The sequence below is a fragment of the Streptomyces barringtoniae genome, from assembly GCF_020819595.1.
Taxonomy (GTDB): domain Bacteria; phylum Actinomycetota; class Actinomycetes; order Streptomycetales; family Streptomycetaceae; genus Streptomyces; species Streptomyces barringtoniae.
The window spans coordinates 225,837-341,179 of sequence record NZ_JAJHNP010000002.1; the positions used below are offsets into that span (position 1 = coordinate 225,837).

Annotated in this window: 92 protein-coding genes and 5 pseudogenes (2 of these 97 cut by a window edge); 42 read left to right on the plus strand and 55 right to left on the minus strand. The window is 71.9% G+C overall.

The window, feature by feature from the left end; genetic code table 11:
• Window positions 1–246: the beginning of a class I SAM-dependent methyltransferase gene (locus LMU33_RS03410; RefSeq protein WP_228617222.1), read on the minus strand. 360 nt of this gene lie to the left of the window's left edge; 246 of the gene's 606 nt are visible here — the first part of the coding sequence; the start codon lies at window positions 244–246; its stop codon lies off the left edge, out of view.
• 151 nt (window positions 247–397) lie between these two features.
• Here LMU33_RS03410 and LMU33_RS03415 point away from each other — a divergent pair, with 151 nt between their 5' ends.
• The 5 genes from LMU33_RS03415 (at window position 398) to LMU33_RS03435 (ending at window position 5,424) form a co-directional block, all read left to right on the plus strand.
• The gene (locus LMU33_RS03415) at window positions 398–1,171 is read left to right on the plus strand and encodes an MHYT domain-containing protein (RefSeq protein WP_228617224.1); all 774 of its coding nucleotides are present in this window, start codon (window positions 398–400) and stop codon (window positions 1,169–1,171) included.
• A 48-nt stretch (window positions 1,172–1,219) separates the two neighbouring features.
• Complete coding sequence (locus LMU33_RS03420) at window positions 1,220–3,760, plus strand: sensor histidine kinase (RefSeq protein WP_228617225.1); 2,541 nt, start codon at window positions 1,220–1,222, stop codon at window positions 3,758–3,760.
• Entirely contained in the window at window positions 3,757–4,194 is a 438-nt protein-coding gene (locus LMU33_RS03425) for a roadblock/LC7 domain-containing protein (protein WP_228617227.1), read from the plus strand. Before LMU33_RS03420 ends, LMU33_RS03425 begins: the two co-directional genes overlap by 4 nt.
• Window positions 4,195–4,213: 19 nt before the next feature.
• A complete protein-coding gene (locus LMU33_RS03430) occupies window positions 4,214–4,624 on the plus strand; it encodes a DUF742 domain-containing protein (protein WP_228617229.1) in 411 nt (136 codons plus the stop codon).
• Window positions 4,625–4,821: 197 nt separating this feature from the next.
• A complete protein-coding gene (locus LMU33_RS03435) occupies window positions 4,822–5,424 on the plus strand; it encodes a GTP-binding protein (RefSeq protein ID WP_228617230.1) in 603 nt (200 codons plus the stop codon).
• A gap of 9 nt (window positions 5,425–5,433) precedes the next feature.
• Here LMU33_RS03435 and LMU33_RS03440 read toward each other — a convergent pair whose 3' ends face one another.
• Window positions 5,434–5,862 (minus strand): PPOX class F420-dependent oxidoreductase, encoded by a 429-nt coding sequence (locus LMU33_RS03440; protein ID WP_228617232.1) that lies wholly within the window; start codon window positions 5,860–5,862, stop codon window positions 5,434–5,436.
• Between the two features lie 92 nt (window positions 5,863–5,954).
• On the opposite strand from LMU33_RS03440, the gene LMU33_RS03445 reads away from it, so the two are divergent.
• The gene (locus tag LMU33_RS03445; protein WP_228617234.1) at window positions 5,955–6,368 is read left to right on the plus strand and encodes a roadblock/LC7 domain-containing protein; all 414 of its coding nucleotides are present in this window, start codon (window positions 5,955–5,957) and stop codon (window positions 6,366–6,368) included.
• 126 nt (window positions 6,369–6,494) lie between these two features.
• Window positions 6,495–7,376: pseudogene (locus LMU33_RS03450) on the plus strand (DUF6397 family protein); the annotation flags it as partial.
• 334 nt (window positions 7,377–7,710) lie between these two features.
• Here LMU33_RS03450 and LMU33_RS03455 read toward each other — a convergent pair.
• Both LMU33_RS03455 and LMU33_RS03460 read right to left on the minus strand, forming a co-directional pair.
• On the minus strand, window positions 7,711–8,580 hold the full coding sequence (locus tag LMU33_RS03455; RefSeq protein ID WP_228617235.1) for an acyl-CoA thioesterase: 870 nt from the start codon (window positions 8,578–8,580) through the stop codon (window positions 7,711–7,713).
• Between the two features lie 40 nt (window positions 8,581–8,620).
• Window positions 8,621–11,134 carry a DEAD/DEAH box helicase gene (locus LMU33_RS03460; protein ID WP_228617236.1) on the minus strand — a complete coding sequence of 838 codons (2,514 nt, stop codon included), beginning with the start codon at window positions 11,132–11,134 and terminating at the stop codon, window positions 8,621–8,623.
• A 145-nt stretch (window positions 11,135–11,279) separates the two neighbouring features.
• Between LMU33_RS03460 and LMU33_RS03465 the strand changes: the two genes are divergently transcribed.
• A complete protein-coding gene (locus LMU33_RS03465; RefSeq protein WP_228617238.1) occupies window positions 11,280–12,074 on the plus strand; it encodes a metal-dependent hydrolase in 795 nt (264 codons plus the stop codon).
• Window positions 12,075–12,181: 107 nt separating this feature from the next.
• On the opposite strand, the gene LMU33_RS03470 is transcribed toward LMU33_RS03465, so the two are convergent.
• The 4 genes from LMU33_RS03470 to LMU33_RS03485 form a co-directional block, all read right to left on the minus strand.
• Window positions 12,182–12,445 (minus strand): type B 50S ribosomal protein L31, encoded by a 264-nt coding sequence (locus LMU33_RS03470; protein WP_228617239.1) that lies wholly within the window; start codon window positions 12,443–12,445, stop codon window positions 12,182–12,184.
• A 60-nt stretch (window positions 12,446–12,505) separates the two neighbouring features.
• Window positions 12,506–12,973, minus strand: a complete 468-nt coding sequence (locus LMU33_RS03475) for a DUF5709 domain-containing protein (protein WP_228617241.1) — start codon at window positions 12,971–12,973, stop codon at window positions 12,506–12,508.
• A 588-nt stretch (window positions 12,974–13,561) separates the two neighbouring features.
• Window positions 13,562–15,343 (minus strand): ABC transporter ATP-binding protein, encoded by a 1,782-nt coding sequence (locus LMU33_RS03480; protein WP_228617242.1) that lies wholly within the window; start codon window positions 15,341–15,343, stop codon window positions 13,562–13,564.
• The gene (locus LMU33_RS03485) at window positions 15,340–17,145 is read right to left on the minus strand and encodes an ABC transporter transmembrane domain-containing protein (protein ID WP_228617244.1); all 1,806 of its coding nucleotides are present in this window, start codon (window positions 17,143–17,145) and stop codon (window positions 15,340–15,342) included. Before LMU33_RS03485 ends, LMU33_RS03480 begins: the two co-directional genes overlap by 4 nt.
• A gap of 259 nt (window positions 17,146–17,404) precedes the next feature.
• Between LMU33_RS03485 and LMU33_RS03490 the strand changes: the two genes are divergently transcribed.
• Both LMU33_RS03490 and LMU33_RS03495 read left to right on the plus strand, forming a co-directional pair.
• Entirely contained in the window at window positions 17,405–18,166 is a 762-nt protein-coding gene (locus tag LMU33_RS03490; RefSeq protein WP_228617246.1) for a hypothetical protein, read from the plus strand.
• Window positions 18,167–18,383: 217 nt separating this feature from the next.
• Window positions 18,384–19,994 carry a peptide-N4-asparagine amidase gene (locus LMU33_RS03495; RefSeq protein ID WP_308280745.1) on the plus strand — a complete coding sequence of 537 codons (1,611 nt, stop codon included), beginning with the start codon at window positions 18,384–18,386 and terminating at the stop codon, window positions 19,992–19,994.
• A 336-nt stretch (window positions 19,995–20,330) separates the two neighbouring features.
• Here LMU33_RS03495 and LMU33_RS03500 read toward each other — a convergent pair whose 3' ends face one another.
• Window positions 20,331–20,780, minus strand: coding sequence for a MarR family winged helix-turn-helix transcriptional regulator (locus LMU33_RS03500; RefSeq protein WP_228617249.1), 450 nt, complete (start codon window positions 20,778–20,780; stop codon window positions 20,331–20,333).
• 114 nt (window positions 20,781–20,894) lie between these two features.
• Between LMU33_RS03500 and LMU33_RS03505 the strand changes: the two genes are divergently transcribed.
• Together LMU33_RS03505 and mltG are read left to right on the plus strand one after the other, a co-directional pair.
• Window positions 20,895–22,703, plus strand: coding sequence for an ABC transporter ATP-binding protein (locus tag LMU33_RS03505; protein WP_228617251.1), 1,809 nt, complete (start codon window positions 20,895–20,897; stop codon window positions 22,701–22,703).
• 86 nt (window positions 22,704–22,789) lie between these two features.
• Window positions 22,790–23,674: an endolytic transglycosylase MltG gene (mltG, locus tag LMU33_RS03510; protein WP_228617253.1), complete on the plus strand. Its 885-nt coding sequence runs from the start codon at window positions 22,790–22,792 to the stop codon at window positions 23,672–23,674.
• A 12-nt stretch (window positions 23,675–23,686) separates the two neighbouring features.
• On the opposite strand, the gene LMU33_RS03515 is transcribed toward mltG, so the two are convergent.
• Both LMU33_RS03515 and LMU33_RS03520 read right to left on the minus strand, forming a co-directional pair.
• Complete coding sequence (locus tag LMU33_RS03515; RefSeq protein ID WP_228617254.1) at window positions 23,687–24,766, minus strand: NAD(P)-binding domain-containing protein; 1,080 nt, start codon at window positions 24,764–24,766, stop codon at window positions 23,687–23,689.
• Window positions 24,767–25,003: 237 nt separating this feature from the next.
• Window positions 25,004–25,149: pseudogene (locus LMU33_RS03520) on the minus strand (ABC transporter permease); the annotation flags it as partial.
• A gap of 176 nt (window positions 25,150–25,325) precedes the next feature.
• Between LMU33_RS03520 and LMU33_RS03525 the strand changes: the two are divergent.
• From LMU33_RS03525 to LMU33_RS03545, 5 genes and pseudogenes are all read left to right on the plus strand, one after another.
• On the plus strand, window positions 25,326–25,748 hold the full coding sequence (locus tag LMU33_RS03525) for a secondary thiamine-phosphate synthase enzyme YjbQ (protein WP_228617256.1): 423 nt from the start codon (window positions 25,326–25,328) through the stop codon (window positions 25,746–25,748).
• A gap of 435 nt (window positions 25,749–26,183) precedes the next feature.
• Window positions 26,184–26,549 (plus strand): hypothetical protein, encoded by a 366-nt coding sequence (locus tag LMU33_RS03530; protein WP_228617258.1) that lies wholly within the window; start codon window positions 26,184–26,186, stop codon window positions 26,547–26,549.
• On the plus strand, window positions 26,539–30,813 hold the full coding sequence (locus LMU33_RS03535) for a polymorphic toxin type 17 domain-containing protein (RefSeq protein WP_308280746.1): 4,275 nt from the start codon (window positions 26,539–26,541) through the stop codon (window positions 30,811–30,813). The genes LMU33_RS03530 and LMU33_RS03535 overlap by 11 nt, the downstream gene beginning before the upstream one ends.
• Window positions 30,814–30,834: 21 nt before the next feature.
• Complete coding sequence (locus LMU33_RS03540) at window positions 30,835–31,062, plus strand: hypothetical protein (RefSeq protein WP_228617260.1); 228 nt, start codon at window positions 30,835–30,837, stop codon at window positions 31,060–31,062.
• 19 nt (window positions 31,063–31,081) lie between these two features.
• Window positions 31,082–31,621: pseudogene (locus tag LMU33_RS03545) on the plus strand (transposase); the annotation flags it as partial.
• Window positions 31,622–31,725: 104 nt separating this feature from the next.
• On the opposite strand, the gene LMU33_RS03550 reads toward LMU33_RS03545, so the two are convergent.
• The 4 genes and pseudogenes from LMU33_RS03550 to LMU33_RS42200 form a co-directional block, all read right to left on the minus strand.
• Window positions 31,726–33,492, minus strand: coding sequence for a choline/carnitine O-acyltransferase (locus LMU33_RS03550; RefSeq protein WP_228617263.1), 1,767 nt, complete (start codon window positions 33,490–33,492; stop codon window positions 31,726–31,728).
• Window positions 33,493–33,551: 59 nt separating this feature from the next.
• Entirely contained in the window at window positions 33,552–34,397 is an 846-nt protein-coding gene (locus tag LMU33_RS03555; protein ID WP_228617264.1) for a class I SAM-dependent methyltransferase, read from the minus strand.
• Between the two features lie 68 nt (window positions 34,398–34,465).
• Complete coding sequence (locus LMU33_RS03560) at window positions 34,466–35,335, minus strand: HalD/BesD family halogenase (protein WP_249813273.1); 870 nt, start codon at window positions 35,333–35,335, stop codon at window positions 34,466–34,468.
• A gap of 275 nt (window positions 35,336–35,610) precedes the next feature.
• A pseudogene (locus LMU33_RS42200) lies at window positions 35,611–35,829 on the minus strand (transposase); the annotation flags it as partial.
• On the opposite strand from LMU33_RS42200, the gene LMU33_RS03570 reads away from it, so the two are divergent.
• Entirely contained in the window at window positions 35,778–36,158 is a 381-nt protein-coding gene (locus tag LMU33_RS03570) for a YbhB/YbcL family Raf kinase inhibitor-like protein (RefSeq protein ID WP_228617267.1), read from the plus strand. The pseudogene LMU33_RS42200 and the gene LMU33_RS03570 sit on opposite strands and share 52 nt — an antisense overlap.
• Complete coding sequence (locus LMU33_RS41880; protein ID WP_372477870.1) at window positions 36,115–36,636, plus strand: hypothetical protein; 522 nt, start codon at window positions 36,115–36,117, stop codon at window positions 36,634–36,636. Before LMU33_RS03570 ends, LMU33_RS41880 begins: the two co-directional genes overlap by 44 nt.
• A gap of 24 nt (window positions 36,637–36,660) precedes the next feature.
• On the opposite strand, the gene LMU33_RS03580 is transcribed toward LMU33_RS41880, so the two are convergent.
• From LMU33_RS03580 to LMU33_RS03615, 8 genes are all read right to left on the minus strand, one after another.
• Window positions 36,661–37,758, minus strand: coding sequence for a baeRF2 domain-containing protein (locus tag LMU33_RS03580; RefSeq protein ID WP_228617269.1), 1,098 nt, complete (start codon window positions 37,756–37,758; stop codon window positions 36,661–36,663).
• A 652-nt stretch (window positions 37,759–38,410) separates the two neighbouring features.
• Complete coding sequence (locus LMU33_RS03585; RefSeq protein WP_228617270.1) at window positions 38,411–39,115, minus strand: GntR family transcriptional regulator; 705 nt, start codon at window positions 39,113–39,115, stop codon at window positions 38,411–38,413.
• Between the two features lie 42 nt (window positions 39,116–39,157).
• Complete coding sequence (locus LMU33_RS03590) at window positions 39,158–40,537, minus strand: aldehyde dehydrogenase family protein (protein WP_228617272.1); 1,380 nt, start codon at window positions 40,535–40,537, stop codon at window positions 39,158–39,160.
• A complete protein-coding gene (locus tag LMU33_RS03595; protein WP_228617273.1) occupies window positions 40,534–41,538 on the minus strand; it encodes a proline racemase family protein in 1,005 nt (334 codons plus the stop codon). The genes LMU33_RS03590 and LMU33_RS03595 overlap by 4 nt, the downstream gene beginning before the upstream one ends.
• A 61-nt stretch (window positions 41,539–41,599) precedes the next feature.
• Complete coding sequence (locus LMU33_RS03600) at window positions 41,600–42,508, minus strand: dihydrodipicolinate synthase family protein (protein WP_228617275.1); 909 nt, start codon at window positions 42,506–42,508, stop codon at window positions 41,600–41,602.
• An 84-nt stretch (window positions 42,509–42,592) separates the two neighbouring features.
• On the minus strand, window positions 42,593–44,053 hold the full coding sequence (locus LMU33_RS41325) for an FAD/NAD(P)-dependent oxidoreductase (RefSeq protein WP_228617277.1): 1,461 nt from the start codon (window positions 44,051–44,053) through the stop codon (window positions 42,593–42,595).
• On the minus strand, window positions 44,034–44,348 hold the full coding sequence (locus LMU33_RS03610) for a (2Fe-2S)-binding protein (RefSeq protein ID WP_228617279.1): 315 nt from the start codon (window positions 44,346–44,348) through the stop codon (window positions 44,034–44,036). The genes LMU33_RS41325 and LMU33_RS03610 overlap by 20 nt, the downstream gene beginning before the upstream one ends.
• 36 nt (window positions 44,349–44,384) lie before the next feature.
• Window positions 44,385–45,533 (minus strand): NAD(P)/FAD-dependent oxidoreductase, encoded by a 1,149-nt coding sequence (locus LMU33_RS03615; RefSeq protein WP_228617281.1) that lies wholly within the window; start codon window positions 45,531–45,533, stop codon window positions 44,385–44,387.
• 148 nt (window positions 45,534–45,681) lie between these two features.
• On the opposite strand from LMU33_RS03615, the gene LMU33_RS03620 reads away from it, so the two are divergent.
• Window positions 45,682–46,647 (plus strand): LysR family transcriptional regulator, encoded by a 966-nt coding sequence (locus tag LMU33_RS03620; RefSeq protein ID WP_228617282.1) that lies wholly within the window; start codon window positions 45,682–45,684, stop codon window positions 46,645–46,647.
• A 503-nt stretch (window positions 46,648–47,150) separates the two neighbouring features.
• On the opposite strand, the gene LMU33_RS03625 is transcribed toward LMU33_RS03620, so the two are convergent.
• The 8 genes from LMU33_RS03625 to LMU33_RS03660 all read right to left on the minus strand — a co-directional run bounded on the left by LMU33_RS03625 (window position 47,151) and on the right by LMU33_RS03660 (window position 56,540).
• Window positions 47,151–48,347: a M6 family metalloprotease domain-containing protein gene (locus LMU33_RS03625; protein ID WP_228617284.1), complete on the minus strand. Its 1,197-nt coding sequence runs from the start codon at window positions 48,345–48,347 to the stop codon at window positions 47,151–47,153.
• Between the two features lie 64 nt (window positions 48,348–48,411).
• Window positions 48,412–49,692, minus strand: coding sequence for an alpha/beta fold hydrolase (locus LMU33_RS03630; protein ID WP_228617286.1), 1,281 nt, complete (start codon window positions 49,690–49,692; stop codon window positions 48,412–48,414).
• On the minus strand, window positions 49,689–50,711 hold the full coding sequence (locus LMU33_RS03635) for an ABC transporter ATP-binding protein (RefSeq protein ID WP_228617288.1): 1,023 nt from the start codon (window positions 50,709–50,711) through the stop codon (window positions 49,689–49,691). Before LMU33_RS03635 ends, LMU33_RS03630 begins: the two co-directional genes overlap by 4 nt.
• Complete coding sequence (locus tag LMU33_RS03640) at window positions 50,708–51,529, minus strand: ABC transporter ATP-binding protein (protein WP_372477863.1); 822 nt, start codon at window positions 51,527–51,529, stop codon at window positions 50,708–50,710. Before LMU33_RS03640 ends, LMU33_RS03635 begins: the two co-directional genes overlap by 4 nt.
• Window positions 51,526–52,518: an ABC transporter permease gene (locus LMU33_RS03645; RefSeq protein WP_228617289.1), complete on the minus strand. Its 993-nt coding sequence runs from the start codon at window positions 52,516–52,518 to the stop codon at window positions 51,526–51,528. The genes LMU33_RS03640 and LMU33_RS03645 overlap by 4 nt, the downstream gene beginning before the upstream one ends.
• Window positions 52,515–53,462: an ABC transporter permease gene (locus LMU33_RS03650; protein ID WP_308280747.1), complete on the minus strand. Its 948-nt coding sequence runs from the start codon at window positions 53,460–53,462 to the stop codon at window positions 52,515–52,517. The genes LMU33_RS03645 and LMU33_RS03650 overlap by 4 nt, the downstream gene beginning before the upstream one ends.
• Window positions 53,459–55,141, minus strand: a complete 1,683-nt coding sequence (locus LMU33_RS03655; protein ID WP_228617291.1) for an ABC transporter substrate-binding protein — start codon at window positions 55,139–55,141, stop codon at window positions 53,459–53,461. Before LMU33_RS03655 ends, LMU33_RS03650 begins: the two co-directional genes overlap by 4 nt.
• Before the next feature lie 226 nt (window positions 55,142–55,367).
• Complete coding sequence (locus tag LMU33_RS03660; RefSeq protein WP_228617292.1) at window positions 55,368–56,540, minus strand: metallopeptidase domain-containing protein; 1,173 nt, start codon at window positions 56,538–56,540, stop codon at window positions 55,368–55,370.
• Between the two features lie 1,082 nt (window positions 56,541–57,622).
• On the opposite strand from LMU33_RS03660, the gene LMU33_RS03670 reads away from it, so the two are divergent.
• A complete protein-coding gene (locus LMU33_RS03670; protein WP_228617294.1) occupies window positions 57,623–59,794 on the plus strand; it encodes an ATP-binding SpoIIE family protein phosphatase in 2,172 nt (723 codons plus the stop codon).
• Between the two features lie 218 nt (window positions 59,795–60,012).
• Here the strand turns inward: LMU33_RS03670 and LMU33_RS03675 are convergent, their stop codons facing one another.
• Window positions 60,013–61,197 carry a beta-ketoacyl-[acyl-carrier-protein] synthase family protein gene (locus LMU33_RS03675; protein ID WP_228617296.1) on the minus strand — a complete coding sequence of 395 codons (1,185 nt, stop codon included), beginning with the start codon at window positions 61,195–61,197 and terminating at the stop codon, window positions 60,013–60,015.
• Window positions 61,198–61,825: 628 nt separating this feature from the next.
• On the opposite strand from LMU33_RS03675, the gene LMU33_RS03680 reads away from it, so the two are divergent.
• Complete coding sequence (locus LMU33_RS03680; protein ID WP_228617297.1) at window positions 61,826–62,842, plus strand: DNA-directed RNA polymerase subunit alpha; 1,017 nt, start codon at window positions 61,826–61,828, stop codon at window positions 62,840–62,842.
• A 1,170-nt stretch (window positions 62,843–64,012) separates the two neighbouring features.
• Here the strand turns inward: LMU33_RS03680 and LMU33_RS03685 are convergent.
• Window positions 64,013–64,414, minus strand: coding sequence for a DUF5997 family protein (locus tag LMU33_RS03685; RefSeq protein WP_228617299.1), 402 nt, complete (start codon window positions 64,412–64,414; stop codon window positions 64,013–64,015).
• Between the two features lie 154 nt (window positions 64,415–64,568).
• Between LMU33_RS03685 and LMU33_RS03690 the strand changes: the two genes are divergently transcribed.
• Complete coding sequence (locus tag LMU33_RS03690; RefSeq protein ID WP_228617301.1) at window positions 64,569–65,330, plus strand: LysR family substrate-binding domain-containing protein; 762 nt, start codon at window positions 64,569–64,571, stop codon at window positions 65,328–65,330.
• Window positions 65,331–65,711: 381 nt separating this feature from the next.
• Here the strand turns inward: LMU33_RS03690 and LMU33_RS03695 are convergent, their stop codons facing one another.
• The 3 genes from LMU33_RS03695 to LMU33_RS03705 all read right to left on the minus strand — a co-directional run bounded on the left by LMU33_RS03695 (window position 65,712) and on the right by LMU33_RS03705 (window position 68,450).
• On the minus strand, window positions 65,712–67,175 hold the full coding sequence (locus tag LMU33_RS03695) for an MFS transporter (protein ID WP_228617302.1): 1,464 nt from the start codon (window positions 67,173–67,175) through the stop codon (window positions 65,712–65,714).
• A gap of 82 nt (window positions 67,176–67,257) precedes the next feature.
• Window positions 67,258–67,953 carry an HAD family hydrolase gene (locus LMU33_RS03700; RefSeq protein WP_228617304.1) on the minus strand — a complete coding sequence of 232 codons (696 nt, stop codon included), beginning with the start codon at window positions 67,951–67,953 and terminating at the stop codon, window positions 67,258–67,260.
• A 20-nt stretch (window positions 67,954–67,973) separates the two neighbouring features.
• Window positions 67,974–68,450 (minus strand): Lrp/AsnC family transcriptional regulator, encoded by a 477-nt coding sequence (locus LMU33_RS03705; protein WP_228617306.1) that lies wholly within the window; start codon window positions 68,448–68,450, stop codon window positions 67,974–67,976.
• A gap of 250 nt (window positions 68,451–68,700) precedes the next feature.
• Here LMU33_RS03705 and LMU33_RS03710 point away from each other — a divergent pair, with 250 nt between their 5' ends.
• Window positions 68,701–70,191: an FUSC family protein gene (locus LMU33_RS03710; protein ID WP_228617307.1), complete on the plus strand. Its 1,491-nt coding sequence runs from the start codon at window positions 68,701–68,703 to the stop codon at window positions 70,189–70,191.
• 895 nt (window positions 70,192–71,086) lie between these two features.
• Complete coding sequence (locus LMU33_RS03715; RefSeq protein WP_228617309.1) at window positions 71,087–72,124, plus strand: lactonase family protein; 1,038 nt, start codon at window positions 71,087–71,089, stop codon at window positions 72,122–72,124.
• A gap of 161 nt (window positions 72,125–72,285) precedes the next feature.
• Here the strand turns inward: LMU33_RS03715 and LMU33_RS03720 are convergent, their stop codons facing one another.
• The 3 genes and pseudogenes from LMU33_RS03720 to LMU33_RS03730 all read right to left on the minus strand — a co-directional run.
• The gene (locus tag LMU33_RS03720; RefSeq protein WP_228617311.1) at window positions 72,286–73,212 is read right to left on the minus strand and encodes a sirohydrochlorin chelatase; all 927 of its coding nucleotides are present in this window, start codon (window positions 73,210–73,212) and stop codon (window positions 72,286–72,288) included.
• A gap of 176 nt (window positions 73,213–73,388) precedes the next feature.
• Window positions 73,389–74,363: an N-acetylglucosamine kinase gene (locus tag LMU33_RS03725; RefSeq protein WP_228617312.1), complete on the minus strand. Its 975-nt coding sequence runs from the start codon at window positions 74,361–74,363 to the stop codon at window positions 73,389–73,391.
• Window positions 74,360–74,821, minus strand: a pseudogene (locus tag LMU33_RS03730) (uracil-DNA glycosylase); the annotation flags it as partial. The pseudogene LMU33_RS03730 and the gene LMU33_RS03725, both read right to left, overlap by 4 nt.
• A gap of 234 nt (window positions 74,822–75,055) precedes the next feature.
• On the opposite strand from LMU33_RS03730, the gene LMU33_RS03735 reads away from it, so the two are divergent.
• Window positions 75,056–75,733 carry a uracil-DNA glycosylase gene (locus LMU33_RS03735; protein ID WP_228617314.1) on the plus strand — a complete coding sequence of 226 codons (678 nt, stop codon included), beginning with the start codon at window positions 75,056–75,058 and terminating at the stop codon, window positions 75,731–75,733.
• A gap of 799 nt (window positions 75,734–76,532) precedes the next feature.
• Here LMU33_RS03735 and LMU33_RS03740 read toward each other — a convergent pair.
• Window positions 76,533–77,966 carry an endo-1,4-beta-xylanase gene (locus LMU33_RS03740; RefSeq protein WP_228617316.1) on the minus strand — a complete coding sequence of 478 codons (1,434 nt, stop codon included), beginning with the start codon at window positions 77,964–77,966 and terminating at the stop codon, window positions 76,533–76,535.
• 1,122 nt (window positions 77,967–79,088) lie between these two features.
• Here LMU33_RS03740 and LMU33_RS03745 point away from each other — a divergent pair.
• Window positions 79,089–80,513, plus strand: a complete 1,425-nt coding sequence (locus LMU33_RS03745) for a non-reducing end alpha-L-arabinofuranosidase family hydrolase (protein WP_228617318.1) — start codon at window positions 79,089–79,091, stop codon at window positions 80,511–80,513.
• 898 nt (window positions 80,514–81,411) lie between these two features.
• On the opposite strand, the gene LMU33_RS03750 is transcribed toward LMU33_RS03745, so the two are convergent.
• Window positions 81,412–82,497, minus strand: a complete 1,086-nt coding sequence (locus tag LMU33_RS03750) for a WD40/YVTN/BNR-like repeat-containing protein (protein WP_228617319.1) — start codon at window positions 82,495–82,497, stop codon at window positions 81,412–81,414.
• 288 nt (window positions 82,498–82,785) lie between these two features.
• Here LMU33_RS03750 and LMU33_RS03755 point away from each other — a divergent pair, with 288 nt between their 5' ends.
• Window positions 82,786–83,376, plus strand: a complete 591-nt coding sequence (locus LMU33_RS03755) for an Rv1733c family protein (RefSeq protein WP_228617321.1) — start codon at window positions 82,786–82,788, stop codon at window positions 83,374–83,376.
• 325 nt (window positions 83,377–83,701) lie between these two features.
• On the opposite strand, the gene LMU33_RS03760 is transcribed toward LMU33_RS03755, so the two are convergent.
• A complete protein-coding gene (locus LMU33_RS03760; RefSeq protein ID WP_228617322.1) occupies window positions 83,702–85,687 on the minus strand; it encodes a HEAT repeat domain-containing protein in 1,986 nt (661 codons plus the stop codon).
• A gap of 168 nt (window positions 85,688–85,855) precedes the next feature.
• On the minus strand, window positions 85,856–87,538 hold the full coding sequence (locus tag LMU33_RS03765; protein ID WP_228617324.1) for a DNA alkylation response protein: 1,683 nt from the start codon (window positions 87,536–87,538) through the stop codon (window positions 85,856–85,858).
• Window positions 87,539–87,601: 63 nt separating this feature from the next.
• On the opposite strand from LMU33_RS03765, the gene LMU33_RS03770 reads away from it, so the two are divergent.
• Both LMU33_RS03770 and LMU33_RS03775 read left to right on the plus strand, forming a co-directional pair.
• A complete protein-coding gene (locus tag LMU33_RS03770; RefSeq protein WP_228617325.1) occupies window positions 87,602–88,360 on the plus strand; it encodes a PaaX family transcriptional regulator C-terminal domain-containing protein in 759 nt (252 codons plus the stop codon).
• Between the two features lie 5 nt (window positions 88,361–88,365).
• Window positions 88,366–88,767: a DUF6221 family protein gene (locus LMU33_RS03775; RefSeq protein ID WP_228617327.1), complete on the plus strand. Its 402-nt coding sequence runs from the start codon at window positions 88,366–88,368 to the stop codon at window positions 88,765–88,767.
• Here the strand turns inward: LMU33_RS03775 and LMU33_RS03780 are convergent.
• On the minus strand, window positions 88,764–91,010 hold the full coding sequence (locus LMU33_RS03780; protein WP_228617328.1) for a DEAD/DEAH box helicase: 2,247 nt from the start codon (window positions 91,008–91,010) through the stop codon (window positions 88,764–88,766). The genes LMU33_RS03775 and LMU33_RS03780 overlap by 4 nt on opposite strands.
• Before the next feature lie 672 nt (window positions 91,011–91,682).
• Here LMU33_RS03780 and LMU33_RS41885 point away from each other — a divergent pair.
• Together LMU33_RS41885 and LMU33_RS03790 are read left to right on the plus strand one after the other, a co-directional pair.
• Complete coding sequence (locus LMU33_RS41885) at window positions 91,683–92,513, plus strand: hypothetical protein (RefSeq protein WP_372477864.1); 831 nt, start codon at window positions 91,683–91,685, stop codon at window positions 92,511–92,513.
• An 8-nt stretch (window positions 92,514–92,521) separates the two neighbouring features.
• On the plus strand, window positions 92,522–96,811 hold the full coding sequence (locus LMU33_RS03790; RefSeq protein ID WP_228617330.1) for a cation-translocating P-type ATPase: 4,290 nt from the start codon (window positions 92,522–92,524) through the stop codon (window positions 96,809–96,811).
• An 800-nt stretch (window positions 96,812–97,611) separates the two neighbouring features.
• Here LMU33_RS03790 and LMU33_RS03795 read toward each other — a convergent pair.
• Complete coding sequence (locus tag LMU33_RS03795; RefSeq protein WP_228617332.1) at window positions 97,612–98,691, minus strand: NADH:flavin oxidoreductase/NADH oxidase; 1,080 nt, start codon at window positions 98,689–98,691, stop codon at window positions 97,612–97,614.
• A gap of 131 nt (window positions 98,692–98,822) precedes the next feature.
• On the opposite strand from LMU33_RS03795, the gene LMU33_RS03800 reads away from it, so the two are divergent.
• The gene (locus tag LMU33_RS03800; RefSeq protein ID WP_228617333.1) at window positions 98,823–99,179 is read left to right on the plus strand and encodes an ArsR/SmtB family transcription factor; all 357 of its coding nucleotides are present in this window, start codon (window positions 98,823–98,825) and stop codon (window positions 99,177–99,179) included.
• Here the strand turns inward: LMU33_RS03800 and LMU33_RS03805 are convergent.
• Window positions 99,096–100,487, minus strand: coding sequence for a nucleobase:cation symporter-2 family protein (locus LMU33_RS03805; protein ID WP_228617335.1), 1,392 nt, complete (start codon window positions 100,485–100,487; stop codon window positions 99,096–99,098). The genes LMU33_RS03800 and LMU33_RS03805 overlap by 84 nt on opposite strands.
• Window positions 100,488–100,665: 178 nt before the next feature.
• Window positions 100,666–102,000, minus strand: coding sequence for an FAD-dependent oxidoreductase (locus tag LMU33_RS03810; RefSeq protein ID WP_228617336.1), 1,335 nt, complete (start codon window positions 101,998–102,000; stop codon window positions 100,666–100,668).
• A 255-nt stretch (window positions 102,001–102,255) separates the two neighbouring features.
• Here LMU33_RS03810 and LMU33_RS03815 point away from each other — a divergent pair, with 255 nt between their 5' ends.
• Window positions 102,256–102,942: a DUF6214 family protein gene (locus LMU33_RS03815; RefSeq protein ID WP_443728960.1), complete on the plus strand. Its 687-nt coding sequence runs from the start codon at window positions 102,256–102,258 to the stop codon at window positions 102,940–102,942.
• A gap of 32 nt (window positions 102,943–102,974) precedes the next feature.
• On the opposite strand, the gene LMU33_RS03820 is transcribed toward LMU33_RS03815, so the two are convergent.
• Window positions 102,975–103,643 (minus strand): TetR/AcrR family transcriptional regulator, encoded by a 669-nt coding sequence (locus LMU33_RS03820; protein ID WP_228617338.1) that lies wholly within the window; start codon window positions 103,641–103,643, stop codon window positions 102,975–102,977.
• A gap of 246 nt (window positions 103,644–103,889) precedes the next feature.
• On the opposite strand from LMU33_RS03820, the gene LMU33_RS03825 reads away from it, so the two are divergent.
• Window positions 103,890–104,138 carry a DUF2630 family protein gene (locus tag LMU33_RS03825; protein ID WP_228617340.1) on the plus strand — a complete coding sequence of 83 codons (249 nt, stop codon included), beginning with the start codon at window positions 103,890–103,892 and terminating at the stop codon, window positions 104,136–104,138.
• Window positions 104,139–104,221: 83 nt separating this feature from the next.
• Here the strand turns inward: LMU33_RS03825 and LMU33_RS03830 are convergent, their stop codons facing one another.
• The 4 genes from LMU33_RS03830 to LMU33_RS03845 form a co-directional block, all read right to left on the minus strand.
• Window positions 104,222–104,911: an HAD family hydrolase gene (locus LMU33_RS03830; RefSeq protein ID WP_228617342.1), complete on the minus strand. Its 690-nt coding sequence runs from the start codon at window positions 104,909–104,911 to the stop codon at window positions 104,222–104,224.
• A gap of 10 nt (window positions 104,912–104,921) precedes the next feature.
• Window positions 104,922–105,269: a hypothetical protein gene (locus LMU33_RS03835; protein WP_372477865.1), complete on the minus strand. Its 348-nt coding sequence runs from the start codon at window positions 105,267–105,269 to the stop codon at window positions 104,922–104,924.
• A gap of 94 nt (window positions 105,270–105,363) precedes the next feature.
• On the minus strand, window positions 105,364–106,299 hold the full coding sequence (locus LMU33_RS03840; protein ID WP_228617344.1) for a M56 family metallopeptidase: 936 nt from the start codon (window positions 106,297–106,299) through the stop codon (window positions 105,364–105,366).
• A gap of 87 nt (window positions 106,300–106,386) precedes the next feature.
• A complete protein-coding gene (locus tag LMU33_RS03845; RefSeq protein WP_228617346.1) occupies window positions 106,387–106,962 on the minus strand; it encodes a DUF5134 domain-containing protein in 576 nt (191 codons plus the stop codon).
• Window positions 106,963–107,139: 177 nt separating this feature from the next.
• Between LMU33_RS03845 and LMU33_RS03850 the strand changes: the two genes are divergently transcribed.
• Both LMU33_RS03850 and LMU33_RS03855 read left to right on the plus strand, forming a co-directional pair.
• Window positions 107,140–108,858 carry an FUSC family protein gene (locus tag LMU33_RS03850; RefSeq protein WP_228617348.1) on the plus strand — a complete coding sequence of 573 codons (1,719 nt, stop codon included), beginning with the start codon at window positions 107,140–107,142 and terminating at the stop codon, window positions 108,856–108,858.
• Window positions 108,855–109,475 carry a MarR family winged helix-turn-helix transcriptional regulator gene (locus LMU33_RS03855; RefSeq protein ID WP_228617350.1) on the plus strand — a complete coding sequence of 207 codons (621 nt, stop codon included), beginning with the start codon at window positions 108,855–108,857 and terminating at the stop codon, window positions 109,473–109,475. Before LMU33_RS03850 ends, LMU33_RS03855 begins: the two co-directional genes overlap by 4 nt.
• Window positions 109,476–109,559: 84 nt before the next feature.
• Here LMU33_RS03855 and LMU33_RS03860 read toward each other — a convergent pair whose 3' ends face one another.
• Window positions 109,560–110,324 (minus strand): VOC family protein, encoded by a 765-nt coding sequence (locus tag LMU33_RS03860; RefSeq protein WP_228617352.1) that lies wholly within the window; start codon window positions 110,322–110,324, stop codon window positions 109,560–109,562.
• Window positions 110,325–110,824: 500 nt separating this feature from the next.
• Between LMU33_RS03860 and LMU33_RS41600 the strand changes: the two genes are divergently transcribed.
• Window positions 110,825–110,986, plus strand: a complete 162-nt coding sequence (locus LMU33_RS41600; RefSeq protein WP_308280748.1) for a hypothetical protein — start codon at window positions 110,825–110,827, stop codon at window positions 110,984–110,986.
• Here LMU33_RS41600 and LMU33_RS03870 read toward each other — a convergent pair.
• A complete protein-coding gene (locus LMU33_RS03870; RefSeq protein ID WP_228617354.1) occupies window positions 110,983–111,375 on the minus strand; it encodes a VOC family protein in 393 nt (130 codons plus the stop codon). The two genes, LMU33_RS41600 and LMU33_RS03870, sit on opposite strands and share 4 nt — an antisense overlap.
• 70 nt (window positions 111,376–111,445) lie before the next feature.
• Here LMU33_RS03870 and LMU33_RS03875 point away from each other — a divergent pair, with 70 nt between their 5' ends.
• Complete coding sequence (locus LMU33_RS03875) at window positions 111,446–111,985, plus strand: GNAT family N-acetyltransferase (RefSeq protein WP_228617355.1); 540 nt, start codon at window positions 111,446–111,448, stop codon at window positions 111,983–111,985.
• A 3-nt stretch (window positions 111,986–111,988) separates the two neighbouring features.
• On the opposite strand, the gene LMU33_RS03880 is transcribed toward LMU33_RS03875, so the two are convergent.
• The gene (locus LMU33_RS03880; RefSeq protein WP_228617357.1) at window positions 111,989–112,672 is read right to left on the minus strand and encodes a glycerophosphodiester phosphodiesterase; all 684 of its coding nucleotides are present in this window, start codon (window positions 112,670–112,672) and stop codon (window positions 111,989–111,991) included.
• 392 nt (window positions 112,673–113,064) lie between these two features.
• Between LMU33_RS03880 and LMU33_RS03885 the strand changes: the two genes are divergently transcribed.
• The 3 genes in view from LMU33_RS03885 to LMU33_RS03895 are tightly spaced (each overlapping or abutting the next) and all read left to right on the plus strand, a layout consistent with a single transcriptional unit that may run on beyond the window.
• On the plus strand, window positions 113,065–114,462 hold the full coding sequence (locus LMU33_RS03885; RefSeq protein WP_228617358.1) for a DUF6421 family protein: 1,398 nt from the start codon (window positions 113,065–113,067) through the stop codon (window positions 114,460–114,462).
• Window positions 114,459–115,253: an SDR family NAD(P)-dependent oxidoreductase gene (locus LMU33_RS03890; RefSeq protein WP_228617360.1), complete on the plus strand. Its 795-nt coding sequence runs from the start codon at window positions 114,459–114,461 to the stop codon at window positions 115,251–115,253. Before LMU33_RS03885 ends, LMU33_RS03890 begins: the two co-directional genes overlap by 4 nt.
• Window positions 115,250–115,343, plus strand: the beginning of a protein-coding gene (locus tag LMU33_RS03895) for a threonine aldolase family protein (protein ID WP_228617362.1). The gene runs 977 nt beyond the window's last position; only the first 94 of its 1,071 coding nucleotides appear in the window; the start codon lies at window positions 115,250–115,252; its stop codon lies beyond the right edge, outside the window. Before LMU33_RS03890 ends, LMU33_RS03895 begins: the two co-directional genes overlap by 4 nt.

Consider the following 115,343-nt stretch of genomic DNA (forward strand, 5'->3'; position numbering starts at 1 on the left):
GGCCGCCTGTAGCATCGCCGGTGTCACATCGGCGCCCAGCACCACCCCGGACGCCCCCACGGCGGCCCGCAACGGCGGCAGGGCGCGCCCCGTTCCGCAGCCCGCGTCCAGCACGCGGTCGCCCGGCCGCAGCCCGAGATCGGCGACCGCCGACGCGTAGGCGGGACCGTCGTCGGGGAACCGGCTGTCCCAGTCGGCCGCACGGGCGGTGAAGAATTCCTGGACGTGTGTGTGGTCGTCGCTCATGTTCCGCATAATTCCTCACCGTCACGGGGGATACATAGGTGCACATGTTCGGGCCGGACTCGATCGTTCCGTCGCATCCAGGTGTCATATTCCAACACCTTTCGAAATGCGCCCCCTTTGTGCGCCCGTGCCCCCCTAGCGTCCCTTGGCCATGGGACACCTGGACCACGCCGCCTTCGGCTGGCTGACCCCCGTGCTGTCGTACCTCATGGCCTGCGTGGGCGCCGCGCTCGGACTGCGCTGCACCGTCCGCGCGCTGGCCACCACGGGCCGCTCGCGCCGCAACTGGCTCGTCACCGCGGCCTCCGCCATCGGGACCAGCATCTGGACCATGCACTTCGTGGCCATGCTCGGCTTCCGCGTCAGCGGCACCGACATCCGCTACAACGTGCCGCTGACCATCCTCAGCCTCCTCGTCGCCATGGTCGTCGTCTGCGCCGGCGTCTTCGCCGTCGGCTACAGCCGCGACCGCACCCGGGCGCTCCTCCTCGGCGGCCTCACCACCGGGGTGGGCGTCGCGAGCATGCACTACCTGGGCATGGCGGCGGTCCGGCTGCACGGCGACATCCGGTACGACCCCGTACTCGTCGGAGTGTCGGTGCTGATCGCCGTCGTGGCGGCGACCGCGGCCCTGTGGGCCGGGCTCAACATCAAGTCGCCTCTCGCGGTCACCGTCGCCTCCCTCGTCATGGGAGCGGCCGTCAGCAGCATGCACTACACCGGGATGTTCGCCGTGAGCGTGCGGGTGAACCCCTCCGGCGAGACCCTGCCCGGGGCCACGGCGATGCAGTTCATCTTCCCCCTCGCCGTCGGCCTCGGGTCCTACCTGTTCATCACCTCGGCCTTCGTCGCCCTCTCGCCCACGGCCGACGAGCGAGAGGCATCCGCCTTCGCCCAGCGGCCCGTCGAGAGCATCGCCCGCTAGCGGGAGCCCGGCTCGAGCACCCCGACCCACGTCCCGAACGAGGAGGCCATGCGCCCACCCCGTACCACCACCAAAGCCGGCACCCCCGGGCATGCGCCGCGTGGCCGCCGCGCACACGCCGGACCGCCCGCCGCCGAGGCTGCCGACCGCCCGTTCGGCACCCCGCCGGCCAAGGCACGCGCGCGTGGCAACCGCCGGCACCTGCGCCCCCGCACCGTGCGCGCCAAGGTGGTCGGCCTGCTGATGGTGCCTGTCGTCTCCCTGCTCGCCCTGTGGGCGTACGCCACCGTCACCACCGCCCAGGACGTGGCCCGGCTGCGGCAGTCCCAGCGCGTCGACGCCGAACTGCGCACCCCGGTGGCGGCGGCCGTCACCGCCCTGCAGGCCGAGCGCACCGCAGCCGTGCGCTACGCCACCGCGCCGGGCGCGGGCGACGACACCGACCTGCGAGGCCTGGCCGCCCGTACCGACGGAGCCGTGGCCGAGCTGCGGCTCGGCGGCCACAACACCGTCGCCGACAGCGAGGAACTGCCCGCCGGTGTCTCCGGTCGCCTCTCCGCCTTCGTCACCGGCGTCGAGCACCTGCGCGCCCTGCGCACGGCCGTACTCGACCGCAAGGCCGGCTGGGACAGGGTGTACGCGCAGTACACGAAGACCATCGGCGCGGCCTTCGCCGTGGACGGCGCCCTCACCGGCATCCAGCGGGCCGACGTCGGCTCCGACGCGCGCGTGCTGCTCGAATTCAGCCGGGCCGCCGAGGCGCTGGCCCAGGAGGACACCCTGCTCGGCAGCGCGCGGACCGCCGCGCAACTGCAGGGCGAACGGCTACGGCTGTTCGGCGCCGCGGTCACGGCGCGCCGTACCCTCACCGAGGTCGCGGTCGCCGACCTGCCGGTCGCCCAGCGCACCGCCTGGCAGGGCCTGGCCGGCAGCGGCGCCTACACCGCCCTCGGTGCCGCCGAGGACAAGATCATTGCCGCCGGGCCCGGCAGCAAGCCGGCCGACGCGTCGCCTCAGGCCGCGTGGAACGCTGCCCACGCGCGTGTGCAGGACGGAATGCAGGGCATCGCGGCGAACACGGGCCGGGCCGTAGCGGGCCGCGCCGATCCCTTCACACGCGGCCTGCTCAGCCCCGCGGGCTCTGCCGTGCTCCTCGGCCTGGCCGCCGTCGCCGCCTCGCTCGTCATCTCCGTCCGCATCGGACGCGGTCTCGTCGTCGAACTCGTGAGCCTGCGCAACGACGCCCTGGAGATCGCGCGCCGCAAACTCCCCGAAGCGATGCGCAGACTGCGCGCCGGAGAGGAGATCGACATCCAGGCGGAGGCGCCCGTCGGACCACCCGCCGAGGACGAGACGGGTCAGGTCTCCGAAGCCCTGACCACCGTCCACCGCGCCGCGTTGCACGCCGCCGTGGAACGCGCCGAACTCGCCAGCGGCATCTCCGGCGTCTTCGTCAACCTGGCCCGCCGCAGCCAGGTGCTGGTCCACCGCCAGCTCAGCCTCCTGGACAGCATGGAGCGCCGCTCGGAGGATCCCAACGAGCTCAGCGACCTGTTCCGCCTCGACCACCTCACCACGCGCATGCGGCGGCACGCCGAGAGCCTGATCATCCTCTCCGGCGCCGCACCCGGCCGGGCCTGGCGCATGCCGGTGTCCCTGACCAACGTCGTACGGGCCGCGGTTTCCGAGATCGAGGACTACGCGCGCGTGGAGGTGCGTCAGCTCCCCGAAGCCCATGTCATCGGCGCCGCCGTCGCCGACCTCACCCACCTGCTCGCCGAACTCGTCGAGAACGCCGCCCAGTTCTCCCCGCCCCACACGCGCGTGCGCGTCACCGGCGAGCCCGTCGGCAACGGCTACGCCCTGGAGATCGAGGACCGGGGACTCGGCATGGGCGCCGAGACCCTCGCCGAGGCCAATCGCCGCATCGAACAGTCCGAGGCGCTCGACCTGTTCGACAGTGACCGGCTCGGACTCTTCGTGGTCAGCCGGCTCGCCTCCCGGCACGACGTCAAGGTGCATCTGCGGACCTCCCCCTACGGAGGCACCACGGCGGTCGTCCTGGTGCCCACCGCCCTGCTGCACACCGGGGCGACGGAACGTTCGTCCCGTCAAGGCGAACAGTCCCGTCGGGATCCGGACCGCGAGTACGCGCGCGTGCCGGGCGCAAGTCCACATCAAGAGGCCGTCGCCACACGGTCGGACCGGCCCGCCCTCGCGGCCACCGCTCCAGGCCTCCACGGCGTGGTCGACGAGCCACGCCCGCACGGAACCGGCGACGAAACCCCACCCCCCGGAGTCACCGCCTTGAGGCTGCACCGACCGCCGGACGACTCCGAGAGCTCGGACAACCTCCCACGCCGCGTGCGCCAGGCGAGCCTTGCCCCTCAGCTCCGGCAGCAGCGTCCCGAAGAGCCGGCGCAGGAGACCGCACGGCACAGTGACGAACGGCGCACCCCCGAACTGGTACGGGACCGAATGGCCGCCTACCGCGCCGGCTGGGCTCGCGGCGGCGGAAGACAGCCCGGGCGCGGCGCCGCCCCGGAACCCGAAACGGGCAGTGACCTCAGCGAAGGAGACCCGGCATGATCCAGGACCCGAACACGAGGGCCGGCCAGCGCTCCGGCGAACTGGACTGGTTGCTCGACGACCTGGTGATGCGCGTGAGCGAGGTGCGGCACGCCGTCGTGCTCTCCAACGACGGACTGGCCGTCGGCGCCTCCACGGGCCTTGCGCGCGAGGACGCCGAACACCTCGCCGCCGTAGCCTCCGGCTTCAACAGCCTCGCCAAGGGGGCGGGACGGCACTTCGGAGCGGGCGGCGTGCGGCAGACCATGGTCGAGATGGACGACGCGTTCCTCTTCGTGGCCGCCGCCGGCGACGGTTCCTGCCTCGCCGTGCTCACCGCCGTCACCGCCGACATCGGGCTGGTCGCCTACGAGATGGCGCGCCTGGTCAAACGGGTCGGCGAGCACCTGTACACGCCGCCGCGCGTCACCGCGCAGCCGCCCGCAGCCGGATGACCCGGGACGGGCGGCACAGATGACCGAGAACGACAGCGCCGGGCCGTGGGAGCCGGGCAGCCAGTGGTACGACGGCGAGGCCGGACCACTCGTGCGCCCGTACGCGATGACGGGCGGGCGCACCCAGCCGGGTCCCACCGGGGTGCGCTTCGACCTGATCGCCCTCGTCACCCTCGACCCCGCGGCACCGGCGCTCGAGGACGCCGCGCTCGGCCCCGAACACCGCACGCTGATCGAGCTCTGCCGCACGGAGACACAGTCCGTCGCCGAACTCGCGGCGGACGCCGACCTTCCTGTCGGCGTCGTCAGAGTGCTCCTCGGCGACCTGCTGGAACTCGGCTGCGTGGTCGTCAGCCGTCCCGTGCCGCCGGCCCACCTGCCCGACGAGCGGATCCTGCGCGAGGTCATCGAGGGATTGCGAGCCCTGTAGATGAACGTTCCGAAGCCGCCGTTCGCCGTGCAGCATCCCGATCCGTACGCGTTCCGCCTCCGACCGGACGAGAGTCAGTCACATCAGGTGCGTTTCGGTCCAACAGCCCGGAGGTGCGGCTCCGTTGTCATGATGCTGCCTTCGCGCCCGCAGCAGACGGACGCCGACCGCAGCCGGCCCTCCCGAGAGAAGTGATCATGGTCACCGAGCACTCCGAAGCCGTCGGCGACACCGCCGCCCTGGCGCTGAAGATACTGGTCGCCGGCGGGTTCGGCGTGGGCAAGACGACCCTGGTCGGGGCCGTCAGCGAGATCCGGCCGCTGCGCACCGAGGAACTCCTCAGCGAGGCAGGGCAGCTGGTGGACGACACCGACGGCGTGGACCAGAAGGTCACCACCACCGTCGCCATGGACTTCGGCCGCATCACCATCCGCTCCGGCCTGTCCCTCTACCTCTTCGGCACACCGGGACAGGACCGCTTCTGGTTCCTCTGGGACGAGCTGTCCCAGGGCGCTCTCGGCGCCGTCGTCCTCGCGGACACCCGGCGCCTGGAGGACTGCTTCCCCGCGGTCGACTACTTCGAGCACCGGCGCATCCCGTTCGTGGTGGCCGTCAACTGCTTCGCGGGCGCCCGCGCCTACGGCGCACACGACGTCTCACGTGCCCTCGACCTCGACCGCGGCACTCCCGTGGTGCTGTGCGACGCGCGTGACCGGGACTCCGGCAAGGAGGTGCTGATCCGGCTCGTCGAGTACGCCGGGCGGATGCACACCGCCCGGCTCCTGGACTCGGTCGGTTGAGCCCGCCGCTCAGGCCGCCAGATCCTTCACGGCCACCACCTGGTCGACCGGCACCCGGACCAGCAACTCACCCGGAACGCCGTTGCGGGCGCCGTAGTCCTCGGCGCGGTCCTCGCCCATGTACCGGGCGGCGATCCGGGTGGCCCAATGACGCACCTCCTCCAGGTTCTCCGACAGCCGTGCGCGGCCGTTCAGCACCACGAAGTGGAACGGCGGACGATCGTCGTCCACACACAGGGCGACCCGCCCGTCCCGGGCGAGATTGCGCCCCTTCACCGTCTCCTTGCCCGTGTTGAAGACCAGTTCGTCCCCGTCCAGCAGGAACCAGATCGGGGCCACATGAGGGCTCCCGTCGGCGCGAACGGTGGAGAGCTTGCCGGTCCGGGTGCCGTGCGAGACGAACGCCCGCCATTCCTCGTCGGTCATCTTCTGTGCCATGCGCCCATCCTGCTTGCCCGGACGCCGGAGGTGGGGAAGGCTGGCGGGGAGTTCCTCCTGCCAGGGGGGAGACATCACACGGGGAGACGGAGATGGCGCAGAACCAGGGACTCGACTGGCTCCTGGACGATCTGACCGAGCGAGTGGACCACGTGCGGCACGCGCTGGTCCTGTCGAACGACGGGTTGGTCACGGGCGCGAGCACGGGCCTACGCCGTGAGGACGCCGAGCATCTGGCCGCCGTGGCATCCGGGTTGCACAGCCTCGCCAAGGGATCGGGCCGCCACTTCGGCGCCGGCAGGGTACGCCAGACCATGATCGAATACGACGACGCGGTGCTGTTCGTGACCGCCGCCGGCACCGGAAGCTGCCTGTGCGTGCTCAGCGGCGCGGAGGCAGACATCGGTCAGATCGCCTACGAGATGACCCTGCTCGTCAATCGCGTCGGCGAGCATCTCGGCGTCGATGCCAGACAACCGGAGCGCACCCCCACCGCAGACGCCTGACCTGCGAGTTCTGCTCCCGCGGCGAAGTTATCCACAGGGCTGCCACGACTTGCGCCGAACTGGCTACGGTGGGTGCACGGCGAACGCACAGGGCGTGAGCCAACGACTCCACGGGGGAGTACGACCATGTCGGCAAGCACCTTCAGTCCGCCCCGGTCCACGACCTGCACCCCGACCCAAGCCGCCCGGGAACTGGGCCTCAGGCGCGGCGAGTTCGACCTCGCCGTGCACCTCGGCCACATCCGGACCGTGCCCGACGAGGGCGGGGGAGGCCGCAGGGTGGAGCGCACCGAGATCGACCGCCTTCGCGCACAGGAGGGCTACCCGGACGCTCTTCACGACCGCGTGCGGGTGGTCGGCACCACCGAGGGTGCCGCCCTCATGGAGATCCCGGCCGGGCGGTTCACCCGCCTCGCCCGCCTGGGCCTGCTCGTGCCGGCCAAGTGGTACCTCAACCGGTACCGAGCCGTGGTCTGGTTGTATCTGGCCGAAGACCTGCGGAACTTCACCGCGGACCCCAAGAACGCCCATCTGCTCAAGGGACGTACGCCCGAGAACCTGCGGAGCCAGCTGGAAGCCGGAGTGGACCTGCGTGCCCGCAACTGGCGGGGACGCCACCTCGGATTCCTGCTGCGGCAAGCGGACGATCCGTGGGTACGAGTCGGCGCCGTGGCAGCCTTCCTGTCGCCCGTCGAGATCGCGGACGTCGTCAAGGATCCCTACGAGCGTGCCTATGTGAACCGGTTCCGTCCCGCGCCACCCGGTCGGGGCACTCCGGGATCGCCTGCCGCGTACCTCGCCGAGCGGGTCACGACCGCGCAGGACGCGGACGAGATCGAGTGGCTCCGCAGCGAACTGGGCCATGTGCTCGAGGAGGCCCGCGCCCACTCACGGGCCCCGCGTCCGGCCGTCCGTCGCACCGCACCGGCCGTGCGAGCCGTCGCACGGCCCATCCCGCCCATGGCCCGGACGGTCACGCCACCCACGGAGGAGGCCGTACGGGCGCCGTCGGAGACCGGGGAGCAGCCGACCGCGGCCCGGGCAGCCGCGCCCCCGCTGCGAGAGCCGGAGGGCGAGCCGGTGACAGTGGGATCCGGGCCGAGCGGTGGACGGCTGCCGGGGCCGCCCGACCCGAAGGACGAGCCCGTGGTCCGAGCCTTCGAGTGGCACGGCACGCCGGTGGTGCGGGCGGCCGCGCCGTCTTCGGCCCGCCGGGGACACCGCGGCGCCGAGCAGTCCCCGACGCGGACCAAGCGGGGCCTGCGCGCCTGGCTGCGGGGGAGAAGGCCCGGGCCCGCGCGGGTCTGAACCACACGGCCGCAAGCCCGGTCACCTGGGCGCGCTACAGGGACCTGAACAGGCCTTCCTGGACGACCGAGACGAGCAGACGCCCCTGCAGGTCGTAGATGCGCCCGCGGGCCAGGCCCCGGCCGCCGGTGGCGATCGGCGACTCCTGGTCGTACAGGAACCACTCGTCCGCCCGGAACGGCCGGTGGAACCACATGGCGTGATCCAGCGAGGCCATGTCGAAGTTCCGCGGCCCCCACAGCGGCTCGACGGGGATCCGGACCGCGTCCAGGAGGGTCATGTCACTGGCGTAGGTCAGCGCGCACGTGTGCACCAGCGGGTCGTCGCCGAGCGGTCCGACCGCGCGCATCCACACGGCACTGCGCGGCTCGGCCCCCTTGATGTCCTCGGCGTTCCAGCGCAGCCGGTCGACATAGCGGATGTCGAAGGGCTGGCGGCGCGCCATCCGCTCCAACTGCTCCGGCAGCGCGCCCAGGTGCTTGCGGATCTCCTCGGAGACCGTCGGCAGCGACTCCGGGTCGGGCACCTCACGGGCCGGCGGCAGCTGGTGCTCGAACGGTCCTTCCTCAGGCTTGTGAAAGGAGGCGGTCAGATTGAAGATCGTGCGGCCCTGCTGCACGGCTGTGACCCGGCGCGTGGTGAACGACAGGCCATCACGGACCCGCTCCACCTGGTACACGATGGGCACACCGGGGCGGCCCGGCCGCAGGAAGTACGCGTGCAGCGAGTGCACCGGGCGGTCGCCGTCCGTGGTGCGGCCGGCGGCGACCAGTGCCTGGCCCGCCACCTGGCCGCCGAAGACGCGCTGCAGCGACTCCTGCGGGCTTCGGCCACGGAAGATGTTGACCTCGATCTGCTCCAGGTCGAGCAGGTCGACCAGTCGCTCGGCCGGGTTCGTCGTCATCGGTGGGATTCTCCTGGGCTCACAACTGGTCTACAAGGGTTCACAGCTGACCGACATCGGTGACGCGCACGACCGCACGGCCCTCGGCGTCCGAGGCCGCGAGGTCGATCTCCGCACTGATGCCCCAGTCGTGATCACCGTTCGGGTCGTCGAAGATCTGGCGGACGCGCCAGAGGCCGTTCTCCGGCTCCTCGTTGATGACCAGCAGCTTGGGACCGCGGGAGTTGGGACCGGTGCCGAGGTCGTCGTACTCGTCCCAGTACTTGTCCATCGCCTCGCCCCAGGCGTCGGCGTCCCACCCGGACTCGGCGTCCATCTCGCCGAGCTCCTCGACCTGGTCCAGGGCGGCCAGTTCCACGCGGCGGAACATGGCGTTGCGGACCAGGACCCGGAAGGCGCGCGCGTTGGCGGTGACCGGCTTCACCTCGTCGGCCTTTTCCTGAGCCTCCTCGGCGGTCATCTCCTCCGGGTTCGCGAGCTGCTCCCATTCATCCAGCAGACTGGAGTCCACCTGGCGGACCATCTCGCCGAGCCACTCGATCAGATCCTGCAGATCCTCGGACTTCAGGTCGTCGGGGATGGTGTGGTCGAGGGTCTTGTAGGCGCTGGCGAGGTAGCGCAGCACGATGCCCTCGGTGCGGGCCAGCTCGTAGAAGGAGACCAACTCGGTGAAGGACAGCGCCCGTTCGTACATGTCCCGGATGACCGACTTCGGCGACAGCGGGTGGTCGCCGACCCAGGGGTGGCTCTTGCGATAGGTGTTGTACGCGTGGAAGAGGAGCTCCTCCAGCGGCTTCGGGTAGGTGATGTCCTGGAGGCGCTCCATGCGCTCCTCGTACTCGACGCCGTCCGCCTTCATCGCGGCGACGGCCTCGCCCCGCGCCTTGTTCTGCTGGGCGACGAGGATCTGCCGCGGGTCGTCCAGGGTGGACTCGACGACGGAGACCATGTCGAGGGCGTAGGACGGCGACTCGGGGTCGAGGAGTTCGAACGCGGCGAGCGCGAACGTGGACAGCGGCTGGTTGAGCGCGAAGTCCTGCTGCAGGTCGACGGTGAGCCGGACGATACGGCCCTCGGCGTCGGGCTTGTCGAGCTTCTCCACGATCCCGCCGTCGAGCAGCGACCGGTAGATCGCGATCGCCCGGCGGATGTGCCGGAGCTGCTGCCTGCGCGGCTCGTGGTTGTCCTCCAGGAGGTGGCGCATCGCCTCGAACGCGTTGCCCGGGCGGGCGATCACCGACAGCAGCATCGTGTGCGTCACCCGGAAACGCGAGGTCAGCGGCTCCGGTTCCGACTCGATCAGCTTCTGGAAGGTGTTCTCCGTCCAGCCGACAAAACCCTCCGGCGCCTTCTTGCGCACCACCTTGCGCCGCTTCTTCGGGTCGTCGCCCGCCTTCGCCAGCGCCTTCTCGTTCTCGATGACGTGCTCCGGCGCCTGCGCCACGACGAGCCCCGCCGTGTCGAAACCGGCCCGGCCCGCCCGGCCCGCGATCTGGTGGAACTCCCGGGCCCGCAGCGTGCGTACGCGGCTGCCGTCGTACTTGGTGAGGGCGGTGAACAGGACCGTACGGATGGGCACGTTGACGCCGACTCCGAGCGTGTCCGTGCCGCAGATGACCTTCAGCAGACCGGCCTGGGCGAGCTTCTCCACCAGGCGCCGGTACTTGGGCAGCATGCCGGCGTGGTGGACGCCGATGCCGTGCCGGACGTATCGGGAGAGGTTGCGGCCGAACTTGGTGGTGAAGCGGAAGTTGCCGATCAGTTCGGCGATCTGGTCCTTCTCCTCGCGCGAGCACATGTTGATGCTCATCAGCGCCTGTGCCCGCTCCACGGCCTGTGCCTGCGTGAAGTGCACGATGTACACCGGAGCCTGCTTGGACTCCAGCAGGTCGGTGAGGGTCTCGGTGAGCGGGGTGAGCTGGTACTCGTAGGAGAGCGGCACCGGGCGGGTCGCCGAACGGACCACCGACGTGGGGCGGCCGGTGCGGCGGGCGAGGTCCTTCTCGAAGAAGGACACATCGCCCAAAGTGGCCGACATCAGGATGAACTGCGCCTGGGGAAGCTCCAGCAGCGGGATCTGCCAGGCCCAGCCACGGTCGCCCTCGGCGTAGAAGTGGAACTCGTCCATGACGACCTGGCCGACATCCGCGCCCTTGCCGTCGCGCAGCGCGATCGACGCCAGCACCTCGGCGGTGCAGCAGATCACGGGCGCGTCGGCGTTCACGGAGGCATCGCCGGTGAGCATGCCGACGTTCTCGGTGCCGAACAGCTTGCACAGCTCGAAGAACTTCTCCGACACCAGCGCCTTGATCGGGGCGGTGTAGAAGGTGACCTCGTCCCGGGCCAGCGCGGCGAAGTGCGCGCCCGCGGCGATCATGCTCTTTCCGGAGCCGGTGGGCGTCGAGACGATCACGTTCGCCCCGGAGACCACCTCGATCAGCGCCTCCTCTTGATGGGGGTAGAGGGTGAGGCCGCGCTCCTGCGCCCACGACTCGAAGGCTTCGTACAGGGCATCGGGGTCGGCGGTCGGCGGCAGCTGATCGATGAGGGTCACGCACCCATCTTGCCTGGCCTTGCCCCCGAGGGGGGAATCGGCTTCGGGCAGGAAGATCATGGCCGCTACGCTGTGTCGCCGACGGCATGTCAGCGCACCAGGTCAACTGGACAGCGGCACACGAGGAATGGGGCGGGAAGCGGCCATGATGGGACCAGCACACTCACTGTCGGGGGCCGCGGCCTGGCTCGGGGTCGGAGCCGCCGCCGCGGCGGCGGGGCATCCGATGCCCTGGCCGGTTCTCCTCGTGGGGGCTCTGATCTGTGCCGGTGCCGCGCTCGCCCCGGACCTCGACCACAAGGCGGCGACCATCTCGCGCTCCTTCGGTCCGATCTCCCACTGGATCTGCGAGATCGTGGACAAGCTGTCGTACGCCGTCTACAAGGCGACCCGGATGAAGGGCGACCCGCGCCGCAACGGCGGTCACCGCACGCTGACGCACACCTGGCTGTGGGCGGTCCTGCTCGGTGCCGGCTGCTCGGCGGCGGCGATCGCGGGGGGCCGATGGGCCGTGCTGGCGATCCTGTTCGTGCACATGGTGCTGGCGATCGAGGGCCTGCTGTGGCGGGCGGCGCGCGGCTCCAGCAGCGATGTCCTGGTCTGGCTGCTGGCGGCGACCACTGCGTGGATTCTCGCGGGCGTCCTGGACAAGCCGGGCAACGGCTCCGACTGGCTGTTCACGGCGCCGGGCCAGCAGTACCTGTGGCTGGGGCTGCCGATCGTGCTCGGTGCGCTGGTGCACGACATCGGGGACGCGCTGACGGTGTCCGGCTGCCCGATCCTGTGGCCGATCCCCCTGGGGCGCAAGCGCTGGTACCCGGTGGGGCCGCCGAAGGCACTGCGGTTCCGGGCCGGGAGCTGGGTGGAGCTGAAGGTGTTGATGCCCGTGTTCATGCTCCTCGGCGGCATGGGCTGCGCGGCGGCCCTCAACGTCATCTGAGGCACCCCTCGCATCTGCGGTGCCCCGCGGATCTGCGCCACCCTCCGCGTCCGAGGCGCCCCGCGCATCTGACGCCCCCGGCACCTGGCCCGAGGCGCCCCTGGGGATCAGGGCGCCTCGCCGGTCTCCGCCCCGCCGTACCGGCGCTCGAAGCGGGCGATCCGGCCCTCGGTGTCGACCGTGCGGGCCTTGCCCGTGTAGAAGGGGTGGCTCTCCGAGGAGATCTCCACATCTATCACCGGGTAGGTCTGGCCGTCGTCCCACTCGATGGTCTGCTCACTCCGCGCCGTCGAGCGGGTCAGGAACGCGTAGCCTGCGGCGCGGTCGCGGAACACCACGGCGTGGTACTCGGGGTGCTTGTCCTGCTGCATGGCGGCTCCTCGGGCGGGGCGGTCGGGCAGGGCGTGGGCGGGCCGGCCGGGGCCCGACGGTCAGCCGGACAGGGACTCCTCGTCGACGATGTGCATCGCGGCCTCCTCGGCGGAGGCGGCGGCGCCGTCGATGCCGACGTCCGTGGCGACGAGGGCCGCCTCCTCGTCCTCGTGCGCCCCCTCGTCCGGGGCCACAAGCCGGCCGGAGCGGAGGTTGCCCACCTCGTTGTCGAGGGGTTCCCCGTCGGTGTCGCGGTCACCGATGTCGTCGCCGTCCCGGGCGACGAGGTCGGGCTGCTCCTCGGCGAGCCGCTGGTCCAGCGTCTCACCCGCCTGGCGTTCGGCCGCCGTCACCCCGGTGTGCTCCACAGCCCAGGGACGCTCGGGAGGGGACCAGCCACGGTCGAGCGGGTCCGCGACGCCGTCGAAGTCCAGTGTGTCCTCGACGTCGAGCACCCCCGAGTCCTCCCGGATCTCCGAGGAATCGGGCTGGTAGACGTCGTCCCCCCAGCCGTCGGCGCTGTCCACGAGTACCTCCAGGTGGTGAGGACGGCCATGTGCCACCACACCGGGCGGCGGGCCGCCGGCACGCCTGGCACGAGGCGCACACGCCGCGAACCGGGTGGTTCCGGAGTGTTCCCCGCACCGGTGCCGTTCTCCAGACTTCCACCCCTGCTCGGGACAGCGCAACGGCACGGGTACCGGACAGTGCCCGCGCCCGGACACCGGCACCGGTCACAGCCCACCGCGCGCCCGCCCGGCGTCACCTGGCTCGGTCGAGCGCCGGCAGGCCCTACTGGCCGCCCGTGTGCCATGGCCTGGCTGTCCGAAGCGCGGGGAGGCAGGGGTGCGCACCCGCCCGCCGTGACCCGGCTCGGTCGAGCGCCGGCGCCGATCCCCACGGTGGCCCGACGGGGCACGGCGCCGGCCCCGGCCACGCGCCCGTCTGTGGCGGTCGGGCCGTCCCAGGAACCGGCGGCCGTGACCACGCCGCCTGACGGCGCGCCCCCGGTCACTGCGGGCAGCGTCGCCGCGATCGGGGGGACGACCGGGGGGAACGGCCTTGCCCGCGGGCACTGTGCCGCGGTACCGGCCGCCCGCGCGCCCGCCGGGTCCTCACCCGTGCCAGGACCGCCACAGCGCCGCGTATGCGCCGTCCGTCGCGACCAGCTCGTCATGGCTGCCGAGCTCGCTGATGCGGCCCTCCTCCACGACGGCGATCACGTCCGCGTCATGGGCGGTGTGCAGACGGTGGGCGATGGCGACCACGGTGCGGCCGTCCAGGACCCGGGCCAGGGAACGTTCCAGATGCCGGGCCGCGCGCGGGTCCAGCAGCGAGGTCGCCTCGTCCAGGACCAGCGTGTGCGGATCGGCGAGCACGAGCCGGGCCAGCGCGATCTGCTGGGCCTGCGCCGGTGTCAGCGCAAGACCGCCGGAGCCGACCTCGGTGTCCAGGCCGTCGTCCAGGACCCGCGCCCAGCCGTCGGCGTCGACCGCTTCCAGCGCTGCCCACAGCTCGGCGTCCGTGGCATTGGTGCGGGCCAGCAGGAGGTTGTCGCGCAGGGAGCCGACGAACACGTGGTGTTCCTGGTTGACCAGGGCGACGTGCGAGCGGACGCGTTCCGCCGGCATCCGGGACAGCTCGGCGCCGCCGAGGGTGATCCGGCCGTCGCGGGGTGCGTAGATCCCGGCGAGCAGCCGGCCCAGGGTGGACTTGCCCGCGCCCGAGGGGCCGACCAGGGCCAGCCGGGTGCCCGGGGCGACCTCGAGGGACACTCTGCGCAGCACGTCGACGCCCTCGCGGTAACCGAAGTGCACCTGGTCGGCCAGCACGTCTCGCCCGTCCGGCGCCAGCGAGGCGTCCCCGGCGTCCGGCTCGATGTCCCGCACTCCGACCAGGCGGGCCAGCGACACCTGGGCGACCTGTACCTCGTCGTACCAGCGCAGGATCAGGTTCACCGGGTCGACGAGCATCTGTGCGATGAGGGCGCCCGTGGTCAGCTGCCCCACCCCGATCCAGCCGCTCAGCACGAACGCCCCGCCGGCCATCAGCACCGAGCCGAGGACGATGACGTGGACTGCGTTGATGACCGGGAAGAGCACGGACCGCAGCCACAGCGTGTACCGCTCCCAGGCGGTCCACTCCTTGATCCGCCGTTCCGACAGGGCGACGCGGCGGGCGCCGAGCCGGTGCGCCTCGATGGTGTGGCCCGCGTCCACCGTCTCGGCGAGCACGGCGGCGACGGCCGCGTACCCGGCGGCCTCGGAGCGGTAGCTGGAGGGCGCCCGTTTGAAGTACCAGCGGCACCCGGCCACCAGCACCGGTACGGCGAGCAGTACGGCGGCCGCGAGGGGCGGGGCCGTCACGACGAGACCGCCGAGCAGCAGCAGGGCCCACACGACACCGATCGCCAGCTGCGGCACGGCCTCGCGCATCGCGTTGGCCAGGCGGTCGATGTCGGTGGTGATGCGCGAGAGCAGATCGCCCGTCCCCGCCCGTTCCAGCACTCCCGGCGGCAGCCCGACCGAGCGGACGAGGAAGTCCTCGCGCAGATCGGCCAGCATCCGCTCGCCGAGCATCGCGCCCCGCAGCCGCACCTGTCGCGTGAACACGGCCTGCACGGCCAGCGCGAGCACGAACAGCCCGGCGGTCGGGCCGAGATCAAGCTCCCGCGACCGGTCGGACACCCGCTCGACCAGGCCACCGAGCAGGTAGGGACCCACCATGGAGGCGATCACGGCCACCGTGTTGACGCCGATGAGCAGCAGGAACGCCCGCCGGTGCCGGCGGAACAGCTCCACGACATAGGCGCGCACGGTCGCGGCTGCGCCGACGGGCAGGGTGGTGGCGGTCGTCGGGGCCGCCGGGTCGTACACCGGCGGCGCTACGCCGATCATGCGCTCTCCTCGATCTCTTCCAGCTCCTGGCGCGCGCCCACCAGGGCGCCCTCCTCGGCCGCGGCCAGTTCGTCGTCCGTCTCCCGCGTGACCACGGCCCGGTATCGCGGCTCGCCGTCGACCAGTTCGCGGTGCACACCGACCGCCACGACCTCGCCCTCGTGGACCAATGCGACCCGGTCCGCGCGGTCGAGCAGCAGCGGCGAGGAGGTGAACACGACGGTTGTACGGCCCGAGCGCAGCCGGCGCAGTCCGTCGGCGATCCGCGCCTCGGTGTGCGAGTCGACCGCGGAGGTCGGCTCGTCCAGCACCAGCACCTCCGGGTCGGTGATCAGCGACCGGGCCAGCGCGAGCCGCTGGCGCTGGCCGCCGGACAGGGACCGCCCGCGCTCGGTGATGCGGGCGTCCATCGGGTCGGCGGCGTCCAGGGATCCCTGGACGAGCGCGTCCAGGACGTCCTCGCACTGCGCCGCGGCCAGCGCGTCCGCGGCCCGTACGGCTCCCGAGGCGGGCACGTCGAGCAGTTCCCGCAGCGTGCCGGAGAGCAGCACCGGGTCCTTGTCCTGGACGAGCACGGCGGTGCGCGCGCTGTCCAGGGGGAGGTCGTCCAGTGCGACCCCGCCGAGCAGCACCGAGCGGCCTGGCTCGGCCGGGTGGCCGCCCAGCCGTTCCGCGAGCCTGCCCGCCGCGTCCGGGTCTCCGCAGACCACTGCGGTGAGAAGGCCGGCGGGAGCGAGTAGACCGGTGCTGGGGTCGTGCAGATCGCCGCCCGGCACCCGCTCCTCGAGGGTGCCCTCGGTGGCCGTGGACCGCTCCAGCGACAGCACGCGGGCCGCCCGTGTGGCCGACGGGCGCGAGAAGGAGTACGCCATGGCGATCTCCTCGAAGTGCCGCAGCGGATAGTTGAGGACCATGACCGCGCTGTAGACGGTGACGAGTTCACCGACGGTGATGCGGCCCTGGCGGGCCAGGTGGGTGCCGTGCCAGACGACGGCGATGAGCAGCAGCCCGGGCAGCAGCACCTGGACGGCGGAGATCAGCGACCACATCCGGGCGCTGCGCACCGCGGCGTGCCGTACCTCCTGCGACGCGCGGCGGTAGCGGTCGAGGAACAGTTCCTCGCCGCCGATGCCGCGCAGCACCCGCAGTCCGGCGACCGTGTCCGAGGCCAGCTCGGTGGCCCGGCCGGCCTTCTCCCGCTGCTCGTCGGCGCGGCGCGTCGCCCGGGGCAGCAGCGGCAGCACCGCGAGCGCCACGACCGGCAGTCCGAGGGCGACGACCACGCCCAGGGCGGGCTGGTAGACGAGGAGGCCGACACAGACCACCACGACCGTCAGCGCGGCCGCGGTGAACCGGGAGACCGCCTCGACGAACCAGCCGATCTTCTCGACATCGCCGGTGGAGACGGCCACCACCTCGCCGGCGGCGACCCGTCGGGTCAGGGCGGAGCCCAAGTGGGCGGCCTTGCGCGCCAGCAGTTGCTGGACGCGGGCGGCGGCGGTGATCCAGTTGGTGACGGCGGTCCGGTGCAGGAAGGTGTCACCGACGGCGATGCCCGCGGCGCACAGCAGCATCAGACCACCCGTCAGGGCGAGCCGGGAGCCGGAGCGCTCGATGACCGCCTGGACGGCCAGGCCGACACAGAAGGGAAGAGCCGAGACGGAGACGAAGTGCAGCAGGCCCCAGGCGAGCGACTTCAGCTGTCCGCCCAGCTGGTTCCGTCCGAGCCACCACAGGAACCGGGGGCCCGAACGTGCGTCCGGGACGCCCGGATCGGAGTACGGAAGATCTTGAATCTGCATGACGTACCAGTGGCTCGTGTCAGGAGGGAAGGATTGAGGGGTACGGCGAGGGGACGGGGGAGAAGCAGGGAAGCGGCGAAAAGCCGTGACAAGCCGTGAAAGGTTCGCCTCGCTGAGTGGTGAATTTCAAACGGTTTTCCTGACCGAGGGGCGTAATCCACCCGCTTCCGGCCACCGCTCACCGGGCCTGGTGCCGCTGCCGTCACCCGAATGTCCAGAAGATTGCACAATAGACCGTTATCTAAGCCACCATGGAATCGTGAAGATCCCCGGTCTGCCGCGAAAGGCGGTCGTGCTGACGGCCTTTGGGACCCTTCTGGCGACTGTGTCGGCGTGCGGCACCGAAGCGTCCGTCCCGGCTCGATCCCACGGGGCGGCGGCAAGCCCCCGGCCTGGCGCGCAGAGCTCGACGGTGTCGACCGCCCCCACGACCGACCCGGCCCGCATCCCGGGCGTCGGTGACCGGCTGTTCCGGCAGATCCCCCGTGACTCCGGCCAGGTCGTCGCGGTGTACGGAGAGGATGAGGACTCTGCCGACTCCACGGTCGTGCTGTACACACGGGAGGGGCCGGAGTGGCGGGCGGTGGCCGAGTGGCCCGGGCACAACGGCAGGAACGGCTGGACCACGGACCATCACATGGGTGACGAGCGCAGTCCTGTCGGCGTGTTCGGTCTGTCCGACGCGGGGGGTGTGCTCGCCGACCCCGGCACCCGGCTGCCGTACAACCAGGACGAGGAGGCCTACGCACCGCCGAACGACTGGGGCGAGGCGCACCAGCACGACTTCGACTACGTCATCGCCATCGACTACAACCGCCTCCCGGGCACCCCGCCGTACGACCTCACGCGCCCCGAGGGTGACGACAAAGGCGGCGGCATCTGGCTGCATCTCGACCACGGCGACGGCACGTCCGCGTGTGTCGGCGTGTCCAAGGACGCCATGGAGTTCCTGCTGCGCACGCTCGACCCGGACCGGCATCCGGTGATGGTGATGGGCGACCGCGCGGAACTTCGGGCCTGACGCACCGGCGCGTGCGGCGTCCGGCGGCCAGAGGCGCGTGCGGCGTCCGGCGGCCAGGAGAGACCGAGCGCGGTCCGGGCATCCACGTGCGTGAAGTGCGACTCGGCACCGCCACACCCGAAGGGCGGCTCGGCGTCGGCGCGTCCGGCGCGCGATCGCGCCGTTCTTCCCGAGGCGTCATTGCGGACCGGCACCGACTGGCCGTAGAACACCGGCCATGAGAAGACGGATAGTCATGTCCATGCTTGCCGGAGCGACCCTCCTGGTGAGCGCGTTCTTCGGCACCGGAGCCGCCACGGCCCAAGCGGCCGACGTCCCGGCCGAGTTCGGTTCCGACTGGCACGATCCGGTCACCGCGGCACCGTCCGTCGAGCGACCGCACACCAAGTCGTGCCAGGTCACCCTCGCCGACGCCCAGTTCCGCGACTTCACGCCGTACCGGGGCGCCTACACCCCGCCCCAGGGCTGCGGCGACCACTGGAGCAAGGTAGTCCTGCGGCTCGACGGCAAGGTGAAGGGCCGTCAGTACGACCGCCTCGGCTATCTGCATGTCGGCGGGGTCGAGATCCTGCGCACCTCCACCCCGGAGCCCTCACCCGACGGCATCGAATGGCACGTCGAGAAGGACGTCACCCGCTACAGCGGCACCTTCCGCAGCCCGCAGGACGTCGAGATGCTGATCGGCAACGTCGTGAACGACACCTACACCGGCGTCATCGACGTGCACGTCACCCTGACCTTCTACGCGGGCCGCCCCCCGCAGCGGACGCCCGACCGCGTGCTCACCCTCACCGACACGCCCGACGGCACGACCCTCACCACCCCGCGCAACAGCGAGCGGATCGTCGCCGAGGTCTACGCGACCGGTTCGGGCGGCGGCTGCGAGGAGTTCTGGTACCTGACCGTGGCCGACCCGGCGTCGTACTCCTGCAAGGCCGATCACGGCCCCTACCGCGAGGTGCAGATCAAGGTCGACGGCCAACTGGCCGGAATCGCCGCGCCGTTCCCGAACGTGTGGACCGGAGGCTGGTCCAACCCCTTCCTCTGGTACGTCGTTCCGGCGCCGGGCGCCTTCGACGTCCGGCCGATCGAATATGACCTCACACCCTTTGCGGGCCTGCTCGATGACGGGCGTGCGCACCGCGTCGAGGTCTCCGTCGTCGGCGTGCCCGCGGGCCAGTCGGGCTGGAGCGCACCGGTGAACGTCCTGGTCTGGCAGGATGCGCACCGCGCCCACGTCACGGGAGCGCTCACCGAGAACAAGGCGACGGACACCGCCAACTCCTCCACCTACACGCCCGGTTCGGAGAACCGCGTGGACACCGAGGCCGGGCACCGGCTCACCGTCTCCGGATACCTCGACACCTCCCACGGCCGCGTGACCACCACCGTCACCCGGACACTCGCCAACACCTCCGTCCACCGGTGGACCGACGGCGAGAACACCGACGGACTGGACGCGACCTGGACCGACGACCAGACGGTCACCGTCGGCGGTGACGGTCCCGCACGGGCCACGCGCACCGACCGGACGTACGCCATGGACGGCGCCACGACCATCGGTGCGGACGACCGGCTGCGTACCGTGCTGACGATCGGCGACCGCGCGTCGGTCGTGGAGCTGCGGGACGGCCGGCGCACCGCGTGGTCGCGACTCGACGACACCTACAGCGGCGACGCGGCGTACACGATCAACGTCCCGCGCGACCAGCGGCACGCGGTCGGCACCTCGAGCGAGCGCTACCGGCTCTACGGCTCCGACGGCTGCTACGACCGATCGCTGACCACGGTTCAGGGAGAGCTGACGCAGGATCGCGAGCGCTGCTGAGCCCGGCGATGTGAGTGCGCCACGCGCGGGGTGACTTACCCGAACCCCCCTCTTCACACGGGTCACCTGCGCACTCGTGCTCGGCATCGTCGTCGGGGCCGTCGGGGCACGGCCCGCTGCCGAGGAACCCGCTCCGGAAGCGGGCCGATGGTCGAGGAGTTCGCGCCGCGCGTGGTCTGACCGTTGAGGAACTCGCGCCGCGCGGGGGCTGACCGCGCCGGGAGTCGCGCCGCGTATGGGCTGACCGCAGGCCGGCGGGCCGTGCGCCGAGGGGGGCGCGGCCCGCCGTGCTGTGCGCCGAGCCCGGTTCGCCGTACGCCGAGCCCGCCGCGCTGCTCAGCAGCGCTGTCCGCCGTCCCCCTCGATGAGTGTGTTCAGCAGCACGCCGAGCACCTGGCGTTCCTTCTCCGTGAGCGGAGCGAGGATCTCCTCGGCCGCCGAGCGGCGTGCGCCGCGTAGTTCACGCAGGGTCGTGCGCCCCTCGTCCGTGAGCTCGATCCGGGTGACCCGCCGGTTCGCCGGATCCGGCACCCGCCGCACCTTCCCGTTCGTCTCCAGCCCGTCGACCAGCGTCGTCACCGCGCGCGGCACCACCTCCAGGCGCTCGGCGAGGTCGGCCATGCGCGGAGGCGAGGCGTAGTGCGCGAGGGTGCGCAGGAGCCGGGACTGCGCCGGGGTGACGCCCAGGTCGTGGCGTTCCAGATGGCGTTTCTGGATGCGGTGCACCCGGCGGGTCAGCCGCAGCAGCTGCTCGGCGAGGAGGCCGTCGGGATCGGGGGTGGTCATGCGGGAACAATATCAGGATGCCGTTCATTGTGAGTATAGGTAACAATGAGCTACGATCCGTTGGTCATCGTCGGCCGATCCCCGACCGGCGCCCGTTCACCTCCGTAGGAGCCCATGCATCCCGACCGAGAACCGTCCTGGACCCCGCCTGCCGATGCCAAGGAACAGCCCCGGCAGGTGCGCCGCATCCTGAAGCTCTTCCGTCCCTACCGCGGGCGGCTCGCGATCGTCGGCCTGCTGGTCGGCGCCTCCTCGCTGGTCTCGGTGGCCACACCGTTCCTGCTCAAGGAGACCCTGGACGTCGCGATCCCCCAGGGCCGCACCGGCCTGCTCAGCCTGCTCGCGCTCGGCATGATCCTCAGTGCCGTCCTCTCCAGCGTCTTCGGCGTCCTCCAGACGCTGATCTCGACCACCGTCGGCCAGCGCGTGATGCACGACCTGCGCACCGCCGTCTACGGCCGGCTGCAGCGCATGTCCCTCGCCTTCTTCACGCGCACGCGCACCGGCGAGGTCCAGTCCCGCATTGCCAACGACATCGGTGGCATGCAGGCCACCGTCACCTCGACCGCCACCTCCCTGGTCTCCAATGTCACCAGCGTGGTCGCCACGATCGTCGCGATGGTCGCCCTCGACTGGCGGCTCACGATCGTCTCGCTGCTCCTGCTGCCGGTGTTCGTGTGGATCAGCCGCCGCGTCGGCAACGAACGCAAGAAGATCACCACACAGCGGCAGAAGCAGATGGCCGCGATGGCGGCCACCGTCACCGAGTCGCTCTCGGTCAGCGGCATCCTGCTGGGCCGCACCATGGGCCGCTCCGACTCGCTCACCGCGTCCTTCGCCGAGGAGTCCGAGCGCCTGGTCGACCTGGAAGTGAAGTCGAACATGGCCGGGCGCTGGCGCATGGCCGTGATCACGATCGTCATGGCCGCGATGCCGGCCGTCATCTACTGGACGGCAGGCCTGGCCCTGCAGTTCGGCGGCCCCAGGGTCTCGCTCGGCACCATCGTCGCGTTCGTCTCGCTCCAGCAGGGGCTGTTCCGGCCGGCCGTGAGCCTGCTCGCCACCGGCGTGCAGATCCAGACCTCCCTCGCCCTCTTCCAGCGCATCTTCGAGTATCTGGACCTGCCCATCGACATCACCGAGCGCGAGCAGCCCGTCCACCTCGACCAGGTCAAGGGTGAAGTCCGCTTCGAGGGCGTGGAGTTCCACTACGACAACGACGACAGGACCCGCCCCGTCCTCGACGGCATTGATGTCACGGTGCCCGCGGGCGGCAGCCTCGCCGTCGTCGGTCCGACCGGCGCCGGCAAGTCCACGCTCGGTTATCTGGTGCCCCGCCTCTACGACGTCACGGGCGGGCGCGTCACCATCGACGGCGTCGACGTCCGGGACCTCGACTTCGACACCCTCGCCCGCGCGGTCGGTGTCGTCTCGCAGGAGACGTACCTCTTCCACGCCTCGGTCGCCGACAACCTCCGCTTCGCCAAGCCGGACGCCACGGACGAGGAACTGCAGGCGGCGGCCAGAGCGGCACAGATACACGACCACATAGCCGCGCTGCCCGACGGCTATGACACGGTCGTCGGCGAACGCGGCCACCGCTTCTCCGGCGGTGAGAAGCAGCGCCTCGCGATCGCCCGCACCATCCTGCGCGATCCGCCGGTCCTCATCCTCGACGAGGCGACCAGCGCGCTCGACACCCGTACGGAGGCCGCCGTCCAGGAGGCGATCGACGCCCTGTCGGCCGACCGGACGACGATCACCATCGCCCACCGCCTGTCCACGATCCGCGGCGCCGACCAGATCGTGGTCCTCGACTCCGGGCGGGCCGCCGAACGCGGCAGCCACGAGCAACTGCTGGAACTGGACGGGCGGTACGCAGCGCTGGTGCGCCGGGACGCACAGCTCGAGCCGACGAGCTGAACGCGGCCGCGACCGGCGCGCTGACGCTCGGCCGACAGAACGAACATATGCCGGGTTTGCGGTGATATGCGTATTACCGTTCCCGCATGCAGACGAACATTCCGCCACGGAGCACGATTCGACTGACCCGCCGGGGCAGACTCGTCCTCGTCGTGGCCGGCGCCGTCGTGGCCGGTACCGCCGTGGCGATGCCGCTGCTGATGCTGAACGGCGGATCCGAGCAGACACCGTCCGCCGCGCTGGTCGTCCCGGAGGGCTGGCGTGCGAGCCAGGTGTACGACGCGATCGACAAGGCCCTCCGGCTGCCTGCCGGAAGCACGCGCAGGTCCGTGGGGAAGGCCGGTCTGAAGCTGCCGGGTGATGCCGCGGGCAACCCGGAGGGCTATCTCTTCCCGGCAACGTACCCCCTGCAGAAGGGAGCGACGTCCGAGTCCCTGCTGCGCTTCATGGTCGACACCGCCGACAGCAAGCTCAGCGCGGCGCCGATCGCGGCCGGGGCGCAGCGCAACGCGATGAACGTCTACCAGACCGTCACCGTCGCCAGCATCGTCCAGGCCGAGGCCGCGACCAAGGAGGACATGGGCAGGGTCGCCCGGGTCGTCTTCAACCGGCTGAAGCGCGGGATGCCGCTGCAGATGGACTCGACGATCAACTACGCGCTGGACCGTAGCAGCGCCCGCACCAGCCAGGTCGGCGCCCGCATCGAGAGCCCCTACAACACCTACCAGCGCATGGGCCTGCCGCCCACACCGATCGACAACCCCGGCGAGGACGCGATGCGTGCCGCGCTCAACCCGACGCCGGGGGACTGGCTGTACTTCGTCACGGTCAAGCCCGGAGACACCCGCTTCACCTCCGACTACGCGACGCACATGCGCAACGTGGCGGAGTTCAACTCCCTCCACGGGGGCACGGGGCGGGCACAGGGCCCGAGTGGGAGTCCGTCCTCCCCGCGGTCCTCGGCCCGCTGAGCCGGCGGAACGTCACGCGGCGGCAGGCTGTTCCTCGGCCAGTAGTCGCCTGATGTCCCGGACTGCCGAGCGGCCAGCCCGGTTCGCGCCGATGGTGCTGGCCGACGGGCCGTAGCCGACGAGATGGACGCGCGGATCGGCCACCGCACGAGTGTCCTCGACCCGGATCCCGCCGCCCGGCTCGCGCAGCCGCAGCGGACGGAGATGGTCCAGTGCGGCGCGGAACCCGGTCGCCCAGAGGATCACATCGGCGGTGACGTGCCGTCCGTCTCCCCATTCCACGCCGTCCGGGGTGACCCGGTCGAACATCGGCTGCCGGTCCAGGACTCCGTCCGCGAGCCCCTGCCGGATGGCGTCGTTGAGGGGCAGCCCGGTGACCGAGACGACGCTGCGCGGGGGCAGCCCCTGGCGCACCCGCTCCTCCACCAGTGCGACGGCCGTGCGGCCCGCCTCCTGGTCGAACGGCCCCTCGCGGAACACCGGAGGCCGCCGGGTGACCCAGGTGGTCGCGGCCGCGTACGGGGCGAGCTCCAGCAGGTGCTGGGTGCCCGAGGCGCCGCCGCCCACGACCACGACGCGCTGTCCGGCGAACTCCTTTGGCCCGGCGTACTGCGCGGTGTGCAACTGCCGCCCGCGGAAGGTCTCCTGACCGGGATAACGCGGCCAGAACGGCCGGTCCCAGGTGCCGGTGGCGTTGATCAGCGCCCGTGTCGACCAGGCGCCGTCCGAGGTCTCCACGAGCAGTCGCCCGCCGTCTCCCTCGCGTACCGCTCGTACGTCGACGGGCCGTCGTACGCGCAGGCCGAAGGCGCGCTCGTACCGGTCGAAGTACTCACCGATCACCTCCGCCGAGGGCCGTGCGGGATCGGCGTCGGTCAGCTCCATGCCGGGCAGGGCGTGCATCCCGTGCACCTTGCCGTACGTCAGCGAGGGCCACCGGAACTGCCAGGCGCCGCCCGGCGCGGGGGAGTGGTCGAGGACGACGAAGTCGCGGTCCGGCTCGAAACCGGTGCGCCGCAGATGGTAGGCGCTGGACAGCCCGGCCTGACCAGCGCCGATGACGACAACCTCGACCTCACGTGATTCGTTCACGCTTCTACCAACCGGGCTCCGGGCGTGGATCTTCCCGAGAGCGTCCTGGGCCGCGGCAGAGCTCCCCGAAGCCGGGCAGGGGCCCGAGCCCCGCCGCCCGGCCGGTGGCCGCCGGACACCAGCAGCAGCGCCCCGCTCCGGCGACCGGGGCCGCCGTGCGATCCGGTGAGCCGCGTGCCGACAACTCCGGGCTCACGCCCCTCCCAGCCGGCGCGGTGTCCGGCAGGTCGCGATCACCTCGCCGATGCCGAACCAGATGATGAACAGCGCAATGAGACCGATGAACGGCACCGTCCGCAGCCTCCGCACCGGCGCGTCCACCAGGTCTCACCGATCCGGAACAGCTCCGAGACCGGGGCGAGTCCAGTGCCGATCATGGTCCCCACCCGGCGAGGCGAGCACGTCGGACGGCAAGAGGAGGCGTGGTGTCAGCGGCTGCGGCAGTACGTGGTCTGATGCCCGCGCGAGGGGCAGCAGCGTCCCGTCTTGTGGACCGGCCGTCTCGGGACGGGCTCGTGCCACAGGCTGCGAATCCCGGCGTGTGGGACAGGATGGGGGCATGCCAGATGCCTTCACCACCCGCATGCTGAACGTCTCCACCGGCTCCCGGGAACGCGTCGTCGACCTCACCGCCGACTGTGAGGACTTCCTGCGCGAGGCGGCGGCCGGCCGCGACGGCCTGCTCAGTGTCTTCGTCCCGCACGCAACGGCCGGAATCGCCGTCATCGAGACGGGCGCCGGAAGCGACGACGACCTCCTCGCCGCCCTGCACACCCTGCTCCCCGCCGACGACCGCTGGCAGCACCGCCACGGCAGCCCCGGCCACGGCCGCGACCACGTCCTCCCGGCCCTCGTCCCGCCCCACGCCACCCTCCCGGTGATCGGCGGCCGCCTGGAGCTGGGCACCTGGCAGTCGGTCTGCCTGGTCGACACGAACAGGGACAATCCCGAGCGCAAGGTTCGGCTGAGCTTCCTCGGCTGATGTATGTGCCGGAACCGTAGCGCCGAATTCCGGCCGCGCTCAACGCCCCTTGACCCCTGCCGGATCAGCCCGTGACCACTCCGGGTGGTCTCACCTGACCTGGAGGGGGATTGGCGAGGATCGTGTCGGGGCGGCGATCGCTATGACAACGGCAGTGGCCAAGCGGCAAGGGTGGAACGCGCCAGGTGCGGGGGCCCAGGCTGCGAAAGCCGGGAGCGGATGGTGTGTCGCGGCGGCGAGCCGGCGCCGCTTGATCTCTCTGCTGTGCGCACGTGCGGCTGCCCTCCGATAGCCCCAAGGCGCCGCGCAACGTCGTTGTGGGGCGCTGTCTCACCGTCGGTGCATTGCCGGCGCATGTCTTCGATATGACCTTCCCTTGACTGTCCTCCTCTAGGGTCGGAAGCCGCAGTTGCGAACCGGGGGGAGACGACAGCGATGGGTGACGGCAAGGTCCCCGGCAAGGTGCTGGACATCAAGACCGCCGACATCAAGGCTGCGGCACCGGCCTTCCAGCAGGGCGCCGTCGATCTGAGCAAGGCGCTGACCACTCTGATCAAGACCCTGGACGGCCTCGGTGAGCCCTGGGGCCACGACGAACAGGGCAACCAGTTCGGCGGCGTCTACAAGCCGCACCAGAAGAAGATCGAGAGCGCGGCGGGCATCCTGGTGCTCGGGCTGACGAGCATTCACGAGGCCATGGCTGACATGGCCGACGGGCACGTGGACAACGACGAGCTCATCGCCGGCATGTTCACCGAAATAAAGACCCCCAAGCAGAGCGACGGTGCCGGTGAGCATTGAGTCCAAAGCCCGCCACATCCTTCTCGACATGGGCCTGTGGTGGCCGGAGGCCGACCCCGACAAGCTGCGGGACGCGGCGAAAGCATGGCGTGCGTTCGCCGATTCGGTGGACGACGTCCGTTCCCCTGTGCATCGCAGTGCGTCCGGGATCATCCACAACAACGCGGGTGAGTCGATCGAGGCGTTCCACAAGTTCTGGGACCGCTACGCCCAGGGCAAGGACGGCGGCTGGCTGAGCGACCTCGCCAAGTCCTCGCGGGAGATGGCAGGCGGCTTGGACAAGTTCGCCGACGGCATCGACGACGCGATCAACAAGCTCTGGACGCGGATAGCCATCGACGCGGCCGTGATCGCGGGTGGGGTGGCGCTGGCCATCATGACGGCGGGCATCGCCTCCGGCGCGGCGGCAGCTGCGGCGGACGCGGTCATCGAGTTCGGCGCCACGATCGGTGTCGGGGTCTCCGCCGTGGTGGCCGACATCATCGGCGGTGCCTTCGTCGCCGCCGCGTTCGGCGGGGTCGAGTCGGTCACCGTCGACCTCGCCGTGGCCCAGCCGCTGCAGATGGCCACTGGTCTGCAGCACGGCTTCAGCCTGGACGAGGTCAACCAGGCCGCCAAGGACGGCATGATCTTCGGCGGTGCGCTCGGAGCGGGCGGCGGCCTGCTGAAGGCGAGCATGGAAGGCGGCCTCGCCGACACCACCCCGCTGCTGCTGCGCCCGCCGTCACTCCGCCCGGACCTGGTCGACCTGGGCCCGGCGGCCCGCAACGCCGAGGACACGCCGTGCGTGGGCGAGCCGATCGACGTGGCGACCGGGGCGATGCTGATGACGCAGACGGACCTGTCGCTGCCGGGGAGTCTGCCGCTGCAGTTCACGCGTACCCACCTGTCCTCCTACAGGGGTGGTGTCTGCTTCGGCCCGACCTGGATATCCACCCTGGACGAGTGCCTTCAGATCGACGGGGAGGGAGTCGTCTTCGCCGCGGCGGACGGCATGCGCCTGGTGTACCCGGTGCCGGAACCGGGCGTGCCGACGATGCCGGTGAAGGGCGCCCGCTGGCCGCTGGAGTGGGACGGCAAGCCGGACGGCGCGATGACGGTCACCGACCCGGCGACGGGCGTGACCCGGACCTTCGCCGCCCCCGTGCCCTCACCCTCCTTCGGCGTGTTCCACCTGGCCCTCGATTCCTGGGCCGACCGCAACGGCAACCGCATCGACGTGGAACGCGACGACGAAGGCATCCCGTTCGGCCTCCGCCACTCCGGCGGCTACTACGTCGCCGTCGACACCCAGGGCCCCCGCATCACCGCCCTGCGCCTCCTGGACGAGCCGCCCTCCCGCTACCGCCCGGGCACCACAGCCGACGAGGGCACGGTCGTCATGCGCTACGCCTACGACACCGCCGGCAACCTGACCGAGGTCATCAACTCCAGCGGCGAGCCCCTGCGCTTCACCTACGACACCGAGGGCCGTGTCACCCGCTGGACCGACCGCAACGGCACCTGGTTCGGTTACGTCTACGACGAGCGCGGAAGGGTAATCCGCACCGAGGGCATCGACGGCATCCTCTCCGGCACCCTGACCTACGACGACACCGCCCGCACGACGACGTACACGGACTCCCAGGGGCACGTCTCGGTCCACCGGTACAACGCCGAAGGGCTGGTGGTGGAGGAGACAGACCCTCTGGGCCATGTCACGCGGACCGAGTGGGACAAGTACGGCTCCCGCCCGCTCGCGGTGACGGACCCGCTGGGCTACACCACGCGCTACGCGTACGACGACGCCGGCAACCTCACCGGCCTCAGCCTCCCCGATGGCCAGGAGGCCCAGGCGGAGTACAACGCGCTCGGAGTGCCGACAAAGGTCGTCGAGCCGGGTGGGGCGACCTGGCGGCACACCTACGACGACCGTGGCAATGTGATTGCCACCGTGGACCCGACCGGTGCCGAGACCCACTACGAATACGACAGTTCAGGGCACCTGGCCGCGGTCACAGACGCGCTCGGTCGGACACGGAGGATCGTGTCCAACACGGCCGGCTTGCCGATCACGCTCAGCGACGAGCTGGGACATGAGACGACCGTGGGCCGCGACTCGTTCGGCCGGATCGTCGCGGTGACCGACCCACTCGGTCACACCACACGCATGGGGTGGACCGTCGAGGGCAAGCCGAAGTGGCGCGCGTACCCCGACGGCACGCGCGAATCCTGGACCTGGGACGCCGAAGGCAACCTGATCGCGCACACCGATCTCGCCGGAAACACGACCCAGCAGACGGCTGCACCCTTCGACGTCCCGGCAACCCGCACAGACTCGGACGGCGCCCGGTACGGGTTCACATACGACACCGAGTTGCGTCTGACAGGCGTCACCAACCCCGAGGGGCGAACCTGGTCCTACCTCTATGACGAGGCTGGCCGGCTGATCGCGGAGACGGATTTCAACGGGCGCACGCTGACGTACGCGTTTGACGCCGCGGGTAGGCTGATCGCCCGGACCAACGGCGCCGGCGAGATTCTGCGCTTCACCCGTGACGCGCGCGGCAGGGTCGTGGCCCAGGAAACCGACAGTGGTGAGATCACGACGTACGCGTACACACCGGACGGCAACCTGTGCCGCGCGGCCAACGCTGACGCCCAGGTGGCTCTGGAACGGGACGCGCTGGGGCGGATCCTGTCGGAGACGGTCAACGATCGCACGTCGGTCTTCCAGTACGACGCCCTTGGGCGCCGTACTCGGCGCGTGGCACCATCCGGTCTGGCTTCGGACTGGACGTATGACGCGGCCGGACGACCGGTGCGACTGCGCTCAGCGGCGGGCTCTCTGGACTTTTCGCACGACGCAGCGGGTCGTGAGATCGAGCGCCGGTTCGGCGAGGGAGTGACCCTCACGCAGAGCTGGAACCCGAACGGGCAGATGACCGCGCAGTCTCTGGCCTTCGCCACCGCTGGGACCGTTCCGGACCGCCTCCTCCAGCACCGCACGTACGCCTACCGGGTCGACGGCCATCTCACCGAGATCCGAGAGCTGACTTCGGGTACACGCCGCTTCGGTCTGGACGGCACGGGCCGGGTCACAGAGGTACGGGCCCACGGCTGGACCGAGACCTACGCCTACGACACCACCGGCAAAGTGCGACAGGTGTCGGCACCTGGCCACGGCTCCCCCGGTGAGCGCGCGTTCGAGGGCACGATCGTCCGCCGGGCGGGGCGGACGACGTACGAGCACGACACCCAAGGCCGGCTCATCCGCCGTACGCGCAAACTCCTCAGTGGGAAAACCCATACATGGTCCTACGGCTGGAACGCGGAGGACCGCCTGACCGAGGTGGTCACGCCGAGCGGTGACAGATGGAGGTACACCTACGATCCGCTGGGCCGGCGCATCTCCAAGCACCGTGAGACCGAGGATGGATCACCCGCCGACCGTGTCGAATTCTCCTGGGATGATACCCGTCTGACCGAACAGACGGGCCCGGACGGCAAGGTGACCACGTGGGACTACGAACCGGACACACACCGCCCGGTCACCCAGACCGTTCACACACCGTCGCCTGTCCCCGCGGGAGGCTCCTTCCTCGCGCGACTCGCCGAGGAGACAGGCCCCGAGAGCGCTACGCGTTTTCTCGCAGTCATCACCGACAACGCCGGTTCCCCCATGGAGCTCGTCTCCGAAGAGGGCGAGGTGGTGTGGCAGCGTCGTAGCACGTTGTGGGGCACCCACCTCCCTGCCGGGACCGACGAGCCGGAATCTGTCCTCTGCCCGCTGCGCTTTCCGGGCCAGTACGCCGACACTGAGACAAGCCTGAACTACAACTACTTCCGTTACTACGATCCGGAAGTCGCCCGGTACCTCAGTCCCGACCCGCTTGGGCTCGACGCCGCTCCCGATCACCACGCCTACGTCGACGCGCCGCTGCTGCTGGTCGACCCGCTGGGTCTGAAGTGCGAAGAGGTGGTTCCCACACCCCGGACCGGGGTCAAGGGGCTCATCAAGGACGCTCAGCTCCCCCACACGGGACGCATCCGCTTCGTCCCGGACAAGAGAGTGTCGGTCAGTACGGGCCTGCCCCGTGGCGCTCGGAAGGGTTACATCGACCGGTTCGGTAACGAATGGATCAAGGGACCATCCAGGACCGCCGGGCAGCCGTTCGAGTGGGATGTTCAGCTGAGCAAACTGGGCAAGGCCAAGATGGGATGGCTCAGTAGGGACGGTAGCCACCTTAATGTGTCCCTCGACGGCGAGATCACCCATAAGTGATGGGAAAGGACTGACTCCAAGATGGCGGACACCCTCCCGTTCTACGGAGAAGTGCGCGTGCTCAGGGCCTCCGACAGACCCGATCTGGAGGGCAAGCTCGGAGGCATCCTTGGCATCACCGAGCCGCCCGACGAAGCGACTCCGCCTGCCTACGCCGTGCTGATCGACGGAGAGGAGGAGGTGTACACGTTCCTCCGCGAGGAGATCGAGCCCACGGGGCATATGCGAAAGCAGGAGGACTACTACTGACGGCCGTCGCCGACGTCGCGAGGCCGGGTTCTCGATGACGCCACCGCGCGCCCGCACCTGGGGCCGGCGTGGGCACACGCCAGTAGTGCGGGTGCGGGGCCGGTCCTGGCGCCGCTGGTCGATCGCGGCGATGTGCTGTTACAAGCCCGGCGAGACCTCCCGGCTGATCTACCGGCCGCGCCGCCACCGCAAGCACCGGGGCAAAGGACGCGACACCTTCGCCTGGAGCGATCACCGCGACCTGGTCGTGCGCGCCCACATCCAGCTCCAGGCTCCCATCGTGCTGATCTGGGACAATCCCAACACCCACCGGGCTGCCGGGATGCGCGAGTACGCCGCAGCACACGACCGGCTCACCGTCGTGCAACTTCCCTCATACGCACCCGACTTGAACCCGGTCGAGGGCATCTGGTCGCTGTTACGGCGCGGCCCGCCGGCCAACACCGCCTTCACCGACGACGAGCACCTCGAACGCACCCTCCGCCGAGGTCTGCGCCACATCCAGCTCCGCCCCGACCTGATCGACGGCGGCAGCAGTTCGCTTCGACCGGCGGCGTGAAGAACGAGGTTGCGCCCGGCCGGGGCATGGGCGGTCCAGACCGGTGTCCGTGCCGCCGGACCTTGGTCCCCGACCGGGAGTTCCGGTCCGGCGGCGGGGTCCGTTCAGTCCTCAGGGCGCTCGGACGTCAGCAGCTCCCGAAGCTCGTCCATCGCCTCCCGGAGCCGGTCGGCGAACGTCCGCATCTGCGCAGCGACCGCCATCGGCGTGCTCAGGTAGAGGTTGAACCGCTCGGGAAGCAGCACATAGGCGACACCGATGCACTGGCTGCTGGTCGACCCGAAGCCGAAGTACTGGATATTGACGGACGGCGCGGAGCTCGTGCTCAGGTAGTCGTCCCGCATGGTCAACCAGCCCGGCGTCCGGTACAGCGCGGGCTGCTCGGTCACCCCGAGCTCGGCCCCGCGTCGGCGCTGGATCAGCTCCAGCTCCCACAGGTGCTGCTCCGGCACCTGCCCGGCCTGGCACGCCTTCGCACGCGCCACGTGGGCCTCGGTGGCTGCCCGGAACGCAGCGCGCCGGGCGTCCGCGTCCGCTGCTGGGTCCTGCATCGCCGCCACGAAAGCCACCATCTCGGTGGTGACGACGCGCATCGCCTCGGTCCGCCCGTGCCGGTACTGCCGGGTGGCGATCGACTCGTACGTGGCGCCCAGGTGCCCCTTGGCGCGCTGGTGGGCGAGCTGGTAAGCGGCCTGGACGAACGCGTCCGGCGAGACCCCCAACGCCTTGGCCGCGCTGCTGCCGAAGTCCGCGAACGACAACGTGCTGGTCGCGGTGTTCGCCCCGTACGCCGCGAACGCGTCGGCGGCGGAGCGCACCTGGGCCCGCAGCGCGTCGTCCAGTTCGAACACGATTGGCTCCAGCGCCGGCAGCCCCTGGGAGCGGGCTCCGGACTGCCGGGACTGCGCCTCGGCCGGGGTATTGAGCAGAGCGTCGGTGAAGTTGAGGATCGTGGTCCCGTCCAACTCGCAGTGCTCGACGTTGATGCCCGCCTGCCCGTTGGCGAAGACGACGAAGGACACGGCCTTGTCGAACCAGCGGTTGCCGCGGTCGCCGTACAGCAGCTGGTCACAGGCGTCTTGGGTGTCCGCGGGGGCGAAGTCCTCCAGAGCGACGCAGAACAGCGCGGTCTCGACATCGTCAAGCGCGTCGGCGTTACGGGGGTGGCAGGCGACAAGGGACTCCCGGGCGGCCGCCCACTCCGCTCGGGCCATGGTGGTGAGGTGGCCCACCGAGGTGTCCGCGCCGGACGGGTCGGCGCCGGCCTTCATCACCGCGCGCAGCCCCGCCTCGATGTCATCCAGGCTGTGCGGGACACCGTCCGGACCCAGCACGTCCAGCCGGAACATGCCGCCCCGGAAGAACACCACGATGTGCCGGGCATCGGACGGGCCCGGCCACTGCTCGGTGTAGGGGGCGCGGACGGTGTCCTGCTGCGCGCCGGGGATACGTGTGGTGGAGAACAGAAACTTGTTCTGCACCATCGACTGGGGCGCTCCGCGCTGCACCACCGGTGGAATCAGCCCCTGATCGAGCTGCCGCTTGTAGTTGAGGGCCCCGGCGACGAGCCCGGCCGCCCGCTCCACCTGCGCCTGGTCGGAGTCCTGGAACAGGAAGAAGAAGTTGGCGTTGAGCGCGATCCGGTCCCGGCGGCCCAGGTATCGGTATGGCCAGAAGGTGTCGAGCCAGCTGTGCACACCCTCCGTGGCGTCGTATTCCTCCAGCGCAGCATGCAGCACCCGGCCGGGGCCGTCGGGTCGGAGAAAGGCGGTGACCTCCGCCTCGGTCGCCGACCGCTCGTCGGCGGTCAGCAGCGGCGTACACCAGGCGAGAAACCTCTCGCAGGTCGCCTCCAGCGTAGGCAGCGGCACGCGCGGGAGGCTGTCCTCCTGGGCGAAGGTCGCATTGCCTGACGCATCCTGACTGATCTTCAACTCTGTTCTCGCTTCGGATCGTTGGGAGCTGTGATGTCGTACGGCCGGGAAAGATAGATCTGTGCGTACAACCAGCCTTCCGCCTCCAGGCCCTGTGTATCCACCCCTGCGGCCGACATGTTGTCGAGCACGAGCGCCTGCTCCTGCGAGGAGGCGAACCGCCGCTGTCTGAACACCTCGTCGACGCGTATGGTCCGGTAGCCCAGACTCGCCAATGCGCGCTCGACGGAGTCGAACGGGAACATCCGCAGCACGAAGTGCGCCATCCAGGGCCGACGGATGCCCTGTGCCCGGACGACTCGCGTGAGTGTCCGCTCGGTGACATAGCCGATGCAGCCCGTCGAGATCACCAGGTCCGTACCCGAGAGCTGGGCGCGCTGTCGCGGTGTGGGCTCGTGCTCCTCCAGGTCGGCTTGCACCGCGTCGTCGAGGAACCCGGCCTCGAGACCGTAGGACAGCGCGCTGCCGGAGGTGTCGAGGCCGACGAATCGGATAGCTCGCGGGGGTTGGCGCGACCGAGCCAGCTCCCGGTCGCGGGCCAGCAAGGCTTCGCGGCTCTCACCCGCACGCTCCTCGTCGCCGTAGCGCGCGTACAGCTCGTCCATGGTCGCGTCGTACTTCAGCAGGGCGGCGTTGATTCCGTAGGAGCAGCCGATGTCCAGCACCTTCGGTACCGCGACGTGCTGGGACTCCCGGTACTCCGTGATGATCTTGGCGAAGTAGGGCTTGGCCTGCTGCGGAACGCAGTAGTCGAGCGGGCGCAGCACCCTGAAATAGGTTCGCGGATCGGGCTGGTCGTAGATGTGGTCGAGTGAGACTTTTCCGGTCACGTCGAAACGCACAGGGCTTACTCCTCCGTGGGATCGCGCAGGGGAAACGGCCTACGGCGACTACGCGTTCTCGCCGCCCGCTAGTCCAGGAGCCGGTCGCCGCGGACCGCCCGGCCCTCGGCCGCCAAGTGCTCGGGCAGCACTCGGCCGAAGAGCTGCCGGGTCCGTTCCACGCTCCCGATGACGCCGGGGCGCTCGCTGTAGGCGAATATCGCGGAGTGGCGCGCGACCTCGCCGCGCACCGGGCTCACTCGGTGCAGCGAGTAGCGGCCTTTGAACAATTGCAGGTCACCGGGTTGCAGGGGGAGGCTCCGGGTCAACCGCTCGCCCCGGCCGTCCACGACGTCCCGGACGTCGTCGAAATTCTCGTCCTGCGCGGTCCGAATGTTCGGGCAGTACTCGAAGACGCCGCCGGCCTGCGCCTGCTGGGTGAGCATGCTCACGGTGAACTCGTTGGTGTCGAAGTGCCAGGGGTGCTCCATGCCCGGTGCGATGACGTTGAGAACCAGCCCGGAGAGCGGGTCCGCCAGCTCGTGCAGCTCCGGCAGTTCGAAGCAGCGGGCGATGAAGTGCCGGAACGCCATGTTGGAGTAGAGCCGGCTGATGAGGGAGTCCGCGGGGATGCGGTCCCGCGCGACGAACGCGTTACCCCGCTCGAAGGTCGTCCGGCCCGGATGGTCCTGCGGCAGTGCCGAGTTCACTCCGATGTTGTAGACGTTCACCGTCTCGACGTCGTGGTGCGCCCGGGGGGCGATGGCCGAGCACTCCTGCCGCAGCACATCGCGTAGCGACGGGCGAATGAAGTCCGGCAGCACGGTGCAGCCGAGAGTCAACAGGTCGCGCCGGGCACGGGAAACCACGGCCTGTCCCCGGGCGCTCGCGAATTCCGACAGGGGATAGCGAGCCGTGTCGACTACCTGATCAAGCGTCAAGGCTTCGAAAGAGCGCATTCGATCCTCTCCACAGGCGGGCCGCCCCTCTCCCTGGTTCCCCCCGCCGGCCCGCGGTTCCGCCTCTTACGTACCCATGGGACGAGCGACGCGACCGTGCGGTCGGCCGGACCTCACTCTCGTCACCTCAGTAACTCGGCTGGCGGGTGAGGCACTTGAAGTTCCCACAGTGGTGCAGTGTTGTCTGTATGTGACGCGTCACACTGCCCAACTGTGCGTTCCAGCAGGCCTTCGCGGGTTCGGCACGGTCCGACCGTCGCGTAGGAGCCGCAGTGGCCGGTCAGGCCCTTCGCGGTCAGTGAGATCACCATGTCGTCCAGCGCGCCCGTGCGGCGGACGTACGAGGGCAGCAGCCGGGGCCGGAACGTACCCAGCCGGTCCCGGGGGACCCTGACCGTGACCGCACCGACCTCCGGGGGCGCCCCACGAGGCCACGGAGCCGGTGCTCCTGTGCGAGGTCCCGGACGCGCCGGGGACGACCTTCCTGCACTGGCTCGTGACCGGCATCGATCCGGGGACCAGCGGGGCGGCGGAGGGCCAGGAGCCCCAGGGGGGTCTGCCGTGGCCCAACGGCTTCAGCCGCGTGGGCCGGGGAGGGCCGATGCCTCCACCGGGGCACGGGCCGCACCGCTACTTCTTCCGCCTGTACGCCCTGTCCGAGCAGTTGCCGCTGCACGACCACCCGGGCGTCGAGGACGTGCACCGTGCCCTGAAGGGCAGGGAGCTGGCCTCCGGCACCTGGGCGGGACCTATCAGCGCTGAGCGCGTCACCGCTGGTCATAGCCATGGGCGCCGTACAGCCGGACGAACCGGGCCGCGGTGACCGTCCTGCGGTGCACCAGGTTGTGAGCCCGCCGCTCGTACAGCTCGAAGCGCTCCTGGCCGCCCTGCCTGATCGGCTGGACGAGCCGGCCACCGGCGCGGAGCTGATCCACGAGCGACTCAGGCACTCGCGGGAAGGCCGCGCAGACGATGACGGCGTCGTACGGGGCACGGCTCGGTATCCCGAGGGTCCCGTCGCCGAGTACGACCTCGGCATGGCCGATGCCCTGCCCGGCCCGACGCAGGCGGGCCTCGTCGACCAGGTCGGGTCAGCGCTCGACGCTGACGACGTACGCGGCCAAGCGGGCCAGCAGCGCGGTCTGCCAGCCGGATCCGGTCCCGACCTCCAGGACCTGCTCGTCTCCGGTGAGGCCGAGCCCCATCCGTCGCTCATATGCCGCCCTGCCGCTCCAGCCCAGTGTCGGCATGTCCCGCGCGGCGCGCGATGCGGGGCGGTCGGTCGCAAGGGCGCCCCGTGATCCAGGAGGCGCAACGCATCGGCGTCAGGACGGGGTCCCCGGGTCGGCGTACCGCAGCAGGGCGCCCACGCCCTCGTACAGCCTCAGCTCGCTCTCCGGCACGACGACCAGCTCGGCACCGGTGCCGACGAGGGCCCGGACGAGGGCCTCGTCGGCGCGTTCCTCGCGCGGGGCCCGCACGCCGAAGGACATCAGCTCCGCCTCGGTCAGGGCAAGCTGAGTGGGCTGGGAGCCCGCCCAGAGCCGCAGCGAAGACCCTGGCGGTCGATTCAGCAGCAGTGCCGCGACCTGGCCACGCTGGAGGGCGGCGACGGTGGCGGCCAGCCCCTCGGTCACGGGTCCGTCCAGAGCACGCCGGCCGATGAAGATGTCCACGAGTTCCCGGTCGTGCGCGGCCATGCGGCCGCGGAAGACGCCGTCGAGCTGCGGCTCCAACAAGGCGCGTCCTGTGTCGGTGGGGGTCCGGCCGCCCACGCGTACGACCTTGTCCCGCAGGGTGTGCGGCAGGCGGCGGATCAGTACGTTGCACGCCCACTCGTCCCCGCCCACCACGACGGCGTCGGCATGAGCGCGCCGCGCCCGTTCGTCCAGCCGGTGACCGAGCCGGAGGGAGGTGCGATGCCAGGTCGCCACCGCAACCCTGCGGTGCAGCCGCTCACCCGGGGTCACGGTCGACGCGGGCCAGGTGCCGGTCTCCGCCTCCAGAGTCACCCAGCCGTGGGTCTCGGCGGTCGGAAGGCCGCCGTAGTGAACGACTACAGCCATGTAGGGGATCTCCGGAAGGTACTGGGTGACCAGGGGCATCGCGTCCGGCAGGGTGCTGTATCGCGCGGAGTCGTGCTCGGGCGGCCTGGGCAGCTCCCCGTCCAGGACGAGCGTGCCGTGGGCGGCGAAGATGGCCTGCCCGTGCACCCCCGGCACTTCTGTGTCGGCGCCGACCACCTCCTCCAGTACGTTCAGCAGCGCCGGGTCCGAGCCCTGACGGGACAGACTCTCGCGCAGCCGCCGCCAGCGCAGCGCGATCGCCCGGTCGGGATGCTCGACGTTTCGGGAGGTGTTCAGGTACACGGAGGCGAACGGGCCCGGCTCTGCGTAGAGGGGTTCAAGGAACGACAGCCTCATCGCCACTCCTCGTCGATGGTTTCCCCTCCTTGATGATGCGCGCCCGCACCGCCAAGCCGCGTGCCGGGACGGCAGGCCGCTGAGCAGCCGGACTCCGTAGCCGGATGAAAGAGCAGTCCGCCCGGGAGCACGAGATCCTGGCGGGGGCCGCCTTGCCTCACGTGAATACCGGTTTCTGGGCCGTATTCGACAGGCTGCGGGGCGCTCGTGAGCGGCGGATCCAGCACAGGCCCACCATCGCGCGCCGGACCGAGAGAACAGCGGGGTGATTGCGCAGCCGCCGGCTCCCGCAAGACCTCGGATGAGACGGCCCCGGGGCAGCCTCTCATCGTTGCCATGGACCACCCATGGGGGCTCCCGCAGGCCTATTCGGTAGGGTCGGCGTTGTCTTGGCGGAGGTTGGCGGACACGAACAGGGACAATGCCAACCGTCAGGTGCGGCTGAGCTTCCTCGGTTGACGCATGTGACGGGACTGCAGCGTCGAATTCCGGCCGCGCCGCCTCGCCGGGCAGCCCTCTCCGTCCGGGCCCCGAGCGGACGGCCGCTGTGCGGAGGCTGGTGAAGTGCCGGAGGGTATACCGCTGATGATCGGGCCCACCCGCACCGGGCTCCCTGCGCCTCGGGGAGGACTGGCGGGCCTCTCTACCAAGATCAGCGTTTCTGCCGGGTCGGCTCCCCGTCGGCCCCGTCGGCCTTGCCCTTGGCCCACAGTGAGCGCACATGCCCCAGGTGCCGGGTCATGCACTGCTCGGCGGCTTCGGCGTCCCCGGAGAGCATGAGCTCCAGCAGCTCCAGGTGTTCCTCGGCCGAGGGAATCAGTTCGCCGCGCTGGTCCAGGGCGGTCAGGCCGTACAGGCGGGATCGCTTGCGCAGCTCACCGACTGTGTCGACGAGGCGGTCGTTGCCGGCGAGCGCCAGCAGCGAGAGGTGGAAACGGCGGTCGGCCTCCAGATAGCCGATGAGGTCGTGGTCGTGCGCGGCGCGCACGATCTCCTCGGCGATCGGGCGCAGTGCTTCGAGATCCGCCTTCGACGCGGTCTTCGTGATCCGGCCGACCGTGGGCACCTCGATCAGGGTGCGGATCTCGGTGTACTGGTCGAGGTCGCGCTCGTTGACCTCGGTGATTCGGAAGCCCTTGTTGCGGACGGGCTCGACCAGGCCCTCGCGGGCCAGGTCGAGCATCGCCTCGCGGACGGGGGTGGCGGAGATGCCGAAGTCCTCGGCGAGCGTGGGGGCCGAGTAGACCTCGCCGGGGCGCAGTTCACCGGAGATGAGGGCAGCGCGCAGGGCATGGGCGACCTGGTCGCGCAGCCGCTCGTGGGCCGTGACGAGGTTGCGTGCCTTCAGATGCCCCATGCTGTTTCCTCCGTGCCCTCACCGGAGCGCCAGGGTACAATGTCACGTTGTTTTGTCGGGTGCCAGGGTGTACGTGCGGCTCGTGGTGTAGAAGCCCAGGGCAGCCCTGCCCTGCTCCCTCGGGCCGTGGCTGGATGCCTTCGTGCCGCCGAAGGGCAGATGGAAGTCGACACCGGTGGACGGTGCGTTGACGCGGATCATGCCGGTGCCGAGGTGGTCGAGCCCGTGCAGCACCGCGTCGAGGCCGGCCGTGTGAACCGAGGTGACCAGGCCGTAGGGGCTGGAGTTGGTGATCCGTACGGCGTGGGACAGGTCGTCCGCGGGCAGCAGCGCCGCGATGGGACCGAAGACCTCCTTCCGCAGGAGCCGGTGGTCCGGCGGGACCTTTTCCACGAGGGTGGGTGACGTGTACCAGCCGTGACCGGGGGCAGCGGGGCCGCCGACGAGCACCGGGAGGCCGTAGGAGGTCCCCTCCACTTGATCGCGCGCGTGCTCGCTGATCAGGGGGCCGCACATCGTGGCCGGGTCGGCGGGGTCGCCCACGGGAAGCGCGCGCAGTGCCTCGGTGAGGGCCTCGCGCATCGGGTCGAGGGCGGCGCCGACAGCGATCACGCGGCTGGTGGCGGTGCACTTCTGCCCGGCGTAACCGGCGATCGCCGAGGCGATGTGGGCGGCGGCCCGGCCGATGTCGGCGTCGGGCAGGACGATGGCCGCGTTGAGCCCGCCCATCTCGGCCTGGACCGGGATACCCCGGGCGGTGGCGGCGCTGACGACCGCGTCGCCGACCTCGGTGGAGCCGGTGAAGGAGACCACGTCGGCGGTGGAGACGACGGCCTCGCCTTCGGCGGCGCCGCCGGGGATCATCGTGAACACCCCTGAAGGCAGGGCTCTTTGGAGGATCTCGGCCAGGCGCCGGGCGCACGCGGTGGCCTCGGGGGCCGGTTTCAGGACGACCGAGTTGCCCGCCGCCAGCGCCGGTGCTGCCTTCCAGCTGAGGATGGCGAAGGGGAAGTTCCAGGGTGTGATCAGCCCCGCGACGCCGTGCGGGCGGCACCGGGTCAGCAACAGCCCCTGACCCTGGGCGGTTTCGTGGACGGCGCCGGTGGACTCGAAGGGGGCCTGGGCGTAGTAGCGCCAGATCGCGGCGGTGCGTGCCACCTCGGCCCGTGCTTCGGTGAGCGGCTTGCCCACTTCGCGTACGGCGAGTGCCGACAGTTCTTCGGCGAGGGCCTCGATGCTCTCGGCGACCGCGGTCAGGGCTGCCGAGCGGGCGGCCGCGCCGCCGGTGAGCCAGTCGGGCTGGGCGGCGCGGGCCCGCTCCACCGTGTCGGCCGCGGCGAAGGCGCCGGGCGTCGGGATCCGCATCACGACATCGGAAGGGTCGGCCGGATTGCGGGAGACGACGGGAGAGGACTCGGTCATAGGAGGAAGCCTCCGGGGAAGGGGTCGTCCGGATCGAGGAAGTACTGGGCGGTGCCGGTGATCCAGGCGCGACCGGTGACGGTGGGGATGACGGCCGGGACCCCGCCGACCCGGCTCTCATCGACCAGGCGGCCGGTGAACCGCGTGCCGATGAAGGATTCGTTGACGAAGTCGCGGTTCAGCGCGAGCTCGCCGCGGGCGTGGAGCTGGGCCATGCGGGCCGAGGTGCCGGTGCCGCACGGCGACCGGTCGAACCAGCCGGGGTGGATGGCCATGGCGTGCCGCGAGTGGCGTGCGTCGGACCCCGGCGCGGCGAGGTAGACGTGTTTGACGCCGCTGATCTCCGGGTGTTCGGGATGGACGGGACGGTCCGGCGAGGCGTTGATCGCGCCCATGACGGCGAGGCCGGCGGCGAGGAGGTCGTCCTTGCGGGCCCGGTCGAAGGGCAGCCCGAGTGCGTCGAGTTCGACGAAGGCGTAGAAGTTCCCGCCGAACGCGAGGTCGTACGTCACCGTGCCGTACCCGGGAACCTCGGCCTTGCGACCCAGGCCCACGCAGAACGCAGGCACGTTGGTGAGCGTGACCGCCTTCGCCCGGCCGTCCTCGACGTGCACATCGACGGAAACCAGCCCGGCCGGGGTGTCCAGCCGCACCGTGGTGACCGGCTCGACGACCGGTACCATCCCGGTCTCGACCAGGACGGTGGCCACCCCGATGGTGCCGTGCCCGCACATCGGCAGCAGGCCGGAGACCTCGATGAACAGGACCCCGTAGTCGGCGTCGGGGCGGGTCGGGGGTTGCAGGATCGCGCCGCTCATGGCGGCGTGGCCGCGCGGTTCGTACATCAGGAACGTGCGGATGTGGTCCAGGTGCTCGATGAAGTGGAGCCTGCGCTCGGCCATGGTGGCGCCGGGGATCATCCCGACGCCGCCGGTGATGACACGCGTCGGCATGCCCTCGGTGTGCGAGTCGACGGCATGGAAGACGTGACGTGTACGCACCGATGTCCCTCCTTTCGTGGATCGGTATGCAGGACGGGTCTCGGGTCCGGTCAGGAGCCGGTCACCGATGGCCCTCGGCTACGGCCTTCTCGGTGGCCGCGCGCACCGCGGCCTCCATCTCGCCGGTGAGCGGGGAACGCGGCGGACGGGTGGGACCGCCATGCCTGCCGACGATGTCCATGGAGAGCTTGATCGACTGCACGAACTCCGTCTTCGAGTCCCAGCGCAGCAGCGGGTGCAACGACCGGTAGAGGGGCAGCGCCGTCTCCAGGTCCCCGGCGACGGCGGCGTGGTAGAGCCGGGCGCAGCTGGCGGGGAAGGCGTTGGGGTAGCCCGCGATCCAGCCGACGGCGCCGGCGATCGCCAGCTCCAGCAGGACGTCGTCCGCTCCGATCAGGAGATCGAGTTCGGGGGCCAGTTCGGCGATCTCGTACGCCCTGCGCACATCGCCGGTGAACTCCTTGACCGCGACCACGCTGCCGTCGCCGTGCAGCCGGGCGAGTAGCGCCGGGCTGAGGTCCACCTTGGTGTCGATCGGGTTGTTGTACGCCACGACAGGCACCCCCGCCTCGGCGACCTGGGCGTAGTGCGCGCGTACGGCGTGCTCGTCGGCGCGGTAGGCGTTCGGCGGCAGCAGCAGCACGGAGCCGCAGCCCGCTTCGGCCGCCTGCTCGGCCCAGCGGCGGGCCTCGGCACTGCCGTAGGCGGCGACCCCGGGCATGACCCGGGCGCCGTCGCCGGCCGCTTCGACGGCCGTGCGCACGACGCGGGCGCGCTCCTCGGCGGTGAGGGTCTGGTACTCGCCGAGCGAGCCGTTGGGGACCACGCCGTCACAGCCGTTGGCGATCAGCCGGCGGACGTGCTCGGCGTAGGCGTCGTAGTCGACGGAGAGGTCCGGCCGCAGCGGGAGGGCGGTGGCGACCATGATGCCGCGCCAGGGGCGATCGGGGTTCCAGGAAGTGGAGGTCACGTCGGTTGGTCCTTTGGTAGAGTGTGACATTTTACTCATGCGCCCGCTCGGTCCATGAGGTGTGACGAGCGGAGTCATGTGGATTCAGCCGTCGGGCTCGTCGGGCTCGTCGGGCTCGTCGAGCGAGGCGAGTGCGCCGAGCGGCACCGGGACGGCGAGCGGCCGGCGCTCGACGGACGGCGGCACCGTGCCGTCGTCGCCGCGTGCCGCGAGGCAGGCCACGGCGGTCCCGCACACGCGGCCCTGACACCAGCCCATGCCCGCTCGGGTGAGGAGCTTCGCCGTACGGGCGTCGCGGGCACCGAAGTCGGTGACCGCCTCCCGGATGCGGCCGGCGGTCACCTCCTCGCAGCGGCAGACGTCCGTGTCGTCCGTCAGCCACTCGCTCCAGCCGGGGCCGGGGGTGTGCGCGGCTGCCATGGCGTCGGCGAAGGCACGCATCCGGTCACGGCGACGGCGCAGGGTGCGGGCTCGTCCGTGCTCGGTGAGGAACGGTTTGCCGTGCAGCCGGGCGGCGACCGCGAGGCCGGCCAACTCTCCCTCCACACCTGCCAGTTGCGCGCCGCCGATGCCGCCGGTCTCGCCCGCTGCCCAGACGCCGGGGACCGAGGTCTGCTGCAGGTCGTCCAGCACGAGGGACGTGGTCGCGTCGGGTGCTCGCCGGGTCGCGCAGCCGAGGCTCGTGGCCAGGTCGATCTGCGGCACCAGCCCGTGTCCTACGGCCAGTGCGTCGCACGCGATGCGTCGCCCCGTTCCCGGAACCGGTCGCCACCGCGGATCGACGCGGGCGACGGTCACGGCCTCCACCCGGTCGGTGCCGTGCACCTCGGTGACCGCGCTGCGGGTACGCAACCGCACGCGATGACGCAGCAAGGCCGAAGCGTGTACCGCGGCCTCGGCGAGCTTGCGTGGATTGACGGCGAGGACATGCGGGCGGCGGGCATAGCCGAGATAGCCGGACGCCTCCACGACGGCGGGAACACGTGCCCCGGCCGCGGTCAGCGAGGAGGCCACCGCGAGCAGCAGCGGCCCGCTGCCCGCGACGACGATCCGTCTCCCCGGCAGCACCAGCCCGGACTTGAGCATCGCCTGGGCGCCCCCGGCACCCACCACCCCGGGCACCGTCCAGCCGGGAAAGGGCAGGTGCCGCTCGTACGCACCGGTCGCCAGCAGGAGCGCGCGAGCCCGCACCCGTACCGGGCGCTCATCCCCACCGTCGGCGCCCGTGACGGCGTGCACCGCCCACTGCTCCCCGCTCTCCCGCACCACGCTCCACACGTGGTGCCCGAGGAACTGCCCCACGTCGCTCTTCTCCAGACGTCGGCGCAGGCCGTCGAAGGCGGCCCAGTCGTGGTGCAGGGCCTGCGGCCGTACGGCGCCGAGGGCCGGGGCCGGGTGACGGTAGAACTGGCCGCCGAGCTGTCCCGAGGCATCCAACAGGGCGACGGACAAGCCCCGTTCCGATGCGGCGACGGCACCGGCGAGTCCGGCGTGGCCTGCGCCGATCACGGCCAGGTCGTACGGTTCAGACGCCGAGTCCGGCATGGCCGTGTCCCTCCTGGGTGGTGATCGCGTCACCGGGACGCGCGGGCAGCAGGCAGGCTCTTCTGTTGGGCTCGCCGTTGACGGTGGCCAGGCAGTCGTAGCACTGCCCGATGCCGCAGAAGGCACCGCGTGGGCGGCCGGTGTTCCGCGTGGTGCGCCAGGCGAGAATTCCGGCCCCCCACAAGGCGGCGGCGATGGACTGCCCGGGCATCGCGGTGACGGTGCGGCCGTCGACGGTGATCTCGAACGGCGTGCCGGGACGTGCCCCGACCAGTTCACCGGGGGTACGGGCCACTGCGGCCTCCTCTCGAGGAGTCGAAGAGCGGACGGGTCAGGAGACGGATGTGAAGCGGCCGGGGCTGAACGGGCCGACGTCCACAGCAGGTTGCTGCCCGGTCAGGAGCTGGGCGATGAGCAGTCCGGTGGCCGGAGCCAGTCCGATGCCCGCGCCTTCGTGGCCGCAGGCGTGCAGCAGTCCTGGCATGCGGGGATCGCGGCCGATCGCCGGCAGGTGGTCGGGGAGATAGGGGCGGAAGCCGGCGTAGGTCCGTATCGCCCGTACCCCGGCCAGCACGGGGAACAGGGTGGTGGCCTGGGCGGCGAGGCGGCGCAGCACTTCGGCCGACAGGGTGCGGTCGAAGCCCACCCGCTCCCGGCTCGCGCCGATCAGCACCGGGCCCGCCGCGGTTCCTTCCACCACGGCCGAGGTCTGGAGGGCGGCCGACCCGCTCGCCACGTCGGCGACGTAGTCCGCCGCGTACACCTTGTGACGCACCATGCGCGGCAGAGGTTCGGTGACCAGGACGAAGCCGCGGCGGGGCAGGACGGGCAGGTCGAGACCGGCACGTCGGGCAAGTTCGCCGCCCCAGGCGCCGGCCGCGTTCACCACCTGCGGGGCGTGGAGGGTGCCGGTAGCCGTCCGCACGCCGGTCAGGTCGCCGTCCGCCTGGGTGAGGAGGTGTGTGACCTCCTCACCCAGGCGGATCCGGGCACCTGAGGCGCGCAGCAGGTGAGCCGCGGCGAGGGCGGGCTGGACCTGGGCGTCCTGGGGGTAGTGGAAGCCGCCCGCCAGTGTGGGGGCGAGGTGCGGCTCCAGGTCGCCGAGCCGGTCGCACGGGATCTCCTCCGCCATGACTCCGGCCTTGTGCTGTCCGGTCGCGAAGTCCCGCAGGGCCTCCATCCCTGCCGCGTCGGACGCGACGACCAAGCCGCCCTTGGCCTCGTACTCGATCTGCGGTGGAAGGGATGCCGTCAGCTCCTGCCACAGCCGCGCGGACAGCAGGGCGAGTTCAAGTTCCGGCCCGGGTTCCTTGTCGGAGACCAGGAGGTTTCCCTCTCCTGCGCCGGTGGTTCCGCCGGCGACGGCGCCGCGGTCGACCACGGTGACCGAAAGACCGGCGCGGGCGGCGTAGTAGGCGCAGGCTGCACCGACCATTCCCGCCCCGACGACGATGACGTCCGAGGAATTACTCGTAGGCACGGGCAGTAATATTTCACATTGCACAGCGGCCTGCCAAGACTTCGAGTGAGCCTGACCTATCAGTGTCGGGTCATGTGTGACATTTCACATGGGACTGTGAGTCCCCATCCCTGCCGGAAAGCGCGTGCCGCTCCTTACCATCCGCGCCATGGATCTGGAGGTGCGGCATTTGCGAGTCATCTGCGCGATCGCGGAGGCCGGAAGTCTGACCCGTGCTGCCGCGACGCTGCGCATGACCCAGCCCGGGCTCAGCGCCCAGTTGCGGCGCATCGAAGCCATGCTCGGTGGGCCGATTTTCGACCGCGGGCAGACCGGTGCCGAACCCACCGCGCTGGGTGAGCTGGTGCTCACCCGGGCGCGGGCCATCCTGCCCGGCATCGACGGCCTGCTGGCCGACACCGCCCGCGCCGCCCGCTGCGGAAGCGCCCCCGGCCGCGTCCGCCTGGGAGCGGTGGGCGGGCCCCTGCTCGCCGATCTCGTCGTGACCACAAGGGAATTGATCCCTGGCTCGGACGTGACGACCCGATGCCAGTACTCCCCGTCGCCGCTGCTGGACGACCTCGCGGCAGGACGCCTGGAAGCCGCGGTCCTCGGCGACAACCCCGGCCACGAGCTCCCGCCCCGCGAGGGAGTGGTCCTGCGCCCGGTCGTCACCGAGCCGGTCTTCGCCCTGCTCCCGTCCACCCACCCGCTGGTCGTACGTGATGAGGTGAGCCTGACGGAACTCATCGCGGACGACTGGGCCATGCCCCACCCGGACAGCGACCGCACGCGGGAGTACTGGGCGTCCGTCTTCTCCCGGACGGGCCGTCAGCCGCGCACGCCCTACGAGGCGGAAGGCCGGCAACTGATCGACATCGTACGGACGGGCCTGGCGGTCAGCCTCTGTCAGGCGACCTTCATCGAGGTGCCCGGCGTCGCCGTGCGGCCGCTCGCCGGCAATCCGCTCTGGTACCGCCACGTGCTCGCCTGGCGCCATGACGGGCCGCTGGCCGCACAGGGCGACGAGATCGTCCGGAGGGTCGCCGAGGGATATCTCGCCACGTGTGCCGGCACTCCGGCCTACGCACGATGGTGCGGGCGCCATCCGGAGCTGCTGCGCCTGCTGGAGTGAGTCACGGCGCGGCAGGCGACGTGCCGAAATGATCGGCACGGTGAGCTGGAGGCGAGCCCGATGGACTCCCGTGTCGTCCCGGCTGACCGAGGCGCACATCTGCCCGGCCCCGGCAGTCGACCGACGACGCCGAACGCGGTTCGCGAGGCCGGGACACGCCCGCCGCGACCGCTGACCTCCACCTTGCCCGCTGCCTTCTGCTGGGGGCGCGATCCCGCGGCCACGGCCGAACCCTTCGAGAGTGCCCGCATGTTGTGGCACCCATCGGCCGCCCGACGACGTCGCCCGTGCCATGGAACGGAATCCGCGTGCCCTGCCCCCGGCCCATCCCTACGAGGAGGCCGTACCCGCTGCGCGAACTGGGCCTCGACCGGCCGGCGCTCCCCGGCCGCCGCGGCTACGGCGATCAGCTTCCCCGCGGGCAGGAGGTTCAACAAGCTCGGCGTCACCAGGGAGGGCGTCCGTGACGGGATTGCCCGCAAGGCGCTGTGACCGCCGGGGAATCACTGCTTGGTCATCGTGATCCGATCGTGAAGAGGGCCGCTGCCATCCACGTCGATCCGGACGCCGGTGTCGGGGTCGGTGAAGGACTGCCCGCTGTGGAAGGCCGCCATGTCCAGGGCCTGGCAGCCCGAGGGCGGGGTGGCGTCGGCGTTGCCGTTCACGACCTGGACCGGGCCGTAGCCGGTCTGGGTGGAGGAGTCCACCTTGTAGATGAGCACGCCGGTGGAACAGGCGTTGCTGTCCGCGTCGACGGCCCTGCGGGACTCGGCGACGTAGGCGGTGGTCTCGCCGGTACGGATCACCGCGATCTTCGTTTCGCCGGGGCTTTCGACGGCCTTGAGGAAGACGGTGCGGCTTCCGGCCGAGGGGAGACAGGCGACCTGGCCGTCGTCGATCCAGCCGAACTTCCACCGCTCCCAGCCGAGGTGCTGCGGGGCGGCGCCGGCGATATTGCCCATGAGGTCCCAGCCGCGGACGAAGCGGTGGTAGTCGGTGCCGGTGAACGCGTAGAGGTCGGGCAGGCCGAAGGTGTGGCTGGTCTCGTGGTCGGCGACCTTGAAGCCCCAGTGCCACATGTCCTGCCCGAACGTCACGGCCCACTTGATGCGCGTGCCGTCGGCGGTGACGCCCGCGGTGGTGGGGTCGTACAGGTACGTCGGTGAGAAGCTGATCGCGGAGGCCGACTTGGCCGGGACGATGTAGACCATGGCGTACTGGGAGAAGTCGACGTACGGATCCGCCGCGGCCACCGCCTGCCGGACGTACGCCTCGTGCTGCTCGAAGGTGATCCCGCGTTGGAAGCCGTAACTGGTGGAGTCCTGCGGCATCCGAACCCAACGGGCCAGCGGGGTGATGGCCAGCCGGGTCCGGCCGTAGGAGTCCCTCCTCATCCAGTCGCCGGCCGGGGCGAGTTCCCGGTGGTAGTCAGACGTGGAACCGGAAGCCTGGGCGTCGGGGAAGTCGACGAACAGCATGAGCACGTGCTTGGTGCCGAGGGGTCGCTGGAACTGGGTGTAGTCGGTGGCGTGGCCCTCGTCCGTCCAGCCGGTCCTGCCGGGGAGAGCACAGTCGGTGGCGGGAGCGGTGCCGTGCGCCGGCGCCGCGGTCGCTGCCGGAGCGGCGGCGGTGACCGACAGGAACGCCGTGGCTGCGGCGCCCGCTGCAAGGGCTCTGAGGCTCTTGATGGATCCGGACATGTCTCCTCTTCTCTCCTTGGGGCTGAGGGGAAGTACGTCAAGCAGGTGGGTGCGGGGGAGGACGTCAGGCCCGGTCGACGGCCATGTCCATCAGACGGGACAGCACGCCTTCGCCGGACGCGTTCACCCCGTCGTGCTCCCACTCGTTGGTGACCCAGGCGCGCAGCGCGCCGACCGAGCACGCGGTGGCCAGGGACAGCTCTGCGGGTACGTACATGTCGTCGTGGTAGATCGCGGCGGCCACCGGCACCTGGTTGGCGGCCAGCCGCGACGGTGCGTACAGCGCGGGCCAGTCGGCTCGCTCGGACAGCAGCCGGACCGCATCGTGGAACGGCCGTAGCCCGGCGATCTCCTCGAACATCCAGGGATAGAACATCTCGCCTGTGAACAGCAGCGGGTCGGCGTCCTCACCGAACTCCGGGCGGTTGGCGAGCGCCCGGGCGGCGGCCCAGTCGGTGGGCTTGCCGCCCTGCGCGAAGATGGATTCCTGGAGTACGGCGAAAAGGGGGTTGTCGACGAATCCCGTCAGGTTCATCACCTGCTGCAGGAAGGTCGCCGAGAGGTCGCCGTCGGTACCGACGGCTTCGTCCAGCAGCCAGTGCAGGCGCTCGGCTCCATCCCCCATACCCAGCACCAGGCCGAGGGTGCGCAGTCGCCGCACCGTGAGACGGTCGCCGTCGGGCAGGTGGACCGAGCGGCGGTCGAGGAGGTCGGCGATCCGCCGTACCAGCTCCCGGTCGCCGGGGTAACGGGCGTAGAAGGCGGTCACCTTCTCCCTGACCTGGGGATAGGTGGCCGTGTAGACGTCGTCGGCGGTGGCGTACAGGCCGGGGAGGCCGCCGGTGATGTAGCAGGCACGCAGTCCTTCGGGGGCCTGGGAGAGGTAGGTGAGGGTGAGGAAGCCGCCATAGCTCTGGCCGAGCGTCTCCCATGGCCCGTCGCCACACAGCTGGTGCCGGATCAGTTCCGCGTCGGCGACGATCGAGTCCGCGCGGAAGAAGGCGAGATGCGCCGCCAGTTTCCGGGCATCGGAGAACTGTCCTGCCGACCGGGCCGTGACCGGGGTGCTGCGGCCCGTGCCGCGCTGGTCCAGCAGGAGCACCCGGTGGGTCCTCAGGGCACGGGCGAGCCAGCCGGTGGTGGCGTTCAGGGGCCGCGGCGACTTTCCGCCCGGTCCGCCCTGCAGGTACAACAGCCAGGGCAGGCGCTCGCCGGCGCGCGCCGGGTCGGACACCTCCCGGGCGAACACCTGGATCGAGCGTCCCGCAGGGTCGGCGTGGTCGAGCGGCACGGTGAAGGTGTGGTCGGTGACGGCGAGGCCGGGCAGGCGGTAGCTGCGGCTCATGAGGTCCTTTCCTCGGCAGACGACTCGGAAAGCGGCACGGACATCTGCTCGGTCAGCGGCTCGGGGTAGTGGCAGGCGACCTCGTGGCCGGGGGCGATCGGGCTGAGCGCGGGCCGTTCGGTGGCGCAGCGGTCGGCCGCCCTCGGGCAACGGGTGCGGAACGGACAGCCGCTGGGCGGGGTGAGCGGACTGGGCAGGTCGCCGCGGAGCACGATCCGTTCCCGGGCCCGTTCGGCGTCCGGATCGGGCAGTGGTACGGCGGAGAGCAGGGCGTGGGTGTACGGGTGCGCGGCGCTGCCGTAGAGCGTGTCCCGGTCGGCCGTCTCCACGACCGTGCCCAGGTACATCACGGCGACGCGCGTGCTGATCTGACGCACCGCGCCGAGGTCGTGCGCGATGAACACGTAGGCGAGTCCGTACTCCTGCTGCAGGTCCTTGAGCAGGTTGAGGATCTGCGCCTGGACCGACACGTCGAGCGCCGAGACGGGCTCGTCGCACACCACCAGTTTCGGCCGCAGTGCCAGCGCCCGGGCGATACCGATGCGCTGCGCCTGGCCGCCGGAGAACTCGTGGGGATAGCGGGCGGCGTGCTCCGGCCGCAGGCCCACCCGCACCAGCAGGTCCTCCACCGGCTCGTCGGGAGTCAGCCCCTGATAGCGGTACGGGGCCGTCAGGATCTGCCGGACGGTCTGGCGGGGGTTCAGCGAGGAGAACGGGTCTTGGAAGATCATCTGCAGGTCGCGGCGCACGGGCCGCGGCAACGGCTCGTCCATGGTGGTGAGTTCGCGTCCGGCCACGCTGATCGTGCCTGAGGTGGGTTCGATGAGCCGGGTCAGCAGCCGGGCGACGGTGGACTTGCCGCAGCCGGACTCGCCGACCAGACCCAGCGTTTCCCCCGCGTCCACCCGCAGCGACACCCCGTCGACCGCCCTGACGTGCCCGGCGAGCCGCCGCGTCAGGCCGTGCCGTACGGGGAACCGCTTGACCAGGTCGTGTGCTTCGAGCAGGGGCGCGTTCACGCGGTCACCTCCGGCGTCGACAGAGTGGGCAGGCGATCGGGCAGCGGCCCGTCGACGCGGGGTACGCAGGCGAGCAGACCTTTGGTGTAGGTGTCGCGCGGGCGGTAGAACACCTCGCGGACCGGGCCTCGTTCGACCGCGCGGCCGCCGTACATCACGACGACCTCGTCGGCCAGGCCGGCGACCACCCCCATGTCATGGGTGATGAGCATGATCGCGGTGCCGGATTGCTCCCGTAGTTCCCGCAGCAGTTCCAGGATCTGGGCCTGTACGGTCACGTCGAGCGCGGTGGTCGGTTCGTCGGCGATGAGCAGGTCGGGCTCCAGGCACAGGGCCATCGCGATCATCACGCGCTGACGCATGCCGCCGGAGAACTCGTGCGGGTAGGCGCGGGCGCGGCGTTCGGGCTCGGGGATGCCGACCCGGTCCAGCATCCGTACCGCGACCCGGTGTCCCTCCCGGCGCCCGGCCCGGCGGTGTGCACGGTAGGCCTCGGCGATCTGGAAGCCCACCGGGTAGTAGGGGTTCAGGCAGGACAGCGGATCCTGGAAGATCATCGCGATCCGGTCACCACGCAGCCGGCGCAGCGCCCGCCCGCCCAGACCGGTCAACTGCTGTCCGTCGAAGCGGACTTCGCCCGTGACGTGGGCATCGCGCAGCAGACCCATGATGGCCAGGCTGGTCACGGACTTGCCGCTGCCGGACTCGCCCACCACGCCGAGCACCGACCCGGCGGCCAGGTCCAGTTCGAGTCCGTCGACGGCGCGCGCGCCGCTCGCGAAGTCCACGGTCAGGTCCCGTACGGTCAGCAGGGTCATCCCACGGCCCTCACTCTCGGGTCAAGGAGCGCGTAGACCAGGTCCACCGCGACGTTGGCGATCACGACGAACGCCGCGGCGAACAGCGTCACGCCGAGGATCACCGGCTGGTCGGCGCTGTTGATCGCGTCGGCCGCGAGCTTTCCCACGCCGGGCAGGCCGAAGACCGACTCGGTGATGAGGGCGCCGCCGAGCAGCGCACCGAGGTCCATGCCGAAGATCGTCACGATGGGCATCAGCGCCGGCCGCAGCGCGTGCCGGCGCAGCACGGTCGGCTCGGGCAGACCCTTGGCGCGGGCAGTGCGGACGTAGTTCTGGCCGAGGCTGTCGAGCATCTCACCGCGGGTGATCCGGGCGTAGATGCCGGCGTAGAGCATCGCCAGCGTGATCCACGGCATGACCATGGACTGAACCCAGCCGACCGGGTCCGCGGTGAGCGGGATCGCCTGCGGATAGGGCAACAGGCCCAGCTTGACGACGAGCAGGTACTGCAGCACCAGGGCGGTGAAGTACACCGGCAGCGAGACGCCGCCGAGTGCGGCCGTCATCGCCGCCCGGTCCCACAGGCTGCCGCGGCGCAGCGCGGAGATCACCCCGGCCGTGACGCCGACCAGCAGCCACAGCACCGCCGCGCCCAGGGCGATGGAGATGCTGACCGGCAGCCGGTCGGTGAGCATCAGCCACACGGGCTGGTCGGTCTGAAAGCTGAATCCCAGGCACGGAGCGGGACAGTGCACGGCCTGCGCACCTGTGCCGTACGTACGACCGGCCACGATGCCGACGAGGTAGTCACGGAACTGCACGACCACCGAGTGGTTCAGGCCCAGCGTGGTGCGGATCTCGGCAATGCGCTCCGGGCTGCACGCCTTGCCGCAGGCGCCCTGGGCCGGGTCGGCGGGCATCAGATAGAAGATGGCGAAGGTGGCCGCGCAGATCACCAGCAGGATCAGCGCCGTCGCGGCCAGTCTGCGCAGGACATAAAGGATCATCGGCGTCGGCTCCGGGGATCGAGTGCGTCCCGTACCGCGTCGCCCAGCACGTTGAAGGCGAGCACGGTCGCGAACAGGAAGCCGCCCGGGATGAGGAAGTAGACGGGGTCGGCGGCGTACCACGGCACCGCGGCGGCGATCATCTGGCCCCACGAGGGGGTCGGCGGGCGCACCCCGACGCCGAGGAAGGACAGGCCCGCCTCGGTGGCGACGTAACTGGGGATCGACATGGTCGCCACCACGAGGACCGGCCCACTCAGGTTGGGCAGCACCTCCCGCACCAGCAGTGCGCGCCTGGAGGCACCCAGCACGCGGGCCGCGGCCACGAACTCGCCGCGGGCCAGCACCATCGCCTGCCCGCGCACGATCCGCCCGACGTACGGCCAGCCGAAGAAGCCGAGCACGACGACCAGCAGCAGCTGCCGGTTCACGCCCGGCGCCGCGGAGATCAGCGCGATCATGAAGATGAGGGCGGGAAAGGACATGAGCAGGTCCATCAGCCTGCCGACGACGGTGTCGGTCCAGCCGCCGAAGAACCCGGCGGCCAGGCCGAGCGCCGTTCCGAGCGCCACCGACACGGCGGTGGCGAGCAGGGCGATCAGCAGCGAGACCCGGGCGCCGTAGACGACACGGGCGAGAATGTCCCGGCCGCTGCCGGGCTCGACGCCCAGCCAGTGCTGGGTGCTGATACCGCCTCCGGTGCCCCGCGGCAGCCCGCCGAGCGCCGGATCCACCGCGTCGGAGTGGAACTCGGTCGGGGACGAGCCGGCAGCCCAGGCGATCAGCGGGGCCGCGAGGGCGATGAGCACCAGGAGCACGACCACTGCCAGCGCCACCGTGGCGGAACGCTGGGCCAGCAGCCGGCGCAGCAGGGACGTCTCGTCCGGGCCGATGCGAGGTGGCGTGTCCGAGGACGGCACGGGGGCGGGGAGGGTGGCGGTCACTTGCGCAGCCCCAGGGAGACCAGGTCCAGGCGGCCGACGTAGGCGATGTGCCCGTAGGCGCCCGTGACATGAGGGCCGACCAGGACCGCCGCCTTGTCCCACAGGAACGGCACGACCGGGGCGTCACGCATGATCTGCTGGGCGAGTGAGCCGTAGGCGGTCGCGGCGGCCGCCGGGTCCTTCATCCGGGCGATCGCGTCGATACGGGCGTTGACGTTGGCGGAGCCGTACTGGGCGTGGTTGTTGTTGCCCTCGGGGGTGATCAGCCGGCCGTCGAAAACGAGGGGCAGGTAGGTGGAGGCGCCGGGCCAGTCGGGTGTCCAGCCATCGATCACCAGGTCGTGCTCCTGGGCGGTGTTGCCCACGGTGCTGTAGAACGCCGACGAGCTGATCGCGTTGATCTTCACCTTGATCCCGGCCTTGTCCAGGGATGCCTGCACGGCCTCGCCCTGCGCCTGTCCGCCGGCGGTGGCCGGGGCGTCGAGCGTGAGGCTGAGGCCCGAGGCGTGGCCTGCCTGGGCGAGCAGCGCCTTCGCCTTGGCCGGATCGCCCTTGCCGCCCGGGCTGGGGAAGGGATCGTCGGTGACGGCACCGGGCAGGGACGGCGGCAGCAGGGTGGTGGCCAGTTGGCCGGCTATCGGTCCGCCCCGGGCCGTGCGCAGTGCGTCCTTGTCCAGCGCGTAGGCGATCGCCCGCCGCACCCGGACGTCGTCGAGCGGCTTGTGCCGGGTGTTGATGCTCAGGTACCGCGTGTTGATCGACTCACCGGTGACCAGTCGCTTGCGCACTGCGGGGTTGGCCATCACCGGCCCGACCGAGGCCGGGCCGACCGGCTCGAAGGCGACGGCGTCCGCGTCCTGCCCCTGGGCGGCGATGAGCCGCTGGTCGACGACGGCCGGGTCGAGGTTGAGATCGATCACGACCTTGTCCGGCAGCCCCTTGCGCACGGTGTCGGTGGCAGGGCTCCAGTGGGTGTTGCGGACCAGCGTGAGCTGCTTCTTGGGTTCGAAGTCCCCGATCTTGTAGGGGCCGGAGGAGAAGGGCCTGCTGTCGTAGCGGACCCCGGTGTCCTTGTCCTGCGGAACCGGGGCGAAGATCGGCAGCGACACCGCGGAACCGAAGTCGGCCACCGGACGGTTGAGCTTGAAGACGATCGTCCGGTCGTCCGGGGTCTCGATCGAGGCGAGCCCGTGCTTGTTCTTGTAGGGGCCCTTGTAACTCCGCGCCCCTGCAAGCCACATGCGTGCGTACGGCGGCCCTTCGGGGAGTTCCGCGGCGAAGCTCCGCTCGACCCCGTACTTGATGTCCCGGCTTGCGATGGGCCGGCCGTCCTCGAACTTCACCCCCGCCTTGAGGGTGAAGGTCCAGGTGCGGGCCCCATCGCTCGGGCGGCCGGTGTCCGTTGCCAGATCCGGCACGATCTTTCCCCCGGAAGGCCCTGGTGCCGCCGCGTACGTCGTCAGCGTCCGGTAGATGAGGCGGCCCACGTCCTCGGAGGACGTGACGTAGTTGCGGGCGGGATCGAGGTGCTCCAGGTCGAGGCTGGAGAGCACGTGAAGCGTGCCCCCCTTACTTGCTGACGCGCCCTGCCCGTCGCCGCCGTCGGCTCCCCCGCAGCCGGCGACGGTGACGAGTCCGAGGGCGGCAGCCATGACCATCCCGGAACGTCGTGCTCTCACGGTGACTCCTATGTGATGTGACATTTCACTGTGGCCGTGCGCCAAGGGTGTACGTGACCAGGCCCACACGGCCAGCTCCCGGATCCCCAGAACATCGGGTTATGGACGCTGCTCCCGGGGGCATGAAGCGCTGCCGATACGAGCCGAAGACACACACGGGCGGTGTGGCCGGCGCATGATGCGCAGACCACACCGCCATCGATCGTGGGCATCTCGCGCTATGCGGTCACCACTTGTAGGTCCAGACGGTGTCGTCGTACGCGTCGGAGCTGTTGACGTGGATCCGGATACGGGCGGTGCCGTCCTCGAACCACTGGCCGGGCTTCCAGGTCTGCATGTCCAGCGTGGTGCAGTTCCCGGTGGGGGCGGCGGCATCGGGGTTGGCGACCACCCGGATCGGCCCACTGCCGGTGGCGGTCGAGGTGTCGACCTTGTAGATGACGACACCGGTGGCACAGGCGCCGGAGTCGTTGCCCGCGGCCCTGCGGGACTCGGCGACGTAGGCGGTGGTGTCGCTGGTCTTGATCACCGCCAGTTTGTAGCCGCTGCCTCCGTATTCCACCCCGTTCAGGGTCGTGGAGTACGTGTTCGCCACAGACAGGCAGGAGACCTGGGAGTCGGTGATCCAGCCGAACTTCCACGCCTCCCAGCCGAGGTACTGCGGCGCCGGACCCGAGATCAGGCCCATGAGGTCCCAGCCGCCGACGTACTGGTTCTGATCGCCGCTGAACGCGTAGAGGTCCGGCAGGCCGAAGGTGTGGCTGGTCTCATGGTCGGCGACCTTGTAGCCCCAGGTCCACATGTCCTGGCCGAAGGTCACCGCCCAGTGGATCGTCACCCAGCTCTGGGTCGCCCCGTTCCACACCTGGGTCGGCTGGGCCGGGTCCTGTACGAAGGTGGGGGAGTGACCGATCGCAGCCGCAGTGCCGGTCGGCACGATGTAGAACATGTCGTACTGGGACAGGTCGACGCCGGCAGCGGCGGCACCGGTGAGGGCGTCTTTCACATAGGTCTGGTGCGTGGTCCAGGAGAATCCGCGTTCCCAGTCGTAGTCGGTGGAGTTCTTCGGCATGCGGACCCAGTTGCCGTACGGGGCTTTCAGGTCGAGCCATGTCTTGCCGTGGGAGGCGTTCCACATCCAGTTGGCGGCGCCCGACAACTGGTTGTAGTAGGGGGTCAGGGGCAGAGCGGTGCCGGCGGCGTCGGGGAAGTCCACGTAGATCACGGCCACGTGCTTGGTGCCGACCGGGTTCTGGAACCGTGTGTAGTCGGTCTGTTGTCCCTCGTCGGTGTATCCGGTCGTTCCCTGGAGAGCACACGCCGAGGAGCTCCCGTTGTACGCGTGGGCGGGGTGGGCGGGGCCGATGATCAGGGTGAGCAGGGCGGACAGGACGATCACGAGTGATGCTGCGTGGGATGTGCGTCTCGTTGTGGCTGGAGAGCGCATGGTGCCTCCGGAGACAGGCGACGGGGACCGGGGACCGGGACAGCGTCGAAATGCGACCGGCACCCGGCTGTGTGGGTTGGTGAGGGTGGCGCACAACTCGCATGGGGAAAGCTGTCACTCGGTCGCAGGAGCGGTCAGGGCTCGAACGACCGCAGCGCCATGGGGCGTCGGCCGTACATCTCGGTACCCGGTTTACGTAAGAACGAGTATTCGGCCATCCCCGTACCATCGGGGAGACGTCAGAAATCCATAACTCAGCGCTATAGGCCGTGCGTCGAGCACTCCGGCAGTGTCGTCCTTCGGCCGAGGAGGCGTACGCGGGGTGGCCGGCTCGGTTCCTCACCGGGTCGGCGGCTGGTCCTCGGATGGCCGAGGTACGACCGGGTTGAAGATCTTCTCGGCGACGACGGTCGGGGCGGCCCGGCTCCGACCGCGTCCGCGATGCGAGCGATCGCGGCGCGCTGGGTCCCATCTCCGCCGCGAGGACCTGCAAGCCGTCTGGGCGGACGCCGCTGAGGAGGCCGCACCCTGTGGCGGGTCCCGGCAGTGACGGCGTCTCCGATCTCGGGTGGCTGCTGCGCCCGCATCACACGTGCCGGGCCTCGGCGCTCGGCGCGTCCGCGCCACTCCCCTGTGATCTGTACAGACACGGCACCGGGGAGCCGGCGTCACCGGCCGCCAGCAGGGCGGTCCGGCCGACGCCCGGCTGGCTCCTCGGCCGCGTGTACCACTGGACCAGACACGCACCGGGACAACGCCGACCGCCAGGTGCGGGCTCGCGTCGCCGATGCCCACCGGGCCGGCCGCCTGAGTGAGGAACTCGCCCGACCCGGTCGTATCCCGCTGATCGTGATCGACGACGGCACCACCGGGCGCAACATTCCCCCACTGTCCGCTACCGTCCGCGTGGGCCGGTGTGGGCGAAGCGACCCCCGGTGTTATTCAATGAGGTGTGCCGTCGGGGATCTCGGGGCCCCGTCGCACGGGTCCGAGTACGGCCTCGGCGCTGCGCCGGGGATTGCTGAGAGAGCCGCATGGACTCCACACCCTCCCCCTCGTCCTCTTCGCCGTTCGACCTGGTCAGCAGCGCCCTGGGGCGCTACATCCCGCGCGGCGGAGCGGCAGCGGCCGCCGGTCCTGCCGGCGCGCAGGGCGAGCGCACCGAGCGCACCACCCGCCAACCCGTACCCGACAACCCGGCAGCCGGCGGTCAGGATCAGATTCTCGGCGTGGTCAACCTGGACAGGGATCTGAGAATCACCCGCTGCAATCTGGCCGCCCCCGTGTTCGCGGGTCTGGACGCGGAGGCCGGGAGCCCTTTCGTCGATCTGCTGCCCCCCGGGGACGTACCGACGGTCACACGGCGGTTGCGGCAGGTCCTGGAGACCGGTGAGGCGCACGTCGCCCGCATCCAGCGCCTGCGGCGCGGCGACGGGTCGGAGCTGGTGGTCTCGCTGAGCATCCTGCCCGCCGCGGCTCCTCAGGAAGGCCTGACCGTCTCCCTGATCGCCATGGCCAGGAGGCTGCACCTGTACGCCGCCGAGACCGCGATCGGCACCTCGCTGGACATCGGCGAGACCGCACAGTCGCTGGCGCAGTCCCTGCTGGCTTGGGGAGACGTGGCCGCCGTCGACCTCGACTTCGCCGTGTGGACGGGCGAGGGAGTCACCGGGCAGGCGCAGGGGCGCATCCGGCTACGTCGGGCGGCCCTGGTGCCGGACCGGGCGTGGCCCGAGGGCTACGTGACTCCGGGCGACGATCTTCCCAGCGACGCGAGCCGCCTGCTGGCCCAGGCGGTACGGCGGGACGACGCCCCGCAGGCCATCGTCATACCCGACCGGGAGGCGCTCGAGCGGGTGCTCGGCAGTCCGCGGGTGATGCGTGCCCTGGTGCCCGGTGACCGGTCGGCGGGTGTGGCGTGCATACCGCTGGTCCTGGACGGCACGCCGCCCGTCGTGCTGGGCGTGGCGGAGGTCTGGCGGCGGGCGGGCTGCCCCTTCCGCGACAGCGAGCTGTTCGACCTGCAGGAACTGGTTGCCAGGACCGCCCATCACGTCGACCTGGCCCGTCAGCACCAGCGCGAGCACAAGCAGGTGCTGGCATTGCAGCGCCGGCTGCTGCCGCGGACCGGCGGCGACACCATCGAGATCGCCAGCGTCTACCAGCCGGCCACACCGGACAGCGCGGGCGTCGGCGGCGACTGGGTGAACAGCTTTCCGCTCCCGGACGGCCGTACCGCGCTGGTGGTCGGTGACGTGGTCGGGCACGGCCTGGGAGCCGCGGCGACCATGGGCCAGCTGAGCATGGAGGCCCGCGCGCTGCTGTCCGCGGGGCTCGCGCCCGACGAGGTACTGGAGCACCTGGACGAGACCGTGACGCTGCTGGACGACGCGGAGTCCGGGCTGGCGGCCGGCTACAGCGCCCTCGGCTCGACCTGCTGCATCGCCCTCTACGACCCGGTCAGCCACCGCGTGGCGCTGTCCAGCGCCGGCCACCTCCCCCCGGTCCTGGTCTCCCCCGACGGGCGCGCAGGCCCGCTCGCGGTCCGCCCTCATCCCGGTCTGGGCGCCGAGTTCGCGCTGCGGGAGCCGTTCGACGTACACACGTTCGCCGCGCCCCCGGGCTCCCTGCTCGCCCTCTACACCGACGGCCTGGTGGAGGATCCGGCCGTGTCGATCGACGAGGGCATCGGCAGGCTGGCGGACGCCGTGTCCAGGGTGCACCCCTGGGACGCCCTGCAGCAGGCCGCACGGCACGTCGTCTCCGCGCTGGCACCCGTGCACCAGCGCGACGACGTGACGCTGCTGCTCGCGCGGATGATCGGCTACCGCAAGGGGGACACCGCGACCTGGCGGCTGCCCGCCCGCGACGACGCGCCCGCCCGTGCCCGACAGCAGGTCTCCGCGCTGCTGGGGCAATGGCGCACCAGGGACGACATCCGGGACAACACATTGCTGCTGGTCAGCGAGCTGGTCACGAACGCGGTGCGCTTCGCCACCGGTCCCATCACGGTACGGCTGATCAGGGCCGGTCACGGCCTGCTGTGCGAGGTGGGCGACACCGGCAACGGCAGGCCGCGTCTGAGCGGGGGAGGCCTGCTCGACGACGGCGGTCGTGGCCTGCACATCGTGCACAGGCTCACCACCCGGTGGGGGGTGCGGTGGACGGACACCGGCAAGGTCGTCTGGGCGGAAGTCGCGAGGTGACGCGGCCGCCGGCGGGGTGCGGCCGACGCAGGTGACGCGGCCGCGAGGCCGGGGTGGGGCCGGCGTATGGGAGCGCGGCGAGGGTACGGGCGGCGTACGCGTCACCCGGCGCCACCGACGCTACGGACGGTGTCCTCAGCGGTACCGGTGGCGCGACCGGTGGTGCGGACGGCCCGTTTGCCGGTGCGGGTGGGGCGGGCTCGTACTACAGCCACTCGCTACAGCCACTCGCCTTCCAGGGCGGTGGCGGTGAGGCCCGGTGCCGCCGCGTACAGGACGGCGCGACTGCCCGACTTCTGCCCGGCGTCGTGCGCCCGCCGCATGATGTCGAACACGGCGGCGCCTCCGCGGTTGCCGCTGGTGTAGCTGTCCCGGCTGTAGTCCAGCAGCCCCGACGGCCACGCGTCGGGCATCGTCTGCTCCATGTACTCCAGCACCCGGGTCCCGCCGGGGTGGGCCAGCAGCACGTCGGGGTGCCAGGAGTCGGGGTCGTCCTGGTAACGGACGCGCAGCCACTCCCACATCGCGGTGACCGTCTCCTGTACGGCGCGCGGCCCGCGCCGGTCCATCACGAAGTGGGTGCCGTCCGCCCTCGTCTCCAGGCGGTGCAGGTCTTGGGTGCCGGGCAGGGTGTGGTGCCAGGCGGTGTCCAGCCGCAGCACCGACTCGCGCCGCGGGCGGCCCGTGACCACCGCGGCGACCGCGGTGTCCGCGAACAGCAACCGGACGATCAGGGACTCGAGAGTGTCGTCCGCGGGCTGGTAGGTCGTGCTCAGCGCCTCCGCGATCACGACCAGGACCACCCGGTCGGGGTCCGCGGCCACGAGATCCGCCGCCAGCGCCAGGGAGCGGGTCCCCGCGATACAGGCCCACTGCGTGGCCGGCAGCAGCATCACGTCGTTGCGCAGCGGAAGCCTGTTGGCCAGGGCGATGTCCAGACCCGGCAGCGCCGGGGTGGTCGAGTTACTGGTGATCAGGCAGTCGATGTCCGCCGCGTCCAGCCCGGCGATCTGCAGGGCTCCGCGCGCCGCACGCTCGCCGTAGGACTGCACGGCCTCCCAGGCCGGCGCGGTGCGCTCCTGGACGGTCTGCGGACCGGGTATCGCCTCAAGTGCGGCGATCATGCGGTCCACGTCCTGCTGGGTGAACCCGTCGCGGGCCAGCGCCTCTTGGGCCGATCCGAGGCCGACACCCCGCAGGCCGCCGCCGTTGCCGGGCGCGATGGCGGCCTCCAGCGGCAGCATCCACCCGCGGGACTCGATGCCCGTGCTGGCCGCGATGCCGTCGATCCGCGGCGCCCACGCAGCGTGCGGATGCCGGTCGCGCACCTCCGCCACGATCTCGCTGGTCTTCACGGCGTGCTCGCCGTGTATCACGGCAGGAGGACAGAGGTAAGCGGCCATAATGGGGCACCTTTCCGGAGGAAAAAGCGGGAATGTCACGAGTGCTGTGTCATGGGTCACTTTGAAAGTTCGCGCCCAAGAGGTTGGAGATAGGCTCCACTTCGGGCGTCGATGTCCGTTTCGAGCATGGGTGCTTAATGGACATTTCCGCTGTGATGCACACAACTTAGGTAGCGCTTGGAATGCGTGAGACGGCACACACCGCTGAAGCAGGGGCCCTCGGAGCGGTTTCTCGGGGCCTCGCCTGACTCACCGTCAGTCAGGACGTCTACCCGGTCACTGCCACCGGAGCCGGGCGACACCCCTGGCGGCACGGGCCATGCGAGGGGCGACAGCGGATCGCGTCCCGCCGAGTGGTGTGGTCACTGGTTGAGCTGATTGGCGTCCAAGCATGTCGGCCACTACGTCGGGCCGGGTGCGGACCGCCTCAGCCGGTGGTCTGTGCGAAGATCGTCCGGAGTAGCGTGGCTGATCATTGGACTCCACTCCGGCATGCGCCGAGTCCGCCGACCGGTCGGCAGACCGACGGGCTCGGGCGGTTCGACCTCCTTGACGACCGAACCGCCCGTACCCTTCGTGGTGTCCACGGCGTCACACAACGGGCGCCAAACACTGGAGGCAATACCACGTGCTGATCGCTCAGCGTCCGTCACTGACCGAAGAGGTCGTCGACGAGTTCCGCTCCCGGTTCGTGATCGAGCCGCTGGAGCCGGGCTTCGGCTACACCCTCGGCAACTCCCTGCGCCGTACGCTCCTGTCGTCGATCCCCGGCGCTGCTGTCACCAGCATCCGCATCGACGGTGTCCTGCACGAGTTCACCACCGTGCCGGGCGTGAAGGAGGACGTCACCGACCTGATCCTCAACATCAAGCAGCTGGTCGTCTCCTCGGAGCAGGACGAGCCGGTCGTGATGTATCTGCGCAAGCAGGGCCCGGGTCTGGTCACCGCCGCCGACATCGCGCCCCCGGCCGGTGTCGAGGTGCACAACCCCGACCTCGTCCTGGCCACGCTCAACGGCAAGGGCAAGCTGGAGATGGAGCTGACGGTCGAGCGTGGCCGCGGTTACGTCTCCGCCGTGCAGAACAAGCAGGTGGGCCAGGAGATCGGCCGTGTCCCGGTCGACTCCATCTACTCGCCGGTGCTCAAGGTCACGTACAAGGTCGAGGCCACGCGTGTCGAGCAGCGCACCGACTTCGACAAGCTGATCGTCGACGTCGAGACCAAGCAGGCGATGCGTCCGCGTGACGCCATGGCGTCGGCCGGCAAGACGCTGGTCGAGCTGTTCGGTCTCGCCCGCGAGCTGAACATCGACGCCGAGGGCATCGACATGGGCCCGTCCCCGACGGACGCCGCCCTGGCCGCCGACCTCGCGCTGCCGATCGAGGAGCTGGAGCTCACGGTCCGCTCCTACAACTGCCTCAAGCGGGAGGGTGTCCACTCGGTGGGTGAGCTCCTGGCGCGCTCCGAGGCCGACCTCCTCGACATCCGCAACTTCGGTGCGAAGTCGATCGACGAGGTCAAGGCGAAGCTGGCCGGCCTGGGTCTGGCCCTGAAGGACAGCCCGCCCGGATTCGACCCGACCGCCGCTGCCTTCGATGCGGACGACAACGGCAACACGGGTTTCATGGAGACCGAGCAGTACTGAACGCCGCGCGAGGTCATGGGGGAGCCAGGAAGGCGGAGGAGCCGGTGATGAGCACCGGCCGACCGCACCCGGCTCCCCGAGGGCCCACCGGCGGAGCCCCGCGGCTGTCCGATGCCTGGTCGGCCGGTCCTCCAGGTCCTCGACGGGCAGAGCGTTTTCTGCAGGCCGGCCTTCCCGGCCCGCTGCGGGCTTCGGCCTGACCCACTTCGAAGTGCGGGTCTGTGCTGCGGGTCGTCTCAGCGGAGTTCGCCGGGACACCAACAAGGACAACACCCCCGGCCGCAAGGTGCCGCTGAGCTTCTTCGGCTGACGTCGGACGATGTGAAGAGGGCTTGGCGGTACGCGGCGAGGAAGGAGAACTGGACACCGCCCGCGACGAGTTGGAGGCAGCCAGACAGAGCGGCGACGCGTCGTACGACACCGCCTTCGACGTCCGCCCGGCCGCACCGGCCGTACCGGCCTCACCCGGCGCTCAGCCCGACCAACGGCCCGCCCTCAGCGGCAGGTTCAGCAACCGGCCAGCCGAGGCCGACCGGATGAACAGCCTGTGCGGCGAGCCCGACGGAGTGCGGCTCGTCGTCCTCGACGGGCTGCCCGGGGTGGGCAAGACGGCGCTCGCCCGCCGCTGGGCGGACACCGGCGCGAGCACTTCCCCGCCAGCCTCTTCTACGTCTTCTACGTCTTCTACGTCGACTATGCCGCCCTGCGCGACGAGTCGGACGTGGGAGCGGCCATGGTCCCGCCGAGACCTCACAGGCCCTCGCCTCGACCCTGCGGGCGCTGCAGGGAAGCGATGCACATGTCTCCGAGCGGTTCGAGGAACTGAGGCGGCAGTACGAGACCCACTCCCGCGACCGGCGCAACCTCGTCCTCAACGACAACGTCACCCTGGCCGCCCAGGTGCGGGCTCTGATCCCCACGGGTCCCGGCAGCACCGTCATGGTCACCAGCCACCGCAAGCTCGGCGAACTCGTCGCCCAGGACGGCGCCGAACTCTCCGACCGCGCCCGGGCCGTGGAGACGTACCGCTACTGCCTCGACCTCAACTGCCTCGACCTCAACTGCCGCGCCGAGGACCGGCGCGACGACGCCCTGGCCCTCCTCTTGGAAAAACGGTTCTGGGAGGGCGAGGCGCTCCAGAGAAGACCGCTCCAGGAGAGCCGCGGAGGATCAGCCGCGCCCGGCGGCGCGCTCCTGCTTCTCGGCCTTCTGCTGCTTGATCCGCGCGGTCTCCTTGCGGACCTCGGCCTGGGTGGCGCGCTCCTTCTCCAGCCACTCGGGCCGCTCCTGCTTGAGCGCCTCGATCTGCTCGGTGGTCAGCGGCTCGGTGACCCCGCCGCGCGCGAGGCCGGCGATGGACACACCGAGCTTCGCCGCGACCACCGGACGCGGGTGGGGACCGTTGCGCCGCAGCTCGCTCAGCCACTCCGGCGGGTTCGCCTGCAGCTCGTTCAGCTCGGCGCGCGTGACGACGCCCTCCTGGAACGAGGCGGGGGTGGCGGGGAGGTACACACCCAGCTTCTTCGCCGCGGTCGCGGGCTTCATCGTCTGGGTGCTCTGCTGCGAACTCATGAGGTCAAGGGTATCGGCCGCGTGCCGGGCCGCCGACCACGGCCGGTGACGGGGGCGGGCGACGGCCGGTGAGGAGGGCGGGGGAACGGCCGGTGACGGGGGGCGGGCGACGGCCGATGACCGGAGGGCAGGCCACGGCCGGTAACCTGGCCTGGTGACAGGCTCGGAGGAATCACCGTCGTTCCGGCTCGCGTACGTACCCGGAGTGACGCCCGCCAAATGGGTGAGGATCTGGAACGAGCGCCTGCCGGACACCCCGCTCACCCTCGTTCAGGTCCCCGCCGCCCAGGCGCCCGAGGTGCTGCGCACGGGTGAGGCCGACGCGGGCTTCGTACGGCTCCCGGTGGACCGCACGTTCTTCAGCGCGATCCCTCTCTACACCGAGAGCACCGTGGTCGTCGTCCCCAAGGACCACCTGATCACGGCCGCCGACGAGGTGACCCTGGCCGATCTCGCCGACGAGGTGCTCTTCCACCCCGTGGACGACGTCTTCGGCTGGGACAGCCCGCCCGGCGAACCCGCCTTCGAGCGCCCCGCGACGACAGAGGACGCGATCGAGCTGGTGGCCGCGAACGTCGGCCTCCTGGTCGTCCCTCAGTCCCTGGCCCGGCTCTACCACCGCAAGGACCTCACCTACCGCCCCGTCACCGACGCCCCCCAGTCGAGCGTCGCCCTGTGCTGGCCGGAGGAGGCCACCACCGACCTGGTGGAGGACCTCATCGGCATCGTCCGTGGCCGTACCGTCAACAGCACCCGCGGCCGCACCAAGCCTTCGGACGAGCAGCAACGGAAGCGCTCGGAGGCGAGCGGCACCCGGCAGAAGCCGGCGCCGAAGCCGACCGGCCGCAACCCGCGTGCCCGCACGGCGGGGGGCAAGCAGACACCCAAGCGGGGCAAGCCGCGCCGGAGGTCGTGAGGGCGGGACGGCGGCTTCGACCCCGCTGGATCCCGGATGCCGGCGGTGCCTTGCGGTGCGGGCCGGGCGTACGGCGGATCGGTCCAGCCGGGGCCGGCGCGGAGAGGCGCGCCGCGCACCGTGCGGGGCCCTGGCAGGCGCGGGTTCGGCGTGGCAGGTCTCGGGTTCACGCCGGGGGCGACCAGCCCGTGTCGACCAGCCCGTGCCGATCACATCTACCCCGTGCCACACCGCGTGCGACCCATACCCCGCGGCCACTGCTCTCGACGTCACAGGCCATGCCGTACCACCGGTGCCGACGCCGACGCCGGTGCCGAGCTCCACAACTGCCCACACGGCCTGTGCCGATCCGGCCCCCGCATGTCAGCCCCCGGGCTGCCCTCACGCCTCCTGGCGCGCCGCCTCCCGCATCTGCTCCGACTGGGCATGGACCCGGCGTTCCCGCAGGTCGGCGAGGGCCAGGCAGAGGGCTAGCAGGATGATGCCGACCGACGTGAGCAGGCCGTACTGGAGCGCGGTCGCGGGGTTGCCGTGGCGGGTCAGATGGGCGAAGTACACCGAGCCCACCACGGCGACACCGGCGGCCGAGCCGATGCGCTGCGCGGTCTGGAGCACCCCGCCCGCGGCCCCGCCCCGCCGTACGGGCACGAGGGACAGGGTGAGGGTGGTGTTGGGGGAGATGGTCAGGCCGGAGCCGATGCCGGCGACCAGCAGCGGGAACGCGGCCGCCCAGGCCACACCCCGCCCCGGTACCCAGTGCACGGCCGCGATGACGCCGCACATCGCCGCCGCCACCGTGCACAGCCCGGCGATGACCAGCTTGCGCCCGAAGCGCACCACCAGGCGGCCGCCCGCAGCGGCACCGGCCGCCGAGCCGGCCGCGAACGGCATGGACGACAGACCCGCCGCCAGCGCGCCGTAGCCCATGCCGTTCTGCAGGAACAGCGTGTAGACGAAGAACAGCGTCGTGAAGCCGCCGAAGTACACCAGGCTCAGCAGCGCGCCCAGCGAGTAGGAGCGCAGCGAGAAGAGCCGCAGGTCGACCAGTGGTGCCCGCTCCCGGCGCACCTGGCGCCGCTCCCACGCCCAGAACGCGGCCAGCAGCCCCGCGCCCGCCGGGAGCAGGGCCCACTTCAGACGTCCGTGCCACTGCTGTTCCTGCACCAGGGGCAGCATCAGCGCGAGCACACCGGAGCCGAGGAGCAGGACGCCCGGCACGTCGAAGAACTCGCGCTTCCCCGGCGAGCCGGGGGAGCGGGGCAGCAGCCGCAGGGCCGCGCAGAAGGCGGCCACCCCGATGGGGAGGTTGACGTAGAAGACCCAGCGCCAGCCGTCGGGGCCGCCGGCCGCATGGATCAGCAGGCCGCCCGCGAGCGGTCCTACCGCCGTGGAGATGCCGATCGTGCTGCCCATGATGCCGAACGCGCGGGCCCGCTCCGCGCCCTGGAACATCTGCTGGATCAGCGCCGAGGTCTGTGGCGCGATCAGGCCCGCCGACGCTCCTTGGACCAGCCGGAACAGCACCAGCCAGGCGGCTCCGGTGGACAGCCCGCAGGCCGCCGAGGCGAGCGTGAACAGCGCGAGCCCGGTCAGGAAGGTCTGGCGCCGCCCGCGCATGTCACCGAGCCGCCCTGCCGGGACCAGGGCCAGACCGAGGGTGAGGGCGTAGCCGGACATCACCCACGACAGGTCGGCCGTACTGGCATTCAGTCCGCGCTCCAGGGAGGGCAGCGCCACGTTCACGATCGAGGTGTCCAGCAAGGTCATGAAGGCCGCGGTCAGACAGACTGCGAGCGCTTTCCAGCGCCGGTCGTGCGGGGCCTGCCCGGCCCGGTCTGTGGTCATGTGATCACGCTAGGCAGCCACCGCCTCCCGCGCACGGCAGGAACGCCCAACGCATGACGAGGCTGACCGGTGCCGATGCCGGTCAGCGGGACGGGGCGGTGGCCCGGAGCCAGGCGTACGCCGACTGGGCCGTGAACTCCGTCTGGCCGCCGCGCAGCAGCAGGGTCGCCGTGGCGAACTCGGGCATGTCGGCCTGGGCGGCCACGTAGGGGACGGCGATGCAGCGCATGCCGGCCGCGTGGGCGGCGGCCGCGCCCGGTGCCGCGTCCTCCAGGACCACGCAGTCAGCGGGGTCCGCGCCGAGGCGCCGGGCCGCCTCCAGCAGCACATCGGGGGCGGGCTTGCCGTGGGGCACCTCCTCGGCGGACACCACCGTGCGCAGGCAGGCGCCCAGGCCCGTCCCTGCGAGGATCGCCTCGATCGCCTCCGGGGAGGATCCGGACGCGACCGCCATCGGTACTCCGTCGGCGGCCAGGAGCTCCACGAACTTGCGCATCTCCGGGTACACCGCCGTACGGGTGCGGGCGATCTCCAGGTAGCGCCGGTTCAGCTCGGCGAGCAGGTCCTCGGCCGGAGCGCTCAGGCCGTAGCGCTCCTTCCAGAGCCGCGTCGCGTCCTGGTTGCCGATGCCCACGTACGCCTCGTTGTCCGCCCATGTGTAGTCCGGGACGCCCTGCCCGGCCAGGGTCTGCCGGCTCGCCTCGTAGTAGTTCGGCTCGCTGTCCACCAGCGTTCCGTCGAGATCGAAGATGACCGAGAGGCCGCCGAGATCGCTCATGCGCTCCAGCATGCCAAGCGTCAGGTGCGCGCCGCCCGGCCGATCGACTCCACCAGGGGCAGCAGCCGGTGCGGGACGCGCTCGCGCAGAGCCACCTCGGTACGCGTGCGTACCACGCCCGGCAGGCTGATCAGCTTCTGGATGACGTCCTCCAGGTGGGCGTTGTCCCGGCCCACCACCCGGGCGAGCAGATCGCCACCGCCCGTGATCGAGAACGCCTCCACGATCTCCGGTACGGCGGCCAGCGCGTCGCCCACGTCGTCCAGGTGGCCCTGGGTGACCTCGATGTGCACGAACGCCAGCACCGGATGGCCCAGGGCGGCGGGGGAGAGGGACGGCCCGGTGCCGGTGATCACGCCGTCCCGCTCCAGTCGGTCCAGCCGGGCCTGCAGCGTGCCGCGGGCGACGCCGAGGATGCGGGCGTACTCGCGCACGCTCGTGCGCGGCTGTTCCAGGAGCAGTCGCAGAATGCGGGTGTCGAGTTCGTCCACGCCCATGATGGACGACTGTACCAATGGCTCAGCGGACGTTCCTCGCCTTGTGCCGCCCGACCTGGACCGTTGGTCCTCCGCCCGGCACGGCCACACATGCCTTGCTGGGCCAATGGTCCAGCGATTCGGGTCCCGCTTGAGCCAGTGACCCCGGTGATGCTCTCATGGACACGTCGATGGCGCTGCGGAGACCCGTGGCGCCTTTTCTGTGCCGGTGTTCCGTCCGGTTTCCATCGGTTTCCTTGGGAGGGCAGCAGTGCTGAAGAGGATGTTCGTGGCTCCGGACCCGGGGCGGGCGCGGTTGCGCTTCGCCGCGCGGGCCGTCCTCGGCATCGGCCTCGCGGTCGTCGTCTGCTTCCTCGCCGGTCAGTCCGTCATCGGCGCGGTCACCGGCGGCCTCGCGGCCCTCCTCGCCCTGTTCACCGTCACCGACCCGACCGCGCGCGGGCAGGCGGTCACCACCGCCCTGCTGCCCGCCGTGGGCCTGCCGGTGCTCGCCGCCGCTGCCGAGCTGCACGCCGTGCCCGTCGCCCGCGACCTCGTCTTCCTGGCCGTCGTCGGCGCCGGGGTGTACGCGCGCCGCTGGGGTCCGCGCGGGCACAGCCTCGGCGTGTTCGCGTTCATGACCTTCTTCGTGGCCCAGTTCCTGCACGCCACCCCGGCGCAGCTGCCCGAGCTGTACGCCGCCGTCCTGCTGTCCGTCCTCAGCGCGGCCGTGGTGCGCTTCGGCGTGTGGTGCTACGAGCGCCGGCTGCCCCCGGCCGTCGTAGCCGCCCCGCCCGCCGGGCGCGGACTGGCCCGGGTGACCACGCGGCAGGCCGTCCAGGCGACCGCCGGCGCCGGATTCGCGCTGGTCGTCGGCCAGCTGGTGTCGGGGCAGCGCTGGTACTGGGCCGTCGGCGCCACCTGGTGGATCTTCGTCAACACCGCCTCGCGTGGCGAGACCCTGGTACGCGGCTTCCGCCGGGTCCTCGGCACGGTCATCGGCATCTGCCTGGGCTTCCTCGTCGCCGTTCCCGTGGGCGGCGCGCCGGTCCCGACGGCCGTGCTGGTCGCCGTCGCCGTCTTCGGCATCTTCTACACGGCCGCCGTCTCCTACACCTGGATGATGCTCTGCGTGACCCTGCTCGCCGAACTGCTCTACGGCTTCCTCGGCGTCCTGAGCCCCGGTCTGCTCGCGCTGCGCCTCGCCGAGACCGGTGTGGGCGCGCTCGGAGCCGCGCTCGCCGTGCTGTTCGTCCTGCCGGTCACCACCCACGCCATCACGGACGCCTGGATCCAGCGCGCCCTGCGCTGCGTCCACGCCTGTACGGCCGAGGCCGCGGCTCGCCTCGCCGGCTCCACGACCGCCGACCCGGCGCCCCGCGTCGCCGAACTGGAGCAGCTGCTCGGCCGGGTCCGGCTGGCCGTGGCCCCGCTGGTACACCCGCTGAACCCGATGCCGGTCCGCAAACGGCGCGCCCGCCGGGTCCTCGCGCTCCTCGACGACTGCGCCCGCGAGGTACGTGGCCTGGTGGCGGTCGCCGCCGACCCCGAGGCCTCGCACGACGCCCGTCTGGCCGCGGCCTGCTGGCGCGTGGAGTCGGCCGTCGAGGCGCTCACCGAGGGCCGGCCGGAGTCCGTCCGCAGCCCCGCCGAGCCGCCCGCCGAGCCCGCCCTGGCCCACCTGCACGGCCTGGAACGCGCCCTCGCCGACCTGGCCGAGCCCCTGCGGGCCCCGACGGGGTCGCGGCTGGTGGGAGCCTGAGCCGGCCACGGCTGTGGCGCCGCCGATGACGTGGGCTGAGCGGGGAGGTCGGGTTGCGGCCGGCGGGGCCGGAACCCGGCGCATCGAGGATGCGGCGATATCGCGAGGGACGGACACAGGCCGCGCGGGCCATGGACGCGGGCCGGGAGGCACGGACGCGGGCGAGCAAGGCGCGGACATGGCCCCCGCGGTCACAGGTGGGCCCACAAGGCATGGACGCGGGCCCGATGCGGTGGCACCAGGCCGGGCGGTGACGACACACCGCCGATGGGCACGCACGGCTCCGCGGCCGGCAGGCGGACCGCACGGGAACGGCAATGACACGGCCCATGTGGAAAAGAACCGCCGACAACCCCCGGGGCCATGGACGCGGGCCGGGAGGCACGGACGCGGGCGCGCAAGGCGCGGACATGGCCCCCGCGGTCACAGGTGGGCCCACAAGGCATGGACACGGGCCCGATGCGGTGGCACCAGGCCGGGCGGTGACGACACACCGCCGATGGGCACGCACGGCTCCGCGGCCGGCAGGCGGACCGCACGGGAACGGCAATGACACGGCCCATGTGGAAAAGAACCGCCGACAACCCCCGGGGCCATGGACGCGGGCCGGGAGGCACGGACGCGGGCGCGCAAGGCGCGGACATGGCCCCCGCGGTCACAGGTGGGCCCACAAGGCATGGACACGGGCCCGATGCGGTGGCACCAGGCCGGGCGGTGACGACACACCGCCGATGGGCACGCACGGCTCCGCGGCCGGCAGGCGGACCGCACGGGAACGGCAATGACACGGCCCATGTGGAAAAGAACCGCCGACAACCCCCGGCGCTTGGTCTAGACCGGCCATGATCGGCTGCTACCGTCGGCCCCGGACGGGCTCGACCGAAAGGGGACAGCGGTGGCACACGACGGCAGGCCCGGCAGGTGCCGGGCCTTCATCGGCTCGTTCACGGCAGCGGGCGGCCCCGGGCTCGTGACCGCCGCGGTCGCGCCGGAGGGCGGCCGCCTCCTGCTCGGCACCGCGGTGAACGACTTACCCGACCCCTCCTACCTGCTCCTGTCGCCGGACGGGGCCACGCTGTACACCGTCAGCGAGACGGCCGAGGGCACCGTCGCCGCCTACCGGGTCGAAGGCGACCGGCCGGAACTCGCCGGGCCGCCCGTGCGCGTCGACGGCAGCGGACCGACCCACCTCGGCCTGTACGCCGGGCATGTGCTGACCGCGAACTACGGCTGCGGCAGCATCACCGCCGTACCCGTGCGTCCGGACGGCGCTCTCGCCGCCAAGCCCTCCGGGCGGCTCCAGCACACCGGCTCCGGCCCGCACGACCGGCGCCAGCGCGGTCCGCACGCCCACCAGGTGCAGCCCGACCCGACCGGCAGATGGGCCGTCAGCGTCGACCTCGGCACGGACTCGGTGCGGATCTGCACCCTCGAGGACGGCGTTCCCGCCCTGCACCGCGAGTTCGCCCTGCGCCCCGGCTCCGGCCCCCGCCATCTGGCCTTCCATCCGGACGGCGCGCACGCCTACGTCGTCAACGAACTCACCCCCACGGTGACCGTGTGCCGCTGGGACGCCGAGGCCGGCTCCCTCAAGCCGCTGGCCGAGGTCCCCGTGCTGCCCGGCGCCCCGGCCGGCGACGCCTATCCGTCCGGGATCGTGGTCTCGCCCGACGGCCGTTTCGTGTGGACCGCGACCCGCGGCGAGGACGTCCTGTCCATCCTCGCCGTCGAGGGCGAGGAGCTCCGGCTGATCGGCACGGCGCCCTGCGGCGGGCACTGGCCGCGGGCGCTCGCCGAGCACGACGGCTTCCTCTACGCCGCCAACGAGCGCTCCGGCGACGTGGCGTGGTTCGCCGTGGACGAGGTGACGGGGCTGCCCTGCTACGAGGGCTCCGTGCGGGTCCCCGCGGCCTCCTGCGTCGTTTTCGGCTGAGCAGCTGAGCAGCTGAGCAGCTGAGCAGCTGAGTGGCTGAGCAGCTGAGTGGCTGAGCACCCGCGAGAACTGGGTGTCCGGCACGGCGAGGGCCCGCTCCCGGGCGGGGGAGCGGGCCCTGTGTCATACGGGTGCCGAGGAGGGTCGGCTGTCGGCGCAGGTCAGCGGACCGGCATGCCCTGCGGCTGCTGCGGGGCGATGCCCAGCGTCGTCGTGTACTTGGCGAGGGCGAGCTTGCCGATCGCCGGGTACGCGCCGAGCGCCTCGGCCGTGGCGCAGCCCGCCTCCTCGGCGGCCGCCGCCAGCAGCGCCGGGTCGATCTCCGGGCCGATCAGGTACGGCGCCAGGGCCAGCTGCTGCGAGCCCGAGGAACGCAGCTGCTCGGCGACGGAGGAGATCGAGCCCTCCTGGTCCAGGGCCGCCGCCATCACCGGCACGGCGAGGCGCGCGGCGAGCAGCATGCCGGTGATCCCGGCCGCCTGCACGGCCTCCTCGCCGCCCACGGACGCCAGGATGATGCCGTCGGCGGCGGTGGCCACGGTGAACAGGCGCGCCCGGTCGGCGCGGGCCAGCCCGGCCTCCGACAGCCGCACGTGCAGTGCCTCGGCGAGCAGCGGGTGCGGGCCGAGCACGTCGGTCAGATCGGCGGCGACCCGGCTGTCCATCACGGACTGGCGGATCTGCCGCATCAGGGAGCTGTCGGGACCGGCCAGCAGCGGGACGACGACGGCGACCGGGCCGTCGGGCTCCTTGACCCCTTCGACCCCGGCGGCGACGGCCTGCTCGTAACGGGCCGTGCGCTCCTCGGCCGCGCGCACCAGAACGGACCGCAGCGTGGGGAACTCGGCGTCGTCCCCGTCCAGGTACCCGATCCGGGCGTCCAGGCCGGGCAGCTCGGAGCGGGCGATGCTCACGACCTCCTCGGCGAGCGCGCGCGTGGCGGCGCTGGGCGCACCGGGCACCGCAAGGGCGAGCGCGGGCGCACCCTCGGGAGCCACCAGCGGTTCCGGCCGGCGGTGCCGTCCGGGCTGGCGGGGTCGCGGCATTCGTACTGGCAGGCCGGACTCGGGCCCAGTGGGGGTGCTCATGGCGCCGCATGTTACTGGCTTCCGGGGCTACTCCGTTCGGGGAGGGTGCAGGTGAGCGGTATCCGTCCGGTTTTGTCTGATGAGTTACGGGCGGCCGACACGTGTTGCGGGCACGTGCCGGGAACATGGGCTGACAAAGTGACCACAAGGGGGAACAATCAGCTTTTGGCGGAGACTCAGCCGCCCTGCGCGGGGACCACGTAGAGCATGGTCGGTTCACCCGGCAGGGTGAGCCCACCGGCCGCGAGGTCGCCCGCGATCCGTACCGAGCCGTACAGGGGGTCGCCCTCGGCCGGCACCTGCCGGGCGTGCGGCAGCCTGCTCGCCAACTCCTCCCGCAGGGGCGTGAGCAGTGGCTCGCCCAGCCGGAACAGCCCGCCCGTGAGCGCCACTCGAGGCTCCCCGTCCGCCGGGCACACGGCCGCGACGGACTCGGCCATGTGCCGGGCCGCGGCGCGCAGGATGCCCGCGGCGACCGGGTCGTGCGCGGCGCACGTGGCCACCCGGGGGGCGAAGGAGGCCAGTACGGCGGGCCGGTCGGAGCGCGGGTAGAGCTGCCCCGGCAGTCCGCGCACCGGGCCGAACTGCTCCTGCGCGCAGGCCAGCAGCGGTGCGGAGCCGCCGTCCCGGCCGTCGTGGGCGCGCAGCGCCGCCTCCAGGCCGGCCCGCCCGATCCAGGCGCCGCTGCCGCAGTCGCCGAGCAGATGGCCCCAGCCGTCGGCCCGGCGCCAGGCCGTGAGGTCGGTGCCGACCGCGATCAGCCCGGTACCGGCGGCGAGGACCGCGCCCGGACGTGGGCCGAGGGCGCCGACGAAGGCGGTGACGGCGTCGGCGGCGAGCGCCACGTGCCGTACCCCCAGTTCCCGGGCCAGGGCGCCCGGCAGTTCGGCACGCAGGGCGTCGCCCAGGGTGGCGAACCCGGCGGCGCCGACGACGGCCGTGTCCAGCCCCTCCACTGCGGCCTCCGCTGCGCACGCGCGGGCCAGCGGGACGAGTTGGGCCATCAGATGGGCGGGATCGATGCCCCGCCCACCGGTGCGGACCGGCTCCCGCGACTCCCGCTGTGCGGCGGGCGCCCGGCCCGGCGTGCCTACGGCGACCCGGAGACCGGAGCCTCCGGAGTCCACCGCCAGATAACCGGGGACGGTCACGGCAGCCGCCAGTCCACCGGCTGTCCGCCCTGCTGGATCAGCAGGTCGTTGGCCCGGCTGAACGGGCGCGAGCCGAAGAAGCCGCGGCCGGCCGAGATCGGTGAGGGATGCGCGGACTCCACCGCCGGCAGACTGCCCAGCGGCGGACGCAGATCGCGGGCGTCCCGGCCCCACAGGACGGACACCAGCGGCTTGCCGTGCGCCGACAGAGACCGGATCGCCTGTTCGGTGACCTTCTCCCAGCCCTTGGCGCGGTGGGCGCCCGGGCGCCGCGGAGCCGTGGTCAGCGCCCTGTTGAGCAGCAGCACGCCCTGCTCGGTCCAGGGAGTGAGGTCACCGTTGGACGGCTGCAGCCCCAGGTCGGTGTTCGGCTCGCGGAAGATTTTGACCAGGTTCGGCGGCAGCGGGCGTACCTCGGGCGCGACCGAGAACGACAGGCCCACCGCGTGTGCCGAAGTTCCGAGATCCGGGTATCGGCGACGAGAGGCTGGCAAGGCGCGACGACCATGACGGAGTGGCCTGATCACTGGATGCAAGGGGCTCCCCTCCTTCCCGGTGACCGGCTGCGCGATCTGCTGGACCGGCTCGATGACCTTGACGAGGAGGAAGAGTAGCGCCGGGGACGGCGTCTGCGCGTGAGGGGCTTCTGGGTTTGTGCGAGACCCCGGTGTGTGCAAGTAGGGTGACGCGCTGTGGCACCACGACCCTTGCATGAACTTGTTGAAGCAGGCTGGGCGAAGGCCCTTGAGCCTGCAGCCGAACGTATCGCTGCGATGGGGGACTTCCTCCGGGCCGAGATAGCGGCCGGCCGGACCTACCTGCCGTCCGGGGCGAATGTCCTGAGGGCCTTCCAGCAGCCGTTCGATGATGTTCGCGTCCTGATTGTCGGCCAGGATCCCTATCCCACGCCGGGGATGGCCATCGGGTTGAGTTTCGCGGTCTCGCCGGAGGTGCGTTCGCTGCCGGGCAGTCTGGAGAACATCTTCCGGGAGATGCACACCGACCTGGGGCTGCCCAGGCCGTCGAACGGCGATCTGACGCCGTGGACGCAGCAGGGTGTGCTGTTGCTCAACAGGGCGTTGACGACAGCCCCGCGCAAGCCGGGTGCGCACCGCGGGCAGGGCTGGGAGGAGGTCACCGAGCAGGCGATCCGTGCGCTGGCCGCGCGGGGTAAACCTCTGGTGTCCGTCCTGTGGGGGCGTGACGCGCGCAATCTGCGCCCGCTGCTGGGGGATCTCCCTGCGATCGAGTCCGCCCACCCGTCACCGATGTCGGCGGATCGCGGTTTCTTCGGCTCGCGCCCGTTCAGCCGGGCCAACGACCTGCTGATCCAGCAGGGCGCGCAGCCGGTGGACTGGCGCCTGCCGTAAGCCGTGGTGCGTGTGACGGCTCGGAGGACGGTGGCCCTTTACCCGAGGTGCAGGGCTCTCGTCGGGCGTGGGGCACGACTCCGGCTTGAGCACGCCTCCGACTTGAGTCAGAGCCTTCGCCCGCCGTGTCTCAGAAGGGCCGTCGACGTGCTCTCGATGACGTCGCACGTGGAGTGCGTGGCTATTCTTGAGCCCGCAGCAAAGGGCGTCTGACCTGCTGTTCTTCTGGTTTCCCAGGTTGCGTGCGGGTCGTGCCGACATGTTTCCGTAGGTCCACCGCGTGGAGCATGATGCAGGTTCCTGCCGCATGTCTCACCTGCGGTTTCGCAGCGGGGCGCGGGTCGAGAACGCTTAGCCTCAACTCCGTGAGGGCCGGGTTCGGCAAATGTCTTGCCGCTCGTTCGACGCTGATTCTGACGGAACGTGACGGTGTTGTCCCGGATCAGACAGCGCGGGTCAATCGCCGGCTGGCACGTCCTGTCGGGGAAAGGCGACGCGCACCCGCACTCTGGGATGGCGGCAGCCGAGTGCGAGCCGGTGTCCGAAGCGAGCGAGGGCGGATCCCCGGGTGAGCTGGTTGCCGCAGTCTGCTCAGCCCTGAGCAGGACGGACTCTCGGCCACGGTGTTCGCCCTCGCCGCCTCGGCGGGCGCCGGATGCACCGCGGCGAGCATCCCGATCGCGAGGTCGCCGCCACCACGGCGGCGACCTGGGACCGTCAACGATGTCCTTGCGGAGGGGCGGGAGAAGCCGCACCGTGGGCTGTCACGGCTTCACCCCTTCGTTTGTGGCAGGCCCCCTCAGGTACGGGTCCAGCGTTGGTTGTTGCCGTTCGAGCAGGAGTAGAGCTGGATCAGGGTGCCGTTGGCGGTGCCGCCCGAGACGGCGTCGAGGCAGAGGCCGGACTGGACGCCGACGATGGATCCGTCGGAGTTGAGGCGCCATTTCTGGTTGTCGCCGCCCCAGCAGCTGTAGATCTGGACTTTGGAACCGTTGCCTGTGCCGGCGGCGTCAAGGCATTTGTTGCCGTAGACCCTGAGCTCGCCGGCGTCGGTGTACGTCCACTGCTGGTTGGTGCCGCTGTGGCAGTCCCACAGCTGGAGCTGTGTGCCGTCGGTGGTGCCGGCTCCGGGCACGTCCAGGCAACGGCCCGAACCGACGCCCTTGATCTGTCCGCCATCCGCAGGGGGCGTCGTGGAGCCGCCGCCGTTGAGTGCGTTGAGGACGGCGGTGTAGGCAGGCTTCTTGCTGCCGTCGCCGTTGAACAGCAGCGGCGTGTCCCCCGATCGCCAGGAGTCGGTGTCGCGCACACCCCAGACGGTGATGCCGAGGCAGCGCGGGACGGCCAGGCAGTCGTTGGTCACGTTGGCGTAGGTCGAGGCCGAGGCGCCCTGTATGTCGAGTTCGGTGATGGCCACGTCGACGCCGAGGGCGGCGAAATTCTGCAGGGTGGTGCGGAAGTTGCTGTTGTAGGGGCTGCCGCTGTTGAAGTGCGACTGGAACCCGACGCAGTCGATCGGCACGCCGCGCTGCTTGAAGTCCCGGACCATGGCGTACACGGCCTGGGTCTTGGCCCAGGTCCAGTTCTCGATGTTGTAGTCGTTGTAGCAGAGCTTGGCCGCCGGGTCGGCGGCGCGCGCGGTGCGGAAGGCGACCTCGATCCAGTCGTTGCCCGTGCGTTGCAGGTTGGAGTCCCGCCGACCTCCCGAATTGCCGTCGGCGAAGGCCTCGTTCACGACGTCCCACTGGGCGATCTTGCCCTTGTAGTGGCCCATGACGCCGTTGATGTGGTCGATCATCGCTTGGCGCAGTGAGCTGCCGCTGAGGCTCTGCATCCAGCCGGGCTGCTGGGCGTACCAGGCCAGTGTGTGGCCACGCACCCGCTTGCCGTTCTGCACCGCCCAGTTGTAGACGCGGTCGCCGGCGCTGAAGTTGAACTGGCCCCGCTGTGGTTCGGTGGCGTCGATCTTCATCTCGTTCTCGGCCGTCACCATGTTGAACTCACGGCTTGCGATCGTCGTGTACGCCGAGTCGCCCAGCCTGCCGGAGGCGATGGCGGTGCCGAAGTAGCGGCCGCTCTGTGCCGCCGCGGCGCCAAGCGTGTTCTCGGCGGCGTGTGCGGTCGGCGGTGCGGCCAGTGCGGTGACCGCACCGAGGACGCCGACGACCAGCGTCAGCAGCAGGCTGCGGATCTTCCGGCGGGTAACGGATCTGGGAAGGGCATACGAGCCCATGACTGTGCCTCCGAGGTAGAAATCGCTGATCGACTGAAGCGCAGGGGATTGCGTCGTCCGGCCCCGGCCGGCAGACGGACGGGGCAGGTCGGAGCCCGGGCAGGACGGAATCACCGGACACCGCAGTCATTGGGGCCGGGATGACGCCAACGGCACGGGCGCCGCACCCGGTCGGCCGTCGGGCGACGTACGGCGGGCGGCGGGCGGCGGGCGGCGGGCGGCGGGCGGCGGGCGGCGGGCGGCGGGCGTGTTCCACGTCTCGACACAGGCATGGGGTACTCCAGCGCGGCTCAGCCGGGGGACCGTCACACGGCGTCGCATGCCTCTCCAACTGCGGGAAGAGCCAGGATGCGCTGGTGCGAACCTCACCGGAACGGAACGGGGTGGCGCAGGTGATGTGGTGCGCGGGTCTGCCGTGCAGCTGGTCGCTGACCTGCCGTGCAACATGGATTGCCCAGGCCGATACAGCCCGGAATCTCGAACCAGGGCCGCTTTCTCAGACAGGGATGATTGAGGTGTGACCGTGGATCGTCAATACTTCCGGCCGAAGTAATTTCCGATTGTTGGACGAAACTTTCGGTCAACCGGTAAGCGGACGGCGGCCCCGGTGCTGGCGTCGGCGGCGTGCGGATTTCGTTGTCAGGGACGCTGGAGGCAGGGTCGACCGAGTGTCGACACCGTCCGCACATCGCTCCCTTCTGGGGTCAAGTCGCTTATGAGCCAGCCATTTGACGGTATGGCGTGCGCTGGTCGGCGCGTGGTGGTGCGAATGTTTCGGCGTTTGAGGCGATACATGCGAGAGGTGTTGACGGCGTTCACCGGTTCTCTATCATCGGGTTGCTCGATGGTTCGACCTTTGTTCGATATAACGAACACTTCGGGCCGCTCGATCGCACAGTAAGGCCAGGCCGGGCAGCACCCGCCTGAAGTCGGAATCGCAAGGGCCATGCCGCATGTGTATGTAGCGGATGCAATTGTCACGGTTTCATATGTCATGGACTCATCAACTGCCCCAGTCCGCCGTGGTGCTCGCGGACTGCTGCACAGCGCACCCCGCCTACAGTCCGGCCAGCCTCTGACGAGGCCAACCGGAACCGCCTACTCAGGGTCTAGGGAGTATCCATGCGCAGAGGAAGTTCCAGCCGCAGGCATCCGTCAGTGGTGCTCGCCGCCGTGGTTGCGGCCCTGGCCGCGTTGGCGGCGATGCTCGTCGCCGCCCCGGCTCAGGCGGCTTCCAGCGGCGCCTTGCGCGGTGTTGGTTCCGGCCGGTGTCTCGATGTGCCGGGCGCCAGCCAGACCGACGGCACGTATCTGCAGATCTATGACTGCTGGGGCGGGACCAACCAGCAGTGGACGTTGACGGACAGCAACCAGCTCACCGTGTACGGCAACAAGTGCCTGGATGTTCCGGGCCACGCCACCGCGGCCGGTACCCGGGTGCAGATCTGGACCTGCTCCGGCGGTGCGAACCAGCAGTGGCGGGTGAACTCCGACGGCACTGTCGTCGGCGTGGAGTCCGGGCTGTGCCTGGAGGTTACGGGCTCCGGTACGGCCAACGGCACAGCGGCGCAGATCTGGACGTGCAACGGGGGCAGCAACCAGAAGTGGACCGGCCTGTCCGGGACGACCCCGCCGGGGGACGGCACGTGTTCTCTGCCGTCGGCGTACCGGTGGACGTCGACGGGTGCGCTGGCGCAGCCGGCGAACGGGTGGGTCTCGCTGAAGGACTTCACCAACGTGACGTACAACGGCAAGCACCTGGTCTACGCGTCGAACGTGTCGGGGTCGTCGTACGGCTCGATGATGTTCAGGCCCTTCACGAACTGGTCGGACATGGCGTCGGCCGGCCAGACCGGGATGAGCCAGTCCGCGGTGGCGCCCACGCTGTTCTACTTCGCACCCAAGAAGATCTGGGTGCTGGCGTACCAGTGGGGTGCATGGCCCTTCGTCTACCGCACGTCGAGCGACCCCACCAACCCGGGCGGCTGGTCCGCGCCGCAGCCGCTGTTCACCGGCAGCATCCCCGGGGCCGCCCCGATCGACCAGACCTTGATCGCCGACGACCAGAACATCTACCTGTTCTTCGCCGGCGACAACGGCAAGATCTACCGGGCGAGCATGCCGATCGGGAACTTCCCGGGCAGCTTCGGCTCGTCCTACACGACGGTCATGAGCGACACGGTGAAGAACCTGTTCGAGGCGCCGCAGGTCTACAAGGTCCAGGGCCAGAACCAGTACCTCATGATCGTCGAGGCGCGGGGTGCGAATGAGCAGCGCTACTTCCGCTCCTTCACGGCCTCCAGCCTGAACGGTTCGTGGACCCCGCAGGCCGCCACCGAGAGCAACCCCTTCGCCGGCAAGGCCAACAGCGGCGCCACCTGGACCAACGACATCAGCCACGGTGACCTGGTCCGCAACAACCCCGACCAGACCATGACCATCGACCCCTGCAACCTGCAGTTCCTCTACCAGGGCAAGTCCCCCACCGCGAGCGGCCCCTACGACCAACTGCCCTGGCGGCCGGCTGTCCTCACCCTGCAGCGCTGAACCGGCCTGTGTACGTCGCCGACGGCCGGCCTCACCCAGATCGGGCCGGCCGTCGCCTTTGCCACCATGAAGCAGCGCCGGGGAAGCCGATGAACCGCTGACGAGCGCCGAGCCGGACACGGTGCTCTGCTGGAAGCTCTATGCGTTGACTCCAGCCGCCGGTCCGGGCTGGTGTTGAGCATGCCACCCGCCGCCGTGCTCCGTCTCCACCCATGAGCTGTCGAGGAACGGGCTGGGCCTGCCGTGCCAGAAGACGCCACGCTGCCGCGTGCCCGAGTCGCGGCCGCGAAGAGCAGGTCCGAGCAGCGGGTCCTCATGTCCATGGCCCGGATCGTCCATGTCGCGGCACATGGCCCCCGTGCCGTTCCCGGGCGTATGCGGGCACCCAGCTGGCTCCACGTCGTCGAGCGCGTGCTCGACCTCGATGCGCTGCTTCCCCGAGCATTCGCGGCGTGCGCGCCGTGGACTCCGGCGGGCGGTGGAGTGCCGCAGGAGCATCGACCGACTTCCCCGAACGGCAATCGCGCGCGGCGGGCGACGGCACGGTCGGTCGGCATCACCGCCAACCGAGCAAGCACTGCCTGTACACCGGCGCTTCGCCCTCCTGACGGAAGGCGCGACCGCTCGGTTTCCCCCGGTACCACCAAGTGCACTGCCGGGTTTCCTTGCCGTCCCCCGTTGGCCGGTCCGCGAGGTGTGGGCGGCGACTCCGCGGTCGTCGAGGCCGTCCTGGTAAGAGGCAGGCTGCGAGGGCTGCCCACAGGTGCGGCCGGGGGAGTGCGCCGGCGGGGAAGCCGGGGGCGAGACGCCGGCGACCTGGTTTGCGACCGGGCGGAGTGCCTCGGCTGCCTGGGTAGCGATCCGGCGGCGACGCCCCCTGCGGCCCGCCCCGCCCGTGTCAGCCGATCACCGCCGCCCGCACGCACAGCACGTCCGGCAGATGCGACGCCAGCTGCTGCCAGCTGTCTCCGTCGTCGGCCGAGGCGAACACCTCGCCGTTGCGGTTGCCGAAGTAGACACCCGCCGGGTCGGCGTCGTCAGTGCACAGGGCGTCCCGCAGCACCGTGCCGTAGTGGTCCTCCTCCGGCAGACCCTTGGACAGTGGCTCCCAGGTCCGGCCCGCGTCCGCGGTGCGGAAGACCCGGCAGCGGTGCTCGGCGGGCACCCGGTCCGCGTCGGCGTTGATCGGGAACACGTACGCCGTGTCGGCCCGGCGCGGATGGGTGGCCACCGCGAAGCCGAACGTGGACGGCAGATCCGCGCCGATGTCGGTCCAGTGCGCGCCCGCGTCGTCGCTTCTGTACACCCCCCAGTGGTTCTGCAGATACAGCCGGTCCGGGTCGCCCGCGTCCTTGGCGATCTTGTGCACGCACTGGCCGAACTCCGGGTTCGGGTCCGGCAGGAAGACCGCGGACACGCCGGAGTTGGACGGCGCCCAGCTCGCACCGCCGTCGGCGGAGCGGAACACCCCGGCCGTGGAGACGGCCACGGTCACCGCACGGGGATCGCGGGCGTCGGTGACCACGGTGTGCAGGCCCTCACCGCCGCCGCCCGGGACCCACCGTGAGCGCGTCGGATGCTCCCACAGCGGCCGGACCAACTCGAAGCTCTCGCCGCGGTCCTCCGAGCGGTACAGCGCCGCCGGTTCCGTGCCCGCGTACACCACGCCGGGCTCCGCGGCGGCCGGGTGCAGCTGCCAGACGCGCTCCAGGGAGGCGCCGGTGTCCTGGGGGAACTTGACGGCCGGCTGCGGCGGTTCGGTCCAGGTGCGGCCGAGGTCGTCGGAGTGGAAGACCGACGGGCCCCAGTGCGCGCTGTCGCCGCCCGCCAGCAGCCGCGGCCGGTCCTCCCGGGTGTCGATCGCGACCGAGTAGACCGCCTGCGCGTTGAAATACGGACTGTCGTCGAACTCCCAGGTGCCGCCCCTGCGCCGCCCGATGAACAGGCCTTTGCGGGTGCCCACCGCCAGCAGTACCTCGGTCATGCCGATCACCTCCGGGACGCCTTCGTCCAGGTAGTCGTGAGACAGCTAGTCGTCGGATATCGGCCAGTGTGCACCCCACCACTGACAGTCTCCCCAGGTGTGCACGTTTCCGCAGGTCACTGCGGTGTCGTCGGCCTGTGACGGAGATCGGCCAGGGCCCGTTGCGGTATGCGCCTGCGCGAGAGGGGCGTCTCGTGCGACCGTCGGGGAGACGGCTCGTCGTGAGCAACGGAGCGATCTCCCGCGTATGGGAGGGCGGTCCGGCCGGTCGGTGCGCTCGTGAGGAGGATGCCTTTGAAGGCGTTCCGTGGTCCGAAGGTGTGGCTGTGGCGCTGGCGGCGCAACCCGCTCAAACGCCGGGCCGACGTGGTGGAGGCCTGGGTGCTGCTCGGCGCCTGGCTGCTGACCGTTCTGGCGGGGGTCTCGGCAGGCCTCGTGGCAGCCGGGGTGGTGGAGGACGGGCTCGCGCGAGAGCGGGCGGCCTGGCGTCCCGTCGTCGCCCATGTGATGGGACGGGCCCCCGGAACCTCCCCCACGCACCGTCACGCCTCCGCCGGTGAACGCGTCTGGGCCAAGGTGGGCTGGACCATGGCCGACGGCTCCGCCCACACCGGTCAGGTCCGGGTGCAGCCCGGCAGCAGGTCGGGCACGCCGGTCACGGTCTGGACGGACCCGCAGGGGCGGCTCGTCGGCCGTCCCGCCTCCGCCGCAGAGGCCGCCTTCCGGGGCACCCTGATCGGCTGCCTCGTGGGCGTGGGCGCGGCGGCCGTCCCCTTCGTCGGCGGCCTCGCCCTGCGCGGCCGTCTGGAACGCCGCCGCATGCATGCCTGGGACACGGAGTGGGCGCGGCTCGGACCCCAGTGGGGACGGATGGTCTGACCACGGGCGGCAGCCTCGGGTCCCCGTCCGGCTGGGACCGGCGGCGCCCGGAGGACCGTCAGATCTGTTGCCCGGCCGACGCGTTGTCCCCACCGGTTGACCTTGCCCGAATCGAGGCACGGGCGATGGAGGCCTGCCCGCCGAGGCCTGCCGAGCAGCGACACGGCAGGGACCTGCTTCGCTGAAGCCGCCGAGAAGGCCGTCACGGACGAGTTGCACCGCAACTCGACGTGGAATCAGAAGCGTTGGGGCATCGCCGCCTTCGAGCCGGACGGCTCCGGTCCCGTACTCGTGCGATCGGGAGAGTGTCTGTTCACCCAATCCACTAGCACCCCGCCAGCGCCTCCCGGCACGCGCTCAGCAGCGCCTCGTCCTCCGGTATGCCCTGTCCGCCGCCTCCGGCCACAGGGGCCAGGTGGCGGCGTGGAGCGGATAGTTCCGCTTCTGCCAGGTGCCGAAGCGGTGCGGCGGCCGGACCCATCGCGGTCAGGCACCGGGCGATCGGGCGGCGGCTGTGCGGGTCCTCGGCCCAGGCCTCCCGGAACACCGGCAGGACCGGCTCGGGATCCGCGTCGATGCGCCACAGCGCGCACACGGCCGGCACCCGCTCCCGCACGGACCGCGACCGGGCCATGCGGCGCAGCGCGGGCAGCGCGGCGCGCGCGGCGGGCCCCAGACGGCCGAGCTGGACGGCGGCCAGGCGCCGGCCCGCCGGATCACCCTGGGTCAACTCCCGCAGCAGCACGGGGAGTACGGCGGAGGCGTCCTGCTGCGCCGACCAGAGCGCACCGGCGGCCGCGGCGGCATGCCGGGTGCCCAGGAGCGCGCAGAGGGCCGGTACCGCCCGCGCGGTGGCGCCCAGCACCTCCAGCGTTCCGATGACCTGGCTGGCGACCGCGTCGTCCCGCGCCCCCGGTCCGCCGGGGCCGCCCGACAGCAGCCGCAGCATCTCCGGAACGGCGTCCTCGTCCCCGACGGCGCTGACCGCCGCCAGCAGCGGGGCGGCGAGCCGGGCGGCGGAGGGGGAGTCCAGGGGAATCCGCCCGAGCCGGTGCCGCACCGCGGGGGCGAGCGGGGCCGCGGCGGCGCCCAGGTGGGCCAGTGCGAACCCCAGGTCCACCGGTGCGGCCGGGCCGGCCAGCAGGTGGGCCAGGGCCGGGACCGCCCGCGGATCGCCGCTCCTGGCCAGCGCCTTGAGCGGACCGCCCAGCGTGCGGGAGTCGCGCTCCACGCGGTGCGTCCACAGGTCGGGCCGGGCGCACACCAGGGTGTGCAGGTCGTCCGCGGCGGGCGCCGCCAGCACGAACAGCTCTGCCAGCACGGCGGCCGCCGCGTCCCGCAACCAGTCGTGCTCCGCCGCCAGTTGAGCGCCGAGCAGCCGGACCGTGCCGCCGTGGTCGCCGCGCCAGCCGCGCAGCAGCGCCGCCGCCATCCACACGCCGTGGCACCGGTCCACCGGGTCCGCACCGGTCAACTGCCCGCCGAGGAGCGCGGTCCGGTCGACCACGCGGTCGCCGAGCGCGGTGTGCAGGGTGCGCAGCAGCCGGGAGCCCTCCTCGTCGGACGGGCGCAGCCGCCATATGCGCCCGACGAGGGAGTCGGTGGCACGGGGCTCGGGGACGCGGGCGCGGTGCGCGGAGCGCTCCCGCAGCAGCCGGACCGCCGTCGGCACCAGGTCGTCGGGCAGCCGGGCGGGCGCGGCGAGCGCCAGCTGGCCGAGCGCGGCGAGCCGCAGCCCCGGCGCGTACGGCGGCGCGCTCACTTCGGCCAGCAGGTCCACCGCGGCGTCGGCGTGCGCGGGGTACCGGCGGACGAACAGGGCGAGCGCCTCCGGGAGGGCGAGCAGGACCCCGTCGTCCCGCTCGGCCCGCAGCCGCTGCCGTAACAGGTCCAGGACCCTCGTGGGCGCGGCCAGGAAGTGCACGAGGGCCTGGGCGGCCGCCCGGCGCACCGCCGGGTCCCGGTCCCCCGTGAGCCGGACGAAGACCTCGGCGCCCGCGCACACTGCCTCCCGCGCGCGCGGGTCCCCGTCAGCGCTCTCCGCGCCGATGCCGACCAGCAGTTCCACGATGCCGCCCCGGTCTGGCACCTCCTCGCGGGCCACGAGCGAGAGCAGGAACGGGACGCAGGCGAGCGTCGAGTCGTACACGCACCCCTGGTGGTGCAGCGCGGCGTACATCCCGTCGAGTGCGGTCGCCCGCTCGGCGGTGTCCGCGGACGCCAGCGCCCGTAACCAGTCGGGCACGTCCTCCGCGCTGCCGTACGCGTGCCGCAGCGAGGCCCAGTCGACCTCGTCGATCCCCGTGAACACGTTGTCCTCCCCAGGCGAGTGTCACCTGATCGCGAGTGTGCACCACGGCACTGACAACGGACCGGAGTTGCGCGCTGACTGTGTGCGATTCGTCGGCTGTCACCGGCCAGGGCGCAAATCGCCCGCAGTCGGCCGCCGAGAGGAACACCGCCGCCTGGTGGGAGGGGGTCAGTTCAGGCCGGGCAGGGCCCGCTCAAGGATCGTGCCGAGGTCGGTCGCGGAGGGCAGCGTGCCGAACGCGTGCCCCCAGTCGCCGCCCAGCCGGCTCGCGCAGAAGGCGTCCGCGACCGGGTGCGGGGCGTGCCGGACCAGCAGGGAGGCCTGCAGCGCGAGCGCCATCCGCTCGACCAGCCGACGGGCGCCCACCTGGTCCGTTTCGGCCAACTGGTCCTTGAGTGCGGCCACCGTCGTGTCCAGGCGGGCGTCGGCCCCGCGCGCGAGGGCGAGTTCGGCGAACAGGGCCTCGGCGCTGTCCGGTTCGCGGCCGAGGGCGCGCAGCACGTCGAGTGCGTTGACGTTGCCCGAGCCCTCCCAGATCGACAGCAGCGGAGCCTCCCGGTAGTGCCGGGGCATGCCGGAGTCCTCGACATAGCCGTTGCCGCCCAGGCACTCCAGGGCCTCGGCGGTGAACGCCGGGCCCCGCTTGGTGACCCAGTACTTGCCGACGGCGGTGGCGATCCGCCGGAAGGCCCGCTCTCCGGCGTCCCCGCGCACCGCGCGGTCGGCCGCGCCGGCCAGCCGCAGTGTGAGCGTCGTCGCCGCCTCCGACTCCAGCGCCAGGTCGGCCAGGACGTTGCGCATCAGCGGCTGCTCGACCAGCCGGGCGCCGAACGCGCTGCGGTGCCGGGTGTGATGCCCCGCCTCGACCAGCGTCTTGCGCATCAGGGTCGCCGAGGACATCACGCAGTCCAGCCGGGTGCAGTTGACCATCTCGATGATGGTCTTCACACCCCGGCCCTCCGGCCCGACCAGCCAGGCCACCGTCCGGTCGAACTCCGGCTCGGACGAGGCGTTGGAGCGGTTGCCGAGCTTGTCCTTCAGGCGCTGGATGCGGAAGGTGTTGCGGCTGCCGTCCGGCAGCACCCGCGGCACGAGGAAGCACGACAGACCGCCCGGGGCCTGCGCGAGCACGAGGAACACGTCGCACATCGGCGCCGACGTGAACCACTTGTGCCCGCGCAGCGTGTACACACCGGGCTCCCCGGTGGGCGTGGCCACGGTGGTGTTCGTCCGGACGTCCGACCCGCCCTGCTTCTCGGTCATGCCCATCCCCGCCAGCAGACCCGGCTTCTCGCTCGGCACGCGCAGCTCCGGGTCGTACTCCCGGCTGGTGAGCAGCGGTTCGTAGACCTTGGCCAGATCCGGCTGTGCGCGCAGCGCGGGCACGGCGGCGTACGTCATCGACGTCGGGCAGCCGTGCCCGGCCTCCGTGTGCCCCCACACCAGCCCGCCCGCGCTGCGGGCCACATGGGCGCCGGGCCGCTCGTCCGCCCACGGGGCGCCGGCCAGGCCCTCGGCGACCGCCGTGCGCATCAGGTGGTGCCAGCTGGGATGGAACTCCACCTCGTCGACCCGGTGGCCGTAGCGGTCGTGGGTGCGCAGGACCGGCTCGTGCCGGTTCGCCAGCTCGCCCCACTCCTGTGCCTCGGCGCTGCCCGCGCGCACCCCCAGGCGCCGGATGCCGTCCTCGGCCCACCCGGCGCCCTCCCGGCGCAGCCCCTCCAGCAGGGCGGGATCGTCGGAAGCGTCGTACGGGGCCAGGGGCGGGGCCTGGTTGGTGACCTCGTGCGTGGCGTACTGGGGCTGCGTCTGCGCAGACGACTGCGCGGGAATCGAGACCATAGGGAGCATGTTGCACTCTCGCTGCGGTCGTAGCAATACTGCAACAAGGAGGTGCACGTACAGTACGTGTCCATGCCCATGAACGTCTCGCCCGAGCCGGCGGAGGCAGGTCTGCGGCCGCTGTCCGCGCGGTCGGTCGTGCTGAGCCTGCTCCTCGGCGCGCACCCGGCGGAGATGCCGGTGAAGGACCTGGTCCGGCTGGTGGAGCCCTTCGGCGTCGGCGGCTCCACGCTGCGGGCGGCGCTGAGCCGGATGGTGACCTCGGGGGACCTGCGCCGCACCGACGCCGTGTACCGGCTCAGCGACCGGCTGCTGGCGCGCCAGCGGCGCCAGGACGAGGGGCTGCGGCCGGGCACGCGCGCGTGGGACGGCGACTGGGAGATGGTGGTGATCACGGCGACCGGCCGCGGCCCCGCCGAACGCGCCGACCTGCGCACCCGGTTGGCCGCGCTGCGCCTCGCGGAACTCCGCGAGGGCGTATGGCTGCGCCCGGCCAACCTCGAGCGTGCTCTGCCGGAGATGCTGAGCTCCGTCGCTCAGACGTACACCGCGCGACCCGAGGAGCCCGCTCACGAGCTGGCCGCACGGCTCTGGCCGCTGGACGCCTGGGCGGCCACCGCGCGGGCCCTGCTCGCCCGCACCGCGGCCGCCCGGACCCCGGCGGACCGCCTCACCGCGTATGCCGCTGCCGTACGCCACCTGCTGACCGACCCCGTCCTGCCACTCCGACTCCTCCCCGCCGACTGGCCCGGGGAGGACCTGCGCGCGGCCTATGCCGGCTATCAGCGCGAGTTGGCCGCGTCGGTGGGCCGAAGGGAGCGTGCCGCCTGACCGCCGTGACTCTCGTGCGGTTCCTGCGCGCCCGGTTCCAGGAGGAGGAGCGGGTGGCCCGGGACGCGATCGCCGGTGCACCGGGCGCGGTCTGGGGCGTCATGGCCGACGAGATCGAGCAGGTGCTCACCTCCTGGGACGGCAGGACCACGCACACGCCCCTGGTGCAGTTCGGGGCCGACGATCCCGTGCAGCTGCTCACCCATGTGGCCCGGCACGATCCGGCCCGGGTGCTGCGCGAACTCGAGGCGAAGCAGGCGCTGTTGGACGAGCACCGCATGATGGACGACGACACGTGCCGCACCTGCCGCCAGGGCGGGCCGCCGCGTTCGCCCTGCACCACGCTGCGCCTGCTCGCCGTGCCGTACGCCGGCCATCCCGGATACGACGACTCCTGGCGTCCTTAGTCCGGCGTTCGAGCGGCCTCGACTCCTGGTGCCCCGGATGCCCCGACTGCCCGCGGCGGGTCGCCGGTTTCGCCGACCGCCGGGCCGGTCGGGAAGCCCAGGCGGATCTGTTCCTCCGCGACGATGCGGCGCGCCATCTCGGTGTCCGACACGTCGACGGCGTCCGGCGTCGCCTCCGCCACCGCGCTGCGCCGGGCATAGGCGTCGAACAGGCGGACCTTCCTGCGCAGCATCTCCACCAGCCGCTCGTCCACGCCGCCCGGAGCCAGCAACCGGTGCACCCGGACCGGCCGTACCTGGCCCATCCGGTGGGCCCGCGCCACCGCCTGCTGTTCGACGGTGGGCTTGATCTGGGGCTCGCAGATGATCACGACGGAGGCGGCCTGGAGGTTGAGTCCGACACCCGCCGCCTGGATCTGCGCCAGCAGCACCGCCGGACCGGACACGGCCGTGAACTCGTCGACGAGCAACTGGCGCCGCGCGGGCGCCACGCTCCCGGTGAGCGGGCCGACAACCGCAGAGCCGGCCCGCGACGCGGCGTGGAGCGCGTCCTTCACCACGCCCAGGACGTCGCGGAAGTTGGAGAACACCACCACCTTGAGCCCGTTCTCGCCCGCCTCCTGCACGATCTCGCGGAGCCGGACCAGCTTGGCGGAGCTCTCCGGGCGGGCGTACGCGGCCCTGCGCATCGCCATGAAGTTGCCCGAGCGCACCGCCTCGCGGTACGCCTCCTCGTCCGAGGCGCTCGGTTCCTCCCACTCGTCCGTCTGCTGCAGGGCGGGCAGTTCGGCGAGGACGTCCACCTGGTTGCGGCGCAGGTAGACCGGGGCGACCGCCTTCCGGAAGGCCACGGAGCCGGGGAGTCCGGCGCCGTCGCCTATGCGCTCGGCCACGGTCTCGTCGAGCATCCGGACCAGGTTGCGGAACTCGGCGACCCGGTTCTCCATCGGCGTGCCCGTCATGAACAGGACCCGTTCGCAGTGCCCGGCCCACTGGGCCACGGCCTGGGAGCGCAGGGCCTTGGGGTTCTTCACACAGTGGGCCTCGTCCACCACCAGCATCCCGATCTCGCCCCCGCCGGGAGCCGGGAAGCCGCGCAGGGCGTCGAAGGTCGTCACGGCGACGCCGCCCCGCCCCTTCCAGTGGGCGAACGCCTCGTGCCGGTCCGGTCCATGCAGGGGCGTGACGTGGAGCGAGGTGCGTGCCTCGATCTCGCGCGTCCAGTTCACCAGGACGCTCGCCGGGCACACGACCAGGAAGTGGCTCTGCCCTTCGGCGGCCAGATGCGTCAGCGCGGCCATGGCCTGGACGGTCTTGCCGAGCCCCATCTCGTCGCCGAGGATCACCTTGCGCTGTGCCAGGGCGAACCGGGCGCCGAACGCCTGGTAGCCGCGCAGCGACACGCGCAGCCCGGAGTCGTCGAGCTGCTGGCCCCGCACCCGCTCGGCGATGCCGTCGGGCAGGAACCCCTCGGCGGCGGCCGTGTCCGGAGCGCGCCCGGAGATCTCGGCGAGCAGGCCGTAGTACTCGGCGGAACGCAGTTCGAAGTCGACCCAGGCTGCGAGGTCGCTCGACGCGCCCCGCAACAGGTCGACCGACGCCTGTGCGAGCGCCTCGGGGGTACCGGCCTCGACCGCCTCCGCCACCAGCGTGCGCAGTTCCTCGACCGCATCCAGCGCGCGGGCCTTCCCGGCCCGCCCGGCCAGCAGCATGCTCAGCCGCCCGGCGGCGGGGCGGGCGTCGGCCAGCGGGGGGCCGAGCCGCTTCGTCAGCCCGGCGGCGGTGCCGACCGCGCGCCGCGCGTCGGGCCCCGCCTCCACCAGGACGTGCAGGGCCATGACCAGCGCCGTGGTCCGCGGCTCCGGCCGGTCGACGTCGATGTGTACGGCGACGGTGTCGTGGACGGCGTCGGACAGCTGCCGTGCGGCCGCGACGATCTGGTCCGCGGTGCGCTGGCCGACTCCGGGGATCTGCCGCAAACGGTAGGGACCGGCTTCGAGCACCTGCCGGACCGTGCGCAGTCCGCTTCTGTCGACACCGCCCAGCCGCAGCCGCCCGTCCGTGGCGTCCTGCAGCCGCGCCACGGGGATGCCGTCGAGCGCCTGCTCCACCGCCGCGTCCTGGATCGGCTGCAGCGCCGCGCGGACCGCCTCGACGGCCCTGCCGTGGTCGTCGGCCAGTGCCTGTGCGGCCTCGTACAGCCGGGCCGCCCGCGCGACCGCCTCCCGCTCCCTACGCCCCATCCGCCCTCCCCTCACGCCGCATCCTTCCATCCGGGGGAGGCTCGACGGCGGGCGCCTTCCGTCCCGGAGGGCTTGAGGGCGGTGCCTCCCGTCTGGAGGGGCTTGATGGGGGCGCCTTCCGACCGGAGGGGAACGGTGTGGCGCCTTCTGCTTGGAGCGGGCCCGGCGGGGTGTCTTCATCCTGGATGGGGCCCGATGCGGGGGTGCTTTCCGTCTGGAGGCCCGGTCGCCGGGTAGCGGCACATCGTGGTCCGCGCCCACGCCCAGGGCGGGGCGACCCGCACGCCGTCCGGCGGCAACACGCCGTACGACGACCCGGCGGGGGAGCGCGAGGCCTGCCGTACGTGCCTCCTCGGCACCGGACCGGCCGCTGCCCGACCTTCCGTACGTGCCTCCTCGGCACCGGACAGGCCGCTGCCCGACCTCCAGGCCGCGGACTGGCCGCACCTGAACCCCGAGGACTACCGGGTCCTGCCCTCACGCGTGCCCGAAGGGCTTCTCCAGGGGCCGCGGAGAGACGTACGCGGCGGGTCGCTCGCGCGGTGCGGGTGGCGCGGGCGCGGTACGAGGCGTTCCCTGGGAAGTGGGCATCCCCGGGCGAGTAGCGGGGATGACCAGCACGGTTTCGGGCACTCGGTGGGGCACGCAAGACGATCTCACCCGAGGAGTGTCATGGCTGAGCAGAAGTCGTCGTCGGCCCTCACGGCGCCCCTGCGCGGCGCCGCCTCGGTTCTGCGCAGGGTGCCCGGCGCCGGGATGGTGGGCAGGACCGCCGAGGGAGCCCTGGACAAGGTCGGCGCGGTCTCGCCCCGTGGACGGCGCATCGCGGTCTACGCGGGGGCCGGAGTGCTCGGCGCCGCGGGCGTGGTCGAGTGGCCCGTGGCCCTCACCGGCGCGGCCGTGGCCTGGCTCACCCAGCCCCGGCCCAAGCATCCGGCGGACGGCGGGAACGGGGCCGCGCAAGGTCCCGAGCGCGCCCATGACCTCGGCACCGCGACCCTCCGGACCGGCCACGGCGGGCGGTCCCAGGGTGCCGGCGGCAAGGGTGGGGCGGATGCCGGAACCTCCGGCGGGGCCTGGGACGCCGGGGCCGCGGAGGCCGGGGTCGAGGCTGCCGGGGCGGCTGAGGCTTCCGGACAGAGCCGGACAGCCGACAGCACCGGGGCACACGGAAGCAGCCGGACCACCGGCGGCACCAGGACGCCCGGAAGCAGCCGGACGGCCCGCAGCGCAGAGGCACACGGAAGTGCCGCCGCATCCCGGGCCGGCCGGACATCGGGCACCGCCGGGCAGACCGGCAGGGCCGGGCCGGGCGGCGGCGCCCAGGCATCCCGGACCAGCGGTGCGTCCGGCACCACAGGGTCGTCCGGTGGCGCCGGGACATCGGAAACCACGGAGACCTCCGCAGGTGCCCGGACCACCCGCAGTGACGAAGGCGCGGTGGGCAAGCCATCCAGCGGGCCGCTCGGTCCCACGGCGCGGCCCGACCGCACCACGTTCTGAGGAGGACCATGGCGCTGCGACTGCTGACGGTGCCCTCGGCGGCCGTACGGCTGCTGCCCTCCGCACCACGGCTGCTGGCGCCGGCGGTCGGAGCGGCCGCCGGTGCCGCCGCGGGGACGGCGCGCGCCGGAGTGCGCGGCGCGGACGCCGCCGTACGAGTGGCGCGGGTCGCGCGCAACGCGCTGCCCGGCACCGGCGACCACTGGCGGGCCGGCACCCGTGCCCATCTCGCCCTGCGGCCCGTCGAGCCCGAGCAGGTGCGGCGCGCGGGCGGCACGGCACACGTGGCGCGCCGAGTGGCCGCGGCTCTGGCCGAGCGGCCCGACGTGCTCTTCGCGTACTGGGACCAGGGGCTCGCACGCCTGGTGGTGACCGCGACCGAGGAGGAGGCCACCGACCGGATCGTGGACCACGCCGCCGAACTGGCCGAGGGACACGGACTGCTCCTGGCCGCCGGGGACGTGGAGGAGACCACCCATCCGGCCGACCCGGCCGGGGTGCGCGCGGCCGTGGCCACGCTCGCCGCCGACACGGTGGGCATCGCCGGCGCGGTCACCGCGTACGCGCTCCGGCTGCCGCCCTCGCCGCGCCTGGCCACCGCGGTGGTGACGCTGCTGCGGGAGAACCCGCGCTTTCGCGCCCGGCTGCGCGCCCGGCTCGGGGACACCGGCATGGACCTCCTGCTGGCCTGCGCGAACGCCGCGGTCCACGGTGCCGGACAGACCCCCACCTCCCTCGTCCTCGACGGCGCCCTACGGGCCTGCCAGGTGGCCGAGACGGTGGCCCGCGCCGCCGCCTTCGACGCGGTGCACGACGAGTTGTGCGCGCCCGGGCGGGTCAGTATCCCGGCGGACGGCGCTCCCCGCCCGCCGCTGCGGGAGTCCCCGGCCCAGGAGTACGCCGAGCACGCCTCCGCGGGCAGCGTGCTGGGGGCCGCGGCCACCCTGCTGGTCAAGCAGGACGGCGCCGAGGCGGCGGAGGCGGTCCTCGCCGGCTCGCCGAAGGCCGCCCGGTACGGCCCCGCCGCCTTCCACGCTCTGCTGAGCACCGCACTCGCCCGCAGGGGGGTCCTGGTCCGCGACCCCGACCGGCTGCGCCGGCTGGAGATGGCCGGCACGGTCGTCCTGCACTCCAGCGCGCTGTGCACGCCCGAGGGCGAGGCCGACCCGTGGGCCGAACCGGTGCTGGACGCGGCCCGCCGGGCCCGCCTGCGCGTGGTGCTGGTGGACGACCCCGCCCTGGAGGACTTCACCGGCCTCGCCGACCAGGTCGTCGACGCGCGCCGGCCGCTGGACGACGTCGTGTACCAGGCGCGCGGCGACGCCGGGGCGGTGCTCGCCGTCGCCCGGGTGCGCACGGCCGACGAGCGCGACGTGCTGGCGGGGCTGCGCTGCGCCGACATCGCCCTCGCCCTCACCGACCACGACGGCGCCGTGGTCTGGGGCGCGGACCTCCTCGCCCTGCACGGGCTGCCCGACGTGTGGCGGGTGCTGACCGCGATCCCGGCCGCCCGCACGGTCGGCGGGCACGCCCAGATCCTGGCCCGCTCCGGCGCCGCGCTGTCCGGGCTGCTCGTGGCCGTCGGTGAGTCGGGCGGCGGCCGCGGACGCCTCGCCGCGCTGCCGGGGCTGCGGCACGCCCCCGTCGACGCAGCCGCCGTGTCGGCCCTGCTCTCCGGGGGCCGGGCCGCGCTCGGCGTGGCGGCGGCCCGGCCACCGCACCCGCACGCGCGCGTGCACTGGCACGAGCTGGATCCCGAGCAGGCCCAGGAGCGGCTGGAGCGGGAACCGGCCGCCGAGGGCAGCGCGTTCGAGGCGCTGACCGCCCGCGCACGCAAGGCCGCCGCCGCCGTCACCGGGCACCCGGTCGCCGCGCCCATGCGCTGGTCCTACCGGCTCGGGCGGGCCGTACGCGGCGAACTCCACGACCCGCTCACCCCCGTCCTCGCGGTCGGCTCGGCGGCGTCGGCGATCCTCGGCTCGGTCGTGGACGCCCTGCTCGTCGTCGGCGCCCTGGACCTGAACGCGCTGGTCGGCGGCTTCCAGCGGCTGCGCGCCGAACGGGCGCTGTCCGGACTGGTCGCGGAGCAGCAGCAGAAGGCGCGGCTCGTCCCGCCGGAGACCGAGGCACCGGCCGGCGGTACGCGCACCGTGGAGGCGGGCAAGCTGCATCCGGGCGATGTGATCCAGCTGAAGGGCGACGACGTGGTGCCCGCCGACGCCCGGCTGCTGTGGCAGGACGGTCTGGAGGTCGACGAGTCGGCCCTGACCGGCGAGTCCCTGCCGGTGGAGAAACAGACGGACCCGACCCCGCACGCCCCGGTCGCCGACCGGCGCTGCATGGTCTTCGAGGGTACGACCGTGGTGGCGGGCCAGGCCCGTGCCGTGGTCGTCGACATCGGTGAGCACACGGAGGCCGCCCGCGCCGTCCACCTGGCCGCGCGGACGCCCCCGGCCGGCGGCGTACAGGCCCGGCTGCAGGAACTCACCCGCAAGGCACTGCCGTTGACCCTGGCGGGCGGCGCCGCGGTCACGGGTCTGGCGCTGGTGCGCGGCACCGCCATCCGGGAGGCGGTCAGCGGTGGGGTGGCCGTGGCCGTCGCGGCCGTACCGGAGGGGCTGCCGCTGGTGGCCACCGTCGCGCAGCTGGCGGCAGCAAGGCGGCTGAGCCGCGACGGTGTCCTCGTCCGCACCCCGCGCACCCTGGAGGCGCTGGGCCGCATGGACACCTTCTGCTTCGACAAGACCGGCACGCTCACCGAGAACCGGCTGCGCCTGGTGCGCACCTCCGACGCCGACGGCACGGTGCGCCCGGTCGACGACGCCGGGTCCGCGGAAACCGTCCGGGCCGCCGCCCGCGCCTGCCCGCGCGTCGGCGGCGATGCCGAGCAGCCGGTGCACGCCACCGACGAGGCCGTGCTGGCGGCGGCCGGTCCCGACCCCGAGTGGACACAGCTGGCGGACCTGCCCTTCGAGGCGGCCCGCGGATACGCCGCCGCCGTCGGCCGGAGCGGGGACGGCCCGGTGGTGCTCGTGGTCAAGGGGGCCCCGGAGACCGTGCTGCCCGCCTGCGCCGGGCTGCCGGAGCACGCCTCCGAGGCGGCCCAGGCGCTGGCGGGGGACGGCCTCAGGGTGCTGGCGGTGGCCGAACGGCGGCTGGGCGCGGACGAGCAGGAGGCCGACGTCGTCGAACAGCCGCTGCGAGACCTGGAGTTCACCGGACTGCTCGCCCTCTCCGACGTACCGCGGGAGACCTCCACGGCGCTGGTGGCGGGGCTGCTCGAGGCGGGCGTACGACCGGTCATGCTCACCGGGGACCATCCGCAGACCGCGCGGGCCATCGCGGACGAGCTGGGCTGGCCCGAGGACACCGTCGTGGTCACCGGCGACGAGCTGGCGGCGGCGGACCGGGCGGCCAGAGCCCGGATGCTGCGGGACGCGGGCGTGGTGGCGCGGGTGGCACCCGAGCAGAAGCTCCAGGTCGTGGAGGCGCTGCGGGACGCGGGCCGGGTCGTCGGCATGGTCGGCGACGGCGCCAACGACGCCGCGGCCATCCGGGCCGCCGACATCGGCGTCGGGATCAGCGCGCGCGGTTCGGCCGCCGCGCGCAACGCCGCCGACATCGTCCTCACCGACGGCGATCTCACGGTCCTGATCGACGCGGTCGGCGAGGGCCGGGCCCTGTGGCACAGCGTGGCCGACGCCATCGCCATCCTGATCGGCGGCAACGCGGGCGAGGTCGGTTTCGGCATCCTCGGCACGCTGCTGTCCGGCCGGGCGCCGCTGTCCACCCGGCAGATGCTCATGGTGAACCTCTTCACCGACCTGTTCCCGTCGATGGCGGTGGCGGTGACCGAGCGGGAGAACGCGCCTGTAGTGGCCCGTGGGGGATCGCCCGAGGACGCCTCCGCCGTCCTGGGCGCGCCCCTGCTGCAGCAGATCCGGCACCGGGCGCTGACCACCACCCTGGGCGCCGTGACGGCCTGGCTGATCGGCCGCTTCACACCGGGGACCGCGCGCCGCTGCAGCACGATGGCGCTGTGCGGGGTGGTCGGCACACAGCTCGTGCAGACGTGGCTGGACCGGCGCGAGAGCCGCCTGGTGCAGATCACCTGCCTGGGTTCCGCCGCGGCGCTGGTCGCGGCGGTACAGATCCCGGGCGTCAGCCATGCCGTCGGGTGCACCCCGCTCGGCCCGGTCGCCTGGGCCGGCGTCCTGACGGCGATCACCCTGGCCCTGGCGAGCCAGCGGGCACTGCCCCGCCTGGAGGAGACAATCGGCCGCCTGCTGCCGACCTGAACCCGGACACCCGCGCTCGGACCGGCCGGTGGCGGGGTGGTCGTGGTTGGACCGGTGGGTGGTGGCGGGTTGCCGTACTCAATCAGCCGGTGGGCGGGTGGTCGGATCGGCTGGTGGTATTGGGCGGGCGGTCGTGGTTGGACCGGTCGGTGGTGGCGGTTTGCCGCGTGGATCGACCCATGGTGGCTGGTGGCTGCGGTTGGACCGGCTGATGGGGCGGTCGTGGTTGGATCGGCCGGTGGGCGGGTGGTCGTGGTTGGACCGGTCTGTGGTGGTGGGCGCGCTTGACTGGTCGGTGGTGGCGGTTCGGCTGGTGGCGGGGGCGGTCGTGGTTGGATCGGCCGGTGGGCGGGTGGTCGTGGTTGGACCGGTCTGTGGTGGTGGGCGCGCTTGACTGGTCGGTGGTGGCGGTTCCGGCTGGTGGCGGGGGCGGCCGTGGTTGGATCGGCCGGTGGGCGGGTGGCCGTGGTCGGATCGGCCGGTGCGGGCGGTCGCCGCGCTGGACCGGCCGGTAGTGGCTGGCCGCGGCCCCTCAGACCGGCCGGTGGTTGCAGGCTGGTGGCGCTGGATCGGCTGGTGGTGGCGTATGGCCGCGGTCAGGCCGGCCGGTGGTGGCGGGTGGCCGTCGTTGGATCGGCCGGTGGTTGCAGGCAGGCGCGCTGGATCGGTCGGCGGTGGCGTGTGGCCGCGGTCAGACCGGCTGGGGGTGGGTGGCCGTCATGGTGGCGTGTGGCCGCGGGCGGACCGGCTGGTGGGCGCGGGCGCTCGCGCTCCCACCGGCCGGTGGTCGCCGGTGGCCCTCAGACTGACCGGTGGTACGGGGCCGGTATCCGGATCTCGGCGCCCAGTTCGCGGGCCGCGTGTCGGGCCCAGGACGGGTTGCGCAGCAGCTCGCGGCCCAGCAGGACGGCGTCGGCCTCACCGTTCGTGACGATCTTCTCGGCCTGCTCGGCCTCGGTGATCAGGCCCACGGCGGCGACGGGCAGCGGGGTCTCGGCCTTCACCCGGGCGGCGAACGGCACCTGGTAGCCGGGCCCGGTCGGAATGGTCACGCCGGAGGCGTTGCCGCCGGTGGAGACGTCGAGCAGGTCGACGCCGTGGGCGTGCAGGTCGCGGGCGAAGCGGACGGTGTCCTCGGTGGTCCAGCCGCCGTCCTGGAGCCAGTCGGTGGCCGAGATGCGGAAGAACACCGGCTTGTCCTCGGGCCACACCTCCCGTACGGCGTCCACGACCTCGAGGGCGAACCGGGTGCGGTTCTCGAAGGAGCCGCCGTAGGCGTCGCCGCGGTGGTTGGAGTGCGGGGACAGGAACTCGTTGATCAGGTAGCCGTGGGCGCCGTGGATCTCGGCGATCTCGAAGCCGGCGGCGAGCGCCCGCCGGGCCGCCGCGGCGAACCGGCCGACGATCTCCTGTATCTCTTCCACCGTCAGCTCGGCCGGCACGGGGTGCTGCTCGTCGAAGGGCACCGCGCTCGGGGCGACCGGCTGCCAGCCGTGCGCCTCCGGTCCGAGCGGAGCGCCGCCCTTCCAGGGCCGGTCGGTGGACGCCTTGCGGCCGCCGTGCGCGAGCTGGATGCCCGGCACCGCGCCCTGGGCGGCGAGGAAGCGGGTGATCCGGCGGAAGGCCTCCACCTGCGTGTCGTTCCACAGGCCGAGGTCGTAGGGGGAGATCCGGCCCTCCGGCGAGACCGCGGTGGCCTCCACGATGATCAGGCCGGTGCCGCCCGTGGCGCGCGCCGCGTAATGCGCGAAGTGCCAGTCGTGCGGGGCGCCCGCGAGCGGGCCCTCCGGCTCGGCCGAGTACTGGCACATCGGCGGCATCCACACCCGGTTCGGGATGGTCACTCCACGCAGGGTGATGCTCTCGAAGAGCGCGCTCACGTCAGACTCCGTTCGTCACGGGACCATGGAACGGCTCATACGATAATCCTCGTACTACGAGATGTGTCAAACTACGACGTCCCTCGTACAATGGCCTCAGCCGAGGACTTCCGTGACGAAGGGCAGCCGCCGTGACCGAGACCGCCACCGCCGGCCGTGCGCTGCCGCATCCGGAGCGGGAGGAGATCCGCCTGGAGGCCGTGCTGCACGCGCTCTCCGACCCGATGCGGCTGCAGATCGTGCGCGAACTCGCCGCACGGGAAGCGGAGTTGACCTGCTCGCAGTTCGAACTGCCGGTGACCAAGTCCACCACCACGCACCACTTCCGGGTGCTGCGCGAAAGCGGGGTCGTCCGGCAGGTCTACCGGGGCACGGCGAAGATGAACGGGCTGCGCCGGGACGACCTAGACAGCCTCTTCCCGGGACTGCTGGACAGTCTCCTCGCCGCCGCGGACCGGCAGTCCGTCCGCCTCGGCGACGGCGCCTGAACCCGCCTTCCCCGGAAGGTGGTTGAAGAGCAGGTTGAGTACGATCGCGGACAGGCAGCCCGCGCTGATCCCGCTGTTCATCACCGTCTGGAACCAGTCCGGGAACTTCTCGTAGACCGTCGGCACACCCACCGGCAGCAGGCCGATCGCCACCGACACGGCCACCACGGTCAGATTGTGGTTGCCCTTGAAGTCCACCCCGGCCAGCGTCCGCAGCCCGCTCGCCGCGACCGTCCCGAACATGACCAGCCCGGCGCCGCCCAGCACCGGCGCCGGGATCGCCGCGACCACCGCGCCCAGCTTGGGCAGCAGGCCGAGCAGCACCAGGATCCCGCCGGCCGCCGCAACCACCCAGCGGCTGCGCACCCGGGTCATTCCGACCAGGCCCACATTCTGCGCGTACGCCGTGTACGGGAAGGTGTTGAACACCCCGCCCAGCACCGTCGACAGACCGTCCGCACGGAGCCCGTCGGCGAGCGAGCGCGGCTCGACCTGCCGCCCGGTCAGCTCGCCCACGGCGATCAGGTCACCCGTCGTCTCGGTCATGGTGACGAGAGCGACCACCAGCATGGACACGATCGCGGAGGCCTTGAACCGCGGCGCCCCGAAGTGGAACGGCGTGCTGATGCCCACCCAGTCGGCGCCGGAGACCCCGCCGAAGTCGGTGAACCCGAACGGCACCGCGACTGCCAGACCCACCGCGATCCCGATCAGTACGGCGATCCGGCCGAGCGCGGCGGGCGCGAACCGCTGCACGGCCAGCACCACCGCCAGGACGAAGGCCGCCAGCGCCAGGTTCTTCGGCTCCCCGAAGTTCTTCGCGCCGGCGCCGCCCGCCGCCCAGTTGCCCGCGACCGGCAGCAGCGAGACCCCGATGATCAGGATCACCGTGCCGGTCACAAGCGGCGGGAAGAAGCGCAACAGCCTGCCGAAGACCGGCGCGAGCAGCATGATCGCCAGACCCGCCACGATCACCGAGCCGTAGATCGCGGGCAGTCCGCCGCCCGCCGTCCCGATGAGTACCATCGGCGACACCGCCGCGAACGTACAGCCCTGCATGATCGGCAGCCGGACGCCGAACCGCCAGAAGCCGACGCACTGGATCAGTGTGGCGATCCCGCACACCAGCAGGTCGGCGGTGATCAGATACGCCAGGTCGGCGGGCGACAGCTTCATTGCGCCGCCCACGATCAGCGGCACGGCGACGGCACCCGCGTACATCGCGAGCACATGCTGCAGCCCGAAGGCCGCCAAGTGCCGTGCCGGTGGTATCTCGTCGACGGGATGGGCGGCTGCGGTGGTGGCCATGGGGACTCCAACAGTGCGCGAGCGGGGAGTGACATCCGAACAGGACGAGACCGTAAGCTTCTTGAACAGTTTGTTGATTTCCGGCCTGTTGCCGCTGTGTGTCATGCCCGCCCGACCGATGCGGAACCCCTGACCGCCCGGCGGGATCCCTGGCCACCGGGATCGCCGGCCGCCCGGCCTATACCGAGCGGGCCGCCGTGAGCAGCGCGTTCCAGTCCGCCAGCTTGACCACACCCCGCCCGAGCCGCGCGCCCAGCTCGGCCTCGGCCCGCTCGATCGCCAGCCACCCCGCCCACGGCACGGGTTCGGTCCCGGCCGCCCGCAGCGCGGGCACCGGATCCTCGGGCACCTGCCGGCCCAGCAGCGCCGCAGCGTCCGCGAGCAAGGACGTCGCCGTCTCCTTGGCGCAGGGCCGGTTGGTGCCGATGACGCCCGTCGGGCCGCGCTTGATCCACCCGGCGACGTACTCGCCGGGGGAGGGGGCGCCCTCGCGTACGACACGCCCTGCCACGTTCGGCACCGTGCCGCTCGGCGCGTCGAACGGCAGCCCCTTCAGCGGCACCCCGCGATAGCCCACCGAGCGCAGCACCAACTGGGCCGGCACGTCCACGAACCGGCCCGTGCCCGTCACCCCGCCCCGCCCGTCCGGCGCCGTCCGCTCGAAGCGCACGGCACCCACCCGGCCGGCCTCCGCGAGCAGCTCCACGGGGCGCAGGAAGAACCGCAGGCCGATACGCCGGTCGGCAGCGGCCGGGGACCGGGCGGCCCAGCCGCGCAGCACCTCCAGATTGCGGCGCTGTACGGCGGGCAGGGCGGCGGAGTCGGCCGGATCCAGCGCCAGGTCGGCCGGGTCGACAGTCACTTCGGTGCCGGGCAGCGCACCCAGCTCGCGCAGCTCCTTGGTGGTGAAACGGGCCTGCGAGGGGCCGCGCCGGCCCACCATGTGCACCTCGGTGATCCCGCTCGCCGTCAGCGTGTCCAGCGCCGCCTGTGGCATGTCCGTCGGGCGCAGCTCCGCGGCCCCCCGGACCAGCATCCGTGTGACGTCCACCGCCACGTTGCCCACGCCGATGACGACGGCCGACCGCACTCCGCGCAGAAAGCCCGCGTCGGCCGCGTCCGGATGCGCGCTGTACCAGGCCACGAAGTCGGTCGCCGACCAGCTGCCCGGCAACTCCTCGCCCGGGATCCCGAGCCGGCGGTCCGTGGCGGCGCCCACGCAGTACACCACCGCGTGGTACAGCTCCCGCAGCCGCTCGACGGGTAGCCCGCCGGGGCCGCCCACCCGGACCCCGCCGAGGAACCGCACCCGCTCGTGCTCCAGCACCGTCCGCAGGCTGCCCTGCAGGGACTTGATCTTCTCGTGGTCCGGGGCGACGCCGTAGCGGACCAGACCGTAAGGGCACGGCAGCCGGTCCAGGACGTCCACGTACACCTCGGGATCCAGCTGAACCAGGCTCTGGGCGGTGTAACACCCGCTCGGTCCCGAACCGACGACGGCGACACGCAGCACAGCGATGCTCCTCGGCCGAAGGAGGTGGTGTGCGGACGGCTCCAGCATGGCACCCACGGACCCGTGGCGGCAGGGGCCGGCGGGGTGACTACGAAGCGTGTCCGTTCGTATTGAATGTGATCATGAGGTTACGTTGCGTGTGTGCCAGAAGCATCTTTTCTCCACCTCTCCGACCGGAACGCGGAGGACGGCGCGGTGTCCGTGTGGCCCGCGTGGGAGGTGCGGGAGCACTGCGACACCACCTCCTGGTTCCATGTGCGGCTGGCCTTCCCGGACGGCGCGCGGGTCGACGCCCTGGCCGTCGTGCGCTCGGGTTGTGTGTCCATCGAGGACGTCAGCGCCCAGCCGGCCCTGTCCCTCACCGATCTGACGGTGCTCGCGGGCTGGATCGAGGGGCCGCTGTTCGAGTCGTGCGGGGTGGAGCGGCCGAACCAGGCCGACGGCGACGAGCCCCCGGATCAGCGGTACGAACCGGAAGCCGACGAGGGGGCCGGTGCCGAGGAGACCGGCGAGGGGAAGACCCGCGAGGAGGAGACCCGCGAGGAGGAGACCCGCGACGAGAAGGTCTGCGAGCAGGAGACCGGCCTGCAGGCGGCCGGCGACGGGAAGGCGGCTCGCGCGGAGGAGACCGGCCTGCAGGCGGCCGGCGAGGAGAAGGCCGGCGGGAAGGCGGCCGGCGAAGAGCGGGCCGGCGGGACTGAGGCCGGCGGTGCAGGGGGCGCGCCCGGTGCGGGCCCGCGGCGCGCCCGGCCGGTCTGGCCGCGCGGCATCGAGGGCCGTCGGCGGGTCGCGCGGGAGTACCGTGCCGCGCAGGAGCGGGGAAGCGACCCGGTGCTCGCCGTGATGAGCGCGACCGGACACAGCCGCCGCCGCTCCCTCAAACTGATCGCCCAGGCGCGCGACGCCGGGTTCCTGCCCCCTCGTCACGCACGCCGCGACTGAGGCGAGCCGCCGTCGAAGCGGCCCCCGCCCCTTCAGGGACTGCTCGGACGCTCCTCCGTCGCGAAGAACCGGGACAGGTCCTGCTCCCGCGTCTCTTTGCCCTTCTCGCTCTCCGGCGGCACCCCGGACTCCCAGTCCAGCCCGTACCGCTGGAACAGTTCGGCCCGCAGCGCGGGAACGGGCATCGGCACCCCCGGCACGAGCGCCGCGTACACCGCGCCCATCAGCAGGGCCCGAAGCATCGGGTAGTCGGCGGCGACGTCCTGGGAGCCGCACCGCGCGACGGTGTCGCCGAGCAGTTCCGACAGCCGGCGCTGCTCCGGGCACTGCACGAAGCCCTCCGCCTGCAGCAGCCCCGCCATGTGCTGCCGCATCAGCACCGGCCGGTCGCGGGCCAGACCCAGAATCGCGTCGATGGCCCGGGCGAGGCGCTCCCGGCCGTCCTCGGTGTGCGGTTCCCGCTCCAGCGCCTCCTCCAGCGTGCGGTGCATCAGCCGGTGCACGGCGGACTGCACCAGCTGGCGCTTCCCGGGGAAGTAGTACGACACCAGTCCGCGCGCCGAACCGGCGCGGTCCGCGATGTCACCCAGCGTGGTGGCCTCGAAGCCGTGCTCGTCCACCAGTTCCACGGCGGCCTGCAACAACCGCTCGCGGGAACGCCGCCGCAACTCTTCATTGACCGAGGCGCTGCGCGGGGACATCCTGAAACTCCTGCGTTGACTGGCTGCCAGCCAACTATACTCATCGCAGTGGGCACCGCCATGCGCGGGCGGCCCTGTCCAGGGCTGCCGTCCGTCTGGGGCGACGCGGGGGATCGTCTCAGGCGGACGGCGCGGCGGCGAGCCCTTTCCCGCGCCGTGCCCGGCCCGTGCCTCCCGTTGGTGTCGCAGGCCGGCCGCTCCCTCCCTAGAGTGGTCAGCGGTGCCGAGGCGAGGAGGCGGGTCGCCATGGAGCAGGACCAGCGGATCCTGGGCAGGATCACGGAGATGGTCGAGGACGAGCGCAGACTCCGCGAGGCGCTGGCCTCGGGCCGCATCGACAGCTCCGTCGAGCAACAGCGGCTGGGACAGCTGGAGAGCGAACTCGACAGGTGCTGGGACCTGTTGCGGCAGCGCCGCGCGAAGGCCGAGTACGGTGAGAACCCGGACGAGGCGCGCGTGCGCCCCGCCGACCAGGTCGAGGGCTACCAGGGCTGACCGCCGCACGGCCGGAGAGCTCCGGGCCTCACCCAGCGGACCGCGCAGGGCCCGGGTTCGGCCGGCCGGCAGCGGGCTGGGCCTCAGGTCACCAGGTCCAGTACGGGCAGCAGCGCGTCGGCCCGGTCCGTCACCGGCAGGTGGTCGACGAAGTGCACCCGGCAGCCGAGCGCAGCCGCGCCGCCGTCGGCCTCCTTGCTGTCGCCCACCATCACCACCTCCCGCGGATCGGCGCCCAGCGCCGCACAGGCGACGGAGAACAGCCGCGGGTCCGGCTTCTGCACGCCGTGCTCGTACGACAGGACGTACGCGTCCACGTACCGGTCGAGCCCGTGTTCGCGGAAGACCGGGCGCAGATCCCAGCCGATGTTGCTGACCACGCCCACGCCGATCCCGCGCTCGTGCAGCGTGCGCAGCACCTCGGGGGCGTCCGGGTAGGGAGCCCAGGCGGCCGGGGTCTTGTGCCGTTCGTACAGCGCGTCGTGCAGGGCGGGGTCGGGCAACGGCACCCGCCGGGACAGGCCCGTGTAGGCGGCCCGGTGCAGTTCCGCACTCTCGTCCCGCACCGCCCAGATTCCGGCCAGGTCCGCCGGCAGCTCCACCGGATTCGCACCGCCCGGCAGCGCACCGGCCACCTCCAAGGCCCGTGCGGCCGCCTGCAGTTCGGGTTCGGGCAGGGTGTGCCCGGTCTCGGCCAGCACCGCCCGCAGCCAGGACTCGGTGGACTCGACGCGGAAGAGCGTCCCGGAGAAGTCGAACAACACGGCATTCATACACCTGACCCTATCCGGGCCGGTGTTCAGCGGTGTCGGCGTGACCGGGCCGCGGCCCCTCGTACACGATCACGGCCAGGGCCACCGGCAACGCCCCGAACAGCCGGCCGCCCAGCACGTACGAGGGCAGTGGACGCCCAGCCACACCCGGGTCACGCCCCCCACTCACCGAGGCCACGGCCGCCGCCACGGCCGTACGCCACCGGACGCGGCCGGCGCCGAAGCGGTGCAGCAGCCACAGCAGGAGGCCGCAGACCACGGTGACCGCCGGCCACGGCGCCGTCCACCAGGCGGCGTGCCGCCACACCAGCCCACCGCGGCGGCCACGCACGCAGGGCTGGAGGGGGCTGCGTGGCATGCCGCGATGTCTGTTGACCGGGAAACCTGTGGCCACCATCGGGCCGGCCCGCGCGACGTACGGCCGGCAGCCGACAGGTGTCGGTCGATCGCCGTCAGCCGAGTGCCCGCAGGCCCGGAATCAGGGCCACCAGTACCGGAATCACCGGCACCAGAGCCGCGACGGCCGTCAGGCGCAGTCGGCGCAGGGCGGGGAGCCGGTCCGGGGGAGTCAGCAACCGGTGCACCCGCTGCGGCACATGGGCCTGCGGGGTGGGGCAGGGGCCGAACACGCCCCGCTCCTCGTTGAGTTCGACCAGGGCCAGCGCGGTCGTCAGCCGGCCGAAGCGCCGGGAGGCCATGTCGTCGGCGGCCAGCTCGACCAGCCGGTGCATCTCGTCGCGGAACGCGGCGAACACCGGCACCTGCGGGAACCCGCCCGCCAGCGCCGCCGAGCAGTGCAGCAGCCAGTCGTGCCGGGCCTGCGCGTGGCCCTGCTCATGGGCGAGCAGCGCGTTCAGTTGACGCCCTTTCAGCCGACGCAACGCGGCCGTCGTGATGACCAGGCGGGGTGCCGTGCCGGGCAGCCACCAGGCGTCGGGGCGCTCGCCCTCCAGCACCACCAGCCGGCCGCTTGCCGCTTCCTCGCCCGGCAACAACGGGGCACGCACGAGGAGTTCGGTCCGCCGGGTACGCCGCCGGGCCCGGGCCCGTACGACCTCGCGCACCAGCATCGCCAGGCTCCACAGGCCGCCCGCGGCGAGCAGTACGGCGGTGGGCGCCGCCCACGGGCCGGCCGTGCCGAGGGCGTAGGCGTCCACGACCGCGCGCGGAGCCCGGGCGAACAACTGCCCGCGCACCTCCAGCCAGGCGGCCGACGCGCTGAGCGCCATCGACAGCACGCAGCACAGCAGGACGGCCGCCACGACGCACTGCCACACCCAGAGGGCGACGACCGGTTCGCGGTCCGGCCAGTCGGCCCGGGCGATCAGCCGCGGGGCGACGACGGCGGTCAGGGCGCCGAGCAGCAGCAGGGTCACGGGGACCATCATGGTCAGCACCCTATGAGCGCCTGAGCACCCACGGGTACGGTCCGCGCCACCGAAGTGACGCAGACAACGCACCCGCACTGACCCCGCTCACATGGCCAGCAGCATCGCCACCATGCCGATACCCATCGACAGCCGGCAGGCCCGCGCCAGCTCCAGCCGGTCGCCCCAGCCGACCGGGCCGCCGCCGGCCCCGGCCCCGGCCCCCGCCTCGGCCACCGCGACGGCGGCCGGCACCAGACGGGCGCCGGCGAGCAGCACGTAACCCGCGAAGTACAGCAGCAGCAGGCTGGTCAGCAGCGGCACCCCCGAGCCGCCGTGGGAGTGGTGGGCGCCGGGTGGGGCCGCGGCCATGGCCGCCGACATGTAGACCATCGCGAAGGTGCCCACCAGGTGGTGCAGGTGGTGGGGTGCGGTGCGCGCGGACCACAGCGCGCGCAGTGCCGCCGTGCCGAACACGGCCGCGTACACCGGCCATGCCCACCTCGGCGGCGAGAACGCCGCCGCGGGTACGGCCATCACGGCCATGCCGAAGCCCATCAGCGCCTCACCGCCCGCGGCCCGGCGCTGTTCCTCGACCCGGCTGCGCATCCGCAGCAGGCAGTAGGCCCCGGTCGCCGCGCACAGGGCGACCAGCAGCCACGCTGCCGGTACCGGTCCGTGCACGCGCACCTCCCCGTTCGACGGTCGGTCGAGGATGCGATGCCCACGCGACGCGGAGCGCACGCGAGCGCAAGGGTGTACACGGGGAGCATTCGACGGGGCACGACAGGTGAGCACGCCCTCGGGGGATCGCCGCAGCCGAGGGAATTTTACGAGTAAAACACATGTTAAATTGATGCCATGAGCAGTGCGACCCTCCACCGACTTCCCCTCGCCGGAGTGCTCCGCCTCGGGCGGCCCTCCGACATCTGGTTCAAGCCCGCGCTGAGCGTGGTCGCCGCGGTCGCGCCGGCCAACCTGGTCCTGCTGGCGCTCGGCCGCCTCGACCTCGCGATGTACACGATGGCCGGGTCGCTGTGCGCGCTCTACGGCCACAACCGGCCCTACGCCGCCCGTGCCCGCCTGCTGGCCTGGGTGGTGCTCGGCATGGTCGGCGGCCTCGCGGTCTCCCTGCTCGCCGCGTCGCTCACGAGCGACGCCGTCGTCCTCGTCACCGTCGGCGCCGTGATGGCGGCCGTCCAGAAGACCGTGAGCGACGCCACCCGGCTCGGACCACCCGGGAACGTGGTCCTGACCTTCATCGGCTCCGCCTCGCTGTTCGCGCCGCAGACCCTCGGCCAGGTGCCCGGACACGTCGGGCTGGCGCTGGCGGCCGGCGCCTGGGCCTGGCTGGTCGGCATGGCCCCCGGGCTGCTCCGCCCGCACGGCCCCGAGCGCCGCGCCACCGCCCAGGCCCTGAACGCGGCCGCCGCCTACGCCGACACCCGCGGCACCGCCGACGGGCACACCCGGGCCCGTGCCGCGAGCGCCGCCGCGATCCACGCCGCCTGGCAGTCGCTGCTCGCCGCCGGCCCCCGCCCCGACCGCACCCGGCGCACCCTCGAACAGCTCCTCGTCCGCGCCGAGGTCGCCCTCGCCGCCCCCGCCGACACCGACCCCGCACGACTGCGCGCCTGGGCCCGCGAGCTGCGCGGCACCGGACGGGTACCGCGCGTCGAGCCCCCGCGCGAGTCCGCCGACGAACTCCTCGGCATCGCAACCGAACTCGCCGAGCCTCGACGGCCGTTGCGGCAACGCCTGGTCCCCCTCGCCCCGATCGCCGCGCGAACCGCGATCGGCTGTGCCCTCGCGGGTTACGCCTCCCTCGCGCTCGGGGTGGGCCGTCCCTACTGGGCGTTGGTCACCGCGGCCTCCCTCTACCAGGCGAACGTCACCCTCACCTGGAGCCGGGGCGTCCAGCGGGTCGTCGGCAACGTGCTCGGCGTCCTCGTGTTCGCCCTCGTCGCCCCGCTCGCTCATCTCCACCCGGTCGCACTGGTGCTGTGCTGCCTGGCCTTCAACTTCGGCGCCGAAGCGCTGATCGCCCGCAACTACTGGCTCGGCACCGTCTGCGTCACCCCGATGGCCCTGCTCATCACCGAGTTCGCCCGGGCCCAGAACCCGGCCGAGCTGATCACCGAGCGGGTCGCGGACACCCTGGTCGGCGCGCTGGTCGGCTTCGCCGCGGCCGTCGCCGTCACCAACCGGCGTGCGGGCGACCGCCTCGAACTCGCCCTGACCACGGCGGAACGCGCCCGCGAGAACGCCGCCCGGCTGCTGGCCGAGCCGCACCCGGCACCCCACGCCCTGGAATCGGCCCGCCGCAGCCTCGCCGCCGCCCTCGCCGACCTGCGCGCCATGGCCGACGCCGCGTCGGGCGAGTGGTGGCAGCGCGACCTTCCCGAGGAGCGGGTCGTGCACGCCGAGCAGTCGGGACACCGTACGCTCGCGGCGACGGTACGACGCCAGGGGCTGGTACCGCGGAACCAGGATCAGGACCGGGACCGGGATCCGGTCCGGCACCGGCAGCGGGACCAGGACCGGACCCCGGGCAGAACGACGGAGGACATGCGGCCATGACGGCGACGAACGGCGGACACACGCCGGCGGACGACACCGCCGGCACGGGCCACGCCGGCAGACCGGCGAACGGGACCAGGGCCGGGACCGCTCCCGGCCATGCCCCCGCCGCCGACCGTGACACCGTCGCCGTCGTCGTGCGGCAGTGGCGGGCCGTTCATCCCGAGCTGGACACCGGGCCCATGGAGGTCATCGGCCGGATCAACCGGTGTGCCGCGCTGCTCCAGCAGGCCGAGGACGCGCCGCTGCGCCGGGCCGGGCTCAGCCGTCCCGAGTTCGACCTGCTGGGCGCGCTGCGCCGCACCGGCCACGAGCTGACTCCTGGGGAGCTGGTCCGCGAGACCTTCTCCTCCGGGGCCGCCGTGACCAAGCGGCTCAAGCAGCTGACCGAACGCGGACTGGTCGAGCGGCGGGGCGACGCCCGTGACCGCCGCGTCGCCCACGTCCGCCTCACCGACGCGGGCCGCGACCTGGTCGACGGCATCCTTCCGGAGCAACTCGCCTACGAGACCTCCGTGTTGAGTGTGCTGGCTCCCGAGGGGCAGGGGGAACTCGCCGGTCTGCTGGCCGAGTTGCTCGGCCGCCTGGAGGGCCGGACGGGGGCGGTGCGGGCGTAGGTTCCAGGGCCGGACACCAGGGGGCGAACCGTACGCGAAGTCGAGCGCAGGCCGGCGGCGGCAAGCGCAGGCCGGCGCAGCGCCTCAGCCCTCCTCGCCGGCCCGGTGCACCCCGAACGCCGCGCCCTGCGGATCCCGCAGCACCGCGATGCGCGGGCCGTCGGGCACCGACACGGGTGCCAGGACGACGTCCCCGCCCGCCCGCTCAGCGACCTCGGCCGTCGCGTCCACGTCGTCCACCGCGAAGTACGGCATCCAGTGCGGCGGCACCTCGGGCGGGAACCGGTCGCCCATGTCGGCCATGCCGCCGAAGTCGTCGCCGTCGATGCCCCACTGCGTGTACCACTCCGAGGCGTTGACACTCCAGCCGAACACCGTGGTGTAGAAGTCCCGGGCCCGCTCGGTGTCCCGGGTCGCCAGCTCCACCCAGCCGAGGGTGCCGGGCGCGTTGAACAGCCCGGCGCCGGGGAAGGCCCGTGCCTGCCACAGCTGGAACGCCGCGCCGGTGGGGTCGAGAGCCACCGCGAACCGGCCCACGTCGAACACGTCCATCGGGCCGAGGATCACCGTCCCGCCGGCCTCCGCCACGCGCTGTACCGCCGCGTCCGCGTCGGTCACCAGGAACGAGACGTTCCACGCCACCGGCTGGGAGTCCTGGTACAGCGGGGTGAGCGCGGCGACCGCCGCGTCCCCCAGGTGCGCCACCGTGTACCCGCCCGCCTCCTGCCGCGGGTCGGTCTCCGGCCGCCAGCCGAACAAGTCGGTGTAGAACCGCTTGGCCCCCTCCAGATCGCTGGTCCCGAGCTCGGTCCAGCACGGTCCGCCGGTCACCGGCTTGTCGAACTTCATGAGGGTTCCTTCCGGCCGGGTCGGGCCTGCCGCGCCGCACAGGACGCTCCTCCGGCACGCTAACGCGGGCTTTCCGCCCCGGCCATCCGGGGCGGTCCCCCGAGGGCGCACCCAGGACGTCCTGGGCAGGCTCCTGCCGCCCGCTCCCGCGCGCATCCTCGACGTGGGCGGCGCCTGCGGCATCCACGCGGAGTGGCCCGCCGCCGACGGCCACGACGTGGAGCTCGTCCACCCGGTAGCCCTGCATGTCGAGCGGGCGGCCCGACTTGCCGGCGTCCGGGCACGCCACGGCGACGCCCGTGCCCTGGACGCGCCGGACGCCTCCGTGGACGTCGCGCTGCTCTGCGGCGTGCCGGGTGGTGCGGCCGGGAGGTCTCGTGGTCGGGGCCACGATCAACCGGTACGCACCGCTGCACGACAACCTGAGCACCGGCTCCGCTTGGACGCCGAACGCCGGCCGCGGATCGAGGCCGCCGCCGACGGCCGGATGCGGCCGACGGGTGAGCCGAAGCCCCTGGGGTGCCGCCCGGCTCGAGGATCCGGAGCGCCGGGCGCTCGTCCTGGCGGCGACGCGGCGGACCGGGTCCGTGCCCTCACTGCTGGGCATCAGCGCTCATGTGCTCACCGCCGGCATGCGCCCCGAGGGCTCGTGCGGGCGCTAGATGCCCGGCCGGTAGCGCATCGGGTGGTCCTCCGGGACCTCGACCAGGGCGATGCGGTGGCCGTCCGGGTCGGCGACCCACATCTCGATCAGGCCCCACGGCTCCTTCACCGGCGGCCGGACGATGTCGACGCCCTTGGCCTCGAGCTCCTCGTGCGCGGCCGTCACGTCGTCGACCTGCAACCACAGCCGGACCGCGGGCGACGGCGGTGCCTCGGACCTCCCGGAGACCTCCAGGAAGCCGCCGCCGAGGAAGTAGACCGTGCCCCGCTCGGGCCCCGTACCGAACTCGCGGTAGACGGCCAGCCCCAGCCGCTCGCCGTAGAAGGTCCGGGAGCGCTCGGGGTCGGTGGGGGTGAGCAGGGTCCGGCTGCTGAGTACGTGCACCATGCAGGCGGAGCCTAGTGGCAGGGTTACCCTCGACCCTGGCTCAGCCACGCCCGAGATCGGAGACCGTTCCATGGAAAGCCCCGCCGCCGGCCTCACCTTCCGAGACGCCACCGACGCCGACGTCGACGCGCTGGTCGCGCTGATCGAGTCGGCCTACCGCGGGGACTCCAGCCGGGCCGGGTGGACCACGGAGGCGGACATCCTGGAGGGCCGGCGGACGGATCCCGAGGGCGTGCTGGAGGTGATCAAGTCACCCGAGAGCAGGCTGCTGGCCGTGGAACAGGGCGGCCGGATCATCGCCTGCTGCCAGCTCGAACACCGCGGTGACCACGCCTACTTCGGCATGTTCGCGGTCAGCCCCACCCTGCAGGGCGCGGGCCTCGGCAAGAAGGTCATGGCGGAGGCCGAGCGTCAGGTCCGTGAGGCCTGGGGCGTCACCGAGATGCACATGACGGTGATCTCCGTACGGGACGACCTGATCGCCTGGTACGAGCGCCGGGGCTACCGCCGTACGGGAAAGATGTCGCCCTTCCCGTACGGCGACGAGCGCTTCGGCATCCCGCAGCGCGGCGACCTGCAGTTCGAGCTGCTGGTGAAGAAGCTCGGGTGACCGTCAGGCCGTGAAGCGCCCCGTGCGCTTGATCTGCGGGAAGTCGGTCGTCGCGCCGTCCAGTTCCAGCGCGCGGACCAGCCGCAGATGATCCTGGGTGTTGACGACCCAGCCGATGATCCGCAGTCCGGACCTGCGCGCGTGCTCGACGATCTCCAGGGTGAGCCGGCGGATGTTGAGGCTGACGGTCGCCGCGCCCACGGCGACCGCGCGCTCCACGATGTCCGTGCCGTAGCTGCCGCCGATCAGCGTCGTGCGCACGCCCGGCACCAGCCGGGCGATCTCGGCGACGGCGGCGTCGTGGAAGGAGGACACCTCCACCCGCCCGACCAGGTCGCGCTCGTGCATCACCGCTGCCAGGGCCCGGGCGGCCGCCACGTCCTTGATCTCGGCCTGGAGCGGTGTGCGCACCGCGTCCAGGACCTCCTCGAACACCGGCACCCGCTCCCCGCGGCCCGCGTCCAGGGAGCGCAGCTCGGCGAGGGTCTTGTCGGCGATCGCCCCGGTGCCGTCGGTCGTGCGGTCCACCTCGGCGTCGTGCATGACGACCAGGGCGCCGTCCTTGCTCAGGTGCAGATCGAGTTCGATCAGATCGAGGCCGGCGTCCTGCGCGGCGACGAAGGAACGAAGGGTGTTCTCGGGCTCGACACCCATGACCCCGCGGTGACCGATGGTAAGGAAGTTCAAGGTTCGACTCCGTTCCGTCGACGGCGGCTCGGCGCGCGCGGAACGGGCGGACGCCGTCGTCCGCGCGGGCAGAGTCGCAGCCTAACGGCCAGGCCGCGCGATGAACCCGCACGTGCGTGAGGCATCCGGGTGCGCGGCGGGTCGCCGACTGGCCGGTATCCGACCCGGCGTCACCCTCTCGTGGGCGAGTCCCCGCGCCGTTGACGGCTCTGCGGCACACCGCGCGGATGCCCGATGCCCCCGGCGGAAGTGAGCGCCGTCACGGTTTACGGCAGGAAAAATGTCGGTGACCAAGCTGATGTGCAGAAAAATTTCCCGAGCTGCCTCTTGATGGCTGAAACGGGGTATGCATACGGTGTCCCTACGTGAGCTTCTCCCGTGGAGGATGGGACATGACGGAAATTCTTGTGCAGGCGGGTGCGGAGGGACATATTTCTTCGCTGACCAGGGTGGTTGAGCACCCGGCCTGGCCCGTGCTCAAGGATGCCGTGGAGCAGATCCGGCCATGGCAGTCCAAGGACGGATCGATCGACTTCGAGGCCGAGGGTGCCCCGGCCAGGGCGGACGCCGAGGCCGCCGTACGGCGTGTCGTGGACGCGGTCGAAGCGCTGTCCCCGCTTCTCCCGCACGACGAGGCCTACCACCAGGCCCTGGTGAAGGATCTGCACCGCTGGGCCGAGGGCGGCTTCGAGGTGCCGGACTTCCTGGACTCCCTGCTCGCCTTCCAGCCCGCCGCACAGCGCGCGGACGGCCTGCAGCACCTGGTCGTCTTCCCGATGTACACGCAGAACGGCAACCCGGACCGCAACCTGGAGGCGGTCGTGCTGCGCATGGTCTGGCCGGACTGGCTGGCCGAGCTGGAGCGCACGCGCTACGACAACCCGCTCTTCTGCGGCATCACGTTCGAGGACTTCACGTCCGGCTACGACACGAACTCGGCCGTCCTCTTCCCGGAGACCATCGCCGTCCGTGAGGCGCCGGAACGTTTCTCTTGGGGTGGCATCTTCTGCGACCGCGAGGCCGCGCGTTTCCGCCGGGTCACCGAGGCCGCCGTTGACATCCTGGGGCTTGAGCTGCCCGAGGACATCGCCGCGATGGTCCACGACCAGAAGCGCTGCGAAGAGGCCTTCGTGCTGTGGGACATGGTCCACGACCGCACCCACAGCCACGGCGACCTGCCGTTCGACCCGTTCATGATCAAGCAGCGCCAGCCGTTCTGGATGTACGGCCTGGAGGAGCTGCGCTGCGACCTCACCGCCTTCAAGGAGGCCGTGAAGCTCCAGGCGGACGGCGTCCCGCAGGCCCGTGACGTGCAGTACGCGGTGCTCTTCGACCGGATGTTCCGCTTCCCGCTCACCGGCGACCGCAACCGCAACTACGACGGCCTCGGCGGCCAGCTGCTCTTCGCCTACCTGCACAAGCACGACGTCCTCCGCTGGACCGACAACAAGCTCTCCATCGACTGGGAGCGCGCCCCGCAGGTCACCAACCAGCTGTGCGCCGAGATCGAGAAGCTGTACAAGGACGGCATCGACCGCCCGAAGCTGGTGCACTGGTTCGCGGGCTACGAGCTGGTCGCCACCTACCTCGCCCCGCACCCCGGCTCCAAGTGGGCCCAGGGCCCGGAGGCGCTGGACCTGACCCAGCCGCCGCGCAAGCTCGTGGACGACGTGCTTCCGGACGAGTTTCCGCTGAGCATGTTCTTTGAGGCCCTGTCCAAGAAGCTGAAGAATGTGATCGCCTCCACCAAGGGCATCACGGCGGACGGCGCCGAGCGGATCGCCGCGTGAGCGACCGCGTCAACGAGAACACTGCTTCAGAGGGGAAGAACGTGGCGAACAACGGGTCTCTCAGCGGTGCGGTGATCGCGGTGGCCGGCGCGGGCGGACCCGCCGGACACGCGACGCTGGTCCGGCTCGCCGAGGCCGGCGCGGTCGTCGTCGGCGCCGACAACAACCCCGAGCGCCTGGCGGAGTCCGTGGACGCGGCCCGCTACGCGCGCGGCGGCGCCACGGTCACCGGCGAGACGGTCGACCTGCTCGACCTGGACTCGACCCGGGCCTGGGCCGACCGCATCGAGAAGGAGCACGGCCGGATCGACGGTCTGGTCCACCTGGTCGGCGGCTGGCGCGGCAGCGCGACCTTCGAGGAGACGAGCCTCGCGGACTGGGACCTGCTGGAGAAGCTGCTGATCCGCACGGTGCAGCACACCTCCCTGGCCTTCTACGACGGCCTGCAGCGCAGCGACCGCGGCCGCTACCTGCTGATCAGCGCCGCCGGCGCGTCGAAGCCCACCGCGGGCAACGCGGCGTACTCCGCGTCCAAGGCCGCGGCCGAGGCGTGGACCCTGGCCATGGCCGACGGCTTCCGCAAGGCCGGGGGCGAGGCCGGACCGCGCGCGGCGGCTACGATCCTGGTGGTGAAGGCGCTGGTGCACGACGCGATGCGCGCCGAACGCCCCAACGCGAAGTTCGCGGGTTTCACGGACGTCAAGGACCTCGCCGAGGCCATCGAGGGCGTCTGGAGCAAGCCCGCCGCGGAAGTGAACGGAAACCGTCTGTGGCTGACCGAGAAGCCGTGAACCCTCCCAAGACCGACGCGCGTCGCCATCACGACCCCGCGGTCCGCGGTTTCGCCAGTGACAACTACGCCGGGGCCCATCCGGAGGTGC

Excerpts from the sequence above, each read along its gene's own strand:
- LMU33_RS03415 (WP_228617224.1), top strand. The coding sequence starts at position 398 with ATGGGACACCTGGACCACGCCGCCTTCGGCTGGCTGACCCCCGTGCTG.
- LMU33_RS03420 (WP_228617225.1), top strand. The coding sequence starts at position 1,220 with ATGCGCCCACCCCGTACCACCACCAAAGCCGGCACCCCCGGGCATGCG.
- LMU33_RS03425 (WP_228617227.1), top strand. The coding sequence starts at position 3,757 with ATGATCCAGGACCCGAACACGAGGGCCGGCCAGCGCTCCGGCGAACTG.
- LMU33_RS03430 (WP_228617229.1), top strand. The coding sequence starts at position 4,214 with ATGACCGAGAACGACAGCGCCGGGCCGTGGGAGCCGGGCAGCCAGTGG.
- LMU33_RS03435 (WP_228617230.1), top strand. The coding sequence starts at position 4,822 with ATGGTCACCGAGCACTCCGAAGCCGTCGGCGACACCGCCGCCCTGGCG.
- LMU33_RS03440 (WP_228617232.1), bottom strand. The coding sequence starts at position 5,862 with ATGGCACAGAAGATGACCGACGAGGAATGGCGGGCGTTCGTCTCGCAC.
- LMU33_RS03445 (WP_228617234.1), top strand. The coding sequence starts at position 5,955 with ATGGCGCAGAACCAGGGACTCGACTGGCTCCTGGACGATCTGACCGAG.
- LMU33_RS03455 (WP_228617235.1), bottom strand. The coding sequence starts at position 8,580 with ATGACGACGAACCCGGCCGAGCGACTGGTCGACCTGCTCGACCTGGAG.
- LMU33_RS03465 (WP_228617238.1), top strand. The coding sequence starts at position 11,280 with ATGATGGGACCAGCACACTCACTGTCGGGGGCCGCGGCCTGGCTCGGG.
- LMU33_RS03470 (WP_228617239.1), bottom strand. The coding sequence starts at position 12,445 with ATGCAGCAGGACAAGCACCCCGAGTACCACGCCGTGGTGTTCCGCGAC.
- LMU33_RS03480 (WP_228617242.1), bottom strand. The coding sequence starts at position 15,343 with ATGATCGGCGTAGCGCCGCCGGTGTACGACCCGGCGGCCCCGACGACC.
- LMU33_RS03485 (WP_228617244.1), bottom strand. The coding sequence starts at position 17,145 with ATGCAGATTCAAGATCTTCCGTACTCCGATCCGGGCGTCCCGGACGCA.
- LMU33_RS03495 (WP_308280745.1), top strand. The coding sequence starts at position 18,384 with ATGAGAAGACGGATAGTCATGTCCATGCTTGCCGGAGCGACCCTCCTG.
- LMU33_RS03500 (WP_228617249.1), bottom strand. The coding sequence starts at position 20,780 with ATGACCACCCCCGATCCCGACGGCCTCCTCGCCGAGCAGCTGCTGCGG.
- LMU33_RS03505 (WP_228617251.1), top strand. The coding sequence starts at position 20,895 with ATGCATCCCGACCGAGAACCGTCCTGGACCCCGCCTGCCGATGCCAAG.
- mltG (WP_228617253.1), top strand. The coding sequence starts at position 22,790 with ATGCAGACGAACATTCCGCCACGGAGCACGATTCGACTGACCCGCCGG.
- LMU33_RS03525 (WP_228617256.1), top strand. The coding sequence starts at position 25,326 with ATGCCAGATGCCTTCACCACCCGCATGCTGAACGTCTCCACCGGCTCC.
- LMU33_RS03530 (WP_228617258.1), top strand. The coding sequence starts at position 26,184 with ATGGGTGACGGCAAGGTCCCCGGCAAGGTGCTGGACATCAAGACCGCC.
- LMU33_RS03540 (WP_228617260.1), top strand. The coding sequence starts at position 30,835 with ATGGCGGACACCCTCCCGTTCTACGGAGAAGTGCGCGTGCTCAGGGCC.
- LMU33_RS03560 (WP_249813273.1), bottom strand. The coding sequence starts at position 35,335 with ATGCGCTCTTTCGAAGCCTTGACGCTTGATCAGGTAGTCGACACGGCT.
- LMU33_RS03580 (WP_228617269.1), bottom strand. The coding sequence starts at position 37,758 with ATGAGGCTGTCGTTCCTTGAACCCCTCTACGCAGAGCCGGGCCCGTTC.
- LMU33_RS03585 (WP_228617270.1), bottom strand. The coding sequence starts at position 39,115 with ATGGGGCATCTGAAGGCACGCAACCTCGTCACGGCCCACGAGCGGCTG.
- LMU33_RS03590 (WP_228617272.1), bottom strand. The coding sequence starts at position 40,537 with ATGACCGAGTCCTCTCCCGTCGTCTCCCGCAATCCGGCCGACCCTTCC.
- LMU33_RS41325 (WP_228617277.1), bottom strand. The coding sequence starts at position 44,053 with ATGCCGGACTCGGCGTCTGAACCGTACGACCTGGCCGTGATCGGCGCA.
- LMU33_RS03620 (WP_228617282.1), top strand. The coding sequence starts at position 45,682 with ATGGATCTGGAGGTGCGGCATTTGCGAGTCATCTGCGCGATCGCGGAG.
- LMU33_RS03625 (WP_228617284.1), bottom strand. The coding sequence starts at position 48,347 with ATGTCCGGATCCATCAAGAGCCTCAGAGCCCTTGCAGCGGGCGCCGCA.
- LMU33_RS03630 (WP_228617286.1), bottom strand. The coding sequence starts at position 49,692 with ATGAGCCGCAGCTACCGCCTGCCCGGCCTCGCCGTCACCGACCACACC.
- LMU33_RS03640 (WP_372477863.1), bottom strand. The coding sequence starts at position 51,529 with ATGACCCTGCTGACCGTACGGGACCTGACCGTGGACTTCGCGAGCGGC.
- LMU33_RS03645 (WP_228617289.1), bottom strand. The coding sequence starts at position 52,518 with ATGATCCTTTATGTCCTGCGCAGACTGGCCGCGACGGCGCTGATCCTG.
- LMU33_RS03670 (WP_228617294.1), top strand. The coding sequence starts at position 57,623 with ATGGACTCCACACCCTCCCCCTCGTCCTCTTCGCCGTTCGACCTGGTC.
- LMU33_RS03675 (WP_228617296.1), bottom strand. The coding sequence starts at position 61,197 with ATGGCCGCTTACCTCTGTCCTCCTGCCGTGATACACGGCGAGCACGCC.
- LMU33_RS03685 (WP_228617299.1), bottom strand. The coding sequence starts at position 64,414 with ATGAGTTCGCAGCAGAGCACCCAGACGATGAAGCCCGCGACCGCGGCG.
- LMU33_RS03695 (WP_228617302.1), bottom strand. The coding sequence starts at position 67,175 with ATGACCACAGACCGGGCCGGGCAGGCCCCGCACGACCGGCGCTGGAAA.
- LMU33_RS03700 (WP_228617304.1), bottom strand. The coding sequence starts at position 67,953 with ATGAGCGATCTCGGCGGCCTCTCGGTCATCTTCGATCTCGACGGAACG.
- LMU33_RS03705 (WP_228617306.1), bottom strand. The coding sequence starts at position 68,450 with ATGGGCGTGGACGAACTCGACACCCGCATTCTGCGACTGCTCCTGGAA.
- LMU33_RS03720 (WP_228617311.1), bottom strand. The coding sequence starts at position 73,212 with ATGAGCACCCCCACTGGGCCCGAGTCCGGCCTGCCAGTACGAATGCCG.
- LMU33_RS03740 (WP_228617316.1), bottom strand. The coding sequence starts at position 77,966 with ATGGGCTCGTATGCCCTTCCCAGATCCGTTACCCGCCGGAAGATCCGC.
- LMU33_RS03745 (WP_228617318.1), top strand. The coding sequence starts at position 79,089 with ATGCGCAGAGGAAGTTCCAGCCGCAGGCATCCGTCAGTGGTGCTCGCC.
- LMU33_RS03750 (WP_228617319.1), bottom strand. The coding sequence starts at position 82,497 with ATGACCGAGGTACTGCTGGCGGTGGGCACCCGCAAAGGCCTGTTCATC.
- LMU33_RS03755 (WP_228617321.1), top strand. The coding sequence starts at position 82,786 with ATGCCTTTGAAGGCGTTCCGTGGTCCGAAGGTGTGGCTGTGGCGCTGG.
- LMU33_RS03765 (WP_228617324.1), bottom strand. The coding sequence starts at position 87,538 with ATGCTCCCTATGGTCTCGATTCCCGCGCAGTCGTCTGCGCAGACGCAG.
- LMU33_RS03770 (WP_228617325.1), top strand. The coding sequence starts at position 87,602 with ATGCCCATGAACGTCTCGCCCGAGCCGGCGGAGGCAGGTCTGCGGCCG.
- LMU33_RS03780 (WP_228617328.1), bottom strand. The coding sequence starts at position 91,010 with ATGGGGCGTAGGGAGCGGGAGGCGGTCGCGCGGGCGGCCCGGCTGTAC.
- LMU33_RS41885 (WP_372477864.1), top strand. The coding sequence starts at position 91,683 with ATGGCTGAGCAGAAGTCGTCGTCGGCCCTCACGGCGCCCCTGCGCGGC.
- LMU33_RS03790 (WP_228617330.1), top strand. The coding sequence starts at position 92,522 with ATGGCGCTGCGACTGCTGACGGTGCCCTCGGCGGCCGTACGGCTGCTG.
- LMU33_RS03805 (WP_228617335.1), bottom strand. The coding sequence starts at position 100,487 with ATGGCCACCACCGCAGCCGCCCATCCCGTCGACGAGATACCACCGGCA.
- LMU33_RS03820 (WP_228617338.1), bottom strand. The coding sequence starts at position 103,643 with ATGTCCCCGCGCAGCGCCTCGGTCAATGAAGAGTTGCGGCGGCGTTCC.
- LMU33_RS03825 (WP_228617340.1), top strand. The coding sequence starts at position 103,890 with ATGGAGCAGGACCAGCGGATCCTGGGCAGGATCACGGAGATGGTCGAG.
- LMU33_RS03830 (WP_228617342.1), bottom strand. The coding sequence starts at position 104,911 with ATGAATGCCGTGTTGTTCGACTTCTCCGGGACGCTCTTCCGCGTCGAG.
- LMU33_RS03835 (WP_372477865.1), bottom strand. The coding sequence starts at position 105,269 with ATGCCACGCAGCCCCCTCCAGCCCTGCGTGCGTGGCCGCCGCGGTGGG.
- LMU33_RS03840 (WP_228617344.1), bottom strand. The coding sequence starts at position 106,299 with ATGATGGTCCCCGTGACCCTGCTGCTGCTCGGCGCCCTGACCGCCGTC.
- LMU33_RS03850 (WP_228617348.1), top strand. The coding sequence starts at position 107,140 with ATGAGCAGTGCGACCCTCCACCGACTTCCCCTCGCCGGAGTGCTCCGC.
- LMU33_RS03855 (WP_228617350.1), top strand. The coding sequence starts at position 108,855 with ATGACGGCGACGAACGGCGGACACACGCCGGCGGACGACACCGCCGGC.
- LMU33_RS03860 (WP_228617352.1), bottom strand. The coding sequence starts at position 110,324 with ATGAAGTTCGACAAGCCGGTGACCGGCGGACCGTGCTGGACCGAGCTC.
- LMU33_RS03870 (WP_228617354.1), bottom strand. The coding sequence starts at position 111,375 with ATGGTGCACGTACTCAGCAGCCGGACCCTGCTCACCCCCACCGACCCC.
- LMU33_RS03875 (WP_228617355.1), top strand. The coding sequence starts at position 111,446 with ATGGAAAGCCCCGCCGCCGGCCTCACCTTCCGAGACGCCACCGACGCC.
- LMU33_RS03885 (WP_228617358.1), top strand. The coding sequence starts at position 113,065 with ATGACGGAAATTCTTGTGCAGGCGGGTGCGGAGGGACATATTTCTTCG.